The sequence below is a fragment of the Streptomyces sp. NPDC002754 genome (genome assembly GCF_053592315.1).
The window spans coordinates 219,472-332,903 of the sequence record NZ_JBSFVM010000001.1 but is presented as its reverse complement, the minus strand read 5'-3'; the positions used below and the strand labels follow the sequence as shown (position 1 = coordinate 332,903).

Below are 113,432 nucleotides of genomic sequence, written 5' to 3'. Positions count from 1 at the left end.
GAGGACTGTCGCCGCGATGACCAGTTGCTCGAAGAGGCGTTGGTTGATGCGGTTCGCGCAGGCCCTGCCGATCATCGCGCCCGGCACGACGAAGACCACGAGCGCCGCGTCCAGGAGCAGTGAGCGGCGGTCGATGAGGCCGAGGCCCACGCTGAACGGCACCTTCGCGGAGTTCACGATGAGGAAGAACCACGCGGAGGTGCCGAGGAAGCCGAGCTTCTTGAAACCCGCCGACAACAAGTACATGGACATCACGGGGCCGCCCGCGTTGGCGACCATGGTGGTGAAGCCGCCGAGCACCCCGTACGAGCCCGCCTTGACGCGGGCCGCGCGGGTCGGCGTCGGCTCGGCGGCGGCAGCGGCGGCTGCCTGTTTGCGGCGCCAGACGGTCACCCCCGCCATGACGAGCAGGATCACGCCGATCGACATCCGTACCGCCCCGTCCCCTGCGAAGCCGAGGAAGACAGTGCCGAGGACCACGCCCGCGCCGACGGCGGGGAACAGGCGCCACAGGGTGGGCCAGTGGGCGTGCCGCCGGTAGGTGAGCACGGCGAGGATGTCGCCGCAGATCAGGATGGGGAGCAGCACTCCGGTGGAGGCGCGTGCGGGCAGGATCGCGGCGAAGACCGCGAGGCTGACCGTGTTGGCGCCGCTGACAGCCGTCTTGGAGAACCCCACCACCATGGCCGCGGCGGCCAGGGCGGAGAACTCCCAGGGTGTGATCCCGAATATGTCGTGCATGGCGAGGACAGATGCTAGACGCAACTACCTGTCGGGCGTCAGGGGCGCCGCATGGTGATACGGGTTACGTTTCACCACGCCGGTGGGGCCCGGCGCACGGCGCCCCCAACTCCCGTACCTCTCAACCCGCGTACGTCTCCCGCAGTTCGCGCTTGAGGACCTTCATGCTCGGGCCGAGCGGCAGCCGGTCGGTGAACTCCACGCGGCGCGGGTACTTGTGCTTGCCCAGGTTCTCCTTGGACCACGTGGTGAGTTCGGCGGCGTCGAGCGTGGTGTCCGGCTTGAGCACGACGACCGCGCAGACCTCCTCGCCGTGCACCTCGTCGGGCAGGCCGATGACGGCGACGTGGTCGATGTCGGGGTGGCGCATCAGCACCTCCTCGACCTCGCGCGGGTAGACGTTGTAGCCGCCGCGGATGATGACGTCCTTCTTGCGGTCGACGATCCGCAGGTAGCCCTCCGCGTCCTTGGTGCCGAGGTCGCCGGTGCGGAACCAGCCGTCGACGAGGGCTTCCGCGGTCTGCTCGGGGCGGCCGAGGTAGCCGGAGAACACGCAGTGGCCGCGGACCACGATCTCGCCGAGTTCGCCGGTGGGAAGGAGTTCAATGCGGTCGTCGAGTTCGGCGCGGGCGACCTCGACGTCGACGCCCCAGATGGAGTGGCCGATGGTGCCCGCCTTCGCGCCGTACCAGGGCTGGTTGACGGCGGCGACGGGTGAGGTCTCGCTCAGTCCGTAGCCCTCGTGGACGGGGGCGCCGAAGAGCTCCTGGAAGCGTTCGAGGACCGCGACGGGCAGCGAGGCGCCGCCGGAGACGGCGACCCTCAACTTCGGCATCGTGTCCGCCTGTTCGGCCGCCGTGAGCAGGTGCACGTACATGGTGGGCACGCCCTGGAAGACCGTGATGTGCTCGCGGATCATCAGCTCGATGGCCTTGGCGGCGTCGAAGCGCGGCATGAGGACGAGCGTCTTGCCGGCCCGCCAGGTGGCGTGCATGGAGGCGGTCTGGCCGAAGGCGTGGAAGAGGGGCAGGGCGCCGAGGACGATGTCGTCGGGGCTGTGCTCGTTGCAGTCGAAGGCCTCGACGGTCGCGTTCATCACGAGGTTGAAGTGGCTGAGTACGGCGCCCTTGGGGACGCCTGTGGTGCCGCTCGTGTAGAAGACGACGGCCGGGTCGTCGGCGTCGCGGGTGGCGTACGTGGCGATGGGCTCGGCGTCGTGCGTGAGCTTCTCCAGCTCGCCTTCGGCGCCGAGGGCGACGGTGCGGATGCCGACGGCGTCGGCGGCCGCCTCGCCCGTCTTCGCCTGCGCCGGGTGGCACAGCAGGAGCGTCGCGCCGCTGTCCTTGAGGACGTGCTCGACCTCGGACGCCGACAGGAGCAGATGGACGGGGACGACGGCGGCGCCGGCCGCGATGGCCGCGTAGTAGGCGTGCGGGAACTCGGCGGTGTTGGGCGCCATGAGGGCGATCTTGTCGCCGGGGCGGACGCCGAGGTCGGCGAGGGCGGCGGCCTGCTTGCGGACCTGGAGCCACAACTCCGCGAAGGTGCTGCGCAGTTCGCCCGCGACGAGGGCCGTCTTGTCGGGGTACCGGCGGGCGTTGTCGGCGAGGATCGCGGCGAGCGAGAGAGTGGCCATCGGGTAGCGCTCCGTTCCGTACTACTGACTGCTGGTTCGGCGGTGGACCAGGTCGGGAGGGCGCCGAAGCGGTAAATTAGCGCCGCTAGTTTTGTCCTCCTGGGGGGACTCTACGCCCGGGACCCGACCGGACGGTATGTGCCCTGGGTCACTTCCGGATCTCAGGGCTGACCCTGATGTCCCCGCCGGTCGGTCCGCCTACTGTGGGGGTCCGGCACCGCTCCGCGGACGACGTACGGGGGAAGTACGGGGGCTACGGGGGTAGCGCGTCGTCCGACGGAGCGGGTAGCCGGAACCTCTTCCACCCGTGGGTGGCGGGCGCGGGGTCAGCCGCGCAGGAAGCGCAGCACTGCCATGACGCGGCGGTGCTCGGCCGGGTCCGACTCCAGGCTGAGCTTGGCGAAGACGTTGCGGACGTGGGTCTCGACCGTCTTGCCGCCGATGACCAGCTTGTTCGCGATGGCCTCGTTGGAGCGCCCCTCGGCCATCAGCGCGAGCACGTCGCGCTCGCGTCCCGTGAGTTCGTCGAGCGGCCCCCGCGGACGCGGCATGTCCATGAGGCGGGCCACCACCAGCGGATCGACGACGGTCTCCCCCGCCGCCACGCGCTTCAGCGCCCCGCTCAGCTCCTCGGCGTCGGCGACGCGCTCCTTGAGGAGGTAGCCGAACCCCTCGGGCCGCTGGGCGAGCGCGCGGACGCTCGCGGTCGTCTCCACGTACTGGGACAGCAGCAGCACGCCGGTGCCGGGGTGCGCCGCGCGCACGGCCGCCGCCGCGACCAGACCCTCGTCGGTATGGGTGGGCGGCATACGGATGTCGAGCAGCACGGCGTCCGGGGTGTGCTCGGCGACCAGGGCGAGCAGCGGCGCGGTGTCGCCGCACTCGGCGGCCACCTCGATGCCCTCGTCGGTCAGCAGTCGTACGATCCCCAGCCGAAGCAGTGCCGAGTCCTCGGCGACGATCACCCGCACGGAAGCTCCGCCCTGATTCTGGTTCCGCCCCCGGCGGGGCTGTGGATGTGCAGTACGCCGTCGACGGCGGCGAGCCGGTCGGCCAGGCCGCGCAGGCCGGTGCCGCGCGCGAGGTCGACGCCGCCGACGCCGTCGTCCACGGTCTCCACCACGAGGCGTCCTTCGTGGTGCCGGGCGGAGACGCTGACGGCGCGGGCCTCCGCGTGCTTGGCCGCGTTGGTGAGGGCCTCGCAGACGGTGAAGTACGCGGTGGACTCGACGAGCGGGTCGTAGCGGCGGGACTCGGCCGCGACGACGACCGGCACGGTGGCCTCCTCGGCCAGCTCGCTCAGCGCGGCGGCGAGGCCCTCGCGGGTGAGGACGGCGGGGTGGATGCCGTGGGCGATGCCGCGCAGTTCCTCGATGGCGTGCCGCACACCGGCCTCGGCCTCGTCGGCGGCCTCGCGCAGCGCAGCGTCCGGGTGGTCCGCGAGGCCCTTCTGCACGCGGCGCACGGACATCAGGGCGAAGACGAGGCGGGTCTGCGCGCCGTCGTGCAGATCGCGCTCCAGGCGGCCGCGCTCGGCGTCGGCTGCCGCCACGATGCGGGTGGCGACATCCTTCGCGCGCGTGCGCAGCCAGACGTTCTCCAGGGCGAGGCGCAGGGCGGCCGCCACGGACTGCAGGAGTTCGGGGTCCTCGTCGAGCGCGGGGTCATGGTGGAGCAGGGCGAGCGGGCGGCCGTCGGCTGCGGCGACCGGGGTGCGGCCCGGCCGCCCGTCCTCGCCGATCTCGCGCCCCGCCGCCTCGACGTACCCGCCGCGCCGCTCGTTCCACAGGCCGAGCCGCAGCGTCGGGTCGCCGAGGACGCGCACCAGCGCCTCGCGCAGCCGCGCCGGGTCGGAGTCGGTGCCGATGTCGATGACGAGCCCGCTGACCTCGGCGCGCTGAAGGCGCATGCGCAGCAGCCCCGCGAGGAAGGCGAAGGGGACGGCGACCTGGGCGAGGTCGGACAACAAGTAGACGGCCTGTTCGGCCACCGAGTCGACGCCGCCGAGCCACGGCACTACGTAGAAGAGCATGTCCCACATGAGGAACACCACGGCGACGCCGATGCCGATCCAGGCGGGCAGCAGGGCGCGCCTGCGGGCGGCGGACGCGTTGCGCCAGCGCAGCACGATCGCGACGGCGGCGACGACCGAGAGTCCCCAGCCCGCCGCGTGGTACGCGGCGTCGAACGGGCCGAAGAGACTGTCCCAGGCGGGCACGTGCAGCAGGTTCGGGCCGCACGCGCGGCAGTCCAGGTACGTCGCCCCGGCCTGGGTCGCCGGGTCGAACAGGAGCGTGCGCACGAATCCGCCGACGGCGACGAGCCCGTAGGCGAACTGGACCAGGCGCCGCGAGAGGACCGTGGTGAGGCGGCCCTCGGGGAACGACAGGACGAGGTGCAGGAGGATCGCCATGTTCAGCGCCTCCCACCAGGCACCGAAGGCGAAGAGCGCGGGCACGGCGGTGCCCTGGAGGTTGCCGAAGAACCAGGTGACGCCTTCGAGCACCATCAGGCGCCCCGTGTGGTTGGCGGGCCTGCGCCGCCAGGCGACGATGCCGGCGACCACGTACGCCCAGCCCACCGCGAGGTCCCGTACGAGATCGCCCGCGGACGCGCCGCTGCGCGCGTACGCCCACGCGCCTGCCACTCCCGATACTGCGGCGAGGGCCGCGGCCCCGGTCAGGCGCAGCCGAACCGCCCGCTCACCCTGACTGTCCACGGCCACACGTTAAGGCATTTGGGGGCCCGAGCGGGAAAGCGGACGAGGTACTTGCCGGTAACCCTCGGTTACCCGTAGGGCTTCGTGACCCGGTCCTGGGGCTCGGTGGCGCCCGCGCCCCCGCCCTCGCGGATCTGCTCGAGGACCCGGCTCCTGAGTGCCGTGAATCGCGGGTCGGCTCGGGTCGTCAACTGGTCGCGCTTCACCGGGAGTTCGACGGCCACGTCCTCCAGGACCACGGTCGGCGACGCGCTCAGGACCAGCACCCGCTCCCCCAGGTACACCGCCTCGTCGATGTCGTGCGTGATGAACAGGACCGTCATCCCGCGCTCCCGCCACAGTCTGCGCACCAGGTCCTCCAGGTCGGCGCGGGTCTGGGCGTCGACGGCGGCGAAGGGCTCGTCCATCAGGAGCACCTCCGGCTCGTACGCCAACGCGCGGGCGATGGCGACCCGTTGCTGCATGCCGCCGGAGAGTTCCCACGGGTAGGCGCGGTGGACGCCTGCGAGGCCGACCGCTTCGAGGGACTCGGCGACGCGTGCGCGGCGGACCGCCTTGGGGATCGATTTCCTTTGCCTGAGCGGGAGTTCGACGTTCTCGGCGACCCGCATCCACGGGAAGAGGCTGCGCCCGTACTCCTGGAAGACGACGGCGAGGCCGGGCCGCGGGCCCGTCACCGGCGCTCCGTCCAGGGCGACCGATCCAGCGGTCGGCCGCAGCAGCCCGGCGACACACTTCAGGAGCGTCGTCTTGCCGCAGCCGGAGGGGCCGACGACACACACCAGCTCGCCCGCGTCGAGGCGGAACGTCAGATCGCGCAGCGCCTCCACCTGCCGGCCCGAGCCCTCGTAGAGCTTGCGCAGTCCCGTGACCTCAAGCACCGCCGCCTCCCTCCTTTCGCCGCGCCCCGCGCGATCCGTGGTACCAGCCGAGCGCCCGCCGTTCGACGAGCCGGAACAGCAGCGCGAGCACCACACCGAGCAGGCCGAGGACGAGGATTCCGGTCCACATCTCCGGTACGGCGAAGGAGCGCTGGAACTCCACGACGGCGAAGCCGAGGCCGCTGCTGGAGGCGTACATCTCGCTGATGACCATGAGGATGACGCCGATGGACAGGGCCTGGCGCAGGCCCGCGAAGATCTGCGGGCTCGCGGCGGGGAGCACCAGGTGCCGCAGCCGGGCCGCTCCCCCGATGCCGTACGAGCGGGCCGTCTCGGCGGCGACCTGGTCCACGGCGCGTACGCCCGCGGCCGTGTTGAGCAGCACCGGCCAGACGCAGCCGGAGGCGATCACGGCGATCTTCATCGTGTCGCCGATGCCCGCGAACAGCATGATGACCGGGACCAGGACGGGCGGCGGCACCGCACGCAGGAACTCCAGGGCGGGCTCGCACACGGCGCGGGTGCGGCGCGAGGAGCCGATGACGACGCCGAGCGCCACGCCGACGACGCCCGCGGCCGCGTATCCGGCGAGCAGGCGCAGCACGCTGGGCAGGACGTCGTCCTGGAGCCGGTCCGGTGTCCAGGTGTCGTCGAAGCGGGACAGGATCGTGCGCAGGGGCGGCGCGTAGAAGCTGGTGCTTCCGTCGGAGGCGAACCACCAGATGGCGACCAGGACGCAGGGCAGGGCCACGGCCAGGGCGGTGGCGCGCAGGGCGCGGAGTGTGCGGCTCACGCCGGGGCCTCCGCCCGTACGGACTGGTGCCAGGACAGGGCGCGGCGCTCCACGAACCGCGCTCCAGTGTTGATCAATACGCCCAGGCAGCCGGCCACAAGGATCAACGCGTACATGTCCGGGACGGCCTGGGAACTCTGCGCGACATTGATCCGGTGCCCCAACCCCGGTGCCCCGATGACGAGTTCGACGGTGATGGCGAGAATCAACGCGACGGAGGCGGCGAGCCGCACCCCCGTCATCACATACGGAAGCGCCGTCGGCCACACGACGTGCCGCACGCGCGCCCACGTGCCGAGGCCGAAGGCGCGCGCCGTGTCGTCGGCGACCGGGTCCACGTCCTGCACCCCGTACAGCACCTGCACGAGAACCTGCCAGAACGCGGCGTAGACGACGAGCAGCAGGACCGAGCGCAGCTCCGTGCCGTAGAGCAGGATCGCGAGCGGGATGAGCGCCACGGACGGGATGGGGCGCAGGAACTCGATGGTGGACGCGGTGAGCGCGCGAAGGTACGGGACCGTGGCGATGGCCAGGCCTGCGAGGACGCCGCCCGCGGTGGCGAGGGCGAGGCCGAGGGCCCAGCCGGTGAGGGTGTCGCCGAGCGCGGCCCAGAAGGCGGCGTCGGCGAGCTCGCCGCGCAGGGCGTTGAGCGTGGTCGTGAAGGGCGGCAGGAAGTCGGGGTTGACCAGGCCGAGGCGCGGCACCACCTCCCACAGCGCCGCGCACACGAGAAGTCCCAGGAGGCCGGGCACCGCGGAGATCACGGCAGCAGCGTGTTGAGATCGGGGGTCTTCTCGAACAGGCCGTCCTGCTTGCCGAGCTTGGCGAGGGTGTCGAGCGACGGGCGGTTCCACTGCGCGGGCCAGGCCGGAAGTGTCACCTTGTCGAGCGTCGCCTGCGGGATCTTCGTGTAGGTGCGGACGATGTCCCGGACCTCATCGGGGTGCGCGTTGGCGTAGGTGAGGGACTTCTGGGTGGCGGCGTTGAACTTCTTGACGGTGTCCGGGTGTTGAGCCACGTACTGATTCGACGAGAAGTACATCGCGACGGTCAACTTGCGCGCCGTGTCCACGTAGTTGGAGGCGATCACGCGGCCGCCCTGCGCCTTGACGGTGGCGGTGGCCGGCTCGACGACCTGGGCCGCGTCGACCTGTCCCTTGTCGAGCGCGGCGGGCATCTGGTCGAAGGCGAGCTCGACGAACTTCACCTTGGAGGGGTCGCCGCCGCCCTTGCGGACCGACTCGCGGACCGTGGTGTCATTGATGTTCTTGAGCGTGTTGACGGCGACCTTCTTGCCCTCGAGATCCTTGGCGGACTTGATCGGGCTGTCCTTGTTCACGACGACCGCGCCGAAGTCCGCGCCTTGCTTGCCCGTCGAGCCGACACCGTTGACGACGACCTTGACGGGGACGCCCTTGGACTGGGCGACCATCAGCGACGTGGAGTTCGAGAAGCCGAACTGGAACTGGCCGCTGACCACGCCCGGCACGATCGCCGCGCCGCCCTGCGCCATGGTCATGGCCAGGCTGAGGCCCTGCTCCTTGTAGAAGCCCTTCTTCTGCCCGAGGTACAGGGGCGCGACGTCGACGATCGGGATGATGCCGACCTTGAGCTTCGTGGTGCCACCGGTTCCGGTGGATTCGGACTTCGGGCTGTCGGAGCCGGAGCCGCAGGCAGCGGTGGCGGCGAGCAGCAGCATGGCGGCGACAGCGGTGAGTGTGCGACGCGTGCAACGCATGGGTGTCCCCCTGGGAGCCCTGGTGCTCGGCGGCAACGTAGAGCCCGCACCCTATGGGGTCAACTCCCCTTTGAGGCAAGGATGTTGGCACGATTCACAGCGGATCCTTTGGATGCATGCAGCGACGCCTGCGGGGCCGGTTGGCGTCGGTCATCGTGTTGCGATGGTGACTGATGAGCCAGTCAGAGACTCAATGGCCAGTGTTTTCCATGGATTGATGGCATCAGTGTTGTGTTCTTCTCAACGCTTGGTTAGGGTCGTGCCTCGTGGAATCCAGCAACGAGGCAACCCCTGCCGACACCGCCGCCCGCGTCCGTGAGGTCATCACGGCGGCCGGTGTCAGCCAGCGCGAGTTCGCGCGCCGCATCGTCATGGATCCGTCGAAGCTCTCCCGCTCGCTGAGCGGCACCCGCCGGTTCACGGTGGCCGAGCTGGCGCGGATCGCCGACGAGGCGCGCGTCGATCCGGGCTGGCTGCTCGGCGCGCGGCCCCTGGCGGCCGAGGTCGGGGCGCCGGCGCCCGTGGAGGGCGGTCGGCCGCTGCAGATCGTCCAGGAGACGGTCCGACTGGTCGCCGAGTACGGGTTCCACGCGGTACGGGTCTCCGACATCGCCCGCGCCTGCGCCACCAGTACCGCCGCGATCCACTACCACTTCCCCGGCCGCGCGGACCTCCTGGAGGCCGCGGTGCGCTGGTGCATGGACGAGGACACCGCGCGCCGCGCCGCGCACCTCGCGGAGGCGGACGACGCGGCGGCGGAGCTGCGCCAGCTCATCGAGTTGCAGACGCCGCGCACCGAGCAGCAGCGGCGTCAGTGGAAGGTGTGGCTCGACCTGTGGGCCGAGGCGGCGCGTTCCACCACGGTGGGGCGGCTGCACACCGACTACTACCGGCAGTGGCGGGAGACCGTGGCGGATGTCCTCCGTCGGGGGGTCGAGCAGGGCGTGTTCCGGGCGTCGCTCGATTCCGGTGCGGCGGCGTATGCGCTGACCGCGCTCATTGATGGGTTGGCTACGCAGGTGCTTTCGGTCGACCGGGGGGTGGTTGGGGCGGCGGCGGATGCGATGCATGCCGCGCTGCTCAGTTACGTCGACGGAACCATCGCGGCCCCGTAGCCACACGTCACGGGGCTCCGCCCCGGACCCCGCTGCTCAATCGCCGCAGGGGCTTGATTGGCCCACCCGCTTGATTGGCCAAGCTGCTTGATTGGCCCGACCGCTTGAATTGCGCACCCGCTTGATTTGCACGTCCGCCGAAGGCGGAGACACACCTGGGAGGTTCCCCTATGCCCACCGAGAACGTCATCATCACTGCCGCGCTCACCGGTGCCGGTGACACTGTGCGGCGGAGTCCGCACGTGCCTGTTACGCCGGAGCAGATTGCCAAGAATGCCGTCGAGGCGGCCGACGCGGGTGCTGCCGTCGTGCACATCCACGTACGGGACCCCGAGACCGGTGACCCCTCGCGCGACACGAAGCTGTACCGCGAGGTCGTCGAGCGGATCAAGGAGACCGGCACCGACGTCGTCATCAACCTGACGGCCGGCATGGGCGGCGACCTGGTCATCGACCCGGACGAGCCGCTCAACCACCTGCCCGGGACCGACCTCGTCAGCGGCCTCGACCGGCTGCCGCACGTCGAGGAGCTGCTGCCCGACATCTGCACGCTCGACTGCGGTTCGCTGAACTTCGGCGACGGCTCGAACCTGTACGTGTCGACGCCCGACATGCTGCGCCAGGGCGCGAAGCGCATTCAAGAGCTGGGCGTGCGGCCCGAGTTGGAGATCTTCGACACCGGCCAGCTGTGGTTCGCCAAGCAGCTTCTCGCGGAGGGCCTGCTCGACGACCCGACCGTGTTCCAGCTGTGCATGGGCATCCCGTGGGGCGCCCCGGCCGACCCGGGCGTCCTGCAGTCGATGGTCAACATGCTGCCGGAGGGGGCCCAGTTCGCGAGCTTCGCGCTCGGCCGCATGCAGATGCCGTGGGTGGCGCAGTCGATCCTGCTCGGCGGGCACGCCCGCGTCGGCCTGGAGGACAACCTCTACCTCGGCAAGGGCAACAAGGCGACCAACGCCCAGCTCGTCGAGCGTGCCGTGACCATCACGGAGTCCCTCGGCTCGCGCGTCGCGACGCCGGACGAGGCCCGCGCGCTGCTCGGCCTCAAGCCGCGCGCCTGACGCCCACGCACGTAAGACCGGACACGTAAGCCCGCACCCGCACCACCGGAAGGCAACACCACCCTCATGACCTCCCCCCTCACCGCTCCCGAGGACGTCCGCCGGGTCGCCTGCGTCGGAGCCGGCGTCATCGGCGGCGGCTGGGTCGCCCACTTCCTCGCCCGCGGCTACGACGTGCAGGCCTGGGACCCGGCCCCCGACGCCGAGCAGAAGCTGCGCCGCCTGGTCGACGCCGCCTGGCCCGCCCTCACCGAGATGGGCCTCGCCGACGGCGCCTCGCGCGAGCGGCTCACGGTCGCCCCGACCCTCGAAGAGGCCGTCGCAGGCGCCGAGTTCGTGCAGGAGAGCGCCCCCGAGGACCTCGACCTCAAGCGCGATCTGCTGTCCCGGCTCGACGCGGCCGCCCCCGCCGGCGTCGTCATCGCCTCGTCGACCTCCGGCTACCCGATGACCGACATGCAGACCACGGCGGCGACCCCGGCGCGCCTGGTCGTCGGGCACCCGTTCAACCCGCCGTACCTGATCCCGCTCGTCGAGGTCGTCGGCGGCGAGCAGACCGACGCCGACGCCACGGCCTGGGCCTCCCGCTTCTACGAGGTCGCGGGCAAGTCGGTCATCACCATGGACCGCGAGGTGCCCGGCTTCATCGCCAACCGCCTCCAGGAGGCCCTGTGGCGCGAGGCGCTGCACATGGTCGCCAACGGCGAGGCGACGGTGAAGGAGATCGACGACTCGATCACCGAAGGCCCCGGCCTGCGCTGGGCGTTCATGGGCCCGATGCTGACGTTCGCGCTCGCGGGCGGCGAGGGCGGCATGGCGCACATGCTCGACCACTTCGGCCCGTCCCTGAAGTCGCCGTGGACGCGGCTCGAGGCCCCTGAGCTCGACAAGCAGCTGTACGACTCCGTGGTCGTGGGCTGCGACGTCGCCGCCGACGGCCGCTCCATCGCCGACCTCGTCGCCGAGCGCGACCAGGGCGTCATCGACGTGCTGCGCGCGACGGGCCGGCTCGGCCGGAAGGTAGGCTGACCTGCGATGACAAAGCTCCCCCTCCTGCACCGCACGGTCCGCCCCGAGTGGATCGACTACAACGGCCATATGAGCGAGGCGTTCTACGTGCTCGCCTTCGGTCACGCCACCGACGCCATGATGATCGAGACGGGCCTGGACTCCACGTACCGCGAGTCCACGCACTGCTCGCTCTACACGGTCGAGTCGCACATACGTTATTTGCGTGACGTCCCCGAGGGCGCCCATCTCGCCATCCGTACGCGGGTGTTGGGGGCGGCGTCGAAGAAGGCGCGCTTCACGCACGAGATGTTCGTGGTGGACGACGAGGCGGGCGAGCCCGCCCCGGACGCGGACCCGGTGGCGACCACCGAGCTGCTCGCGATCCACGTCGATCAGGAGGCGGGGAAGGCGGCCGAGTTCCCGGCCACCGTCCGCGACCGCTTCACCGAGCTGACGGAGCCCGCGCCCGAGTGGGCGGGCCGGTCGATCGCCGTCGTCTGACGGCGCGCACCACCGACTGACATGAGAGGGCCCCGGACAGTGCGTCCGGGGCCCTCGCGCGTACGCCCTCGCTACTGACGTGACGTCACCATCCGTCCCTTCGGGGCCTCTTTCTCCCGTACACCGAACCGCTCATGCACCCTGCGCAGCGCTCGCGGCGCCCACCACGCGCGCGTACCCATGAGCGCCATCGTCGCCGGTACGAGCAGCATCCGTACGATCGTCGCGTCGATCACGACCGCCAGGGTGAGGCCGAGGCCGATCTCCAGGATGGGGGCGAAGCCGCCCGTCATGAAGGCGCCGAAGACGACGGCGAGGAGCAGGGCGGCGCAGCTCACGACGCGGCCCGAGCGCCGCAGCCCGGTCACCACCGCTTCCTGCGCGTCCCCTGTCGCGCGCCACGACTCGCGCATCCGGGCGAGGATGAACAGTTCGTAGTCCATGGCGAGCCCGAAGGCGATGGCGACGATGAGTGGCGGCGCGGTCAGGCTCAGCGCGCCGAGTCCCTCCCCGCCGAGCCAGGACGCGGCGTGCCCGTCCTGGAAGACGAGGACCACCACACCGAGCGCGGCGCCCAGGCTGAGCAGCGTGGTGAGGACTGTGCGCAGTGGGATGAGGAGCGAACCGGTGAACGCGAAGAACAGGGCCAGGATGCCGGCGAGGACGGTGAGTGCGGTCCAGGGCGCGCGGTCGGCGAGCATCTGCCGGAAGTCGACGAGCCGGGCGGCCACGCCCGCCACGGTCACCGGATTGCCGCCGCGCAACTCCCGTACCTTCTCGACGAGTTGGGTCGCCGTGGCACCGTCGACCGAGCCGGACGGCGTGACGTGCAGGACGCGGGTTCCGTCGTCGAGGGTCTGTGTCTCGGACGACGCGACGCCGTCCAGGGCCTTCACCCGGGTCTCGAAGGCGGGGTCCGTGCCGGGGCGTGCCACGACGACGACCGGGTCCACACCGACGCCCGGCGGGTAGTGCGCGTGCACGGTGTCGTACAGCTGTCGCGCCGCGGTGGAGGCGGGGAGTTGGCGGGCGTCGCCGATGTCGATGCGCAGGTTCCCGACCGGCAGCGCGAGCGTGAGCAGGGCGAGCACGCTCACCGTCGTCACGGCTATCGGGCGGCGGCCCGCGAACCGGGCGAGGCGGGCGAAGGCGCGCCCCTCCACGCCGGGCGCACGCGGCTTGGACGGGGCGATGCGTGCGCCGAACCGGGCGAGCAGCGCGGGCAGCAGGGTCAGCGCGGCGAGCATGTCGACGACCACGACGGCTGCCACGGCCAGGCCCATGCTGCGCAGGAACGGGCTGGGGAAGACGAGCAGTCCGCTGAGGCTGACGGCGACGGTCAGGCCGGAGAACAGGATGGTGCGGCCCGCACGTTCGACGGTGCGGTGCACGGCCTCGGTGACATCCGCGCTCGTCCGGCGTTCCTCCCGGAAGCGCATCACCATCAGCAGCGCGTAGTCCACGGCCAGGCCGAGCCCGAGCATGGTCGTCACCTGGATCACGTAGACGGAGAGCTCGGTGACCTGACTGAAGCCGAACAGGGCGAGGAACGCGCCCGCCACGCCGCTGACCGCCACGAGCAGCGGCAGTCCGGCCGCGCGCAGCCCTCCGAAGATCAGAAGAAGCAGTGCGAGAACGATCGGCAGTGATATCAACTCGGCGCGCTGGACGTCCTCTTGGGCCCGCTCGCCGAGCTGGTCGCCGAGCAGCGGGCCGCCGCTGACATGGACGTCCGCGCCGTCGATCTCCTTGACCCGGTCGGCGACGGCGTCGACGGTCGTGTCCTCCGCGTCGTCGTCGAGGCCGCCCTTCAGGGTGACGGGCACGATGAGCGCCCGGCCGTCGCGGGAGGCCAGGTCCTCGGTGGCGTACGGGTTCGGGACGGCGGCGACGCCGGGGATGCCGCGCAGGTCCGTGACGGTCCGCTCGACGCGGGCGCGCAGCGCGGGGTCGGCGACGCGGGGTGCCTCGACGACGGCGCTGAGGGATTCGCCGCGCGGGTCGATGTCGTCGAGGAGTTCGGCGGTGCGGTCGGACTCGGTGTCCGGCACGTCGGGGACCGAGTCGGAGAGCCGGCCGAAGACGCCGGTGCCGAGCCCGAAACCGAGCACGATCAGGGCGAGCCAGGTGAGGATCACGGTACGGGGGCGGCGGGTCGCCGCCCGGGCGAGTGCGCTGAGCACGGCGCCTCCTCGGAGGGTTCCGATGGGACACCGTCAGCGTGCTCGCGCAGTGGTGTGTGGCGGATCGCCGGGGCGGGCGGTTCCTGACTCGCGCGCAAGAGGGAGGCGCGGCCGCACGGCATGGGTCGCGCGAGTGAGAGACGGGCGTCGGGCGCGCCGCGCATACTGGAGCGCATGCCTGTTTCGCTGCACCACATCGTCATCGACGCCCACGACCTTCCCGCCCTGGCCCGCTTCTGGGCCGGGGCGCTGCGCTGGCGGATCCTGTCGGAGCGGGAACGGGAGGTGGTGATCGGCCCGGACGAGAACGCTCCGGTCGGGATCTGCTTCATGCCGGTGACGGACGCCAAGGCGGCCAAGAACCGGCTGCACCTCGACCTGACCTGCACCGCGGAGGACCGGGACGCCGAGATCGAGCGGCTCGTCGCCCTCGGGGCGCACAGGGCGGACGTGGGGCAGACCGGCGACGAGTCATGGACGGTGCTGGCCGATCCGGAGGACGACGAGTTCTGCGTGGTGCGCCCGAAGCGGACCCTGATCGGCTAGCCGGGCGCCACAAGACCAGACTCGTACGCGCAGATGACCGCCTGCACCCGGTCCCGCAGGTGCAGTTTGCTCAGGACGTTGCTGACGTGTGTCTTGACCGTGTGTTCGCTGACGTGGAGGGTCGCGGCGATCTCCGCGTTGGTGAGGCCGCGGGCGAGGTGGCGCAGGGTCTCGGTCTCGCGGGCGGTGAGGGCCGAAAGGGCGGGCGGTTCGGGGGGCTTGGGCCTGCGGCGCGTGATGTCGGCGACGAGGCGGCGGGTCACGGACGGGGCGAGGAGGGAGTCCCCTGCCGCGACGACGCGGACGGCGTGCACGAGGTCGTCGCGGCGCACGTCCTTGAGCAGGAACCCGGACGCTCCCGCGTACAACGCCTCGTAGACGTACTCGTCGAGGTCGAACGTGGTCAGCATGACGACGCGGCAACTGGACTGCTCGCAGACGCGGCGCGCCGCCTCGATGCCGTCCATGTGCGGCATGCGGATGTCGAGGAGGAGGACGTCGGGCGCGTGACCGCGCACCGCCGTGACCGCCTCGTTCCCATCGGCCGCCTCGGCGACGACCTCGATGTCGGGCTGCGCGTCGAGGATCATGGTGAAACCGCTGCGCACCAGTTCCTGGTCGTCGGCGACGACGACGCGGATGCTCATGGCGCTCTTTCGACGGCCTGTCGGGTCGCCGCGGGCAGCCGGGCGGTGACCCGGAATCCGCCGTGCGGGCCGGGGCCGCTGTGTGCGCTGCCGCCGCAGGCCGCGGCGCGCTCCTCGATGCCGACGAGTCCGCGCCCGCCACCGGCTTCGGGTGGGCCGGAGCAGGTTCCGTCGTCTGTCACGGTGATCGCCAACTCCGTTTCTCCCCAGTCGAGTTGTACGTCCGCTCGGGCAGCGTACGCGTGCTTGACGGTGTTGGTCAGGGCTTCCTGGACGATGCGGTACGCGGCGGTCTCCGTTTCGGGGGCGACGGGGCGGGGGTGGCCTGCGACGTGCAGGGTGACGGCCACTCCGGCGGTCGTGGACACCTGGCGGATCAGGTCGGGGAGGCGGGCGAGGCCGGGCACGGGGGCTTCGAGTCCGCCCTTGCCGTTGCCCGTGTCGGTCAAGATGCCGAGGATCAGGCGGAGTTGCTGCATGGCCTCGCGTCCGGCGCCCGCGATCGCGTCGAACGCCGCTTCGGCGCGCGCGGGGTCGCTGCGCACCACGACGGGGCCCGCCTCGGCCTGGACGACCATCAGGCTGACGGCGTGGCCGACCACGTCGTGCATGTCCCGAGCGATGCGGGCGCGTTCGCTGGTGACCGTGCGGGCACGGTCGATCTCGCGCTCCCGCTCCAGGGCGCGGGCACGTTCCTCCAGGGCGGCGGTGTACGCGCGTTGGGTGCGGGCAAGCAGCCCGAACCCGTAGGCGCTCAGGAGGCTGAGCAGGTGGAAGGCGTACTCGAAGGGTTCGGCATGCTCCTTCATGGACATCGTCGCCGACGCGCCGATCACCCAGCCGACGAGCATGATCCGGCGCGGCGCCGACTCCGCGTACGCGGCGAGCGTGTAGAGCAGCACGAGTCCGCCGTACACGACGTCGGGTGGTGGCGCGTGGTACAGCGCCATGGCCGGGGCGGCGCAGGAGATCGCGACCGCGCACAGGATCGGTGCGCGGCGCCGCCAGATCAGCGGCACCGCCGTGCCCGCGCCCAGCAGGAAGCCCTGCCAGGACAGCGGGTCGCCGCCCTCGTCGGGGAACAGGAACTGCAGGGACACGGCGAACAGGACGAGGGCGGCCAGCGCCCCGTCGACGAGGTACGGGCTGGTGCGGCGCGGCAGACGCATGGTGCGGCTCCTCGTGACCCGACCCCTGCGGAGGGCCCCGCAGGTGCCTTTGGGGAGCCAGTATCGAGGGGCGGCCCGGTCAACACCTCGCCGGAGAGAGGGATTTCGGGCCGCCGACACCACCTTCCTAGAAGGATGCGCCGCCTTCCTAGAAGGGGCGGTCCCCCGCGATGGCGACGCGCTCGGCGACCCGGCGGGCGTCGCCGTAGTCGGCCACCGCGTAGTGCTGGGTGGCGCGGTTGTCCCAGAACGCGGTGTCGCCCGGCTGCCAGTGGAACCGCACCTGGAACTCCGGGACATGGGCCTGCTGGTACAGCAGACGCAGCAGCCGGTCGCTCTCGGCGCGCTCCATGCCGAGGATCCGGGTGGTGAAGGACGTGTTCACGAACAGCATGCGCCGCCCGGTCTCGGGGTGGCGGCGCACGACGGGGTGGGTGACCGGCGGGAACAACTCCTGCCACTGGGCGAGCCGTTCGGGGCCGTAGAAGCGCCGGAAGCCGGGCAGGAAGTCGTGCTCGGCCTCGGCGCCCTCGATGCGCGCCTTCACCTCGTCGGAGAGGTTGTCGTACGCGGCCGCCATGTCGGCCCACATGGTGTCGCCGCCGAACGGCGGGACCTCACGCAGCTGCAACACCGCACCCAGGGCGGGGCGTTCACGGAAGGTGACGTCGGTGTGCCAGACGTTCTCGTAGCTGGGGACGCCGCCCGCACCCTTGTCGAAGCGGACGACGTCCTCGCTGTCGCCGCGCTCCAGGAGCGGGTTGGTCTCCAACTCGCCCCAGTTGCGGGCGAATTCGCGCTGGTCCTCGCTGCTGAGGTTCTGGCCGCGGAAGAAGAGGACCTTCCATTCGAGCAGCGCCCGGTTCAGCTCCTCGCGCAGCTCCGGGGAGAGCGGCCGGCTCAGGTCGAGGCCGCTGATCTCGGCGCCGATGGTGGCGCCCTGCGGGACGAGCTCGAACAGCTCGTAGGGGCGGTCCTGCCAGCCGTCGGGGGTGCGGTGCAGAGTGCGGCGGCCCTCGTAGAGGCCGTCGGCGGGGATGTGGGCGGGGCGGAGCTCAAGAGCGGAGGAAGAAGGGGGCATTTCGGTCACGGACAAGGGGAGCCTCCACAGGCACGCGGTGACGGGTGACGAGAGAACGCGCTGAACGCGAGGGGGATCCGTACGTGCGCGGCCATCGCCCTGCGGGGCGGGGGCTCTTACGAAACGTACGGGAGGAAAAGACGACGAGGGGCTGAACGCCCACTACGAGCCGCCGTTAAAGGCCGCTGCGCGCGCAACCACATCGGTCCGGAACGGGGGCCGTTCCGAGAGCGAGGGTGCGATGCGTCAACATGCTCGTCATCCTGCCTGCCAGTTGATCACTCCGTCAAGTGCGGTCCACATGCCGGCCCAGGCGCCCGCTCAAGTGCCGCGAGGCCGGCCCCGCGGGAAGCGGGACCGACCTCGGGAGGTGCGTACCGGTGTCAGGCGGTGGGCGCCGGGAACGTCGGGTACTCGACGCCGGAGACGTGCTGGACGACGCGGATCACCTGGCACGAGTAGCCGAACTCGTTGTCGTACCAGAGGTAGAGGATCGCGTTGTCGCCGTCGACCTTGGTCGCGCCCGCGTCGACGATCGAGGCGTGCCGGGAGCCGAGGAAGTCGCTGGAGACCGCGTCGGGCGAGTCCGTGAAGTCGATCTGGCGGCGCAGCGGCGAGTTCAGCGAGACGTCGCGCAGGTGGTCGAGGACCTCGTCGCGGGTGGTCTCGCGGCCGAGGCGCAGGCTGAGGATCGCGATCGAGACGTCCGGGACGGGGACGCGGATCGAGGAGCCGGTGATCGGCGCCTTGAGGTCCGGCAGGGCCTTCGCGACGGCGGAGGCGGCGCCGGTCTCCGTGATGACCATGTTGAGCGGCGCGGAGCGGCCGCGACGGTCGGCCTTGTGGTAGTTGTCCAGCAGGTTCTGGTCGTTCGTGAACGAGTGGACGGTCTCCACGTGGCCGCGCGTCACGCCGTACTCGTCGGCCATCGCCTTGAGCGGCGGCACGATCGCGTTCGTGGTGCAGGAGGCGCAGGACAGGATCTGCTCGTCCGGCTTGATCGTGTCGTGGTTGACGCCGTGCACGATGTTCGGCACGTCACCCTTGCCGGGCGCGGTGAGGACGACCTTGTCGATGCCGGGACGCAGGTGCTCGGAGAGGCCCGCCCGGTCGCGCCACTTGCCGGTGTTGTCGATCAGGATGGCGTCCTTGATGCCGTACGCCGTGTAGTCGATCTCGGACGGGTCGTTGGCGTAGATCACCTTGATCGCGTTGCCGTTGGCGTTGATCGTGCTGTTCGCCTCGTCAACGGTGATCGTGCCCTGGAACTGGCCGTGGATCGAGTCGCGGCGCAGCAGCGAGGCCCGCTTCACGAGATCCTGCTCACCGCCACCGCGCACGACGATGGCACGCAGGCGAAGACCGTTCCCGGATCCCGCCTTCTCGATGAGCAGGCGGGCGACCAGGCGGCCGATGCGGCCGAAGCCGTAGAGGACGACGTCGCGGCCCTCACCGCGCTCCAGCTTCAGGGCGCCGGTGGCGCCGGCGACGGCCTCGGCCGTGAACTCCTCGACGCTCAAGCCCCGACCGTCGGTCTTGTACGTCATGGCGAGGATGCCGAGGTCGATCTGGGAGGGCCCGAGGTCGAGCTCGGCGAGAGCCTTCAGGAAGGGCATCGTCTCGGTGACCGAGAGCTCCTCGCCGGCGATCTGGCGGGCGAATCGGTGGGCCTTGAGCAGGCTGACCACCGACTTGTTCACCAGGGAGCGGCTGTGCAGCAGGACGTTCACGTCCCGCTCGCGGTGCAGCTTCCCGATGATCGGGATCATTGCCTCCGCGGTCTCCTCACGGTGCTTCCAGTTGGTGAACGAGTCGTCATTGACAGTCACGTGCGTCTCTTTCGAGCTAGGCGGCGCTCATATGCTAACCGGCCCGTTCGGCTGATCGATCAGGGGGCCGATCCCCAGGTCCGCGAAGCGCTCGCCGATGCGGCGGTGGGCGGTGGCGTCGGGGTGCAGTGCGTCCGGGAGCGGCAGTTCCTCGTGGTCCTTCTCGCCGTACAGTTCGCGGCCGTCGAGGTAGTGCAGGTGCGGGTCGTCGGCCGCGCGCTGGGCGACGATGCGGGCCAGCTCCTCGCGGATGGATTCCAGGGTGAGCTTGCCCTGCGCGCGCTCCGCCGGGTCGCCCATCGCCATGAAGCGCAGCTGTCCGCTCGCGAGCGTGCTGAAGTCGGGGGCGCCCGGCCCCGGCGTCTTCTCGTGGATGGGGCACAGGATCGGGGAGACGACGAGGAGCGGGGTGGTCGGGTGCCCCTCGCGGATGGTGTCGAGGAAGCCGTGCACGGCGGGGGTGAAGGCCCGCATGCGCATCAGGTCGGCATTGGCGAGGTTGATCCCCATCTTGACGCTGATCATGTCGGCCGGGGTGTCCCGCAAGGTGCGCGCGGTGAACGGGTCGAGCAGGGCGCCGCCTCCGAACCCCAGGTTGACCAGGTCCACGCCGCCGAGCGCCGCGGCGAGCGCGGGCCAGGTCGTGGTCGGGCTCGCGGCGTCGGAGCCGTGGCTGATGGAGCTGCCGTGGTGCAGCCACACCTTGCGGCCGGATGCGCCCACCGGCTCCACGGGGGCGTCCGTGCGCAGGGCCACGAGCTCGGTGGTCTCGTTGTGCGGCAGCCAGATCTCGACGGTCTTGGATGCCTCGGACAGGCCGTCGAACCGGAGCGTTCCCGGCTGCCCGGCCTCCTCGTGCTCGTACGTGCCCGCGCTCATGTCGATGGTGAGGATGTCGCCGCCGGCGACACTCCCCTGCCCGGCGGGCCGACCGTCGACGAGCAGGTCGTAGAGCCCGTCGGGGCGCGGGGGCACACCTACGTAGACGCGCTTGGTCGGCACCGTGTCGAGTTCGACGACGGTGGCGCGGGTGCGAAAGGCGAGGCGGACGCCGGAGGGCTGCGACTCGGCCATGGCCAGTTGGCCGTCCGTGTTCTGGGAGCGGGCCCAGGCGGGGAGCCGGTGCGGGAGGAGACCGCGGGCGGTGCGCTCGATGTCGATCGCACCGTGGACGAGGTCGTCCGTCAGCGGTGTGGCGGTCAACTCATGGACGGAGTCAGGGGTGTTGGTGCTGTTCATGGTGGCGTCAATCTGTTGATCAAGGGTGTGGGATGACTCGCGGGACTGGCGGGATTCGCGGGACTCGTCGGCTCACGCCTGCGCGGGCCAGTTGCGCAGCAGTGCGTCGAGCGCGTCCAGGCTCCGCGCCCAGCTCTCCGCCGAGTCGGGTGCGCTGTGGCTGAAGCCGCCGGCCAGTTCGAGGCTGACGTAGCCGTGGAAGACGCTGCCCAGGAGCCGGACGGCGTGGGTCTGGTCGGGTTCGGTGAGGTCGTAGCCGCGCAGCACGGCCCGCGTCATCTGCGCGTGCCGAACCCCTGCGCTCGCCGCCGCCGTCTCCGGGTCGAGCCGGTACTGGGCGGCGGCGTAGCGGCCCGGGTGTGCGCGGGCGTAGTCGCGGTAGACGTTGGCGAGGGCCACGAGCGCCTCCTTGCCGGACCGCCCGGCCAGGGCCTCGGCGGCCCGGTCGGCCAGCTCTTGCAGGGCGATCAGGGCGATCCGCGTCTTCAGGTCGTGCGAGTTCTTGACGTGCGAGTACAGGCTCGCGACCTTGACGTCGAAGCGCCGGGCGAGGGCCGAGACGGTCGCCTGCTCGAAGCCGACCTCGTCCGCGAGCTCGGCACCGGCCCGGGCCAGCCGCTCCGCGGTCAATCCGGCACGCACCATGGCCGTACGCCCTCTCCCTCGACCCCCGTCACTGTTACCGAAACCCATTCTGCACCTGCCTAATACTTATAGGCAAATGGGGGTCGAGTGTCGCTTACAGCGCGCCGGCCCTCAGCACCCGCAGCATCCGCAACGAGATCGAGTCGGCGATCGCCTGCTGCCCGGCGATGTTCGCGTGGACGCCGTCCCCGTTGTCGTACGAGGGCTCGATGCTGTTGGGGTGCAGGGGGTCCTTCAGGACCTCGTCGAAGTCCATGACGCCTTCGCAGGTTCCGTCACACGAACTCGCCTTATTCGTAAAGAGGTTGACCGTGTGACGGTCCAGGTTGTTCTTGTCGCTGTAGCCGGGGCGGGGTGTGATGGGCGTGACGTAGATCTTGATTCCGGCGTCGCGCAGTTCCTTGAACACCTTCTTGTAGCTGGCGAGGATCTGTTCGCCGTCGCAGCCGAAGGCGAGGTCGTTGGTGCCGTAGTAGTAGAGGACCGAGGTGACGCCGTGCAGGGCGAGGACGTCCCTCTTGAGGCGGGTGGCGGCGTCGAGGCCCTGAACGTTCGACGGGGTGCCGGGGCAGTCGGCCGCGCTCGTCGTGCCGCTGAGCCCCGCGTTGGCGATCGCGACCTGTTCGGTGGGCGGGAGTTCGGCGTGCACGCGGCGCGCCAGGTCGTCCGTCCAGCGGCGGTTGGTGCCGGTCTCGGTGCAGCCGGGGCCGCAGTTGGTGCTGCCGACGCCGTCGACGACCGAGCTGCCGTAGGCGACCGCCGTGCCGTTGAGGCGCGGATTGTGCACGTCGACGGCGCTGACCAGGTACGTGGCATCGACGGTCTTGGTGTAGGCGGCGCCGCTGGTGTCCGCGGTGTGGTCGCCGGTGCCCTGCGGCGTGAGGTAGTTGGTGCGCAGCGCGGTGCGGTGCTGACCGGGGGTGGCCGTCCCCTTGAGTGCGACGGAGACGGTGACGTCGTCCTGCGCCGCCGTGGCGAGGTCGGTGGGGTCACTCCACACCTCGCCGCCCGCGGGAACGGTGATGTGACTCTTCCCGTCGAAACGGACCGGGTGGGTGTCTCCCTTGATGGACGCTCCGTCGCCGCTCAGACCGACGGAGGCGCCGCCGATCTCCAGGGGCGCCTTGCCGAAGGTGTTCTGGATGCGGACGCGGACGCCGTCCCCGCCCTGGCTGAGGTGCGTGACCGTCCGTACGGACTGGTCGCTCAACGGGTCCGTCGCCGCGTCCTGTTGGGACTGTGCCCAGGAGGTGAACCAGGCGCTGCCGCCGCCCTGGCCGCCGTGCCCGGCTCTCGCCTCCGCCGGGTGCGGGGCTCCCGCGAGGCCGCCGCCCGCGAGAGCGAGGACGGCCGCCGCGGCGGTCGTGATCGTACGAAGTCGAGGCATGTGCACAACCTTTGCTTCCGGTGAACGGGAGTGGGGATGGTGCTGTGCTGGATTTCGTTCCGCCGACCTTGCGGTAGGCCCTTCGGGCCCCGGTCACCCTCCGACGAGCGCCCGCAGCGACACGTAGAACAGCGACGGGCCGAGCAGGCAGCCGACGCCCGTATAGAAGGTCGCGGTCATCGCCCCGTACGGGACGAGTCGCTTGTCGGTGGCCGCGAGGCCGCCTGCCACGCCGGACGTGGTGCCGAGCAGACCGCCGAAGGCCATCGCCGACTTGGCGTTGTTCAGGCCGATCAGGCGCGCCGCGAAGGGCGTACCCACCATCACCACCACGGACTTGACCAGGCCTGCGGCGACCGACAGCGCGATCACGTCCGAGCTCGCGCCCACCGCGGTGCCCGTGACGGGACCCACGATGTACGTGGCCGCGCCCGCCCCGATGGTCGCGAGCGAGGCGGCGTCCCGGTAGCCGAAGAGCGCGGCGATGAGCGCCCCCGCGACGAAGGAGACGACGACGCCCAGCAGGATCGACAGGGCGCCGGCGGGGCCCGCGCCCTTGATCTCCTTCAGGTCGACGCCGTACGCGGTGGAGACGATCGCGAAGTCGCGGAGCATCGCCCCGCCCATCAGGCTCATCCCGGAGAGCGTGGTGATGTCGGCGATCCCCGCCTCTCCCCCGGTCGCCGAGCCGCCCCAGTAGGCGAGCGCGAGGCCGAGCACGATGGCGATGGCGGAGCCCTGCAGCCGCCCTCGGGTCAGCTTCTTGGACAGCCATGCCGAGACGAGCATGAGCGTGCCGACGAGCGCGAAGGCGACTATGAGGCCGTTGTCCTTGCAAACGGAGACGAACGTATCCACGTCAGGCCCCCTGCTTCTCGGTGGCGGACTCGGTCTCGGTGTCGGTCTCGATGTCGGCCTCGGTCCCGGCCTCGGTCAGCGGCGGGAGCGGCTCGCCCCGCCCGCCGATCCGCGCGACCACCGGCACCAGGGCGACCCCCGCGACGAGCGCGAGCAGACCGGCCAGGAGGGCCATCGGGCCGCCGGTGACGGCCTTGTACACGTTCTGCGTGGACGCCATCGCGATGACGATGGGGATGTACATCGCGCTCCAGAAGAGCACGCCCTGTTCGCTGACCTCGGGGAACTTCCCCTTCTGGCGCAGCCAGTGGGTCGCGAACACGAGCATGATCATGGCGAAGCCGACGCCGCCGACATTGGCGTCGACGCCGAGCGCCTCGCCCAGGTATTCACCGGCGAGCGTGCCCGTGAGCATGCACACCGCCAGCGCTGCCACTCCATAGAGGACCATCGTCTTCTCCACACTGAGAGACCGGGATTGAGGAAAGCAGGGGATGAGGAAAGCGGGGAAAGGGAGGGCGGGGAGGGTCAGGGCGTCGTGAACAAGTCCCCGTAGGTCTTGCGCAGTTCGGCCTTCTGGACCTTGCCCATGACGTTGCGGGGCAGCGACTCCACGACGCGTACGGCGCGCGGGTGCTTGAAGCGGGCGAGGTCGGCGGAGATGGAGTCGATGAGGTCCCGCTCCCGCGGCTCCTGGCCCGGTGCGGCGACGACCACGGCGACAGCCGTCTCGCCGAAGTCCGGGTGCGGGACGCCGATCACGGCCGATTCGAGGACCGTGGGGTGGGCGTCGAGGAGCGACTCGATCTCCTTGGGGTAGACGTTGTAGCCGCCGGAGATGATCAGGTCCTTGCCGCGCCCGGAGATGCAGAGGTAGCCGTCCTCGTCGATGAGGCCGAGGTCGCCGGTGATGAAGAAGCCGTCCTCGCGGAACTCGGCGGCGGTCTTCTCGGGCATCTGCCAGTACCCGGCGAAGACGTTGGGGCCGCGCACTTCTACGCTGCCGACCTCGCCCTGTTCGAGGGGCTTTCCGGTCTCGGCGTCCACCACGCGGATCTCGACGCCGGGCAGCGCCTTGCCCACGGTGCCGGGCTTGCGGGGGCCGCCCTCGTACGGGTTGGTGGTGTTCATGCCCGTCTCGGTCATGCCGTAGCGCTCGAGGATGGCGTGACCCGTGCGGGCCTCGAACGCCTCGTGGTCGCTGGCGAGCAGCGGCGCGGAGCCGGAGACGAACAGGCGCATGGAGGCGCACGTCTGCGGGGTGACCTTCTCGTGCTTGAGCAGGCGCGTGTAGAAGGTGGGCACCCCCATGAGCACGGTCGCGCGCGGCAGCAGCTCCGCGATCGCGTCGGCGTCGAACTTCGGCAGGAAGAACATGGAGGCGCCCGAGGCGAGCACCATGTTGGCGGCGACGAAGAGGCCGTGGACGTGGAAGATCGGCAGGGCGTGGATGAGCCGGTCATCGGACGTGAACTGCCAAGAGGCCAGCAGTGCCTCGCAGTTGGAGGCGAGGTTCTCGTGCGTGAGAATCGCGCCCTTGGAGCGGCCCGTGGTACCGGAGGTGTAGAGAATGGCGGCCGGGTCGCTCGCAGCGGCCTCGTATACGTCGTCGTGGTGGGCATCGCCTTCGAGGAGGCTGCCGTCGCCCGCGGTGCCGAGGGTCTCGACGACGAGGTCCGGGCCTTCGCGGTGGGCGTGGTCGGCGCGGCGATGCGGCGGGCAGACGAGGACGCGCGGCTTGGCGTCGCCGATGAAGTAGTCGATCTCGGCGCCGGTGTAGGCGGTGTTGAGCGGCAGGAACACGCCGCCGATCCGCAGCGTCGCCAGGTAGAGGGCGATGGCGTCGACCGACTTGTCGACCTGCATGGCGACGCGGTCGCCGGGGGCGACGCCGTCGGCGACGAGGCGTGCGGCGATGCGCGACACGAGGTCCGCCGTCTCGCGGTAGGTCACCGACCGCCCGTCGGGCAGCTCGAAGAGCGCCTTGTCCGGGCGGAGTTCCGTCTGCTCGACGAAGGACCGGTGGATGGTGCGGAAGGGTTCCGTCGGGATGGTTCCCATGGCGGTGGTTCCTTTCTTGTTCTTGAGGGGCCCGCCGATCGCGACGGTCCTGCGGCGCACGAAGTCCTCGTGGCGGCGCTCCAACTGGTCCGGTTCGTAGCGGTAGTTGATCATCGCTCCGTAGGACTGCTCCCAGGCTTCGCGCGACTGATTGGCTGGCCAGTCGAGTTGCCATGCGGCGGCCCCGTTGCCCAGGTGGAAGCGGGCGACCGGGTCGAGGGGCCGGCCGTCGGGGCGCCGTTCGACGGTGATGTAGCGGGCGAGGGCGTCGAGGAGACGGGGGCGGATGCGCTCGACGTCCGCTGCCGCGGGGAGCGTGCCCTGCTCCAGAGACTCCAAATCCGCGACCAGCGCGCGCAGTTGGGGTTCGCTCGCGGCCCGGCCCTCCAGCCACGGCCGGAAGCCGGGGATCGGGGACAGTGTCGCGAACTGCGTCAGGTGCGGGAGCTGTTCGCCGACCTGCTCGATGACCTGCTTGATGAGGAAGCTGCCGAAGGAGACTCCGGCGAGGCCGTCGAGCGCGTTGTTGATGGAGTAGAGCGCCGCCGTGTCCGCGTGCGCGGCACTGAGCGAGGGGCCCGGTTCGAGCAGCGGGGCGATGCTGTCGGGCAGCCCGCGGACGAGGGCGACCTCTACGAAGATCAGGGGTACGTCGCCGGTGGCGGGGTGGAAGAAGGCGTGGACGCGGCGGTCCTCGGGCTCGATACGGCGCCGCAGTTCGGCCTCGTTCGCCATCGGGTGCACCCGCTCGCCGCGCAGCAGATGGCGGTGCAGCTCGGGCGGCGAGTCCACCGTGACCTCCTGCATGCGCAGGAAACCGCGGTTGAACCAGGACGTGAGCAGGTGGTGGAAGTCGTGGTCGAGGGGCCGCAGTTCGGGGCGGGCGGGCAGCAGGCGGCGCAGGTCGGCGCGCATGTGGACCAGGGCGAGGGTGGCGTCGGGCGCGTGGTTCATGCGGCGCAGCAGCTGCTGGCGGGCCGGCTCGACGACGTCGAAGAGGCGGACGAGTTCCGCTTCTCCCTGGGAGCCGGTGGCGCGTGCCTCCTCCCAGCGGCGGTAGGCGGCGCGGACCTGGTCGGCGTCGGCGTCGTAGGTCTGGGTGATGTGGGCGAAGAAGGTGAGCCGGCCGGTGTCGTCGAGCGCGCCGTAGGCGGCGAGGGCACGGGCCGCGACGGCGCGCATGGAGGCCTCGCCGACGTCGCTCATCAGGACTTCGCAGGCCGCGAGCAGCTGGTCGAGCGGGGCGTCGGTCGCCGGGCGGTCGGCGCCGTCCACTCCTTGCCCGCCGACCCTTCCGAGGGCCCGGTACAGGTCGGTCAGAAGCCAGCCGTCGCGGCCTTCGCCGTGACGTTCGTCGTGGCGTCCGCCGTGCCGCTCGTCACGCTGGCCCATCCGCGCCCCTCTCCACGTCTTGCCCCGACGCTTGATATGCATCGCAGGCCGTGATGTATATAACAAGCGCACCGTAGATCACAGGAGTGGCCGACGCCACCCCCTGAGCGGGCGGATAATCTGGGCAATCGGAGGTGGAGATGGCTCGAGTTCCCGAGGCCAGGCGCGTGCGCGACGCACTGGAGAACGCGGTGGTGGACGGCCGGTACCGGCCGGGCGAGCGCCTTGACCCGGCGGAGCTGGAGCGCGAGTTCGGCTGCTCGCGCACGCCGGTGCGCGAGGCGCTGCAGGCGCTCGAACGGTCGGGCCTCGTACAGATCCGCCCGAAGCAGGGCACGTACGTCACCGAGTTGAGCGTGTCCGAGCTGGCCGAGCGCTTCGAGGTCATGGCGGAGCTGGAGGGGATGGCGGCGCGGCTGTCGGCGCGACGCATCGAGGGCGAGGCGCTCGCCGAGTTGGAGGACGCGCTGCGGGAGTGCGAGCAGCATGCGCGCGCGGGGGACGCCGATCCCTACTACTACGCCAACGCCCGGTTCCACGCGGTCGTGTACGACTCGTGCGGGAACGAGTATCTGCGGCAGCAGGCTCATGCGCTGAAGCGGGCTCTTCAGCCGTATCGGCGGCTGCAGTTGCGGGTGCCGGATCGGATGCGGAGGTCGCTTGCGGAGCATCGGGAGATTGCCGACGCGATTGCCGCGGGGGCGGCGGGGCGGGCGGAGGATGCGGCGCGTGAGCATGTGCTGGTGCAGGTCAAGGAGTTCAGTCAGTTGGTGCGGACGTGGCGGCATGTGACGGAGTCGGCGGGGCAGGTGGCGGGCTGACCGTCGCCTACGTCACGGGGCTCTGCCCGGGCCCCCGCTGCTCAATCGCCGCAGGGGCTTGAAATGGCTCACCCGGTACAGGGGCTTGATTGGCCCACCCGCCGCAGGCGGTTAAAGGGACCCGAGCAGCGCCCGCGCCCGTTCCGCCAAGCCATCCGCTCCGCAGGTTTCCGCCAGGGTCAGGGCGCGGCGGGCCTGGGTGGGGTCGGTGGTGGATTCGGCCAGGTCGAGGCGGGCGGCGGCCTCTTCGTACGCAGCCGGGGAGTCGGCGAGGTTGCGGACCGCCTCTGTGAGCAGGGCGTGGGCCCGCTCCGGTGGTGCCGACGCGGCCGCGCGGCGCAGGGACTCTCCGACGGCGCTGCGGGTGCCTAGTACGCCGGCCCAGTGGCGGGCGTCGGCGAGGAGCGTGGCGGCACGCTGGGGGTTCTCCTCGGCGATCAGGTCCGCGAGATCGTAGGGCCAGGGCGCCCATTGCACGTTGTGGCGGCCGCGGGGCGTCGTCGAGGCGGCGGTGCCCTCGAGTTCGGCCCTGGCTTCCTTGGCGTGGCCGAGCGCGAGCAGCAGGCGGCCGCGTACCGAGCGGGCGTCGGGGAGGATCAGCGCGTCCGGGTAGGGCGCGCAGAACCCGTGGTCGTCGGCGAGTTGGAGCGCCTTGTCGACGTGGCCGCGGGCGAGCAGTGTGTCGATCAGCAGGCAGAGCGCGTCCCAGTGGACGGTGGCCCGGCCGCCGACGCGTTCGGCCAGCCGCAGCCCTTCGCGCAGGTACGCCTCGGCCTCCACGAGGCGGCCGCGCCTGCGCTCGACGGCTCCGCACAGGATGTGTGCGAAGGCCAGGTGGGCGCCGCTCCAGCCGCCGAGTTCGAAGGTGCGCAGCGCGTCGGTGAACAGGCCCTCCGCGTCGTGCAGCCGGTCGATGTAGGCGAGCGTGATGCCGAGCAGCGCGGGGATTTCGAAGCCCCATTCGGTGTCGGTCCAGCCGAGTCCGGGCGCGAGCCGGCCGTCGACGAGGACGCGGTCGCACAGGTCGGCCACGTGGTCGGCGCTCTCGCCGCGCAGCATCGCGTCGAAGGCGCGCAGGGTCAGCAGGGCGCGCTCGGCGTTGTCGGCACCGGGCAACGGGTCGGCCAGCGAGGCGAGTTGTTCGGACCGGCCGGGCCCGTCGTCCTCCTCGGCGAGGAACGACTCGTACATGAACCGGGCAGCCAGCAACCGTAGTTGCTGGGTGCCGGGCGGGGTGACGGCGGCACTGTCGGCGACGCAGCGCGCGGCGTCCCGCATCTGGTTGCCGTGGGCGAGTGCCTGGGCCAGGCGCAGGGTGGCGTCGATGCGCAACTGATCGGTGAGGCCCGGTAGTTGGAGAGCCGCGCGTAGGTGCTGGACGGTGGTGACGGGTGAGGAGAGCAGGCAGGCGCAGCCGAGTTCGTAGAGCACTTGGGCCCGGTGGACGACGGACGGCGGTTCGCGCAGGGCGCGCTCCAGGCAGCGGCGGGCCGCCTCGGGCGCGCCGACGGCGAGGTGTTCGGCGGCGGCGGCGCGCAGCTGGCGGACCGCCTCCTGGTCGTCGTCGGGGTGCACCTCGAGGAGGTGCCGGGAGATCGCGGCGGGCCCGTGGCCGCGCCGGGTGAGCGTCCAGGCGGCCTGGCCGTGCAGGGCGGTGCGGGTGGCGGGCGGGACGCTGCGGTAGACGGCGGTGCCGACGAGCGGGTGCTGGAAGTCGAGGGACTCGGAAGGGTCGAAGACCTCCCCGAAGGCGGCCGGGCGTGGGCCGTCCGGCCCCCCGACGGGCGCCAGGATGCGGGCGTCGCGCAGCAGTTGCACGCATCGGGTGGCCCGCTCCGGCGGCAGGCCCGCGAGCCCGGCCGCCGAGGCGAACGTGATGTCGGTGCCGAGGACGGCCGCGGCCCACGCCAACCGGTTGCAGTCCGGGTCGAGTTCGCCGAGCCGGGCCACGATGCCGCCGCCGCGCGCCGTGGCGCCGAAGGCGCGCAGCACCGGGGCGGAGTCCTGCGTCGGGGCGAGGCCGCGGGCGCTGCACTTGGCGAGCAACTCCACGGCCTCGTACGGGTTTCCGGTGGTCACCGCCCACACCTCGCGGCAGAAGACGTCGTCGGCCGTGTCGCCGAGCACGCCGCGCACCAGGTCGCCGGTGGCCTCCTGGGTGAGGGACTGGAGGGTGACGTGCAGGCGGGCGGCGCGGGCGAGTGCGGCGAGGTTGGCCGCGGTCTCGCGCGAGGTGTCCGCGAGTTCTTCCGGGCGGTGCGCGACGACGAGCAGGACCGGCAGCGCGGTGAGGCGCGGCGCCAGCGAGGCGAGCCAGGTGAGGCTCTCGCCGTCGGCCCAGTGGGCGTCGTCGGCGAGCAGGACGAGCGGCTCGGGGTCGCCCTGGGCGGTGCCGCGCCCGCGGGCCAGTTCGGCGAGGAGCGTGTCGAGCGCGTCGCGGACGCCCTGCGGGTCCGTGGGGACGGCGCCGGGCGCGCTGAGACCGAGGGCGGGTCCCGCGACGTCGAGGGCGGGACCGGACGCGGTCCGCGGGGAGGCCGAGCCGAGCGCGGGGCCTAGCAGGTGCCGCACCAGGTGGAACGGCTGATGCGTGGTGGACTCGCCGGACCGCGCCGCGTGCACGGTGCAGCGCGTGCGGGCGGCGTCCGCGATCCGGGTGAGCAGCGCGGTCTTCCCGACGCCCGCCTCACCCCGGTAGACGACCACGCCGCCGGTGCGCCGCGCACCGCACAGCGCGTCCAACGCCCTTGTCGCCGCGGCCATTTCGAGGTCACGCTCGAGGAGGCGGGGTCCTGGAGGTGTGGCGTCCATACGGGTCCCTGGGGGTCGCCTTGTGTGGGCCGCGGTACGTGCCCGTAGAAACGTCCCGCAGAATGTGCCCATGGCATGCGTGGGCGTTTTGAACGGACTTCGAGGCTAGTACCGGCGCGGTGCGGCACGGGAGCGGTTCGACCGAGTTTCCGGCTCGCCGTGATACTCGGTTGGGCTCCCGGCCCTTCCAGCAGAGGATTGAGCGCGTGACGGAGACGACGGACACGGCAGGCATGAGGGCGTTTCACGAGGCGGTCGCCGAGTGGGCGGCGGGCGGCCCCGGTGACCCGGCGCGCGCGTTGGCCGTGCGCCTGCGCGTGCACGGCGCCGTTCTCCTGGAAGGGCTGAGTGACGTCGCGGCGGTTGACGCGCTCGCCGAGCGGCGCGGGCGGGACCTCGCGGCCGAGGGCGTGTGTGTCGTGTCCATGGGCGGAGCGATGAATGTGGGGCGGTACGCACGGCTGCTCGGACCGGAAGGGCTCGGGCTGCGGCTGAGCGGGCTGTGCGACGAGCGCGAGCGGCGCTTCTACGACCGCGCGCTGGGGCGGGGTGAGGACACCGTCTTCGTGTGTGTCGCGGACCTGGAGGACGAGTTCATCCGCGCGCTCGGCGCGGCACGGGTCGAGGAGGTCGTCCGCGAGGCGGGCGAGTGGAGCCCCTGGCAGACCTTCGCGCGCCAGCCCGCTCAGCAGGACAGGTCCGCGCACCGCCGCCTGCGCCGCTTCCTCGGCACCAAGGCGGGCCGCAAGATCCGCTACGGGAGGCTGCTGACCGAGGCGGCCTGCGACGCCGGGTGCGTGCCCGCGCCGCTTGAGGCGCTGTTCGCGCAGTTGTAGGGGCGCACCGCGATGTTCCTGTCGGGCACGTTGAGCGATCTTCGCGCGGCGGCCGGAAGGTAACTTGGCCGCATGCAGTCCTACACAATCGGCCAGGCCGCACGGCTGCTCGGCGTCAGCCCCGACACCGCGCGGCGGTGGGCGGACGCCGGGCGGATCGTCACACACCGCGACGCGAGCGGGCACCGGGTCGTCCAGGGCAAGGATCTCGCCGCTTTCTCCGTGGAGTTGGCCGCGGGCGACGACGCCGACGATCACCCCTCGTACACCTCGGTGCGCAACGCCTTCCCCGGGATCGTCACCGCCGTGAAGCTCGGCGACGTCGCCGCCCAGGTGGAGATCCAGGCCGGTCCGCACCGGCTCGTCTCGCTGCTCACGCGGGAGGCGGTGGAGGAGCTGGGCCTGGAGGTCGGCATGGAGGCCACGGCCCGCGTGAAGTCGACGAATGTCCATATCGACCGCGTCTGAGCGGTCGGCAGCCGCACTCACGTAGGAACGCACATGCGGACCCACCCCGTCCATCCATCGGGATCATGCGAACCCACAGGCGACTTACACCTGGCAGATGCGGCAGTATGTTCGCCGTAAGCGTTCCAGGACACAGCAGGGGAGCTGAACCGTGACAACCCGTTCCGCACGCAGGACCACGACCCGCCGCATGCTGCAAGTGACCGGCATCGGGGCGGCGGCGGTGCTGACGCTGAGCGCCTGCGGATCGTCCGACACGGACTCCTCCGGCTCCTCGCCCAGCTCCTCGTCCAGCGGCAAGAAGCTGTCCGGGACGGTGAACGTGTTCGCCGCCGCCTCCCTCAAGGAGAGCTTCGAGAAGCTGGGCAAGCAGTTCGAGAAGGAGCACCCCGGCACCAAGGTCACCTTCAACTTCGGCGGCAGCGACAGCCTCGCCGCGGGCATCACCGGCGGCGCGCCCGCCGATGTGTTCGCGGCCGCGAGCCCCAAGACGATGAAGACGGTGACCGACGCGGGTGACGCCGACGGCGAGCCGAGCACCTTCGTCCGCAACCAGCTGGAGATCGCCACCCTCCCCGGCAACCCGCACAAGGTGTCGTCCCTGAAGGACCTCACGAAGCCCGGCCAGAAGGTCGTGCTGTGCGCAAAGGAGGTGCCGTGCGGCGCCGCCGCGCAGACGGCGCTGACCGCGAGCAAGCTGAAGCTCACCCCGGTCTCGTACGAGCAGGACGTCAAGAGCGCCCTGACGAAGGTGGAGCTGAAGGAGGCGGACGCGGCGGTCGTGTACAAGACCGATGTGCACGCGGCGGGTGACAAGGTGGAGGGCGTGGAGTTCCCGGAGTCCAAGGACGCCATCAACGCCTACCCGATCGCCCCGCTGAAGAAGGCGCCCAACGCCGCGGCGGCCAAGGCGTTCATCGAGCTGGTCAAGTCCGCCGACGGACAGAAGGCGCTGACCGATGCCGGGTTCCTGAAGCCGTGACCGCAGTGCACGACACTGTGGAGGGCGGGTCGCGGCGCCGCCGCGGCCGCGTCCCTCCGCTGCCGCTGCTCGTACCCGCGCTCGTGGGGCTCGCGTTCCTGGTGGTGCCGCTGATCGCACTGCTCGTACGGGCCCCGTGGGCGCAGCTGCCCGAGCAGCTGACCAGCCCCGAGGTGTGGCAGGCGCTCCAACTGTCGCTGGTGTGCGCCACGTCGGCGACGCTGGTGAGCCTGGTGCTCGGGGTGCCGCTGGCGTGGCTGCTCGCGCGCACGGAGTTCCCGGGGCGCGGTCTCGTACGGGCCCTGGTGACGCTGCCGCTGGTGCTGCCGCCCGTGGTGGGCGGTGTCGCGCTGCTCACGGCGCTCGGCAGGAACGGTGTCGTCGGGCAGTACCTGGACCAGTGGTTCGGGATCACGCTGCCGTTCACCACGACCGGCGTCGTGATCGCCGAGGCGTTCGTGGCGATGCCGTTCCTCGTGATCAGCGTTGAGGGCACCCTGCGAGCGGCCGACCCGCGCTACGAGGAGGCGGCCACGACGCTCGGCGCCTCCCGGTTCACCGCGTTCCGGCGGGTGACGCTGCCGCTGATCGCGCCCGGTATCGCGGCCGGAGCGGTGCTCGCGTGGGCGCGGGCGCTCGGCGAGTTCGGCGCGACGATCACCTTCGCCGGCAACTTTCCCGGCCGCACCCAGACCATGCCGCTCGCCGTGTACCTCGCCATGCAGAGCGACCCGGCCGCGGCGATCTCCCTCAGCCTGGTGCTGCTCGCCGTGTCCATCACGGTGCTCGCGGGCCTGCGTGACCGCTGGATGACCGCGTCATGACCGACCTTGAGAAGCCGGCACCGTACGAGGATGTGGCAGGGTCGGGCCTCGACGCGCGGCTCGTCGTGGACCGCGGCACCTTCCGGCTCGATGTCGCGCTGGCCGCGAAGCCCGGCGACGTCGTCGCGCTGCTCGGGCCGAACGGGGCCGGGAAGACGACCGCGCTGCGCGCGCTGGCCGGGCTGACGCCGCTGGACGCGGGGCACCTCGACCTCGACGGCACATCCCTCGACGGCACGCCGCCGGAGTCACGTCCCGTGGGCGTGGTGTTCCAGGACTACCTCCTCTTCCCGCACCTGACCGCCCTCGACAACGTGGCGTTCGGGCCGCGCTGCCAGGGCGCCACGAAGGCCGAGTCCCGTACGCAGGCGCAGGCCTGGCTCGACCGGATGGGGCTCGCGGAGCACGCCGGGGCGAAGCCGCGCCGGCTGTCCGGCGGCCAGGCCCAGCGCGTGGCGCTCGCCCGTGCGCTCGCCACGCGGCCGCGGCTCCTCCTCCTCGACGAGCCGCTCGCCGCGCTCGACGCCCGTACCCGCCTGGACGTACGGGCCCAACTCCGGCGCCACCTGGCCGAGTTCGAGGCGGTGGCGGTCCTGGTCACGCACGATCCGCTGGACGCGATGGTGCTGGCCGACCGGCTCGTCGTCATCGAGCACGGCCGCGTCGTCCAGGAGGGCGCCCCGTCGGATGTCGCGCGCCGCCCGCGTACGGACTACATCGCGCAGCTCGTCGGCCTGAACCTGTACCGGGGCAGCGCGGATGGACATACCGTCCACATCGCGGACGACGGTCCCGCGATCACGACCACGGAGGACCTCTCCGGTCCGGTCTTCGTGGCATTCCCGCCGAGCGCGGTCACGCTGCACCGGGAGCAGCCCACCGGTTCCAGTGCCCGCAACCTGTGGCGCTGCGAGGTGAGCGGCATGGAGGCCCACGGGGACCAGATCCGCGCGGCCCTCTCCGGTGAGCTTCCGCTGGCCGCGGATCTTACGACGGTGGCGGCGGCGGAGTTGGGGCTGCAGCCCGGAGCGGAGGTCTGGGCGACGGTGAAGGCGACGCAGACACACGCGTATCCGGCGTAGCCGGGGAGCGGGCTGGCCCCCCGGGGCTGAGCTCCCGGGGCTCCGCCCCGGACCCCGCTGCTCAATCGCCGCAGGGGCTTAAAAGATCGCCTCAATCGCCGGCGGGGCTTGATAGATCAAGCCCCGCCGGCGATTGGTATTTCCAGCCTCGCCGGCGTTTGAGGCGGTCCTTCAAGCCCCGCCGGCGTTTGAGGCGCGGGGTCCGGGGCGGAGCGCCGTGGCGTGGGGTGCGGACCACCGCACGAGACCGGGTGCCCGCGATGTGAGACGCCCCCCACCGATCCCCCGGCGGAGCCTAAAGTGGCGCACATGTTCGGACCCGCTCGGCACCTGGCTCTCGCGCTCTTCGCGGCCACGTCGTGGAGTGTCGACGACGCGCTCTGTCGTCGCTGACGTCCACCACTCCCCCGAACGACCCGAGAGCGTTCCCACTCCACCTGCCGGAGATCTGCCGTGACCACCGCTCCCCCCGCCGGGGCGCCGCCGCGCGCCACCCTGCTCACCCCGTCCCCCACCTCCTCGCCGACCCCGGTCGCCGAGACCGCGCCGCCCACCCGTTGGGGGCCGCTCGTCGGCGCCGGAGTCATCGGCGCGGCGCTCGCCGTCTACGTGTTCGTCCAGCACGGCGCCAAGCCGGGCGTCCTGTTGCTGCTCGGCCTCGGGCTCGGATTCGCCCTGTTCCACTCGCGGTTCGGGTTCACCTCCGCCTGGCGCCAGCTCGTGGCCGTCGGCAACGGCACCGGGCTGCGGGCGCACGCCCTGCTGCTCGGCACCACGGCGACGCTCTTCGCGCTGATCATCGGAACCGGCACCGGCCTCTTCGGTTCGGTGCCCGCGCCCAGCGCGGGGCCGCTCGGCATCGGCCTCATCGTGGGCTCCTTCATCTTCGCGGTCGGCATGCAGCTCGGTGGCGCCTGCGCGTCCGGAACGCTGTTCGCCGTCGGCTCGGGACAGAGCTCGATCGTGCTCACGCTCTTCGGGTTCATCGTCGGTTCCACCCTCGCCGCCTGGCAGTTCGGGCTCTGGGGCGATCTGCCCGCGCTCGACCCGTACCTGCTGTCGGACCATGTCGGCTGGCTCGGCTCCTGGGCGATCACCATCGTCGCGCTCGCCGCGATCTGGTTCATCGCGCGCACCGTCCAGGCCCGCCGCAATCCCCCGCCGGTCGGCACCCCGCCGTCGGCGAAGGGCGCGCTGCTCCGTACGGTCCGCGGCTCCTGGCCGCTGGCGGCGGGCGCCGTGGTGCTCGCGGTGCTCGGCGCGGGCGTGCTGCTGGTGTCCGGTGGCGCGTGGGGTGTGACGAGCGCGTTCTCGCTGTGGGGCTCGAAGGTGGTGGGCGCGCTCGGCGGCTCCCCCGAGACGTGGGCGTTCTGGCAGCAGCCCGGCAACTCCGCCCAGTTGGCGGGCCCGGTGCTCGCCGACAAGACAAGCCTCACCGACATCGGCATCATGGTCGGCGCGGCGGTCGCGGCCGCGGCGGGCGGCGTGTGGAAGCTGCACCGCGGCATCCCGGCCCGTACGGCCGTCGCCGCGGTCGTCGGCGGCATCCTGATGGGGATCGGCGCACGCCTCGCGGGCGGCTGCAACATCGGCGCGTACCTCGCGGGCATCGTCTCCGGCTCGCTGCACGGCTGGATCTGGGGCGCCGTCGCCATCCTCGGCACGTGGGCGGGCCTGCGCCTGCGCCCGCTGTTCGGCCTCGGCAACCCGAAGCCCTCGGACAGCGTCTGCTGACCCCGTACGCGTAGGAAGTGGCCCATGCCGGAGGTCCGGCATGGGCCACTTCCGTACCTACGCGCCCCCCGGCCGTTTGGTCGTGCACTCAGCCGAGCAGCCCCTCCAGCGCGGCCACCGCGTGCTCCCGGTGTCCGTCGAGCAGCACCACGGCGTCCTCCGTGCGGCCCTCGCGCAGCGCGTCGAGGACCGCGCGGTGTTCGGCGAGGACGTGCTCGCGGCTCATCGAGTCCGCGTAGTAGAGGGATCTGTAGGCGTCGGTGGCGTCCCACAGGGTCGCGATGAGGCGCACCAGGCGGTGCATGCCGGACGCCTCGAAGAGGACGAAGTGGAAGCGGCGGTTGGCGGCCGCCATCGCCGCCACGTCTGCCGCGGCGGCCTGCGCCTCCACCTCCTCCTGGGCCTCCTCCAGGGTGTCGAGGAGGGTGCCGCCGGCGCGCATCGCCTCGCGTACGGCCTCGGCCTCCAGGATCTCCCGGATGCGGTACACCTCGCGCAGCTCGGCCAGGGAGAGCTCGGCCACGAAGTAGCCGCGGTGCGCGTGGTGCACGACGAGGGACTGGCCCTCCAGCGTCTTGAGCGCCTCGCGCAGCGGCACCCGGCTCACGCCGAGCTGCTCGGCGAGGGCGTCCTGCCGGATCGGCATGCCCGGCTTGATCTCTCCGCTGGTGATGGCCCGGCGCAGCTCCTCCAGGACGAACTGCTGCGCCGTGGGGGGCCGCCGCCTCGGTACGGGCGTCGTCATGGCGGCTCCTCTTCCTCTCTGCCGGGCGTCGGCAGCACGTGGTGAATGGCGTCCATCCTACGGAGCCGCACTGACATCGCCGACCTCGTCGGCGGCGGAAAGCCCCAGCTCGGCGAGGATCTGCTCGGTGTGCTCACCGAGCCTGGGCGGAGCCGTGACGTACGCGGCCGGGGCGGCGCTCAGCCGGATGGGATGGGCGACCTGCGCGGCGGGTGCCTCGCGGTTCGGGTCGTCGATGTGTACGCGCGGGGCGAGGCCGAGCCGTTCCGCGAAGGCGAACGCCTCACCGAGGTCGTTGATCGGGCCGCAGGGCACTCCGACGGCGGTCAGTGTCTCGAACCACTCGTCGGCGCCGCGCTCGCGAAGCCGCTCGGAGAGCTCCGTCAGGAGTTCCTCCCGGTGGGCCACGCGCGCGGTGTTGCTCGCGAAGCGCGGGTCATCGGCGAGGGCGGGCACCCCCAACTCGGCGCACAGCGCGCCGAATTGCCGATCGTTGCCGACGGCGAGCGCCAGCGGCCGGTCCTTGGCGTCGAGGACCTCGTACGGGGCGATGCTCGGGTGCTTGTTGCCCATCGCGCGGGGCACCACTCCCCCGGCGACATGCGCGGAGGCCTGGTTGGTGAGCGCGGAGAGCAGCGAGGTGAGCAGGGAGACCTCGACCTTCTGCCCCTCGCCGGTGCGCTCGCGGTGGCGCAGCGCCGCCATCACGCCGAGCCCCGCGTGCATCCCCGTGATGACATCGACGAGCGCTACACCGGCCTTGGTGCCCTGGCCGCCCGGCTCCCCCGTGACGCTCATCAGGCCGCCCATGGCCTGCACCAGCAGGTCGTAGCCGGGCAGCGCGGCGCCCTCGGCGGTGCCGAACCCGGTCACCGAGCAGTACACGAGGCCGGGGTTGAGTGCGCTCAGCTCCTCGTAGCCGAGGCCGAGTCTGTCCATCGTGCCGGGCCGGAAGTTCTCCACGAGGACGTCGGCGCGCGCGGCGATGGCGCGGGCGGCCTCGCGGCCCGGCTCCCCGGTCAGGTCGAGGGCGACGGAGCGCTTGTTGCGGTTGACCCCGAGGAAGTAGGTGGCCTCGCCGTCGGCGAACGGCGGCCCCCAGGAGCGGGTCTCGTCGCCGACACCGGGGCGCTCGACCTTGATGACCTCGGCGCCGAGGTCGGCGAGGAGCATCGTGAGGTACGGGGCCGCGAGGACCCGGCCGAAGTCGGCGACGACGAGCCCTGAAAGGGCTCCCTGGGCGAGGGGCCTTGTGACCGGCATACGGCTCTCCTTGTGGAACCTTGGCAAGCGGTGGACGTGCGGCTACGATCCGAGACGTAAATCAAAGTTGGATCCAAAATCCGATATCCGCCACCCTAGCGCCGACCAGCCACGCAGCCAAGGAGTCCGCGATGTCCGCAGCCCCCCTCCACCCCTTCGAACTCGTCGACATCGACGGCATGTTGAGCGACGAGGAGCGCGCCATCCGCGACACCGTGCGCACCATGGGCGAGCGCGAGCTGCGCCCGAAGGTCGCCGAGTGGTTCGAGGCCGGCTCCATCCCGGCCCGCGAGCTCGCCCGCGAACTGGGCGGCCTCGGCGTCCTCGGCATGCACCTGGAGGGGTACGGCTGCGCGGGCACCAGCGCCGTCTCGTACGGCCTCGCGTGCATGGAGCTGGAGGCCGTCGACTCCGGCCTGCGCAGCCTCGTCTCCGTGCAGGGTTCGCTCGCGATGTACGCGATCTGGAAGTACGGCTCCGAGGAGCAGAAGCAGCAGTGGCTGCCCGGCATGGCGGCGGGCGAGAAGATCGGCTGCTTCGGCCTCACCGAGCCCGACGCGGGCTCCGACCCCGGATCGATGCGCACGAACGCCAAGCGCGACGGCAAGGACTGGGTCCTCAACGGCGCCAAGATGTGGATCACGAACGGTTCGGTGGCGGACATCGCCGTCGTCTGGGCCCGCACCGAGGAGGGCGTGCGCGGCTTCCTCGTCCCGGCGGGTACGCCGGGCTTCTCCGCGCCGGAGATCAAGCGCAAGCTGTCCCTGCGCGCCAGCGTCACCAGCGAGCTGGTCCTGGAGGACGTACGCCTGCCCGCCGACGCCATGCTGCCGAACGCGCGCGGCCTCTCCGGCCCGCTCGGCTGCCTCAACGAAGCCCGCTTCGGCATCGTGTTCGGCGCGCTCGGCGCCGCCCGCGACTGCCTGGAGGCGGCGATCTCCTACGCCGGTGACCGCACGGTCTTCGAGCGCCCCCTGGCCTCGTACCAGCTGACGCAGCAGAAGCTCGCCGACATGGCGCTCGAACTCGACAAGGGCATGCTTCTCGCGCTGCGGCTCGGCCGGCTCAAGGACGAGGGCCGAGGCACGCCGGAGCAGATCAGCGTCGGCAAGCTGAACAACGTGCGCGAGGCCATCCAGATCGCCCGCGAGTGCCGCACCATCCTCGGCGCGAACGGCATCACCCTCGAATACCCGGTGATGCGGCACGCCAACAACCTTGAGTCGGTGCTGACCTACGAGGGTACGAGCGAGGTCCACTCCCTGGTCATCGGCAAGACGCTGACGGGGCTTCCGGCCTTCCGCTGAGCACCACCGCCGGCGACTGAACACGATCAGCCGCTGAGCCGCCACGCCACTTCGCCGCCCTGCCACTCGTCCGTGGGCTTCAGCCCGCAGGCGGTGGCGACGGCGGCGGACGCGTGGTGCTCGGGGTGGATGTGGGCGACGAGCGCCCCGACACCCCGCTCCCCGAGCCACCCGACGAGCCCCCGCGCGGCCTCGGTGGCGATCCCGCGCCCCTGCCACGGGGCGCCCACGACCCACGCGATCTCCGCAGCCCCGCCGCCGACGGTCGCCTGCACCGTGCCCACCAGGCGCTCCTCGCCCCGGAGTTGGACCACCCAGTTGAGCCAGGTGACGGCCGGGTCGGGCGAGCCCGCGAGCATCCGCCAGTAGCGCGCCCGCAGTTCCTCGACCGTGTCCGGCACACCGCCGATGAAGGCATGCAGAGCCGGGTCGGAGAGCACCTCCGCCATCTCCTCGGCATGCTCGACGCGCAAGGGCAGCATGGTCAGCCGGTCAGTGGCGAAGCCGCTGGGGCTGGGGCTGGGCGATGAGGGCGTCGAGGTCACGCGCGAGACGGTAACCCACCCAGGGGAATGGCCCTGCGACTCACTCATGTTGTGCACTTTATTGACCGCAGCTACCTTCGCGCATACATTCGCGGGCACCCTTCCCCTGCCCAAGGGAGTCCGCGATGTCCCAACACACCAAACAACTACGGCGGGTTGCCCTGTCCGGTCTGCTCGGGACCGCCGTCGAGTTCTACGACTTCCTCGTCTACGGGACCGTCGCCGCGGTCGCCTTCGGTGAGCTGTTCTTCCCCGGCGCCGACCCGGCCGTCGGCACCATCGCCGCGTTCGGCACCTTCGCCGCCGGGTACGTGGCCCGCCCGCTCGGCGGGATCGTGTTCGGGCACTTCGGGGACCGTCTCGGCCGGAAGTCGATGCTGCTGCTCACGATGGGCCTGATGGGCGGCGCCAGTTTCGTCATCGGGCTGCTGCCCACGTACGACACCATCGGCGTGTGGGCGCCGCTGCTGCTGATCACGCTACGCGTGGTGCAGGGCATCGCCATCGGCGGCGAGTGGGGCGGCGCCACACTGATGGTGGTCGAGCACGCGGGGGCGCGGCGGCGCGGACTGTGGTCCAGTTTCACGCAACTGGGAGCGCCACTCGGGTCGTTGATCTCCGCGACCGTCGTCGGGCTCGTGGTGACGCTGCCCAAGGACGAGTTCCTGTCGTGGGGTTGGCGGGTGCCGTTCCTGTTGAGCGTGGTGCTGCTCGGCGTCGGCCTCTTCGTACGGCTGAAGGTCGTCGAGAGTCCGCTGTTTGCCGAGGTGAAGGAGGAACGCGCCACCGCGCGGCTGCCCATTGTCGATGTGCTGCGCCGCCCGCGCCCCGTCCTGCTCGCCTGCTGCGTCGGCATCGGCGCCTTCACCGCGCAGTCCCTGCTGACCAGTTACCTCATCTCGTACGCGACCGATATCGGCTACGCCCGGCCGCAGGCGCTGACCGCGCTCACGGTCTCCTCGTCGGTCGCGCTCGTCGTGCTGCCGTGCGCCTCGATCCTGTCCGACCGCGTCGGCCGCCGCCCGGTGGTCCTCGCCGGCGCCCTGCTCTCCGCGGCGCTCGCCTTCCCCGTACTGGCGCTGGTCGACTCCAAGTCGCCGGGTCTGCTGATCCTCGCCGTGGTGCTGGGCCACGGCCTCTCCCAGTCGATCATGTACGGCCCGCTGGGCGCCCTGTTCAGCGAGATGTTCGGCACGCGCGTGCGCTACACCGGTGCCTCGCTCGGATACCAGGGCGCCACTCTGATCGGCGCGGGCTTCTCCCCCGTGATCGCCGGGACCCTGGTCGCGGGGAGCGGCAACGGCACCCCCATCGCCCTGCTGGTCTGCGGCGGTTCCCTGATCACCGCGGTGACCGTCTGCTTCGTGCGCGAGACCGGCAAGGGCGCTCTCTCCCATGCCGTCCAACATCCTTCCGCCACCGTCACTGCCGCCGCGCTGCCCGCCGATGGCCGTTGAGCCGGTACGGCCGCCCGCCGCATTGTCGGTGGGCGGCCGTACGCTTTCCACCGTGGCGTACGACAATGACGACGTGACCAGCCTGATCAGTGACGCGGCGGACGGCCCGCAGCCGCGCCCGCAGTCGCTCCTGCTCGCCTTCTTCGGCAACCACGTGCTGGAGGAGGGGGACCTGTACGTGTACTCGGGCAGCATCATCGAGGTGCTCGGCCGCGTCGGCGTCGGCGAGCAGGCTGTGCGGTCCACGCTGACCCGGATGGTCAACCGGGGCCTGCTGCGCCGCAGACGCGAGGGCCGGCGCATGCACTTCGGCCTGACGGCGCAGGCCGAGCGCGTACTGGTGGACGGCGGCACGCGCATCTGGAAGCAGGGCGCCGTCAACGACGAGTGGGACGGCTCCTGGACCCTGCTCGCGTTCTCGCTGCCCGACTCCTGGAAGCGCCAGCGCCACGAGCTGCGCTCCCGCCTCGCCTGGTCCGGATTCGGCGCGCTCTACAGCGGGTTGTGGATCGCGCCCGGGAAGGTCGACGTGTCCACCGAGGTCACGGAGCTGGGGCTCGCCGAGCACGTGAAGATCTTCTACGGGGCCGCGGGGGTGACCACGGACATCGCGCAGATGGTCCGGGACACGTGGGACCTGGAGAGCATCGCGGCCCGCTACCGCGCCTTCGACAGCAGGTGGACCGCGGCAGACGCGGCCCCGGCCGACCCCCTCGGCACCCGGCTCAGACTGGTCAGCGAGTGGCTCGACACCATCCGCACCGATCCCCGGCTCCCCGCCGGGCACCTCCCGCCCGACTGGCCGGCCCACTCCGCCCAGGAGACGTTCCACCGCATCGCCGAGCAGACCCAGTTGCCCGCACAGGAGATGGCGCGCGAACTGTTGGAGACCACGGCCGTGCGGTAGTGGCAGGATCACCAACCCACGACAAAGAGGCGAGGAAGCGGGGGCGCGGGTGTCCGGACGGCGCAGGCGGTGGTGCGTGGTGGCCGTGGCGGCTGTCTGCGCGGTGCTCATCGGCCCGAGCGCGCCCAGCGGCGCGGTGGTCGCGAAGCCGATCCCGCTGCCGCCGGGCGCCGCGCAGAACATCGCGGCGGACCGGGTCATGACGTGGAACATCTGCAATCCCTGCGGCAGCGGCCAGAACCTCGGCAGAGCGGCTGACATCGCGACGTACGCGCCCCAGGTCGTCGGCCTGCAGGAGGCCTGCGTACGCGATGTGGAGGAGATTCGCGCGCATCTGAGGACCTTCTACGGGCTGACCTACCACGTCGAGTACGGCTCGGTGCTGCGCAATTGGGGCCGCTGCGGAGGGCCTCCGTGGCAACCGGGCGGCTACGGCCAGGCGATCCTGTCGGCGGCGCCGATGACCGACCCGGTCACCGTCGAGTATCCGGACGGCGGTTCCGAGGACCGCGGCTATCTGGCCGTCACCGCCACGGTGGCCGGCCGTCCCGTCCGCGTTTTCAACACCCATCTCGCGCAGCGGCAGCAGGAGTCGTTCCGCGAGAAGCAGGTCGCCTTCTTCGCCAAGGCGGTCGCCCGGCACGAACGCACCATCGTGCTGGGCGACTTCAACGCCGTACCGGACGCTCCCGAACTCGCTCCTATGTGGTCACTGGCCAAGGACGCGGACCCCCGGTGCCACCCCGCGGCCGACCCCAACTGTGCGACGACCACGGACTGGTACAGCAAGTTCGACTACATCTTCCTGCGCGGCCTCGACGCGCGAAGCCATGCGGTGCACGCCAGCGAGTACTCGGACCACCACTCGTTCCGCGCCGACCTGAAGCCATAGGGGCCGGGGGCCGTCACCCCTTCTTGCGCAGCACCTCCGTCACGCTCTCCTCCCGCCACCGCCGCAGCAGTTCGTGGAAGGCGACCGCGCCGTGCGGGTAGGAGTTCGGGCCGTTGGGGCGGCCCCGGCCCTCGCGGTTGTAGTAGCCGGGGGTGCACTCGGCGTGGAACCACTCGTGGTCCGGGGAGCCCTCGGCGCAGGTCGCGCGCCAGGCGTCGACGGCCTCGGGGGTCGGCTCCAGGACGGCGTCGGCCTTCTCGGCTGCCGCCACGAGGGCCGCGGCGTGAGCGGCCTGCTCGTCCAGGATGTGGCTGAAGTTGACGCTGGAGGCGTTCTGCATCGGGCCCAACTGAATCAGGTTGGGGAAGCCGGCGCTGGTGAATCCGTGCAGGGTGCGCGGCCCGAATTCGGCCAGCGCGTCGAGGAGTTGGACGCCGTCGCGGCCCGTCACCGGCAGCTTCCCCGACGTGACACCGGAGACGCCGATCGAGAACCCGGTGGCGAAGACCAGGCAGTCGATCTCGTACTCGACGCCGCCGACGACGACGCCGCGTTCCGTCATGCGCTCGATGCCATGGGTGTCCGCGGTGTCAACCAGCGTGACGTTGCGGCGGTTGAAGGCGGGCAGGTACAGGTCGGAGAACGTGGGCCGCTTGCAGGCGTAGCGGTACCAGGGCTTGAGGGCCTCGGCGGTCGCGGGGTCGGTGACCTCGGCGGCGACCCGGTCGCGGATCTGGTTCATCGTGGCGTCGTCGGCGGCCTCGTACGCGGCCTCGAAGTCCGGTTCGCCGTCCCGACGGAAGCTCGGCAGCAGCTTTTCGAGCAGGGCCGCCGACTCGGTCCAGCGGTCCGCGACCAGGTCCCGCTCCGCGTCCTCGCCGGACACGATCCGCAGGAAGTTCTCGCGGCGCTCGTCCGCCCAGCCGGGCCGGTCGGCCCCGACGTCCTGCGAGGTCATCCGGCGCTGCCCGCGCACGTCGACGGCGGAGGGCGTGCGCTGGAAGACGTACAGCTTGCGGGCATCCTCGGCCAGTTTCGGGATGGCCTGGACGCCGGTGGCTCCCGTGCCGACGACGCCGACCCGCTTGTCGGCGAGGCCCGTCATGCCGCCGTCGGGGCCGCCGCCCGTGTAGCCGTAGTCCCAGCGCGAGGTGTGGAAGGTGTGTCCCTTGAAGTCCTCGATGCCGGGGATGCCTGGCAGCTTGGGCTCCGAGAGGGTGCCGGTCGCGGTGACGACGTACGTGGCGCGGAACTCGTCGCCCCTGTCCGTCGTGACCACCCACTGGTGTGCGCCGCCGTCCCAGGCCAGGGCGGTGACGGAGGTGGAGAAGACGGCGTCGTCGTAGAGGGCGAAGCGTTCGGCAATGCGTACCGCGTGCCGCCGGATCTCATCGCCCGGCGCGTACTTCCACTCGGGTACGTAGCCGGTCTCGTCCAGCATCGGCAGGTAGACGTGCGACTCGATGTCGCAGTGGATGCCGGGGTAGCGGTTCCAGTACCAGGTGCCGCCGAAGTCGCCGCCCTGCTCGATCACCCGCACCTTCTCCAGGCCCTGTTGCCGCATCCGCGCGCCGGCCAGGATTCCGCCGAACCCGCCGCCGACGACCGCGACGTCCACGGTGTCGCGCAGCGGCTCGCGCTCGGGGACCTCGCCCGCGTACGGGTCGGCGGCGAAGTAGCCGAACTCGGCGGTGGTGGAGCGGTATTGGGCCGCGCCGTCGGGACGGACACGGCGCTCGCGTTCGACGCGGTAGAGCTCACGGAGCTCCGCCGTCTCCTGCGGGGTGGGGGGCGTGTCGCACTGCGGCAGGGTCATGCGGCGGCTTCCTCTCGTGGGGGGACATGCGGCGCAGGGGGTGCCCTCGCTGGGACTTCCGCACCGTCACGGGTACCGTAACCCAACAACCGGACAACACTGTCCGGTAGGGGTCCGGTGCGGACCGCCGCACGGCGAGCGGCCCCGCCCTGCCCCGGCACCACGATGCGAAAGGCCCGCGATGTCGAACCTCACCCCCGCCTCACCGCTGCGCGACTGGCTCGCCGACCCGGCCGCAGGACAGATCCTGCGCGGCATGCTGGCGTCCCAGGGGCAGAGCGAGGAGGCCCTGGCCCCCGCGCTCGCTCTGCCCCTGGAGCAGCTCGTGAAGATGTCCGGCGGCAAGTTCCCCGCGGAGCTGGTGGATGTGCTGGTCACCGCCGCCGAGACCGGTGAGATCCCCGAGGGCCTGCCCACCGCTCCCCCGGCCGCGCCCGCCACCACCGCCGAGCCGGGCATCGAGATCGGGACCCCCGAGCCGTGGACCGAGCAGATCACCTCCGGCCGCTTCGCCGGGCAGACCGTCGTCGTCACCGGCGCGGCCTCCGGTATCGGCAAGGCGGTCGCCTCGCGGGTCGTGCGTGAGGGCGGGCGAGTGGTCGCCGTCGACGTGTCCGGCGACAAACTGGCCGACCTGGCAAGCGAGTTGGGCGAGTCCGTCGTGCCCGTCACCGCGGACATCACCGAACCCGCGTCCGCCGAGGCAGTCCTGGCCGCGGCGGGCGGCCGGGTGGAGGCGCTCGCGAACGTCGCGGGCGTGATGGACAACGACGCCGCCGTGCACGAGGTCGACGACAAGATCTGGGAGCGGGTGATGCGCATCAACGTGGACGGCCCGATGCTCCTGATGCGTGCCGTCGTGCCGGGCATGCTCGCGGCGGGCCGCGGCCGGATCGTGAACATCGTGTCCGAGGCGGCGCTGCGCGGCTCGGCGGCCGGCGCCGCGTACACGACGTCGAAGCATGCGCTCGTGGGCCTGACGAAGTCCTCCGCGTACCAGTACTCGGGCACGGGTGTGCAGGTCAACGCGGTCGCGCCGGGCGCCGTCGCCACGGGCATCGAGGTCCCGGCGGGTGCGCCCTACGGTTCGGCGCGCGCCGCGAGGATGCGGGTGGCGATCCCCGGGCTCGCGATGGCGGAGGAGCTGGCCGCGTCCATCACGTTCCTGCTCAGCGCGGATGCGGTGAACCTCAACGGGGTGGTGCTGCCGTCGGACGGGGGGTGGTCCGTGGCCTGAGACACGCAGATCAAGCCCCGCCGGCGATTGAGGCGCGGGGTCCGGGGCAGGGCCCCGCGACCTCGACCACGGCGCGGCGCAACCCGGACGACGACAGAGAGGTGCACCCCCATGACCACCAGACTCCCCTTGGCAGCAGCAGCCGCCCTCGGCATCCTCGCCCTCACCGGCTGCGGCACCGAGAAGGCCGGTACCTCGGACGCACGGCCTGCCGCCGCCTCCGGCGCGGAACACACCATCCGTGCCACCCAGGTCTCCCACGCCACCAATCCGCACGAGGCCACCGGCATGACACTGCTGGAGGGCCCGGTGCTCACCAAGAGCGGCGATCTGTACGTCGTCGACGTCACCGCGCCGGCCGGTGAGCCCAAGGTGCTCTCCGTCGACGTGAAGACCGGTGACCACAAAGGCGTCTACACCGACAAGACGGGCGCCTACACCTCCGCGCAGATCAGCCCGCACGACGGCCGCGTGTACCTGACGGAGTACCAGACGGGTGACGTCATCAGCATCGCGCAGGACGGCTCGGACCGGCGGACGTTCTTCTCCGGCAAGGTGGACGGCTCCGCGATGAACCCCGACGACATCGCGTTCGACGACGACGGCAACCTCTACGTCAGCGATCTGCACGGCATGAAGACCGGCGAGGCCGAGGGCCGCATCGTGCGCATCGACCGCGACGGCAAGAAGACCACGGTCCTCGCGGACAAGCTCGCGCACCCCAACGGCGTGATGCTCGACCCCGAGCAGAAGGGCCTGTGGATCAGCGAGCTGGCCAAGGACACCATCTCGTATCTGCTGCTCGACGCCGACAGGACGGCGGTGACCACGCGGCACGAGGCCATCCACGTCGACGGCGGCCTCGCGCAGACCGACTCGATCGCCGTGGACGCCGAGGGCAACCTCTACCAGGCGCTGCACGGCCGCCCCGCCATGGCGGTCTTCAGCAAGTACGGCGAGCGCCTCGGCACGGTGGAGGTTCCCGCGAAGGAGGCCAAGGGCCTGCAGTCGGCGACGAACGTCGCGATCAAGCCGGGCGGCAAGGAGGCCTACATGACGGTCAGCGGCCCCAAGGGCGGCTACGTCTACAAGTTCGACGCGCTGGCCAAGGGAATCCGCCTCTCCAACGGCGGCTGACGCTTGGGTCCGTCGTCCGGCCTGACCCAAACGACAGACCCTAGCTCACCGCGAGTTCGACGGACCGCAGCGGCCCCACCTCGACGCCGAGCAGCCCCCAGGCCGCGAGCGCCAGGCGCTCGCGCTCGGCGAGGGTGGGGCCCGCGACCGCGCCCGAGACCATCGCGATGGCGAGCATCAACTCGTCGGCGGAAAGCCCGCGCCCGGCGGACGCCCACCCGCCGAGCACGCCGCGCACCCGCGCCGCCAGCTGCCGGCCCTGGTCGTCGCCACCGCGTAGGCGCAGCAGGTCGACGAAGGCGGTGGAGCGGGTGATGTGCCACGTGACGACGCCGAGCACGGACTCGAGGGTGGCGTCCGGCTCGGCGGCGGCCGTCTCGATCTGCCGCACGTTCTCGTCGAGCACCGCCGTGGCCAGGGCCACCCGGTCGGCGAAGTGCCGGTACAGACTCCCCTGCCCGACCCCGGCCCGGCGCGCGACGGTCGACAGCGGTGCGTTCAGTCCCTGCTCGGCGAAGACCTCACGGGCGGCGGTGATGAGGGCGGCGCGATTGCGGGCGGCGACCCGCCGGCCTTGGTTGGCCGGGCGGGCCCGGTCGGGCTCGGAGGGGTTCGTCACGTTGGCAGCGTAATGCAGTGCAATGCCCGATCAACGAGGAGGAAGTTCATGTCCAAACCTGTAGTGGTCGTCATCGGTGTCGGCGGCATGGGGAAGGAGATCGCCCGACGTCAGGGCTCCGGAGCGCGGCTCGTCGCGGCGGACTTCGACGGTGAGCTGCTGGCCGCGGCGGTCGACGAGCTGACGGCGGACGGCTACGAGGTCACCCCGGTGCGGGTCGATGTCTCGGACCGGGCGTCGGTCGCGGCGCTCGCCGGGCAGTGCGCGGCGCTCGGCCCCGTCACGCAGGTCGTGAACACCGCGGGCCTGTCCCCGGTGCAGGCGCCGACGGCGGCGGTGCTGGCCGTGGACCTGCTGGGCGTGGCCCTCGTCCTGGAGGAGTTCGGCAGGGTGGTCGCGGCGGGCGGCGCGGGCGTGGTGATCGCGTCCATGGCCGGGCACATGGCGCCGCTGCCGCCCGAGGTCGAGACCGCGCTGCGTTCCACTCCCACCGACGATCTCCTCGACCTGCCGTTCCTGCGGCCCGACGCCCTGTCGGACCCCGGCGCCGCCTACGCCCTTGCCAAGCGCGCCAACCACCTGCGCGTCCAGGCCGCTTCGCTCGCGTGGGGCGCGCGCGGGGCCCGCGTCAACTCCGTCAGCCCCGGGGTCGTCTCGACGCGGATGGGCCGCGCCGAGCTGGCCGGTGAGTCGGGCTCCCACATGCGCGCGATGATCGAGGGCTCGGGCACGGGCCGCGCAGGCACCCCGAACGACATCGCGGAGGCGACAGCGTTCCTCCTCTCCCCGGCCGCCTCCTTCATCACCGGCACCGACCTCCTGGTGGACGGCGGGGCAGTCGCGGCCCGCACCACACACCAAGCGCGGTAGCCGATCCCGCCTTCCCTCGGCGCGCCCCACCCGGCGTACGCCTTTTCACCCGATATGTATCGTGTATGACCGCACTGGTCCTCGCACACTTCGTCGTCGCGCTCTGCGCTGCCCCGCTGATCCGCCGGGTGGGATCCCGCGCGTTCGTGCTGCTCGCGCTGCCGCCCGCCGCCGCCCTCGGGTGGGCGCTGTCCCGCTGGGGCGAGGTGAGCGGTGGCAGGGCGAGCGATGAGGCCTGGTGGTGGATCAGGGACTACGACGTCGAGATCGCGTTCCGGCTCGACGCCCTGTCGCTCGTCATGGTGCTGCTCGCGGCCGGCATCGGGACGTTCGTGCTGCTGTACTGCGTGCGCTACTTCGAGGGCGGCGCCCGGCAGTTGGGCTCGTTCGGCGGCAGCCTCCTCGCGTTCGCCGGGGCGATGCTCGGGCTCGTCCTGGCCGACGACCTGATGACCCTCTATCTGTTCTGGGAACTCACCACCGTCCTGTCCTTCCTGCTCATCGGCTACGACAGCGAGAAGCGCGCCAGCCGCCGCTGCGCGCTGCAGGCGCTGACGGTGACCTCGGTCGGCGGGCTCGCGATGTTCGTCGGCTTCCTGATGCTGGGTCACCTGGCGGGTACGTACCGGATTTCGCACATCCTTCAGTCGTCGCCCGCCGCGAGCGGCACGCTGTCGACGGCGCTCGTCCTGATCCTTTGCGGTGCGCTCGCCAAGTCGGCGATCTGGCCGCTGAGCATGTGGCTGCCGAACGCGATGGCGGCGCCCACCCCGGTCAGCGCCTATCTGCACGCCGCCGCGATGGTGAAGGCGGGTGTCTATCTGGTGGCGCGGTTCGCCCCCGCCTTCGCGGATGTCGCGCCGTGGCGTGCCGTGGTCCTGATCCTGGGCGCGGTGACGATGCTGCTCGGCGGCTGGCGCGCGCTGCGGCTCAACGACCTGAAGCTGGTGCTCGCCTACGGAACCGTCAGCCAGCTGGGCTTTCTGGTGGTGCTCGCGGGTGACGGGACGTACAACGCCGCGCTCGCGGCCATCGCGATGCTTCTCGGGCACGCGCTGTTCAAGGCGCCGCTGTTCCTGCTGACGGGGATCGTCGACCACGCGAGCGGCACCCGCGATCTGCGGCACCTGTCGGGGGTGGGCAGACGACTGCCGTGGGTGGCCTGCGTCGCCGTCCTCGCGGGCGCGTCGATGGCCGCTCTGCCGCCGCTGCTCGGGTTCGCGGCGAAGGAGGCGGCGTTCGACGCGCTGCTGCACGGCACCGTGGCCGAGCGGTGGGTGCTCGCCTGCATCGTCGTCGGCTCCGCACTCACCACCGCGTACACCCTGCGTTTCCTGTGGGGTGCGTTCGCGCGCAAGCCCGGTGTCGCCGACACCCCCGTGCACCGGGTCGGTGTCACCTTCCTCGCGCCGCCCGCGATCCTTGCCCTCGCCGGTCTGCTGCTCGGTCCGGGGATCGACTGGCCGGCGCACCTCTTCGAGCAGTACGCGAAGCAGTACCCGGTCCCCGCGCACCCCTACCACCTGGCGCTGTGGCACGGATTCGGGTCGGCGCTCGCCCTGTCCGTGCTCGCGTGGGCGGGCGGCGCGGCGCTGTTCCTGGCGCGCGAGCCGGTGGTGCGGCTCGGGCGGCGGTTCGCCTGGCCGAAGGCGGACGAGGTGTTCGGCCGGACCGTGCTCGGCCTCGAACGGTCCGCGCTCCAGATCACGGGCGCGGTGCAGAAGGGCTCGCTGCCCTCGTACGTGGCGACGGTCCTGGGTGTCATGTTCGTCGGGCTGGTCGCGGTCCTCGCCACCGACCGGCCCTGGGGTGGCACACCCGCGCCGCGCCTGTGGGACCACCCGATGCAGGCGGGGGTCGGTGCGCTGACGTGTGCGTGCGCCCTGATGTGTCTGGTGGTGCAGCGGCGCATGAAAGCGGCGGTGCTCGCGGGCCTGACCGGGTACGGCACGGCGCTGCTGTACGTCGTTCAGGGCGCGCCCGATCTGGCGCTCACGCAGTTCGGCGTGGAGACGGTGTCGACCGTCGTGCTCGTCCTCGTCCTGCGGCGCCTCCCGGTGTTCTTCGGCGACACGCAGCGGACCTGGCGGTGGGGTGTGAGCATGCTGCTCGCGCTCGGCAGCAGCGTGGCGGTGGCGTGCGCGGTGTGGCTGGCGACGGGCGCGCGCACGGCCGAGCCCGCGGGCGCCGCGTTGATCGAGGAGACCGCGCACCACGGCCTCAAGGACGTCGTCGCGACGATCCTCGTGGACTTCCGGGCCTGGGACACCATGGGCGAGTCGGCCGTCCTCGCCGTCGCCGTCCTCGGTGTCACGAGCCTGCTGTACGTGCACCGCCGCCAGGGCCGGGCGACCGCGCCGCCGCCCCGGCTGCCTGGCGGGGTGACCGCATGGTCCCTTGCCACGTCGCGGCTGAAGGTGCCCGCCAAGTACCAGCAGGGCGCGCCCGAGCGCAGCTGGCTGGTGGCCGGTGACACCCTCGCGCCCGAACACCGCTCGGTCGTCTTCGAGGTCGTCGCCCGGCTCGTCTTCCACCCGATCCTGATGCTGTCGGTGTACCTGCTGCTGTGCGCGGAGAACCTGCCGGGCGGCGGCTTCGTCGCCGGTCTGGTCGCCGGGATCGCCCTGACGATCCGTTATCTGGCGGGCGGGCGGCACGAGTTGGCGGTGGCGGCGCCGGTGCACCCGGGCTTCTTCACCGGGCTCGGCCTGACCCTGTCGACGTCGGTCGCGCTCGGCGGGCTCGCCGACGGCACGGTACTGCACGGCTGGACCTGGCACGGGCACCTGCCGCTGATCGGCGACTGGCACGCGAGCACCGCCGTCCTCTTCGACCTCGGGGTGTATCTGCTGGTCCTCGGCGTGGTCCTGGACGTCGTACGGGCGCTCGGCTCGAAGATCGACCAGCAGACCGAGCACAAGGCGAGTCTCGCGCTCGCCGGGGAGGCGCAGAACTCGTGACCGTCAGTCTCACCCTGCTGGTCTGCGCGGTCGTGCTGACCAGCGCAGGCGGGATCCTCATCCACACCCGCAGCCTCACCCGGGTGCTCGTCGGCATCATCGTGTGCGGCAACGGCGTCAATCTCTTCGTCCTCGCCTCGACGGGGACGGCAGGATTTCCGCCGCTGCTGTACCCGGGCGTCGACGCGGCCGGGGTGACCGATCCGCTGCCGCAGGCCATCATCCTCACCGCCGTCGTCATCACCCTCGCCACCACGGCGTTCGTGCTCGCGATGGCGTACCGCAGCAGCCAGTTGACCGGTTCGGACTTCGTGCCGGACGACGTCGCGGACCGCCGGGTGGTGCTGCGCGCGGAGATCTCCGCCGAGCGGGCCGAGCTGCGCGAGATCCATCGCGAGGAGGGCCCGAGCGCCTGGCGCGAGGAGCGGCGGGAGCAGCGCCGCAGGCTGCGCGCGAACCGCGCCTACCAGGCCCGCGCCCGGGACGCGGGCGGCGACCTGTGGGACGACGTCCTCGGCGCGGACCCGCCCGAGGCGGCCGCCGCCGACCCGGCCGAGCCCACCGAGACCCGCCCGGAGGAGACCCGGTGAACTCCCTCGTCCCGCTGCCCGTCGTACTGCCCCTCGTGGTGTGCGGACTGACCCTGTTCATCGGACCGCGGCTGCGCTGGCTGCACCGGCTCATCACCGCCGGGGTGCTCGCGGCGGTCGTCGCCGTCGATGTCATCCTGCTCGTCGAGGCCGACCGCACGGGCCCGCTCGTGGTGCACCTCGGCGACTTCGGGCCGCCGCTGGGTGTCACCCTGGTCGCCGACCGGCTCGCCGCGCTGATGCTCCTGGTGTCAGGCGCCGTCACCTTCATCGTCCTGATCTACGCGATGAGCCAGGGCATGGCCGACCGCGAGGAGCGGGCGCCGATCGCCGTCTTCCACCCGGCGTATCTGGTGTTGGTCGCCGGTGTGTCCCTCACCTTCCTGGCGGGCGACCTCGTGAACCTCTACGTCGGCTTCGAGATCATGCTGATGGCGAGCTTCGTGCTGCTCACGGTGGGCGCCACGGAGCCACGGGTACGGGCCGGGTCGACGTACGTGGTCGTCTCCCTCGTCTCGTCCCTGGTGTTCCTGTGCGGGATCGCCGTGACCTACGCGGCGGTGGGCACCGTGAACTTCGCGCAACTCGCCCAGCGCATGCCAGAACTCCCTCAAGGAGTCAGCACGTTGGCGGAGGTGCTGCTGCTCACGGTGTTCGGCGTGAAGGCCGCGGCGTTCCCCGTCGCGGCCTGGCTGCCCGACTCGTACCCGACGGCCCCGGCGCCGGTGACGGCCGTGTTCGCCGGGCTGCTCACCAAGGTCGGCGTGTACTCGATGATCCGCGCGGACACACTGTTCTTCCCCGGCAACCGGCTCTCCGGCGTACTGATGGCGGTGGCCTTCGCCTCGATGATCATCGGCATCCTCGGCGCGGTCGCCCAGACCGACCTCAAGCGCCTGCTGTCCTTCACCCTCGTCAGCCACATCGGCTTCATGCTGTACGGGCTCGCGCTCGGCACCAAGGGAGGCATCGGCGGCGCCATCGTCTACACGGCGCACCACATCACCGTACAGACGACCCTGTTCCTGGCCGCGGGGCTGCTCGAAAAACGGTACGGGACAACGGAGTTGACGCGCCTGGGCGGCACGATGCGCTCCGCGCCGCTGCTCGCCGCGCTCTGGTTCGTGCCCGCCATGAACCTCGCCGGGATCCCGCCCCTGTCCGGGTTCCTCGGCAAGCTGGGCCTGATGCGGGCGGGCGCGGCGGCCGGCGGGGTCTGGTCGTACACCCTGCTCGCGGCGGCCGCCGTGACCAGTCTGCTGACGCTGTACGTGATGGCGAAGGTGTGGAACCTGGTGTTCTGGCGGGCGGCGCCCGAGCAGCCCCCCTCCGAGGACGACGTGTTGGAGGAGAGCGACGATTCGGACTCGGCTCCGGAGGAGAGCGGCGACGTCGGCGGCGACACCATGGTCGCGACCGCCGTGTGCGTGCGCACCACGATGCGCGTGCCCCGCACCATGACCGCGGCGACGGCGGCCGCGGTCGTCCTCGGCCTCTCCTACACACTCCTGGCCACCCCGCTGACCGGCCTCGCCGACCGCTCGGCCGCCGAACTCCTCTCCCGCACGCCCTACGTGGAGGCGGTGCTCAACCAGTGAACTCCTCGAGCCCCCGCGGCCGTTGGCGCCGCATCGACCTGCCGCTGATCGCCTGGCTCACGGTGATCTGGACGCTGCTGTGGACCGGCCTGAGCTGGGGCAACGTCATCAGCGGCGTGGTGGTCGCGGTCCTGCTGTGCCTGGTCTTCCCGCTGCCCGCCGTCGAACTCGATCTGCGCCTGCGGCCCGTCGGCATCGTCCGGCTCGCCGGCTACCTCCTGTACGACATGACCTCGTCCACCGTCACCGTGACCTGGGAGACGCTGCGCGGCAGGCCGGGTCCTGCCGCCGTGATCGCGGTGCCGCTGCGCTGCCGCACCGACCTGATGATCGCGGCGACCGCCGTCGCCGTGTCCAGCGTCCCGGGCGGCGCGCTCGTGGAGGTCAACGGGTCGACCGCCACGCTGTTCCTGCACGTCGTGCACGCCGACGACCCGCGGGCGGTGGACCGGGCCCGCGTGGACGTGCGGCGCCTGGAGAACCTCGTCGTACGGGCCTTCGGCACACGCGAGGAGATCGCCCGGCTCACCGCTCCCGAAGAAAGGGTGCCCGACGCATGAAAATGGCCAACGACATCCTGCTCAACGGCGCGCTGGTGCTGATCGTCCTGGCCGGCGCGCTGCTCCTGGTGCGGATCTGGCGCGGCCCCTCGATGCTGGACCGGGCCGTGTCCGTCGACATCGCGGCGGTGCTCATCATCGCCGGGATCGGCGTCAACGCCGCCATCACGCGCACCAGTTACTACCTCTCCATCATGCTGGTGATCGCCTTCCTCGGCTTCACGAGTTCGGTGGCCATCGCCCGCTTCATCGCGGCGCGCGACCGGCCGGGCGTCCGGCCGAGGTCCGGCATCATCTCCCTCAAGAAGGAGCGCCCGTGAACTGGCACGACGTCACCGATCTCGCCGGATCCATTCTTTTGTTCGTCGGGGCCGCGGTCTGCCTGACCGGTGTCATCGGCATGCTCCGACTGCCCGACGTACTGACCCGCAGCCACGCCGCGACCAATCCGCAGACCCTCGGCATGCTGATGCTCGTGGCGGGCGTCGCGCTGCGCCTGCGCTCGGGCGTCGACCTGGGCACGCTCGCCCTGGTCGCCTTCTTCCAGCTCGTGACCAGCGCGGTCGCGGCCCACCTGGTGGCGCGGGCCGCGTATCGCACAGGTCAGGTCGGCGAGGTGGCGCTGCTGCGGGACGAGCTGGCGTCGGCGCCACGCCAGTGACACCTCCGGCCCGTCAGCCCGTTCAGCCCGCGAGACGGACGCGGACGGGCAGCGACTCCCAGCCCCGCAGGGTGTTGTTGATGTGCCGCCGGGGCTCGCCCGTGAACGCGAACGAGTCGACCCTGCGGGCGAGCGCCGTGAGGAGCGCCTCCGCCTCCAGGCGGGCGACGTGCTGGCCGACGCACTGGTGCAGGCCCATTCCGAAGCCGACGTGCCCCGAGGGGTCGCGGGTGAGGTCGAAGCGTTCCGGGTCGGCCCAGCGGTCCGGATCGTGGTTCGCGGCGCCGAGGAACATCAGTATCTTCGTGCCCTCGGGGATCACGCTGTCCGCGATGGTGACATCGGTGGTGGCGGTACGGAAGAACGTCTGCACCGGCGACTGCCAGCGGATCGCCTCCTCGAAGGCGACACGCGCCGACTCCGGCCGCCTACGCAGTCGTTGCCACTCCTCGGGGTAGGTGGCGAAGGCGTAGAGGCAGGCGGCGAGGCCGTGCACGGTGGTGTCGACACCGGCGGTGAGCAGCGAGCGCACCACCATGGGCGCCTGCTCGCGCGTGAGGTCGCCGCGGTCGGCCGCCGCCCAGATGTCGGCGCCGAAACCGGTCTCCGTGAGGGCTTCGCGCGCACACTGGGCACCCACCCACGAGCCGAGTTCGGCGGCCCGGTGCGCGTCGGCGACGACGAGGTCGTTGCGCGGCCCGAACGCGTTGAAGGCCATGTTCCCGTACGGCAGCAGGTGCTCACGTCCGTCGGGGCCGATCCCCACGGCGTCGGGGAACACGCGCAGGGGGAAGGCCTCCGCCAGCGCCGTAAAGGCGTCGAACTCCGTTCCCTGCGCGAGGACTTGGTCGACCAGCTCCTCGGCCGCCGCGGACCACGTGTCCCGCAGTCGACGCAGGGCGGGCGGGGCCAGGATGTCGCGCAGGACCCGGCGGGGTGCGTCGTGCAGGGGCGGATCCGCTTCCAGGAGGACGCTGGGTTTGCGCCATGGTTCCTCGTGGCGGAAGTTGGCGTGCCCCACGCCGGAGCCCGACTCGAAGCGCTGCCAGTCGACGAGCGCGGCGTGCACCTGCTCGTAGCGGGCGAGGGCGTGCACGTCGTAGCGCGTCAGATGCACGACCGGTCCGGCCACGCGCAGCGACCGGTGCAGGGGTTCGGGGTTGAGCAGGTGTTCGTGGGCGAACGGGTCGACGTCGCTGGTGGGCGGCGTCGCGGTGCCGTGCGCGGGTGCCTCGGTCATGTCGCATGCTCCTTCGTGCGTCCTTGGACCCTCGGAGGTCTCAGAGATCGAGTACGAGGCGGTCCCCGCAGGACCGGGACACGCACACCAACATGCAGTCACCAGCGGCCCGTTGGTGGTCCGTGAGGACGGAGTCCATGTGGTCGGGCTCGCCTTCGAGGACCGGCGTCAGACACGTCCCGCACGTGCCCTGCTCGCAGGACGACACCACCTCGGCCCCGGCCCCGCGCACCGCCTGGAGCACGGACGCGTCGGGGGCCACGCGCACGGTCCGGGCGCTGCGCCGCAGCTCCACCTCGAAGGCCGTGTCCCGGACCGGCGCACCGCGCTCGGCGGCGGTGAACCGCTCGGTGCGCAACGCGTACGGTTCCCAGCCCGCACACGCCCCCTCCACCGCGGCGAGCAGCGGAGGCGGCCCGCAGCAGTAGACCTTGACACCGGCCCGCGGCGCGCCCAGCCACGCATCCAGGTCGAGCAGCCCCTCCTCGTCCTGCGGCACGACGTGCACGCGCCCGCCGTGGGCCGCGAGGAGTTCCTCGCGGAAGGCCATGGAGGGCCGGTTCCGCCCGCCGTACAGCAACTGCCACTCCAGGCGGAGGAGTTCGGCCTGGTGGATCATCGGGAGGAGCGGGGTGATGCCGATGCCTCCGGCGATGAAGAGGTACGCCCCCGAGTCCGCGAGCGGTGTGAGCGGTGCCAGCGGTGCGAGCGGGAAGTTGTTGCGCGGGCCCCCGATCCCGACCCGGTCCCCCATCTTCAGCCGGTCGTGCACGTACGCGGACCCGCCCCGCCCGTCCGGTTCCCGCAGGACGGCGACGCGGTAGGTGCGCGCGTCCCAGCGGTCGCCGCACAGGGAGTACTGGCGAACCGTGCCGTCCGGGAGGACCAGGTCGATGTGCGCGCCCGGCGTCCAGTCCGGGAGCCGGGCTCCGTCCGGGTGCGCGAGGGTCACGGACACGACGTCCTCGGCGATCGGTTCCATGCCTGTGACCACGCCAGTTCCGACCACGCTGTCGCCTCCCGTCGTTGGGTTGACAGGAAGGATGTGTGGCCGCGGGCGGCGGGCGCGAGGCCCTTCTCAATGAGTGAGAGACGAACGCGCGGCCAGCGCACGGGAGATGCCGCGCGCCGCGGTCCGCACCACCGGCACGATCGCCGCGGAACCCTCCCCGTTCGGCACGATGACGGACAAGGTGGCGCACACGTCGCCGTGGGCGTCGCGCACGGGCGCCGCGATGCCCAGCGCGTCGGGGTGGACGTAGCCGGGGCAGCAGGCGAAGCCCTGCCGGCGGATGTCGGCGAGCAAGGCCCGTAGCCCGGCGGCCGTGCACGGCGTGTTGGCGGTGTATCGGTGGAGGGGTTCGGCGCACACCCGCTCCCGCAGCTCGGCGGAGCCGTGGGCAAGGAGCACGAGGCCGCTGGAGGAGGCGTTCAGCTCCAGCCGGCCCGCGATCCGCGTGTAGTTGATGACACCACCGGGCGCGCTCAGCCGTTCCAGGAACAGCACCTCGTCGCCGTCGAGCACGCCCAACTGGACGTGGTGGCCCACCACATCGTGCACGCCCTCCATGAACGGCATCGCGGCGTCCCGCAGCGACAACGCGGGCGAGGCGCGGGTCACCAGCTCCCACATCCGAAGCCCGATCCGCACCCGGCGGTCGCCGTCGCGGGCGAGGACCCCGTGCGACACCAGCTCCGCGACCAGGCGCGACGCCGTGGCCACGTGCAGGCCGGTGCGCCGCGCGATCGCCGAGACGGTCAGGGCCGGTTCGTCGGGCGTGAACGCCTCGAAGATCCGGACGGCCCTGGACAGTACCGATTCGCCGCTCTGTGTCCTCACCCGGCCATCATCGGCGTACGTACGGACACGTCAAGAGGCGCGCGACCTCCGCCCTGGTCACTGGTGTGAACCCGGTGTGTGTCCGAACGCGCGGCGGAACACATCGATGAACGCACTCGTCGACGACCAGCCGCACAGATGCGCCACGGTCGTGACCGGTGTGCGGTCGGCGAGCAGGATCAGCGCGTGGTGCAGGCGCAGTTGGGTGCGCCACTGCGGGAACGTCATGCCGAGGTCGCCGCGGAAGAGCCGGGACAGCGTGCGGTCGCTCGCCCCGACCTCCCGGCCCAGTTCGGCCAGGGTGCGAGGGTCCGCCGGGTCGGCGTGCAGGAGGTCGCACACGGCGCGCAGCAGCGGCGTGGTCGGTGTCGGAAGGTGCAGCGGCTGCTGCGGTGTCAGCTTCAGCTGGTCGAGCAACACCCCACGCAGGCGCGCTCGTTCGGGGCTGCCGACGTCTGTGGTGTCCGGCGAACCGGTGCGCGCGTACTCGATGATCAGCTCGCGCAGCAGCGGGCCGACGGCGAGCACGGCCGGGGTGTCGAGGCCGAGCGGGTTCTCGGTCGCGGGCAGCCCCACGAAGTGCAGTTCGACGTCGCCGTGGGCCTGGTGGGCGTGCACGGTGTCGGCGGGTACCCACAGGGCGCGCGTTCCCGGCGCGACCCAGGACCCGGCGTCGGTGGTGACGGCGACGACGCCCCGGCCGGCGTAGGCGATCTGGTGGTCGTCGTGCCGGTGGGCGTCGATCTCGGCTCCGTGCGCGAGGTACCTGGTGTGAGTGGGGGCCACCGGGGTGTGCCGAACGGTGTGTCGGTCGGTGTGACCGTCAGCGTGTCGCGCGGCATGGCGGTTCTTCGACATTGTCTGGCAGGTTATCGGAAGCGGGACAGCGCGGCAGGTCGCGACGATGACCGGGTGCGAAAGAACACCTCCAACACCTCCGACATCCCCAACGCCTCCATCCCCCTTCTCTCCATCGGGCACGCGTGCGTGGACGTCTACCAGGGTGCCGTCGCCTCGCTCGTGCCGTACTTCGTCGCCGAACGCGCCTACAGCTACGCCGCCGTGTCCGGCATCGTGCTCGCGGCCTCGCTGCTCTCGTCGGTGGCGCAGCCGCTCTTCGGACTGCTCACCGACCGCAGGGCGATGCCGTGGCTGCTGCCGCTGAGCACGCTGCTCGCGGGCGTGGGCATCGCGCTGAGCGGGGTGAGCGATTCGTACGCGGTGACCCTCGCCGTGGTCGCCGTGTCCGGGATCGGTGTGGCCGCCTACCACCCGGAGTCGGCGCGGGTGGCCCGGCTCGCGAGCCGCGGCAGCCACAGCGCGATGGCCTGGTTCTCGCTCGGCGGCAACGTCGGTTTCGCGCTGGCGCCGCTCCTGGTCGCCGCCGCGGTCGCCACGGGCGGGCTGCGCTTCACTCCCCTGCTGGTGCTGCCCGCGGCGGCCGGCGCCGCGATCTGCCTGCCGGTGCTGCGGGCGCTGGGACGGCGCGGGAACACGTCGTCGGCCGCCACGTCGGCCCCCGCCAGGGACGATGTGCCGGCGTTCGTCCGCCTGTCGTTCGCGGTGGTGTGCCGCTCCATCGTGTTCACGGGCCTGAGCACCTTCGTCTCCCTGTACGCGACGCAGCGCATGGGCGGCAGCAAAGTGGCAGGCACCGTGGCCCTGTTCGTGCTCTACGTGGGTGGCGCGGTCGGCAGTGTCCTGGGCGGCGCGCTGGCGGGGCGCTGGGGCCGGGTCACCGTCTCGCGCTGGTCTTACCTGCTGACGGCCGCGGCGGCGGCGGGCGTGGTGTGGGTGCCGGGCCCGGCGCTCTACGTCTTCCTCGCGCTCACCTCGGCCGGCCTGTACGTCCCGTTCTCGCTCCAAGTCACGCTCGGGCAGGACTACTTGCCCTCGCGTGTCGGCACGGCGAGCGGCATCACCCTCGGCCTCACGGTGAGCATCGGCGGCCTGGCGAGCCCCCTCATCGGCACCGTCGCCGACCAGACATCACTGCGCACCGCCCTGACCCCGCTCATCCTCATGCCCCTGCTGAGCTGGCTGCTGTTCCGGACACTGCCGGAGCCGACGGGGGCGAGCGCGGCAGCCGGTGAGCAACCCGTGCTCAAACAGCGCGAGCCAGAGCCGAAGCCCTGACCCACCGGCTGCCGGGCGGCGCCGCTACCTGACCCCGCTGAGCCGGACCTCCGTGCCCTGGGCGCTGACCACCGCGTCGCGCCGCGGTTCCGAGGACGGGGTCACCTCGCGGACCGTCACGGCCAGGCTGTTGTTCGCGGTGAAGTAGGGACCGATCCGCACCTGCCGCTCCCCGGCCTCTTCGTGGAAGGCCGGGGGTACCGGGTCGGTGGCCTTGCGCCGGGCCACGTCTCCGCCGATCCGGCCGACGGGGATCCGGGCGCCGCGGTCGACCAGGTGCAGGTCCCAGAACTCGCGGTCCTCACCGGCGGCCCGGCACCGCTCGGCGAAGTCGGCGTGCGGCACGGAGAACCACACGTGGTCGCCGGAGACCACGACCTCCGCCGACTCGAAGGCGGTGTCCTCGCCGCGTCGCGACGCCACCGCCACGGTGTCGTCGCCCAGCGGCCGTCCGACGATCCGGCCCTCCACGATGAGGGCGCTCCCGCCCGTGTCCACGGTGCCGATCTCGAGGTGTGCGGCGCGGGCCCAGGTCCGTACGGCGAGATGTCCGGTGTCCGTGGTACGCGGAATCCGGGAGGTCACCTGGTCCCCGACCAGCTCCGGTGTGCGGCCGACCAGTGCCGCGGTCTCCACCGTCAGGGAGTCGGCCCGGCGGCGTACGCCGTCGTCGGCGCGCTCCACGGACACGGCCCACTCCCCCTCGCCCAGCGCATGGTCCCGTCCGATGCGGGCGCGCAGAAATCCGGACTCCGGGTGCAACGGGAGGCGCAGCTTGTCATCGCCTTGCTGCAGGAGCAGTGCGGCTCGTGGTGTGTGTACGCCGGTGATGTCGACGACGATGTCCCCCTCGGTCGTGGCCGTCGTGCGGGCCACGGGGTGGAAGCCGGGGACGCGGGTGAGGCGCTTGGCGCGCCGGGGCATCAGCGTGCGCAGGGCGGGGGCGAGGACGGGGCTGCGCAGGGACGCGCGCAGGACGGGGCGTGCGACGGTGCCGACGCGTTCGCGCATCACGCTGCGCACCGGTCGTCGTACGCGTCCCGGAGTCGCGGGCAGGTCGAGGGCGCCGGGGTCGCCCAGCTCGGACACCAGGGCGACGAACCGTTCGGCCGCCGTCCGCGGGGTGAAGGTCAGCGCCTTCTGCTGCGCCGCCTCCGCCATGGCGTGCCGCCGCTCGTCGTCCTCGATCAGGTCGAGCAGCGCGGCGGCGAACGCCTTCGGGTCGCCGGGCTGCACCAGGAATCCGTCGCGTCCGTCGTCGATGATCTCGCCGGGCCCGTACGGACAGTCCGTAGCGACGACCGGCAGGCCCGCGTGCATGGCCTCGACGAGGGTCATGCCGAAGGACTCGGCGTTCGAGGAGACCGCCGCGATGGACCCCTTCGCCCACTCCGGCTCGATGGGCGCGACGGCCCCCATGAGCCGTACGTGGTTGTTCAGACCCGCCGCCATGACCTGCTCACGCAGCCGCCCCGCGAGCCGGCCCCGGCCGTAGAGGCGCAGCGACCAGTCGGGGCGCTCGGCCACGACGTGCCCGAAGGCCTCGACGAGCAGGGAGTAGTTCTTCACGGGAATGAGACGACCCGCCGCCACGACCACCTTGTTCCGTCCGGTCGACTTGGCGACATCCGGCACAGGAACCCCATTCGGGATGCAGCGGATCTCGGTGTCGATGCCGGGCAGGGCCTCGCGATAGCACTCGGCGTCGGCGTAGGAAACGGTGGTGAAGGCGTCGAGGGCGGCGATCGCCTTGTCCTGGGCCGACTGGATGACCGGCTTGTGCATGCTGTGCGTCAGGTGTTCCTGCCCGATGCGCAGCGCGCCGCGGGGGCCGTACTCGGCGAGCAGCACATTGATGCCGGGGCGTGTCCCCACGATCACGTCGGCGTCGGTTCTGTTCAGCCACTCGACGATGCGTCTGTCGGTGAGGGTGCTGGAGTGCTCGTAGGGGCCGTCGGCGCGGAGATAGAGCCGCGAGGGGAAGGCCGCCGGATCGTGCTCCGGGTCGAAGGCCGCGGAGCCGCGCCGCGCCTCGACGAGCGGAAGAATTCTCACTCCGGGCGCCGGCTTCAATACGGGGTGTTCCCTGGATCGCACGACCGACGCGATCTCCACTTCGTGGCCCGCCTCGGCTAGCGCGCCCGCGAGGTTCATCGTGGAGCGGATGGTGCCGCCGATTCCGTAGGCATTGAAGAGCAGAAAGCCGATTTTCATCCGTGGAACGCCCGTTCTGTGGTGCCGAGACTGACGCGCGGGTTGACGTCTCCCGTCAAATTAAATGCCCAAATACGGGCATATGCGACACCGGGCGTCGTGTCGCACACCAAGTTTCGGCTGGTCACGGGCAGTTGGGTGTCCGCCATTTGGACACCTGGATCTGAGGGGGCGTCCGCTCACAGTCCGCCCACGAAGATCTCGCCGTTCTCCTCCCTGGCCGGGTAGATCTTGATCGGCTTCACCGCCGGGGGTGACAGCGGCTCCCCGGTGGAGAAGTCGAAGACGCTGCCGTGGCAGGAACAGAGCAGTCCGTCCTCGGTGACCTTGCCGGCGGACAGGTGGCAGGCGAGGTGGGTGCAGTAGTTGGCGCTCACGTAGACGTCCCCTTCGAAGCGGGACACCGCGAGTTCGAGGTCGCCGACGAAGAAGCGGCGTACGACGCCTTCGGGGACCTGACCCGAGCGGGCCACCTTCACGTATTCGAGTTCCGTCGCCACCGTCAGTTCCCCCCCTGTCCCGGCCGCGTCGGCGACCGGCTCCGCATCTGCCGTGACCTGCATGAGTTCCATCAGGTCTGTGTCCTCGTCGACGAGGAGGCCGGGGTCGGGGCGCGCGCCGCCGGCGATGAGCTCCTTCGCCGCGTACACGTCGCCGCCGCGCTCGGCGGCGAAGGCCGCCCGAAGGGCTCCGTCGACCAGGTAGAAGGCGATGAAATCGCGCTCGTCGAGCGAACCGCGGACCACCATGCGGTCCCAGCCGTGCGGATCCCCGCAGTGCTGGAGATTGAGGCCGAACTGGTCGGACCAGAACCAGTGCGGGTCGTCGTACACGACACTGCGACCGAGGATGTTCTTCGCGGCGACCATCGCCTGCTTGTTGGCGTTGTCGAAGTGTTCGACGCGTACCCACCGCCCGTACAGGGGGTGCTTGTGGTTGGCGACGTCCCCGGCCGCGTACACACCGGGCACGCTGGTGCGGCAGTGTTCGTCGACGAGGACACCGTTGGAGACGGAGAGGCCGGAGGCGCGGGCCACCTCGGTGTTGGGGACCGCGCCGACCGCGATGACCACGGCGTCGCCCGCCACCTCGAGACCGCTCGCCGTGGTGACCACGACCGCGTCCGGTGTCGTACGTACCGCGGCGACGGTCTCGCCGGTGTGCAGCTCGACGCCGCTCGTACGCTGCACATCCGCGCAGAATCCGCCGAGCCGGGGCCCCAGCACGCCCGCGAGCGGCACCTGTGCCTGTTCGAGGACGACCGGGGTGACTCCTCGGGCGAGCGCCGTGGAGGCGACCTCCGAGCCGACGAAGCCGGCCCCGACGATCACCACGCGCCCGCCGGGGCGCAGGAGTTCGCGCAGGCGCAGCGCGTCGGCCATGCCCCGCAGGTGCACGATCCGCTCGTCGTCCTCGGGGACACCCGGCAGCCGTCGGGCGCGGGCCCCGGTGGCGAGGAGCACGCGGTCGGCGGGGACGCGGGTGCCGTCGGCGAGTTCCACGGTGCGGGCCGCGGTGTCGATGCGGCGGGCCTCGGCGCCGAGGCGGAGCGCGATGTCGTTGTCACGGCACCAGTCGTCGGAGAGCAGCGCGGCGTCCCCGGGCTGCTGCGAGCCGTCGAGGAGTTCCTTGCTGAGCGGCGGGCGCTGGTACGGGGCGTACGGTTCGTCGCCGATCAGCGTGATGGTTCCGGTGAAACCGCGGCGGCGCAGGGTGCGGGCCGCGACCGCCGCGGTCTGGCCCGCGCCGACCACGGCGACGCTGCGGGGGTTCTCGGGCTGCTCGGGCATGGGCTCACTCCTGTACGGGCAGGGCCGCCGCGGCGGCGGTGAGGGATTCCACGTCGACCTGGACCCGGCCGGCCTCGACCCGCACCGGATACCCGGGCTGGCACTCGTCCCGGTCGTCCGCCCGTCCGGTGCGCAGGTCGAAGGCCCACTGGTGGCCGGGGCAGATGAGGCGGCCGCCGAGGACGGCGCCGCGGGACAGGGCTTTGCCCTTGTGTACGCAGGCGTCGGCGAAGGCGTACACCTCACCGGCGTCGTGGAAGAGGGCGATACGGGTGTCGCCGACGGTCACGAGCTTCTTTCGGCGCCTGCTGAGATCGGCGAGTTCGGCGACGTCCACCCAGTCGGACATGGGCTCCCTCCCTGTTCTTTCCCGTTCTTTCGGTGCAGGTCTGTGGGGTGTGAAACGGGGCGGCGCGGGCCGCCCCGTTTCGGTCTTCCGCTACGCGGCCGCGGTCCGCTCCAGATCCGGGCTGACATACGTGTCGTACAGCGCCTTCGTGTACGCGAAGCGCATCTCCGCGCCCCAGCGCACGAATTGGAGGCAGCGCTGCTGCAATTGCGGGGTGTCGGCGTGGTCGAGCACGATCTGGTACCCGCGTTCGCCGTGCACGACATCGGAAGTGATGTGGAGTTCGAAGAACTCGATCTCGTCCTCGGTGAATCCGTAGGAGCCGCGCAGCGGAGTGATCTGCTTCTTGTAGATGCTGGGGACCTGCGATTCGAGGCCGACGACGAGCGCGGCGGTGGCGACGACGAAGTGCTCGCGCATCGCCACGGCGTAGCACCAGGACTGGAGCCCGCGGGTGACCGCGTTCATGTTGGACGGGTCCTCGACGCGCTCCCGCGTGGTGCCGCACGCTTCGGCGAAGCGGATGAGGAGGTCGGTGTGGCGGATGTCCGCGATCTCCTCCTCGTACATGTTCTGGAGGGTGAAGTCCTTGGCGCCGGTGAATTCGTCCGGGGTGTTTCCGTAGATGTAGCCGAGGTAGTCGGCGAACGGGCCGACGTAGTGATAGTGGTTCTCGGCCCAGCGTGCGAAATGCTCCCGCTTGAGTTCGCCGTCCGCCCATGCCCTGCTGAAGGAGGCGTTCTTGGCCTCACGGCCCTTGATGGCGTCTTCGAGAGCGCTGCGGAATTCGTCCCTTGAGAGAAGCTCGGTCATGTTGCGGCGTCCTTTCCGCTTTCCGGGTGACTCCAAAGTAGGCGGGGCGAGTTGAGGGGTGGATGGTGTTTGTGCACAGGCCCCGCGGCGATGTCTGTGCACAGTGCCGGATGCCCGGCCGTGCGGTTCAGAAGAGCACCGTGGCGAGCGCCGTCGCCGCCGCGAGTCCCGAGACCACGGGCAGGAAGCAGTGGCGTACGAGCTCCTGCACGGGCACCCGTGCCACGCCGGCGACGGCGAGCAGCGAGGACCAGGCGATGAGGGTGCCGCCGCCGGTCCACACCGAGCCCATCTGGCCGACGGCGGCCAGGGTCGCCGGGTCGGTGTGCGCGGCCGGGCCGAGCGCCCCTGCGAGCGATCCGGTCAGCGGAAGGCCCGCGAAACCGGAGCCCTCCAGGCCCGTGATCATGCCGATGATCAGGATGGCGAAGGACAGCATGAAGCCGTTGTCGGGGATGTGCTGGTCGACGGAGGCCACCAGGTCGAAGAGGAGCGCCGGGGGCTTGGCGTCGTGCACGCCCGTGATCTGCGAGATGAACTCGGCGTTCCCGAGGAAGAAGAAGCCCGCGATGGGCACGACGACCCCCATCGCCTTGAAGGCGAACACCAGGCCGTCCACGACGTGGGAGGCGGCGGTGGTCAGTCCGTGGCTGCCGTCGATGCTGAAGACCGCCGCGAACAGCAGCAGCATCGCGACTCCGCCGACGAGCCCGGCCGCCTCGTCGCCCTGCACTTCGCCGACCACGTTCGTGAACTTGCCGAGGAGCATGTAGCCGACGATGGCGGCGAAGGTGACCGGGACGAGTACGGCGAACAGGCGGGAGCGGCGCACCGGTTCGGGCTTCGGCGGCGCCGCGGCCACCTCTGGCGATGGTTCGAGAACCTGCGTGGCGGTGTCCGAGTCGGTGGCGGCGCGGGTCGCGGCCGCGGCGGCCGCTCCCTTGCCGATGCCGCGTGCCCCGGGCGAGCCGCCGAGCTGCACCTCGGCCCCCTCGTCGAGCCCGTTCTTCTGGGCGAGCCAGCGCAGTTCGTGCTCGTCGCTGGCCACTCCGAAGGAGCGCCGTCCGCGCAGGTACAGGTAGGTCAGCGCCACCGCACCGGTGATCAGCGAGAGCACCATCGCCCGGTCCGCGACCGCGCCGGTGCCCACCCCCGCGGCCTTGGCGGAGAGCCCCGGCGCGACCTGGATGACGTAGTCGCTGGAGAGCGCCATGCCCTGCCCCGCGACGGCCATCACCGCGCCCGCGGTCATCGCGGGGAGCCCCGCCCGGATCGCGGCGGGCAGCAGGATCGCGCCGATGAGGGGCACGGCGGGCGTCGGCCAGAAGAAGAGACTGATGAAGTACGTGGCGGCGGCGATGGTCAGGAACGCCGCCCGGCCGCCCCGCATGAGCCCGCGGAACGGCCGCACCATGCGGTGCTCGGCGCCCATCGCGCGCAGGCCGCCGAGCAGCGCCGTGATGATGGCGATGATGAGGAAGATGGAGAAGAGCTGGCCGGCGGCCGTCAGGCTCGCGGTGAAGATCGACGCGAGGCCCTTGATGAGGTCGCCGCTGTAGGCCCAGGCCGTCAGGAAGGTGGCGAGGACGGCCGGCACCACGATGTTCCGGCGCGCGATCATCACGCCGATGATGACTACTACCCCCGCGAGATACGTCCAGTGCGCAGCAGTGAGTTCCACGTCCGCACTCCCTACCCGGCGCCCGGCGTTGCGGGGCCGAAGTCCGTTGGTTGTCGGGTGGTTGACGGGCATGCTGACGACCCCGGCCGCCAGGCCACAGAGGGACGATGCACATTGTGGGCGACATTATTTGTGCAGTGTGCGGGCCGGTGACACGTCCCGTTTCCCGCGGATTTCGCGGCGTGCACAGGGAGGTTGCGGGAGGCCACGCTTGTGCGAAGTGCCCTGCAGCGCACCGGTATCGAGGGCTCCTTGCACGTGGCTCGCGACGGGTGGCTCCGCGCATACTCCGGGCATGATCGCCACCCGCCTCGGTCTGCTTCCCCTGCTCACCGCGACGTTGACCACGACGATGGCGAACACCGTGGTCAATGTCCCCATGACGGCGATCCTGGCCGATCTGCACGCGCCGCTCGGCCGGGGTGTGCTCGTCGCGACCGCGTTCCCGGTGACCCTCGCGGCGCTGATGCCGCTGTCCGGGTGGCTCGGCGACCGGTTCGGGCACCGGCGGGTGCTGTGCGCGTCGATGGCGTCGATGATCCTCGGCGCGGCGGGCGCGGCACTCGCCCCGAACCTGCCGCTGCTCGTGGCCTTCCGCATGCTCCAGGGCCTGTCCGCGGCGCCCGTGCTGCCGGTGGTGATGGTCCTCGTCGTGCAGGTGCTCGGCGAGGAACGGCGCGGCAGGGCGCTGTCGTTGTGGGCAGCCGCGAACGGGGCGGGGCAGGCGCTCGGCCCGACGACCGGTGGCCTCCTCTCCGAACTCCTGGGCTGGCGTTCGGTGTTCTGGCAGATCGTGCCGCTGTCTGTACTCGTCGTGGCCGGCGGGTTGCTGCTGCTTCCCCGCGACGACCGCTCTCGGACACGGCCGCGCCTGGACGGGGCCGGTGCGCTGACGCTGACATGCGGGGCGGCGCTGCTGCTCGTCGCGGCCTCCGCGCTGCCCTCGCAGGGGGCCGGTGCGCCCGTGGTCTGGGGTGCGGCGGCTGCCGGAGTGCTCGCACTCACGGCCTTCCTGCTGGTCGAGCGCAGGCGGCCCGCACCCTTCCTGCGCCCTCACCAGCTGGCCGAACTGCGGTATGTGCGTTCGTCGTTCGCGGCGGCGGCGCAGATGTTCGTCCTCGGCGCGGTGCTCCTTGCCACTCCCGCGTACCTCGTCGGGACGCAGGGCATGTCGCAGTCCCGCACCGGCTTGGCCGTCCTGGCGCTCCCGTTGGCGATGGCGTCGCTGGCTCCGGTGGCCGGGCGGTGCACGGAGAGGTTCGGCGGCCGGGGTGTCATGCGGTGGGGTCTGGTGGCGCTGTTCACGGGGGCGGTGCTGCTCGCGGTCGGGACCGGGGCGGGCATGGGGGCCTGGCCCGTGGTGGCGGCGCTCGTACTGACCGGGGCGGGTATCGCGTTCGTGCAGACCCCGGCGGCCACGGGTGCCTCGCGTTCGGCGGCCGGGCGGACGGGGGCGGGGCTCGGCCTGTTCAGCCTGATCCGGTTCGGCGCGACGTCGCTGGGGGCTGCGTCCGTGGCGCTCCTCGGGACGCAACCGGCCGGACTGATCCGGGTGTTCGGGGTATGCGCGGGGTTCGCGGCGGTGGGGGTCCTGGTGGCTTCGGTCGGGCGGGACACGGGCAGGCGCGCGAAGGTGGCTACGCCGGCGGCGCCAGCTCCGCCTGCAGCACCCGCAGCGAGTCGTTCAACGTCTCGATCCGATGGGCGAGCCACACCGTGAACTGGGTCTCCGCCACCCGTACGTCCATGCCGAGGGCCCTCGATGCACGCTCAATCTTGTACAGCATGGTGTTGCGGTGCAGTTGGAGGCGGCGGGCCGCCGCGTTGAGGTTGCCGGACTCGGCGATGTAGGCGAGCACCACCTCTTCCAGGTTGCCGGTCTGTCCGTCCGCACGGCGCAGGGGTTCGAGCACCTCGTGGGCGAACTCCCTGCCCTGAGCGGAGTTCGCCGCCGCCTCGACCGCCGCGAACACCTGCAACTCGTCGTAGCCGCACACCTCCGCCACGCGCACCCGCCCCGACAGCTCAAGCGCGATCCGCGCCTCCCGGTAGCTCGCCGCGACGCCCGCCGCCCCGAGCGCGGCCCGCCCGTACGTCACCTGCACGCCGTTCGACATGCGCTCGGAGACGAGCCGCTGGAGCTGCCGCCCGAACCGCGCCTGCGCCCCCTTGCCCGCCTCAGTACCGAACTCCACTACCACGACGAGCAGTTGACCCATCAGCACGGCCATGGTGAAGCCGGGGCCGCCGCGCAGCGCACCCACCGAACGCGGCAGCGACTGCGCCCTGACCGGACCCGCGTACGGCACCGAGGCGACGAACACCGCGTGCTCCGCCTCCGTGTCGAAGCGGTAATGCCGTGACCTGGCCTCGAGTTCGTGCACGTCGGTGAAGCGGCCGTGCACGAGGGTGTCGAGGAAGTCGTCGCGCGAGCGTTCCTCCGCCTCCACGACCGACCGCTGCCGCAGGATCTCGGAGGCGACGAGGGGCGCGCTCTGCTCGACGATCACCCGGTGCTGGGCGAGATCGTGCGCGGCGGGCGCCGGACCGGGCTCGACGACGACCACCGTCCCGTACGGCTCGCCCGCCACCCGCACGGGGGCGGTCACGACGTGCACCTGCTCCTCGCCCCAGGGCATGTCGAGGTCGCAGGCGGTGGCATGACCGTGCCCCAGGGCCGATTCCGCGGGTGGCCCCTGCTTGGTGTGCGCGGTGTGCACGGCGTCCGCGAGCTCCTGCCACCGCGCGTCCGTGGCGGGCCGCGCCCGCTCGGCGCGGGCGAGGAGTTGGCCCACCTCGTCCATGATGAGCACCGAGGTGCCTGCGAGCGTGGCCATGGACCGGGCGAGCGCGGGAAGGCCCGAGCCGGACGCGAACACCTCGCCCAGTGTGCGGTGCACGCGCACGCCGTACTCCAGCACATGGGCGCTGGCCGCGATCGTCTTCGTCGCCACAAGGCGTCCGATGTGGTGGTACGTGGCCTCGGGCGCGAGCCGCACCATTGGCAGGTCCGTGGCGTCCGCGGCCCGCATCAGCGGCCCGAAGTCCGGTTCCGCGTGCGGCTGCGGGCGGACGAGCACGGCGGCGACGCCGCGTGCGGCGAGCCCGGCGAGCAGGCGTCGGCAGTCGGGCGCGCAGGTCAGCTCGGCCAGCGGCGCGAACACCACGATCCCGGCCAGGTCCGCGCCCGCCGCGGGACGCTCGGGGCCAGGCCCCGGCGGCAGCTCGGCCAGCGGAAGACACCAGGTCACCGCCTGCCGCAGACCGGCCTTGCCGCCGAGCAGGCGTCCTCCGACGGCGGGCTCGGCGAGGAGCCTTTCGACCGTCAACTCCCTTTTGTTCGCTGCTTCGTGTGCCATCTGCCTACATCCTCCTGCGGCGAAGGTGCGGAATGTACGAAGCCGCCCGGCACCTTCGCGACGAATGCTGGGGGCACGGGAAAACGCCGATGACGCGGTCGGGGCCGACGAGAACGTGGAGGTCATCTTGACTCAGAAGCTACTTGCGCACCAGACCACCCACCAGCGCCGCTCATCGGCGGTGGTGACATCCTTCGACCCGGCCGCACCGCACCGACAGGTCACCGGAGTGCCCGCTTCGAGCGCGGCCGATGCGGCCGAAGCGGTACGCACGGCCGGGCTCGCCTTCCCGGGCTGGGCCGCCGCGACGGCGGGCCGCCGTGCGGAGGCACTGCACGGCGCGGCGGCGGCGCTCGCCGAGGACGCCGCGGGCATCGCCGCGCTGATCTGCGCCGAAGAGGGCAAGACGCTCGGCGCCGCGCGCGGCGAAGTCGCCAAGACGGTCGAGCAGTTCAGGCTCGCGGCGCAGCTGGCGTTCATGGTCGAGGGCACCACGTACCCCGCCGAGTCCTCAGGCGTCTCGGCCTGGACACTGCGGGTTCCGCTCGGTGTCGTCGTGGCGATCACGCCGTGGAACTTCCCGCTGTCGCTCGCGGCCCGCAAGCTCGCCCCGGCGCTCGCGGCGGGCAACACGGTGGTCTTCAAGCCGTCGCCCGTGACACCCGGCGTCGGCGCCCGCCTCGCCGCGGCCTGCCATCGCGGCGGGGTGCCCGAGGAGGCGCTGCGGGTCGTGCAGGGCGATGATCCGGAGGCGATGGCTGCGCTGGCCGGCGCACCGGGGGTCCGCGCCGTCAGCTTCACCGGTTCGGACCGGACGGGCGCCCTGCTGCATCGCGCCGTGCACCCCGGTGTCCGTGCGCAGTTCGAACTGGGCGGCCACAACGCGGCGTTGGTCTGTGCCGACGCCGACCTGGCACATGCGGCGACCGAGGTGGCGGCCGGCGCCTACGGCCTCACGGGGCAGGTGTGCACGGCGACGGACCGCGTCCTGGTGGACCGTTCCGTGGCGGCCGAGTTCGCCGAACTCCTGGCGCAACGCACCGCCGAGCTCACCGTCGGCCCCGGCGACGACCCGGCCGCGGCGATGGGGCCCGCGGCCACGGCGGCCCAGCGGGAGCGGGTCGCCGGGCTCCTGGACTCGGCGCTCGCGGCGGGAGCACGGGCGCTCGCGCAGGGCGGCCTGATCCCCGGTGCGGACCCGGCCGGGCACTGGCTGCTGCCGACCCTCCTCGTCGACGTCCCTGCCGACCACCCCGTGAACACCGCGGAGGTCTTCGGCCCGTTGCTGTCCGTCGTCCCGGTGGACGGTCCTGACGAGGCCCTGGCCGCCCTCAACGGCGACGCCCACCGCCTCGTCACCGCTGTCCACACCCGCGACCTGGGCACGACGGGCCGCTTCGTACGCGCGGCGCGGCACGGCATCGTCAAGGTCAACCAGCGCACCACCGGCAACGGCGTCGCACCCCCCTTCGGCGGCTGGGGCGCCTCCAGCTCCGGCGCGTTCCCCGAGGGCGGCCGCGGAGCCCTCGACTTCGTGACGGACACCAAGACGGTCTACTGCGACGACCTCGCCCGCTGACACACCGCCACACGACACCGCAGGGAGAGCCCATGCACACCATCCACCGCCTCACCCTCGAAGACGCCTTGATCATGCTGGAGGCCGCAGAGGCCGAGGCGGCGCGGGTCGGCGTCAAGCAGACGATCTGCATCGCCGACGACGGCGCCCACCCCATCGCCCTGCACCGCATGACCGGCGCCCGCCTCACCGGCGTGGAGATCGCCATCGCGAAGGCGTTCACGGCGGCGGGCCACCAGCGGGCCACCCACCTCTTCAACGAGACGCCGAAGGGCCCCGCCCTCCCCGGCAACGAGGCCTTCGGCATCCAGCACATGCACCCCGGCCGCTTCGCCGCGTTCGTCGGCGGCTTCCCGATCGTGTACGAGGGTCAGGTCATCGGCGCCGTGGGCGTCAGCGGGGGCAACGGGGAGCAGGACAAGGCAGTCGGGGCGGCGGCACTCGCCGCTTTCGAGGAGAAGGTGGCGGTGCGCCGACAGTGAGCCGTCCGAACTCTTCCGGTTGATAGGCAAGCGAGCACTTGCCTATGCTGGCGTCGTGGCCGATGACCTGTTCAAAGCCCTGGCCGACCCCACCCGCCGCACGATCCTCGACGAGCTGACGCTGAAGTCGGGGCAGACCCTGTTCGAGATCTGCTCCCGGCTGACCATGAAGCATCGGCTGAACCTGTCCAGGCAGGCCATCTCCCAGCACCTCGCCGTGCTGGAGGCGGCCGGTCTCGTCGAGGCCAGGCGGGAGGGCCGTTACAAGTACCACGACCTCAACACCGCACCGCTGCGCCGGATATCGGAGCGGTGGCTCACGCCAGCAGCCCCTGCACAGGACCCGGAAGAGAGCACCCTATGAAGATCCACATGACCAGCGTCTTCGTCGACGACCAGGCCAAGGCGGCGCACTTCTACACCGAGATCCTCGGCTTCAAGACGAAACACGACGTGGATCTGGGCGAGGGCGTCCGCTGGCTGACCGTCGTGTCGTCCGAGGAGCCCGACGCCGCCGAGCTGCTGCTTGAGCCCTCGGGCCACCCGGCCGTCAAGCCCTACCGGGACGCGCTGATCGCGGACGGCATCCCGCTCGCCCAGTTCGCCGTCGACGATGTGCGGGCCGAGTACGAGCGGCTGACCGCGCTCGGCGTGCACTTCACGCAGGAGCCCCTCGAAATGGGCCCGGTCACGACCGCCGTACTCGACGACACCTGCGGCAACCTCATCCAGATCGCGACGGAACCCAAGTAGCCGGTGCGACTCGTACCGCGGGCATGGCCGGCGCCCTCACCGCGCCGGCTGTGCCCGCAGCCGCCGTCGGACGATCGCGATCACCGCGCCGACAGCCGTGATGAACAGCCCGATACCGCCGAAGATGAGCGGCAGCAGCCACAGCGACAGGAACCCGTTGATCTTCGCGTCCTGCGGGGAATCGGCCCGGTACAGCACCTCGACATGTTCCCCCTGCTCGTACGAGGGCGGGTTGGAGCCCGTCGAGCTGTGGAACGTCCGGCGGACGCCGTCCGACGTGGCGAACTCGACCACCGGGTACGCGGCGGGCTCGTCGCGGTGGCGGGATTTGCCGGACGTACGGATTTCACCGCCGCGCCACTCGATGCCCACCACGGTGCCCTCGGTGCGCCGCGCGTCCTGCAGCAGCGAGATCGACGACCACGCCAGGATCAGCCCGACGATCACGAACACCCCGCCGAACGCCATCACTCCCAGCGGGACCCACCTCGGAACGTTCCGCCCCTGCACCTGAACCCGCACCGTCCACTCTCCCTTGCCTGAAAGGGAGCGACGCTATCGCAACGCGTCGAACCTCAGTTGCTGCCCGTGAGCTCGCCGCTCAGCTTTCCGTGCAGGGCCGCGCTGTCCGGGTTGAAGCCGATGATCTCGACGCTCTTGCCGCGCTCCGCGTACTTGGTCTCGATCGCGTCGAGCGCGGCGACCGACGAGGCGTCCCAGACGTGCGTCGCGGAGAGGTCGATGACGATCTTGTCGGGGTCGCCGGCGTAGTCGAACTGGGTCACCAGGTCGTTTGAGGATGCGAAGAAGAGTTCGCCGGTGACCCAGTAGACGACCTGACCTCCGTCGGGGTCGGTGACCGACGTGACGTTCGCGACGTGTGCGACGCGCCGGGCGAAGATGACCATCGCGGTGATGGAACCGACGACGACGCCGATGGCGAGATTGCTGGTGGCCACCACGACCACGACGGTCAGCACCATCACGACGATCTCCCCGGCCGGCATCCGCTTCAGCGTCTTCGGCGCGATGGAGTGCCAGTCGAACGTCGCGAAGCACACCATCACCATGACGGCGACCAGGGCGCCCATCGGGATCTCGGAGACGACGGGCCCGAAGACCACGCACAGCACCATCAGGAACACGCCCGCGAGGAACGTGGAGAGGCGGGTCCTGGCCCCTGACACCTTTACGTTGATCATCGTCTGGCCGATCATGGCGCAGCCGCCCATGCCGCCGAAGAAGCCGGTGACGATGTTGGCGATGCCCTGCCCGATCGACTCGCGGGTCTTGGAGGAGCGGCTGTCGGTGATCTCGTCGACCAGCTTCGCCGTCATCAGGGACTCCATCAGCCCGACGAGCGCCATGGCGAGCGCGTACGGGGCGATGATCTTCAGGGTCTCGAACGTGAACGGTACGTCGGGCAGGCCCGGTACCGGCAGCGAGGACGGCAGTTCGCCCTTGTCCCCCACGGTCGGCACGGCGATTCCCGCGGCGACCGTGATGACGGTCAGGATGACGATGGAGACCAGCGGCGCCGGGACCACCTTGGTGACCTTCGGGAAGAACACCATCAGCGCGAGCCCGCCGATGATCAGCGGATAGACGGCCCACGGCACGTCCGTCATCTCGGGCACCTGCGCCATGAAGATCATGATGGCGAGGGCGTTGACGAAGCCGACCATCACGCTGCGCGGCACGAACCGCATCAGCTTCGCCACCCCGAGCGCGCCGAGGACGATCTGGAACACACCGGCCAGGATCACCGCGGCGATGAGATAACCGAACCCGTGCTCCCGGTTGAGCGGCGCGATCACCAGCGCGACGGCCCCGGTGGCCGCCGAGATCATGGCCCGCCGCCCACCGACGATGGAGATGGTCACCGCCATGGTGAACGCCGCGAACAGACCGATCTGCGGGTCGACCCCGGCGATGACCGAGAACGAGATCGCCTCGGGGATCAGCGCGAGCCCCACCACGAGCCCGGCCAGGATCTCGGTGCGCCACACCTTCGGGTCGGACCACCAGTCGGGGCGGCGCAGGCGCCGCAGCCGGGCGGCCGGGGACGGGACGGACGGGGCGGAGGAGGGGGCCAAGGGAAAGTAACCTGTCGTGGTCGGGCACACCGGCGTCGCGCGGCCTGTGCGTACGAAAAGGGCGGGTGGCGCACGGCCGACCCTGACGACCGGCAACTCTACCCTGACGTTAGGGTAGAGATCGACGTCACCGGGTGTGGCCTCGGTGACACCACCCACGTAGACACGTAGACACGGAGAAGGGCGCCGCGTGAGCAGCGAGCACATGCAGATCGGCGAGGTCGCCACGCGGACCGAGCTGTCGTTGCGCACCATCCGGCACTACGAGGAGACGGGCCTCGTCATCCCGTCCGCCCGCTCGCAGGGCGGCTTCCGCCTCTACACCGAGCACGACGTGGCCCGCCTGATGGTGATCCGCCGCATGAAGCCGCTCGGCTTCACCCTCGACCAGATGCGGGACCTGCTCGACGCCACGGACCGCCTCGACGCGACCCCGTCACCCGCGGGCGACGAGCGCGAGCAACTCCTCGACCGGGTACGCCACTTCGAGCAGGCGGCGGCCGACCGCGTCGCGGACCTGCGCAAACAGCTCGGTCGCGCGGAGGAGTTCGCGGGCACGCTGCGGGAGCGGCTCGGCGGGACCGGGACGGCGTAGCCGGGTCGCCGCGCGGCGGCGAAATCTACTGTCGAGGCCTGTCGCCCCGTGCCAGGATCACGCCATGACACGCACCGACATGCCGCCGTCGTGGGACGAGCGCACGATGCTCACGACCTTCCTCGACTACGCGCGCGCCACGGCCGTCGCCAAGTGCGCCGACCTCGCACCCGAGCACGGAGGCGCGGCACCTCTGCCCGGTTCCCCGCTCATGACACTGGGCGGCCTGATCAACCACCTCCGGTGGGTCGAGTACCACTGGATCCAGGTGATCTTCCTCGGCGAGGAGGACGCGGGCCCGTGGACGGACGAGGACCCGGACCGCGAGATGCGGCTCGGCGCGCAGACCCCTGTCCCCCAACTCGTCGCCGAGTACGAGGAGCAGAGCGCCCGATACCGTCAACTGGTCGCGGAAACGGACCTGTTGGCGACGGCGAAGCGACCGATCAGGGACGGCACACATGTCACCCTCGGCTGGATCCTGATGCACATGGTCGAGGAGACCTCACGCCACAACGGGCACATCGACATCCTGCGGGAGATGGCCGACGGCGCGACCGGCGACTAGGACCCTAGGGCCTGTGGCGGTCCCTGACCTCGGGGCGCGGTCGGAAGCCTGCCGCCTTGTAGGTGGCAACCGCCGCGGTGTTGGCGCTCGGTGTGCCCACGAGGGCGCTGGACGCGCCGAGTTCGCGGAGGGTGGCCGCCGCGGCGAGGCAGATAGCCGTCCCGTGGCCCCGGCCGCGGTGGTCCCGGTGGACGCCCATGGGTTCGAGCAGCCCCGGCCTGCCGGGGCCCGCGGACCATACCGTCACTTCCGCCACCGCCGCGCCCTCGTCGTCGTACGCGAGCAGACACCGCGCCTGCGCGTACGGCGCCCCGGCCGCCATCGCGTGCCACCGCGCCCCGGTGAACGTCGCCCCGTCGAATGCCGCCCGGTGCACGGCGGCGTACGCGTCCGCCCGGTCGGGCCCCGCCACCTCGATCCGTACGGCTGGGGGTCGGACCGGCTCGGTGAGATCGCGGCACAGCGGCGTCCATGCCTCGCCGGTGGGCCAGTCGGCATCGGCCAGCAGGTCGTGCAGCAGAACGCCACGGGGAGCCTCGATGCCGGCCGGCCCCTCGGGCAGGACCCCGCGCTTCGGGTCGCCCATATCGGTGACCAACTGCCGTGCCAGCTCTACGTCTTGGTGGGTGTCGGGCGCGAGGGTCAGCCGCAGCAGGGTGGGGCCGTCGAGCAGTCCGACGGCAACCACGCGGCCGCCGCGCCGCCAGGTCCGCACGCTCGCGGCGGTGCGCTCCGCGCCGTTCCTCCAGTACCAGCCAAGGTCGCCGGGGTGCAGCTGCATCGGCGCGGTGTCGTGCTGCCATCCCCGTAGAACGTCGACGACCTCGCCCAGCCCGCCGACGCCCGGTGTCCCCAACTCGATGTCCATGCGCCGATGACACACCACGCGCACGGGTGCCCGCACCTCATTTCGGCGGGGTCCCACTCACCCCCTGAACCGTTCGTCAGTCCTTGAACCGGTCGTCGTCCATCCCCGCCATGAGCGCCTGATGGCTGCGGCGCACGTGTTCGCGCATCACGCGCTCCGCGCCGTCGCCGTCCTTGGCGCGGATGAGGTCGAGTACGCGGTGGTGCTCGTGGTCGGACTCGGTGAGGCGGCCCGGCTGGGACAGGGAGGTGCGCACCAGGCGGGCGTAGGCGAGCTGGTTCATCAGGGTGCGGTAGTGGGCCTCAAGCTTGGAGTTGTCGGCCCCGACCATGATCAGCTCGTGGAAGTCGTGCACCAGCTTCTCGTACTGCTCCGGGTCGCCGGCGCGCACCGCGTCGTCGGCGGCGCTCATGTTGGCGGCGAGCCGTTCCACCTCGGGGACGTTGCCGCGGAAGGCGAGGAGGCGGGCCGCCGCGCCTTCGAGGAGTTCCTTCATCTGGAAGAGCTCGGTGATCTCGCGGCGCGAGGGGACGGCGACGAACGTGCCGACCCGCGGCCGCACCTCCACCAGCCCCTCGATCTGAAGCTGCTTGAGCGCCTCGCGGATCGGGGTGCGGCTGACGCCGAAGGTCTGCGACAGCGTCATCTCGGAGAGGCTGGAGCGTGGCGGCAGCTCTCCACTGATGATCATCCGGCGCAGCTCTTCGGCGACCTTCGCCTGCATGCTGGTCTGTTGCATGGCACGGGAACCTAGTCTGCTGGGTTGCGTAGCGTCAATTGACAGAGGTACGCGGAATTGCCATGCAAGCGTCCGGGCAATGCCGTGGTGGTGGCGCCTCCTACTCGAAGGCCGGCACGACCTCCTTGATGAACAGCTTCAGCGACTCGCGCTTCTCCTCGTGCGAGAGCGTGTTGTCGATCCAGAAGCTGTACTCGTCGACGCCCAGCTCCTCGTAGCCGCGCAGCCGCTCGATCACCTCGGCGGGCGTGCCGATCATCGCGGTCCTGCGCAGGGCCTCCGGCGCGAATTCGGGGCGTTCGGCGAACTTCTCCTCGGGGCTCGGCTCCAGGAAGCCGTTGACCGGGGCGTTCTTGTTGCCGAACCAGGCGTCGAAGGTCCGGTAGAACTTGTTGATGCCCTCGGCCGCCGGGCGCCAGCCCTCCGGGTCCTCGGGGGCGTGTACGTGGGTGTGTCGCAGCACCATGATGTCGGGGCGGCGCTCGACCTCGGGGTGGTTGGCCACGGCGGTGTCGAACTTCTCCTTGAGCGCGGCCACCTCCTCGTCGCCCTTCATCAGCGGGGTCACCATGACGTTGCAGCCCTGCGCCACGGCGAAGTCGTGCGAGGCGGGGTCGCGGGCGGCGATCCACATCGGCGGGGTGGGCTGCTGCACCGGCTTGGGCACGCTGGTCGCCGTCGGGAACTGCCAGATCTCACCGTCGTGCGCATAGTCACCCTGCCACAACGCCCGTACGGCGGGGACGAGTTCACGCAGGTGCTTGCCGCCGTCGGAGGCCTTGAGCCCGTCCGCGAGGCGGTCGAACTCGATCTGGTACGCGCCGCGGGCGAGACCGACCTCGGCCCGGCCGTTGCTGATCACGTCGAGCAGCGCGGTCTCCCCCGCGGCCCGGATCGGGTGCCAGAAAGGGGCGATGATGGTGCCCGCGCCGAGCCGGATGGTGTCGGTCTTCGCCGCGAGGTGCGCCAGGATCGGCATCGGGCTGGGCGAGATCGTGTACTCCATGGCGTGGTGCTCGCCGACCCACACCGTGCTGAACCCGCCGGCCTCGGCCATCTGCGTCAGCTCGGTGAGGTTCTCGAAGAGTTCGCGGTGGGTGGTGCTCTCGTCCCAGCGCTCCATGTGCACGAACAGCGAAAACCTCATGACAACTCCTCTTGAACGGTGGTGCGGGTGGCCTCACGCAGCTCGGCGATCGTGGTGTCTCCGGTGGCCCAGTGCGTGGCGGGGACCTCGTGGACGACGACCCGGATGTACTCGGGCCGTGTGTCGATCGAGCGCAGCACGGCCTCGTGGACCTCGCGCTGCAGGGTCCTGATCTGCTCGGGGGTGCGGCCCTCGGCGAGCGTGACGGTGATCTGTGGCATGGCGGCCTCAGCTCCGCATCGTGAACGGATCGGCCACGGGCTCCTCGCTCGTGTTGATCCATACGCTCTTGAGCCGCGTGTACTCCTTGATGGTCTCGGTGCCGTGCTCGACGCCGACGCCGCTGACCTTGAAGCCCTGGCGCGGGGACATCGGGGACATGGCCCGGTAGGTGTTGACCCAGACCGTGCCCGCGTCGAGGCGGCCCGCGACCCGGTGGGCGCGGGACAGGTTGGTGGTCCAGATCCCGGCCGCGAGGCCGTACTGGGTGTCATTGGCGAGGCCGACGACCTCGTCCTCGGTGTCGAACGGCATGATCGCCACGACCGGACCGAAGATCTCCTCGCGGACGACGCGCATGCCGTTGTCGACGTCGACCAGGACGGTCGGCTCGTAGAAACAGCCGCCCGTGCCGCCGTCGGTGGGTGCGCCGCCGGTCAGCACCCGGGCGCCCTCCTCGCGGCCGAGATCGACGTACGCGGCGACCTTGTCACGCTGCGCCTCGAAGGCGAGCGGGCCGAGTTCGGTGGCCTCGTCGAGGGGGTCCCCGATCCGGATGGACTTGGCGCGCTCGCAGACCCGTTCCAGCAGCTCCTCGTAGACGGAGCGGTGCGCGAAGACGCGGCTGCCGGCGATGCAGGTCTGGCCGGCCGCGGCGAAGACACCGGCGATGACACCCATCGCGGCGTTCGGCACATCGGCGTCCTCGAAGACGATCTGCGGGGACTTGCCGCCGAGTTCGAGGGTGGAGCCGATGAAGCGGCCCGCGGCCGACGCGGCGATCTTCGACCCGGTCGCCGTGGAGCCGGTGAAGGAGATCTTGGCGAGGTCCTGGTGGTCGACGAGGGGCCCGCCGGCCTCGGCGCCGTACCCGGTGACGACGTTGACGACGCCGGGCGGGAAGCCGGCCTCCAGGGCCAGCTCGGCGAGGCGCAGGCCACTGGCCGAGGTGTACTCGGAGGGCTTGACGACCACCGTGTTGCCCGCGCACAGGGCGGGTGCCAGCTTGCTGGTGGTCAGGGTCAGCGGCGAGTTCCACGGGGTGATCGCGCCGACGACGCCGAGGGGCTCGCGCGCCGTGTAGTTGAGGACGGCGCGGTCGGAGGTGGGGATGGTCTCGCCGTGGATCTTGTCGGCGAGACCCGCGTAGTAGTGGAAGTACTCGGGCAGCGAGGCGAGTTGGCCGCGCATCTCGCGCAGCAGCTTGCCGTTGTCCCGCGACTCCATGAGGGCGAGTTCCTCGGCGTTCTCGGCGATCAGCTCGCCGAGGCGGCGCAGCAGGTGCCCCCGCCTGGTCTGGTTGAGGTCGCGCCAGGCCGGTTCCTCGAAGGCGGCGCGCGCGGCGGCGACGGCCTTGTCGATGTCGGCGGCGGTGCCGCGGGCGGCGCGGTAGAGGGTGCGGCCGGTGGCCGGGTCGGTGCTGTCGAAGTACTCGCCGGCGGCGGGCTCGACCCACCTGCCGCCGATGAAGTGCTTCCAGGTCGTGAGCGTCGTTGGCTCAGACATGTGCGGTGTCTCCAGGTGCGCTCTCGTCGATGGGCTGTGCGCTCTGCGCGATGAATGTCGTGAGGGTCTCGGCGAACGCCTCCGGGCGCTCGACGGGCAGCATGTGCCGCGCCCCGGGCACGATCACGGCCCGGCACGAGGGCAGGGCCGCGGCGAGCCGGTGTGTCATCTCCGGGGTGGAGCCCGGATCGTTCTCGCCGGTCACGGCGAGCGCGGGGACGGTGATGTCACCGAGGCGCGGGCCGAGCTCGGCGTCGGCGTTCGCGAACACCCGGTAGCAGCCGAGGAAGGAGTCGACGTCGTTGGCGCGCAGCGTGGCCCGCGTCCGGTCGATGACCTCGTCCGGCACGGTGGTGCCCGCGTACCAGCGCTCGATGGACGCCGCGGCGCTCGCCTCGAAGTCCTTCTCGGCGGCCCGCAGCCGCGCCCGGACGGCCGCCCGCTCGTCGGGGGTGCGGCGGCAGACCGAGCTCACCGAGGTGAGCGTGCGCGTCAACTCCGGCCGGTGCAGCGCCAGTTGCTGGGCGACCAGGGCGCCGAGCGAGAACCCGACCAGGTGCGAGCCGGCCGGGACATGCTCGGCGACCCCGGCGGCGAGCTCGGCGAGGGTGACATCGCCACGCACGGGCGGCCGGGCGCCGTGCCCCGGCAGGTCGATCGCGACGACAGTGAAGCGGTCGGCCAGCAGGGCGGTGACGGGCTCCCACATGGTGCGGTCGAGGCCGACGCCGTGCAGGAGTACGAGGGGCTGTATCGGGTTCTGATCTGGATCAGGGAGCGGGGGCTGGTGCCTTCGGATCCAAGGCGGAGGAGGGAGGCGACGCGGAGCGTCGTCGACCGACGACAACGCCGGAGACGGAGGCACCAGCCCCCGCGAGCCCAGAGCAGAACCCGATACAGCCCCTTGGGACGGCTTGTCCATGGCGGTGCCTACTGCTCGGTGGCGAGCGGGGCGAGGCGGGCCTGCGGGCGGCCCTGGGCCGCGGCGGCGAGGCCGATGACGATCTCGTCGGCGCGCGGGCCGTCCGGGACCCGTACCTCGATGCTCTGGTGGTGCGAGCGGATGGTGGCGTCGGTGATGTGCTTCAGCGGGATGTCGAAGACACCTCCGGCGACCGCGCGCTTCTCCACGGCCGGGAGCAGCGTGGTGGCGTTCGCCGCCTTGCGGAAGTGGTCGCCGAACTTCAGCGTGTGGATGAGCGCGCTGCCGTGCTCGACCTCGCCGTCGAGGCCGACGATGGCGGCCTTCCCGTACGCCTCGACGGGCGCGCCGAGCGCCTCGACGACGCGCGGTGCGAGCAGCTCGCCGAGCTGGGGTGCCACCTCGTCGATGCCGGGCATCAGGTCCGTGACGAAGCCCTGGCCCGCCCACGGGTTCTCGATCACGGCGAGCACCACGGCGGTGCGGGCCACCGAGTCGACGGGGCGGCCTCCCTCGGCGTGGATGTCTTCGACGTAGGTCAGGATCTTGCGGAGGTTCATCGGGCGGTCTCCAAGTCGGCGAGGCGGACCACGGGGTCCTGGCGGCGGTCTCCGATACGGGCGTTGGGGCGCGGCCCCGAAGCGGCGGCGGCCACGACGACGATCTCGTCGGGGCGCGGTGCGTCCGGCACCCGGATCTGGACGGTCTGGTAGTGGGAGCGGGTGGCGGCGGCGGTCTTGTGCCACACCGGTACGGCCAGCGGTTCGCCCGCCGCAAGCCGGTCGTCGCTGAACACGATGATCGAGGTGCCCTCGGTCAGCTCCCTCAGCACATTGCCGAAGTACGGGGTGTGGATCAATGCCCCGCCGTGCTCGATCTCCCCGTCGAGCCCGACGACGGCCGCTTTGCCGAACGCCTCGATGTGCTCGACACCGCCCAGCGTCCCGATCAGCCGGTCGGTGAGGAGGCGGCCGATGCCGGGCGCGATGTCCTCCACCTCGGGCTGCAGGTCGGCGACGAATCCGCGCCCGGCCCAGGGGTTCTCGATCACGGCGGCCGCGGCGACGCGGCGTACGGGGGTCGCGACCGGCCGCCCGACTTCCAGGAGGACCTCGTCCACCACGGTGACGACCTTGCGCAGTCTGCCTCGAGTGGGCGTGGCCCACAGGTGTTGGCCTGCTGATTGTTGCTGTGCCATGGCAGTGAGGCTAAGAGTGCCCCGGGGAGCCGTCAAGGGGTGTCAGTAAACAGGCATCCCTGACCTAGCGTTTTCCAATAATTCGGCCTGAGGGGTGGCGAATTTCGCCCTAACCATTGACACGGCGGACGCCCGATTCCTACGGTCCACTGCCATACAACAGATCTGCCATGCAACAGCTGGCCGATCCGATCGATGGAGCCGTCATGTCACTCACCCTGGAACACACCACCGACCGCCCCGCCCGCCTCCGCGCCGCCTGGGACGCGGCCTGGAACCGGGGTGAAGTCGACGCCCTGGACGCCGTGTTGAGCCCCGGCTACGTGCGCCGCCGCGGGCCGGCCGGTACCGCTCAGGACCGTGCCGGGTTCAAGGAGAGCATCAGCGCGGTGCGGGCGGCGTTCCCCGATCTGCGGACGGAGATCGAGGACCTGGTCGTGGACGGGGACCGGCTGGCGGTGCGCTGGCGCAGCTCGGGCCGGCACACCGACACGTTCATGGGTGTGCCGCCCACCGGCAGGCCCGTCGAGGTGTCGGGCGCCACGTTCGCCCGCTTCGACGGTGACACCGTCACCGAGGAGTCCGTGACCTTCGACTCACGGCAGCTCCTCGAGGCGCTCGGCATCATCACGACGGCGCACGAGGCCGCCGTCGAGGCCGACCTGGTCAAGGGGGTGCACCGCAAGTTCATCACCGGTGTCACCGTCGTGACCACCGACGACGACGGGACGCCCAAGGGGCTCGCGGTGAACGCGTTCTCCAGCATCTCGCTGGACCCGCCGATGGTCCTGGTGTGTGTCCAGCGCAGCTCCTCGACACACCCCGCGCTGCACCGTGCCACCCACATCGGCATCAACATCCTCGCGGCAGGCCAGCTCGACGTGGCGAAGGTGTTCGCGAGCAAGGGCACCGACAAGTTCGCCACCCTCGACTGGGCGCCCGGCGAGCACGGCGCCCCGCTGCTCGACGGCTCCGCCGCCCAGCTGGAGGTCGAGATCGGCGAGCGCCTGGAGGCCGGAAGTCACACCGTCTTCACCGGACGTGTAGTGTCGGCGACCCATTCTGACCTCGCCCCGCTCGTCTACAGCGGTGGCGGCTTCTTCGACATCTCGCAGACGGCGCCTCTTCCGTGGTGACTCGCGTCCGCCCCCGCATCCCCGTCCCCCGGAGCACGCCATGACCCATGATTCCCAGGGCCCGCCCGTCTACGGCAGCGCCGTCACCAAGGTCGAGCCGTTCGGCGTCGACCACATCCCCGACAGCGAACGACACGGTAAACCGAGTTCACAGTTCTTCGTGTGGTTCGCCGCGGGGCTGAACTTCCCGGTCATCCTGCTCGGCTTCAGCGCCGCGTACTTCGGGCTCAGCTTCGCCACCGCCGCCGGTTCGATCGTCGTCGGCGCCGGTGTCGGCGCCGTCCTGATGGCCGTCATGTCACGCATGGGCGTCCGCCTCGGCGTGCCGCAGCAGATCCAGGCGCGCGGCCCGCTCGGCTTCTTCGGCAACTTCGTGCCCGTCGCCTATATCAACGTGTTCTCCGGTGTGGGCTGGGCGGCCGTGACGGTCATCCTCGGCGGCAAGGCCTTCGCCGAGCTGAGCCACCTGCCGTACTGGCTGTGCGCCCTCCTGCTCACCGCGGTCGAGCTCGTCGTGGCCATCTTCGGCTACAACATGATCAACTTCCTGCAGCGGGCGCTGACGTACGTCCTCACCCCGCTGTTCGTGCTGATCACGGTCGTGGCGGTGGTCCGCGGCGGCAGCCTCTTCGAGGCCAACCCGCACGCGGACGGCTACGTCGGCGCGGCCGGCGGCTCGATCACCCTCGGCGGCTGGTTCCTGGCGTTCCTCGTGGCGTGGATGCCCTTCGCCTCCGACTACTCGCGCTACCTGCCCGACACCGCGAAGGTCGTCCGGCAGACCACCTGGTACACCGCCCTCGGCAACTTCCTCACCATCGCCTGGCTCGGCATCCTGGGCGTCGTGGTCGGCGCCTCCGCCTCCAGCTCGGACACCATCACCGCCCTGCACGAGCTGATGGGCCCGTTCGCCGTCCCCGCGCTCGTCGCCGTGGGCCTGTCCGCGCTGGCCCAGAACTTCCTCAACGTCTACGGCGGCGCGATCTCCGTCCAGACCCTCAAGGTCCCCGTGACCCGCACCCAGGCGGTGGCCGGGATCTGCGTCCTCGCCTACGGGATCAGCCTGTGGGGTGCTTCCGGCACGGAGGACAAGTTCAAGGTCTTCCTCAACCTGACCGCGTACTTCATCGCGCCGTTCGCCGCGGTGCTCCTGATCGACTTCTACCTGGGCGGGCGCGGCGACCCCCGCAGGATCGCCGAGCTCTACGACCGCTCCAGGGTCGTCGACTGGGGCCTGGTGGCCTGGGCGGCCGGCGTGCTGGCCTCCGTGCCCTTCTGGGTGTCCAACATCTACACCGGCGCCTTCGCCTCGGCCCACCCGGGAGCCGGCGACCTCAGCATGCTCGTCGCCGCGGGTGTCGCGGTGATCGTGTACCTGTTCACGTACCGGCTGAAGCCGCTGTGGCGACGGACGGGCGGCGAAAACCCCGACACGGCCACGGCTACGACCACCGGGCCCGGCACGGACGCCGATGCCGCAGGCGAGCAACTGGCGGAGCCGGCACCGGACTTGATCGGTCGCGGCTGACGGCATGCCACCGCGGCGGGCATGTCCGCCGCGGTGGCGGGTACGACACTTCGCGTGCAGGATGTCGCAGAAGCGGCGGATGAGCGAGGAGTGCCCGAAGTGATTCGAAAACTGCAGGCTGTCGCACTGGACTGTGCCGACCCCGTACAGCTCGCCGAGTTCTACGCGGAGCTGCTCGGCGGCCGGGTGGTCGTGGACCCCGACGACCCCGACTGGGTCGACGTCGTCGGGTTCGAGGGGACGCCCCTGGCCTGCCAGCGGGTGGACGGGTACAAGGCGCCGCAGTGGCCGGGCCAGGAGCGACCGCAACAGGTCCACCTGGACTTCGACGTGGACGACCTCGAAGCGGACGAGAAGCGGGTGCTCTCCCTCGGCGCGACGCTCCTGGAGCGGACGGACCAGATCCGCCCGGACACCAACTGGCGGGTCTACGCGGACCCGGCGGGACACCCCTTCTGCCTCTGCCTGCACTGACCGACGCGGGCCGCGCCGCCCCGGTTCACCCGGTCGGCGCGGCCCGCTCCAGTTCGCCGACGCTCCCCGACATGATGTCCCGCACGTGTGCGGTGATGTGCTCCAACGGCCAGTCCCACCAAGCCACTTGGAGCAGCCGCTCGATGTCGGCGTCGCTGTACCGGCGGCGGATGACGCGGGCCGGGTTGCCGCCGACGATGCCATAGTCGGGTACGTCGTCGACGACCACGGCCCCCGAGGCGATCACCGCCCCGTGCCCGATACGGACGCCGGGCATCACCATCGCGCCGTAGCCGAACCACACATCGTTGCCGACCACGGTGTCGCCCCGCCCCGGTAGCCCGGTGATGAGGTCGAAGTGCTCGGCCCAGGACCCGCCCATGATCGGGAACGGGAACGTGGAGGGGCCGTCCATACGGTGGTTGGCCCCGTTCATGACGAACCGCACGCCCTCCCCCAGCGCGCAGAACTTCCCGATGACCAGCTTCTCCGGCCCGTAGTGGTACAGCACGTTGCGGGTCTCGAAGGCGGTCGGGTCGTCCGGGTCGTCGTAGTACGAGAACTCGCCGACCTCGATGAGCGGCGACGTGACCAGGGGCTTGAGGAGGACGACCCGCGGCTGCTCGGGCATCGGGTGCAGCGCGGTCGGGTCGGCGGGAACGCTCGGTGTCACCGGTCGGCCTTTCTCGGGTTCCTGGGCCCGCCGCGAGCGGCCGACCACCCATTGACAGGACATTTGAACGACGCCGATCGTACTCGGGCCGGAAGCAGATCATGGCCGGCCGGGAGGAGTCCCACCGTTTACACCGCGTAAAGCGGGGCAGGCGCCACGGCCGACGGACGTTGCTTGATCCTGCAATATTTCGCAGGTCGAACAGAACGAGGTTGATGTGTCAGTCAGGCTGGAGGCCGAGCACCTGTACAAGGTGTTCGGCAGTCGACAGGAAGAGGCGGTCGAGCGGCTCCGCGCCGGGGCCGACCGCGAGGAGCTGCGGTCCGAAGGGACCACCGCCGGCGTGATCGACGCCTCTTTCTCGGTGGAGACCGGCAAGATCTTCGTCGTCATGGGTCTGTCCGGTTCCGGGAAGTCGACGCTGCTGCGCATGCTCAACGGCCTGTCGGAGCCGACCTCGGGACATGTGAAGTTCGACGGCGACGACCTGACCGCCCTGCCCGCCAAGGAGCTGCGGTCGGTCCGCTCCCACAAGATCAGCATGGTCTTCCAGCACTTCGCGCTGTTCCCGCACCGCAGTGTGCTCGAGAACGCGGGCTACGGCCTCGCGGTGCAGGGCGTGCCGCGCGCGGAGCGCGAGCAGCGCGCCGCGGAGGCCCTCGAACTGACCGGCCTCAAGGGCTGGGAGCAGTCCTTCCCCGACGAGCTCTCCGGCGGGATGCAGCAGCGCGTGGGGCTGGCCCGCGCGCTGGCCACCGACGCCGAACTGCTGCTGATGGACGAGTCGTTCAGCGCCCTTGACCCGCTGATCCGGCGGGACATGCAGGACCAGCTGCTCGTGCTGCAGAAGAAGCTCAAGAAGACCATCGTCTTCATCACGCACGACCTCAACGAGGCGATGCGCCTTGGCGATCGAATAGCCGTCATGCGCGACGGCCGCATCGTGCAGAACGGCACGCCCGAGGACATCCTGGTCCGCCCGGCGGACGACTACGTCGCCAACTTCATCCAGGACGTGGACCGTTCGCGCGTGCTGACCGCCGGCGCCGTCATGGAGTCCCCCGACGCACTGCGCGCGAGCTCGGGCCGCGCGGACCTCACCGACGCCGCACTGCTCGCGAAGGCATCCGCCCGCGTCGGCCCCGAAACACCACTCGCCGACCTGTTCACTCCGATCGCGCAACGGGCCGCGGAGCCCGTCGCAGTCGTCGAGGACGAGGTACTGACCGGCGTGGTGAGCCAACAGCGGCTACTGGCCGTGCTCGGCGAGGGCGCGACCGGTGAACAGGACGACGCCCAAGACGGGGCGGCCAAGAACAAGGTGACCACGCGTGACTAGAATTCCCTTCGGCGACTGGGTCAACACCGCGGTCAACTGGCTCCTGAACAACGCCGCCTGGCTGTTCGACTTCTTCAAGTCCATCTTCGACGGCTGCTACGACGGCATCCTCGCCGTGCTCGACGCCCCGCAACCGCTGCTCCTCGCAGGCATCTTCGCCGTCTGCGCCTGGTGGCTGCGCGGACTGCTCGCCGGTGCCCTCTCCTTCGTCGGCTTCGCCTTCATCGACTCCCTCGGACTGTGGCAACACGCGATGATGACACTGTCACTCGTGCTCGTCGCCACGATCCTGGCGCTCGTGATCGCGGTGCCGGTCGGTGTCTGGGCCGCGCACTCCGAGCGGGTCAGCGCGACGGTGCGGCCGGTCCTCGACCTCATGCAGACGATGCCGGCGATGATCTACCTGATCCCGGCGATCCTGTTCTTCGGCAGTGGCGCGCCCGCCGGCATCGTCGCCACCCTGGTCTTCGCCCTTGCACCCGGCGTCCGGCTGACCGAGCTGGGCATCCGGCAGGTCGACCGCGAACTGGTCGAGGCCGCCGAGGCGTTCGGCACGACGCCCCGCAAGACGCTGCTGCGTGTGCAGTTCCCGCTGGCGCTGCCCACCGTCATGACCGGCGTCAACCAGGTCATCATGCTGTCGCTCTCCATGGCCGCGATCGCCGGCATGGTCGGCGCGGAAGGTCTCGGCGCGGACGTCAACGAGGCCATCGGCCAGCTCAACGTGGGGCTCGGCGCGGAGGCCGGCATCGCGATCGTGCTGCTCGCCGTCTACCTCGACCGGATGACCGGCGCGCTCGGCACCCAGGTCTCGCCGCTGGGCCGGCGCCTCGCCGAGCGGCGGCAAGCCACCGGCTTCGGTCGGCAGCTCTGGAACCACCGTCCCCGTCCCGCCTTCGCCGGGGTCGGCGTCGTCGTCCTCGCGCTCGTCGCCGGTGGCCTGGGCGCCTTCGGCGGCACGGAGAAGTCCACGGTGTCCGGCGTCGGCAGCGGCGAGAAGGTCACCATCGGCTACATCCCCTGGGACGAGGCGACCGCCACCACGTACCTGTGGAAGGAGGCCCTGGAGCGGCGCGGCTACGAGGTGCAGGTCAAGCAGTTCGAGCTCGGCCCGCTGTGGACGGCGCTGTCCCGCGGCGACGTGGACTTCCAGACGGACGCCTCGCTTCCGATCACGCACGCGCCGTACTGGAAGAAGTACGGCAAGGACGTCGAGTCCCTGGGCACCTGGTACACGGGCAAGATGGAGAACAAGCTGGCCGTGCCCGCGTACATGAAGGACGTCGACTCCCTCGCCGATCTGAACGGCCACGCGAGCGAGTTCGGCGGAAAGATCACGGGCATCGAGGCGAGCGCGGGCCTGACGGCCCTCCTGAAGAAGCAGGTCATGCCCGCCTACGACCTCCGCTCCAAGTTCAAGGTCGTCGACAGCTCCACGCCCGCGATGCTCGCCGAACTCAAGCGCGCGTACGCGGCGAAGAAGCCGATCGTCGTCAGCCTCTGGACCCCGCACTGGGCCTACGCCGACTTCGACATGAAGAACCTCAAGGACCCCAAGCACGCCTGGGGCAAGGGCGACGACCTGCGCGGCGTCGGCCGCAAGGGCTTCTCCGAGGACCACCCGCGCGTGGCCGGCTGGATGAAGAACTTCAAGATGAGCGAGAAGCAGCTCATGGACCTGGAGTCCATGATCAACAAGGTCGACAAGGGCCAGCAACAGGTCGCGGTCCGCTCCTGGCTGAAGAAGCACCCGGGCTTCGCAGAGAAGATGACACCACTGAAGAAGTAACACACCGGGCCCCCGCCGCCCGGACCCCGCTGCTCAAGCCCCTGGGAGCTGGTGAGCACACCACGCCCTTGCGGGCGGGTGAGCAACATCAAGCCCCTGGGGGGGGGCGGGAGCGCACGTCAAGTCCCTGGGGCGGGAGCGCAGGTCAAGTCCCCGCGGGCGGAAGCTCACGTCAAGCCCCTGCGGGCGGAAGCCCACATCAAGTCCCCGCGACGGAAACTCACGTCAAGCCCCCAAGAGGGGAACTCACGTCAAGTCCCTGGGGGCGGGCGCTCATATCAAGCACCTATGGGTGGAAGCCCACATCAAGCCCTCGCTGCGGAAGCTCACATCGAGCCCACGCGGACGGGAGCCCACATCAACCACCCGCGGCGGAAGCTCACATCGAGCCCACGCGGACGGGAGCCCACATCAACCACCCGCGGCGGAAGCTCACATCGAGCCCACGCGGGCGGGAGCGCACATCAAGCACCCGTTGCGGAAGCTCGCATCGGGCCTCCGCAGCGGGTGGGCAGATCAAGCCCCGCCGTTCGAACGAGAGCCAGCGGGGTCCGGGGCGGAGCCCCGTGGCGTAGGACGGGCTGGGCGTGTCGGGCTCACGGGTAGAAGTGCGTGAGCGACTCCGCCACGCACGCCGGCTTCTCGGAGCCCTCCAGTTCGAACGTGAACGCCCGCGTCATCTGCACTCCGCCCCGCGCGACCTCCGTCACCGAGGTCACGGCGGCATGCAGCCGTACGCGGCTGCCGACGGGCACGGGCGCCGGGTAACGGACCCGGTTGACCCCGTAGTTGAGCGCCCGGCCCACGCCCTTGACCTGGAGCAGCTCGCCGAACATCGGGATGCCCCAGCTGAGCACCATGTAGCCGTGCGCGATGGTCCGCCCGTACGGCCCGGCCGCCGCGCGCTCCACGTCGGTGTGGATCCACTGGTGGTCCCCGGAGACGTACGCGTACGCGTCGATGAGCTCCTGGGTGATCTCCTTCCAGTCGGAGTGCCCGAGGTCGCGCCCGGCGAGGCCGAGGATCTCCGGGATGCCGTGCACCGTCAGAGGCATGGTCAGGCTCCGTTCGTGGTTGCGGTCGCAGGGCTCCGCCGGCTCTCGTCCTCAAGCGGAGCTTCAAGAGCCAGTTCGTCATGGTTGGGACGCTTGAGCAGGAGCAGCATGCAGCCCAGCGTCAACGCGACCTGGAACAGGGCGTAGGCGATGACCGCGGTGATCGACCCCGTCCGGTTGAGCAGGAACTGGCCGACGATCGGGGTCGTGCCACCGAGGATCGTTCCGCACAGCTGGTAGCACAGGGAGATGCCGGTGTAGCGCAGGTGGGCGGGGAAACGGCTGGCGAGCATGCCGGCGAGGGCCGCGTAGTACAGGCAGTGCGGGATGGTGGCGACGGCGACGCCGAGCATCGCGAGGCCGTAGTTGTTGGTGCTGATGAGCAGGAACATCACCGGCAGCAGCACCAGTTCGGGCACCAGCATGACGGTGACGGCGCGGGACCAGCTCTTCATCTTGGTGGCGAGCACGGCGCCGAAGGGCTGGACGATGACCTGCGTGATGTTGGCGACGAGGATGATCGTCAGGAACGTACTGCGGTCGAAGTCGAGCTCCGTGGTGGCCCACGACAGGGCGAACGTCGACTTGAAGTACGTCGCGGACAGGCCGATGGTGCAGGCGCCGATACCGAGGGCGATCAGGCCGGGGTGGCTGCGCAGCACCTCGGTGAGCGGAAGCTTGACGACTTCCTTCTTCTCGATGAGCTTGGCCATGGCCGGGGACTCGGCGACCTTGAGTCGGACCAGCAGGCCCACCAGGACGAGGACCGCGGAGGCGAGGAACGGCACGCGCCACCCCCAGGACATGAAGGACTCGTCGGGCAGCTGGCTGATGGCGAGGAAGCTCAGCGTGGCCAGGGTGTTGCCGACGGGCGAGCCCTGCTGGGCGAACGCCCCGTACAGCACCGACTTGCCCTTGGGCGCGCTCTCGGAGGCGATGAGGACGGAGCCGCCCCATTCGCCGCCGAGGCCGATGCCCTGGATCATGCGGATGCAGACCAGCAGGATCGGCGCGGCGACGCCGATGGAGGCGTAGCTCGGCAGCAGGCCGATCGCGGTGGTGGAGATCCCCATCATCAGCAGCGTGATGACGAGCGTCTTCTTGCGGCCCAGGCGGTCGCCGAAGTGACCGAAGACGATGCCGCCGATCGGGCGGGCGAGGAAGCCGACCCAGAAGGTGGCGAAGGCGACCAACGTGCCGATGGCGCCGTCCAGTTCGGGGAAGAACACCTTGTCGAAGGCGAGCGCCGCCGCGGTGCCGTAGATATAGAAGTCGAACCACTCGATGGTGGAGCCGACGAAGGCACCGAATCCCGCTCTGTTGGCGGTTCTGGTCTCCGCACGCGAGGTGGCGGTGGACGCACTCATGGGTCGCTCCGTGAACGTCGTTGATCAAGCGGATGGGGACGGGTGGGGACTGCTCTGGGGAGTGGGGAGTGGGGAGTGGGCGTACTCAGGTGTGTCAGGCGGGGACGCGCTCGAAGACCGCGGCGAGCCCCTGGCCCCCGCCGATGCACATGGTCTCCAGCCCGTACCGCGCCTCGCCGCGCTGCATCTCGCGGGCGAGCGTGGCAAGGATGCGGACACCGGTCGCGCCGACGGGGTGCCCGAGGGAGACCCCGGAGCCGTTGACGTTGATGCGCTGCTCGTGGTCCTTTTCGCCGAGGCCCAACTCGCGGGTGCAGGCGAGGACTTGGGCGGCGAACGCCTCGTTGACCTCGATCAGGTCGAGGTCGGCGAGGGTGAGTCCGGCGCGCTCCAGGGCGGCGCGGGTGGCCGGGACGGGGCCGATGCCCATGGTCGCGGCAGGGACACCGGCGCGGGCGAAGGAGACGAGGCGGACCAGCGGGGTGAGGCCGAGGCGTTCGGCGGTGGCGGCGCTGGTGACGAGGCAGGCGGCCGCCGCGTCGTTCTGACCACTGGCGTTGCCCGCGGTGACGGTGGCCTCCACGTCGGCCTTGCCCATGATGGGCCGCAGCGCGGCGAGTTGCTCGGCGGTGGTGTCCGGGCGCGGGTGTTCGTCGGCGCTGACGATGGTGTCGCCCTTGCGGCCCCGTACGGTGACGGGCACGGTCTCCGCGTCGAAGCGGCCCTCCTCGACGGCACGCGCGGCACGCTGCTGCGAGCGCAGGGCGAGGGCGTCCTGGTCCGCGCGGCTGATGGCGTACTCGCGGCGCAGGTTCTCGGCGGTCTCGATCATGCCGCCGGGCACGGGGTGGTGGATGCCGCCCGCGGTGACCCGGCCGCGCGCCAGCGAGTCGTGGAGCTGAAGCCCAGGACCCTTGATGCCCCAGCGGCCCTCGTGCGTGTAGTACGGGGCGGCGCTCATCACGTCGACGCCACCCGCGATCACGACCTCGCTGAACCCGGCCCTGATCTGCATGGCGGCGTCGAGGACGGCCTGAAGTCCGGAGCCGCAGCGCCGGTCGATCTGGACGCCGGTGACGGAGTCGGGAAGGCCGGCGTCCAGGGCGGCGACGCGGCCGATGGCCGGGGCGTCGGAGGAGGGGTAGGCCTGCCCGAGGATCACCTCGTCGACCCGGTCCGGGTCGATTCCGGTGCGGGCGACGAGCTCGGCGATGACGCGGGCCGCGAGGGCCGCGGGCGTCTGCTGGGCGAAGGCCCCGCCGAAACGCCCGATGGGGGTGCGCAGCGGTTCGCAGATGACGACATCGGCCTGGTCGTGCGTGGCTTCAGGCACAGCGGAACACCTTTCGGGCGGCTCAGGGAGGTGAGCCGACCATCGCACCCGACCGCTGAGTCGGTCCAATACCAAGTTTTCGATCCATCAAGACGGATGGCGTCTCAATCTCTCCTACGCTCGATCCCCGTCAGCACTCCCGGGAGTCGGCAGCGCCTCCTCGCACACCGCGAGCACCGCACGCAGCGCGGCGGAGGGGTTGTCGGCCCGCCAGGCAAGGGCCGCCTGGCGCCGGATGGGCGGTCCCGCGAGGGACCGGTAGACGAGCCCGGTCTGCTGGATGTGCCGGACCGATGACACCGTGAGCGTGACACCGACGCCCGCCGCGACGAGCGCCAGGATCGTGTACGAGTCCGGGGCCTCCTGCACCACACGCGGATTGAACCCGGCGGCCTCGCAGGTCTCGACCATCGCGTCGCGCACCGTGGAGCCGGCGTTCGCGGGGAAGGAGACGAAGGGCTCGTCGGCGAGGATGCCGATGGGGATCTCGTCGAGCGCGGCGAGGTGGTGGTCGGAGGGCAGCGCGCACAGCAGCTCCTCCTCGTCGATGACCCGGTGGGCCACGCCCGGCTGTGTCACCGGGAGCCGCACGAAGCCGAGGTCGAGCGAGCCGTCCGCGACCCGGTCGAGCGCGACGTTGGCGTACGTCTGGCCCTTCATGACCAGTTCGAGGGCCGGGTGCGCGGCCCGCACAGCGCGGGTGAGCCGCGGCAGTGTCTCGTGGCTGGAGGCGCCCGCGAACCCGATCGTGACCCGGCCGAACTCCCCGCGCCCGGCCGCCTTCGCGGCCCGCACGGCGGTGTCGAGGTCGTCGAGCACGGTCCGTACGGGTTCAAGGAAGGACTCCCCCGCACTCGTGAGGCGCACGGAGCGGGTATTGCGCTCGAAGAGCTGGACGCCGAGCTCCTTCTCCAGCTGCCGGATCTGCTGACTCAGCGGCGGCTGCGCCATCTGAAGCCGCTTGGCGGCCCGGCCGAAGTGCAGTTCCTCGGCGACGGCCGTGAACGCGGTGAGATGACGCAGCTCCACGAGCCCGCCCCCATTCATTAATCTGCGGTCTTGGTGAGACCTTAATTTGGTATTGGACGGCAATCAATAGGCGCTGAGACGGTAGGTCGACCACCAGGCACTCACCGAGGAGCACCGTGTCACCAAAGGTCATGTCGATGAAGGAGGCCATCGCCACCTTCGTGCACGACGGCGCCACCGTCGGCATCGAGGGCTTCACCCACCTCGTCCCCACCGCCGCCGGACACGAGATCATCCGGCAGGGCCGCAGGGACCTCACGGTGGTCCGAATGACGGCGGACATCGTCGTGGACCAGATGCTCGCCGCGGGCTGCGTCTCGCGCCTCGTGTCCTCCTTCGTCGGCAACTCCTCCGCGGGTTCGCTCGGTGAGCTGCGCCGCAGGGTCGAGCGGGCGGACCCGGCGCCGCTCGCCTTCGAGGAGTACAGCCACTACGGGATGATCTGCCGCTACCTGGCCGGCTCCCAGCGGCTCCCGTTCTACCCCCTGCGCTCGTACGGCGGCAGCGACCTGCCGGGCATCAACGACGCGCTGCGCAAGGTGACTTCGCCGTATCCGGGCCCTGACGGCGAGGAGGAGCAGATCTACGTCGTCCCGCCCGTGAACCCGGACGTCACGATCATCCACGCGCAGCGCGCCGACCGCCGGGGCAACACCCAGATGTGGGGTCTCACCGGCGTCCAGGCCGAGGCCGTGTACGCGGCCGACAAGGCGATCGTCGTCGTCGAGGAGCTGGTCGAGGACGACGTGGTCCGCTCGGACCCCAACCGCACGCTCGTCCCCGCGCACGCCGTGGACGCCGTCGTGGTGTGCCCGCGCGGCGCGCACCCGTCGTTCGCCCAAGGCTATTACGACCGCGACAACGCCTTCTACCGCGCGTGGTCACACATCAGCAAGGACCCGCAACGCCTCCAGGAGTGGCTGGCGGAGTGGGTGTACGGGACGGCCGACCACGCCGAGTACGTCGCCAAGCAGGGCGAGGAGTTCTGGGCGGGCCTCGCGGTCGGCGAGGCCCTCAGCGAACCGGTGAACTACGGACAGCGACTGTGAGCGCGACACACGAGAAGGATCTGACCACCATGACTGCCGCCACGCCCGAGACCGCAGAATCGGTCACGTCCTCGGAGCTGCTCTCCGTCGTCGCCTCACGTGAACTGGCCGCCCGCCGCACGGTGTTCGCCGGCATCGGCCTCCCCACCCTCGCCACCGAGCTGGCCCATCTGACGGTCGCCCCGCAGATCGAGGTCGTGTACGAGTCCGGGGTGTGCGGCGCGCACCCCTCGCACCTCCCGGAGACCATCGCGGACGCCGTGCTCATCTCGGGCGCGGAGGCGGTGCTGTCGATGCCGGCCCTGTTCGGCTGCGTGCTCCAGGGCGGACACATCGACGTCGGCTTCCTCGGCGCCGCGCAGATCGACCGCTGGGGCAACCTCAACACCTCGGTCATCGGCGACTGGGAGCGCCCCTCGGTACGGCTGCCGGGCTCCGGCGGCGGCGTCGAGGTGATGGCCAACTCCCGTGAGGTCTTCGTCGTGATGCGCCGGCACAACCCACGCTCCTTCACCGAGACCCTCGACTTCTGCACCACACCCGGCCCCGACCGGGCACTCGCGGAGGGCATCCGGCCGCTGGGTGTCGGTGTCACGCGTGTCATCACCGAGCTGGGCATCCTGTCCCGCGAGGGCATCGGCGAGGAGCTGCGGCTCACCGCCGTCCACCCCGGTGTCACGGTCGAGCAGGTCAAGGAGGCGACCGGCTGGGACCTCCAAGTGGCCGACCGTGTCGGTACGGTGGAGCCGCCGGGCGCGGCGGAGCTGCGGCTCCTGCGCGAGGATGTCGACCCTGGCCGGGTCTATCTCCGCTGACACACACTTCCCGTCGGCGCGTCTTCCGTACCTACGAAAGGTCTACAACTGCCATGCGTATCAGGATCGTCGGCGCCGGAGCCATGGGCCGCGGCATCGCCCAGTGGGCGGCGAGCGGCGGACACACCGTCGAGCTGGGAGACGTCCGGGCGGAGGCGGTGCGGGAGGCCGTCGACTTCGTGCGGTCCATGCTGGAGCGTGCGGTCGCCAAGGGCCGGATGTCCGCCGAGGACAGCGCGGCTGCGGTGGCACGGCTGATCCCGCTGGACGACCCGTGGGCGCCGGGTCCCGACGTGGAGTTGGTGGTCGAGGCGGTACGGGAGGACCTGGACACGAAGGCCGAGGTCTTCGGAAGGCTGGAGCAGGCGCTCCCGGCCACCACCGTCTTCGCGACCAACACGTCCTCCCTGTCGGTGACACGGATCGCGGCGGCGCTCGACGACCCGACGCGCCTCGCGGGCCTGCACTTCTTCAACCCCGTGCCGCTGATGCGCATCGTGGAGGTGGTGCCGGGCGCCGCGACGCGCCCCGAGATCGCGCCCGCCCTCACTGCGCTGGTGGAGAGCTGCGGCCATCGCGCGGTGACGGTGTCCGACACTCCCGGATTCCTGGTCAACCACGCCGGTCGCGGCCTGGTGACCGAGGCGCTCGCACTCCTTGAGGAGTCGGTGGCGACACCGGCGGACATCGACCGGGTCGCCCGCGATGTACTGGGCCTGCGGATGGGCCCGTTCGAGCTGATGGACCTCACCGGGCTCGACGTCACGGCGGCGGTCATCGACTCGATCTGGCAGGGCTTCCGCCACGAGCCCCGGCTCCGCCCGTCCTACCTCACTCCAAACCGGGTGACGGCGGGCCTGCTCGGCCGCAAGACCGGACAGGGCTGGTACGCGTACGGGCCCGATGCCCCGGCCCCGTCCTCGGTCGCGGAGGCGCCGGTGACGGGGAACGCGGACCGGCCCGTGTTCGTGGCGGGCGACGACACGGCGCTGCGGGACGCCCTGACCGTCACTGGGGCCACCGTCGAGACAAGTGAACGGCCGTCGGCCGACGCTCTCGTCCTGGTCCCGGTCTGGGGCACCACCGTGGCCGACGCGGTCGCCGCCCACGGACTCCCCGCCGAGCGCACGTTCGGCGTGGACCCGCTGTCCGTGGCGAGTGGCCGCCGGGTGCTGTCGGTGACTCCGGCGGCAGACCCGGCCGCCGCACGCGACGCGCGTGCGGTGCTGGCGCGCGGCGAACACCACGTGACGCTCGTCCGTGACACCGCCGGTTCGGTGGCGCAGCGCCTTCTCGCCTCCGTGGTGTCGGTCGCCGCCTCGATCGCCGAGCGTTCGCTCGCCGCCCCCGCGGACATCGACCTCGCCGTGACGCTCGGCCTCGGCTACCCCACGGGACCGCTGGCCCGGGGCGATCAGGTCGGCGCCGCCCGCATGCTGGACCTGCAACGCGCCCTGCACACCACCACGGGCGATCCCCGCCACCGCCCCACCCGCTGGGTCACTGAACGCGCCCAGCTGGGCCTGCCGTTGACGGCGGCGGGGACCGCGCCGCAGGACTGCCTCGACTGACTCACCAGTCGTGCACGCCGCCGTCCTTCAGCCGGTTCACCGGCAGGTATTTGCGCTCGTACGGGAACCTCGCGGCGGCCTTCTCGTCGAACTCGACGCCGATGCCGGGGCGGTCGCCGGGGTGCATCAGGCCGTCCTCGAAGGTCCAGGACGTGTGGAACACCTCCTCGTAGCCGGGGAGGTGGGCCATGTACTCCTGCATGCCGAAGTTCGGCACCGACAGGTCGAGGTGGAGCGCGGCGGCGAACGAGGCCGGGGAGAGGTCACCCGCGCCGTGCGAACCGGAGCGCACCCCGTACAGCTCCGCGAGCGAGAAGATCCGGCGCAGGTGTGTGATGCCGCCCGCGTGGGAGACGGAGGCGCGGATGTAGTCGATCAGCCGGTTGCTGATGAGGTGCTGGCAGTCCCAGATCGAGTTGAAGATCTCGCCGACCGCGAGCGGCGTCGTGGTGTGCTGCCGGATGAGGCGGAAGGCCTCCTGGTCCTCGGCGGGTGTCGGGTCCTCGATCCAGAACATGCGGTACGGCTCAAGGGACTTGCCGAGCCGGCCCGCCTCGATCGGGGAGAGCCGGTGGTGCACGTCGTGCAGCAAGTGGAACCCGTAGCCGAACTCCTCGCGGACGGCGGCCATGTACTCGGGAACGAAGTCCAGGTAGGCGCCGGTGTCCCAGACCTCCTCGGTCGGCAGGTTGCCGTCGGCGGGCTCGTAGGTGTCGCCATCACCCCTGCGCATGCCGTAGACGCGCTCCAGGCCGGGCACCGCTGCCTGGGCGCGGACCGCGCGGAAGCCCTTGTCCCTGAACCGGCGTACGTCGTCGAGGAGTTCGGGGATGGTGTTGCCGCTGGCGTGGCCGTAGACGGTGACACCGTCGCGGGCCGCGCCGCCGAGCAGCTGGTAGACGGGCAGGTTCGCGACCTTGCCCTTGATGTCCCACAGGGCGACGTCGACGGCGGCGATGGCGGTCATGGTGACCGGCCCGCGCCGCCAGTAGGCGCCCTTGTACATGTACTGCCACAGGTGCTCGATGCGGGCCGGGTCCTGGCCGATGAGCGTCGGGCAGACGTGGTCGCGCAGGTAGGAGGCGACGGACAGCTCGCGGCCGTTGAGGGTGGCGTCGCCGATGCCGGTGACACCGTCGGAGGTGGTGATCTTCAGGGTCACGTAGTTGCGGCCGGGACAGGTGACGAAGACCTCGGCGGACGTGATGGTGGAGGACATGCGGGTGCCGTTCTCTCGGGCGTCGTGGGATGGTGTGTCAGTCGCGGGTGGCGGCCGCCCGCAGCGCGGCTTCGGCTCCGTGGGCGTCCAGGATCCGGGCGAACTCGGCGACGGTATCGGCGAAATCGCCGTGCCCTGCCGCCTCTTGAGGCAACAGACCGCCTTCGGCGAGCAGCAGGCGGGCCTTTCCGTCGGGGCCGCTCGCGCGGGATGCCAGTTCGGTGAGGCGGGCGCGGGCGCCGTCGTGGACGGTGCCGAGGCTCCGCTCGTCGTACGCGTCGTCGGCCGTGATGACCCGTACGTACGCGGCGAAGCCGAGCGCGAGGACGCGCGGCACGCGTCCGGCGGCCAGTGCCTCGGTGAGGGTTCCGGCCCAGCGCACGGGGATCTTCAGGGAGCCGTCGGAGCCGACCTGGGCGGTGCGGTGGCCGAGCGCCGGGTTGGCGAAGCGGTCGAGGAGTTCGCCGATGTAGTCCGCACCGGACATGCCGACGGGTTCGGGGACGGTCGGCATGATCTCCTCACGCATCGCGAACTCGACGACTTGGCTGAGGAGTTCATCGTCCACGGCCCGGTCGATGGAACGGTGGCCGCGCAGCAGTCCGAGGTAGGCGAGCAGGGAGTGCGCGCCATTGAGGAGGCGCAGCTTCATCAGCTCGTACGGCGCCACGTCCTCGGTGAACACCGCGCCCGCCTGCTCCCACGCGGGCCGTCCCGCGCGGAAGTCGTCCTGCATGACCCACAGTTTGTACGGTTCCGCGGGCACCGGCACGGTGTCGCGGACGCCGAACGCGCGGGCGGCCAGGGCGCGGTGCTCGTCGGTGGTGGCGGGCGCGATCCGGTCGACCATGCCGTTCGGCGTCGACACGCGGCCGTCGGCGTACGCCTGAAGGTCCTCGCGTTCGGCGGCGGGCAGCGCGGCGATGAACTCGTCGAGCAGCGACCGGAGTCGGTGCCCGTTGCCCATGAGGTTGTCGCAGCTGAGGAGCGTCACGGGCGGGGAGCCGGCGCGCTGGCGCTGTTGCAGTCCGCGCGCGATGAGGCCGATGGCGGTACGCGGGGTGGCTCCGCCCACCAGGTCGGCGCGGACGAGCGGGTCGTCGAGGTCCAGGCGGCCGTCGGCGCCGAACGTGTAGCCCTTCTCCGTGACCGTGAGGGAGACGATGCGGGTGGTGGCGGCGCCGATGGCGGCGACCACGTCCGCGCCCTGCCCGTCGGCGACCAGCCCCTGGTGGTGCACACCGGGCACACTCGCGGCGACGGCACCGCCGCGGTGCAGGGTGAGCACGGTGTAGAGCCCGTCCTGTTCGGCCATGCCCTCGATCACCGGCCGGGGCCGGGTGCCGGGTGTGGTGGCCACACCGGTGATCCCCCACGGCCCGTCGGTGTGCCGCAACGCGTCGGCGGTGTACACGGCCTGATGGGCGCGGTGGAAGTTCCCGAGGCCGAGGTGGACGATGCCGGGGGCCAGATCAAGCCCTGCCTGCGATTGAGGCGCGGGGTATGGGGCAGAGCCCCAATCCTTTCTGGCCCCCGCGGCGGTTGAGCGGGCCAGGGACGCCCGGCTCAGCCTCGGAAGCACACTCCGGTCGACCCCGCTCACACGCCCACCCCGCCGACCGTGACGAGCACCTTCATCTGCGTCCGGTCGACCAGCGCGGAGCGCAACGCCTCACCGGCCCGCTCCAACGGAAACTCCGCAGTGACCAGCTCCCCGAGCCGCACAGGCCCGCCCCCGGCCAACCGCACCGCCGCCCCGAAGTCTCCGGCTGCGTACCGGAAGGAGGTGACCAGGGACATCTCCTGCCGCTGCATCCAGGCCAACGGCAGCGCGGTCTCGGGGCGGTTCGGGTTGCCGACGACGACGGCGGTGCCGCCGGGCCGCAGCGCGCGGATCCCGGACACCAGGGCGGGGCCGACGCCCGAGCAGTCCAGGACGGTGCCGTAGCCGTCCGGGTCGGCGAGCGCGTGTGCCCGGTCGGGGTCGGGGGTGAGTTCGGCCGCGTCGACGGTCCGGGCGCCGAGCCGGGCCGCGAACTCGCGCCGGGCCGGGGCCACGTCGGACACCGTCACCAGCGCTCCACTGGCGGCGGCGACCTGAGCGACGAGCACACCGATCGGCCCGGCACCGGTGACCAGAACCCGCTCACCCGGAGCGATACCGGCTCGGCGCACCGCGTGCACGGCGACCGCGAGCGGTTCGACGAGCGCGCCCAGCTTCACGTCCATGCCCTCGGGCAGCGGATGCACGAAGTCTCTTGGTACGGCGACGAGTTCGGTCAGCGCACCGTTGGTGGGCGGCGAGCCGAAGCAGGTGCCCTTCGGGCACAGGTTGTAGCGCCCGGCCCGGCACAGGGCGCAGCGCCCGCAGGGGTGTGCCGGCTCGATCGCGACAGGTGTGCCGTGGGGCAGGTCCTCCGTGCCCGCGCCGTGGCCGACGACGAACCCGGCCGGTTCGTGGCCGAGGACGGTCGGCTGCCGCAGCACGTTGGGCCCGTTCTCGCCGTGCTCGTAGTAGTGCAGATCGGAACCGCACAGGCCGACGGCGCGGACGGCGACGAGCACCTCGCCGTCACCCGGCTCGGGCACCGGACGGTCCTCTACGCGCAGGTCCTTGGGCCCGTGCAGCACGGCGGCGCGGTGCGTGGTGGTGGCCACGGGGCGCTCCTTTCGTAGGGGTCTCTCTGGCTAGCGGACCGGCAGCGGTTCGACGCGCTTGATGACGAAGGCATACGTGAGGGCGCCGACGATCGACAAGGCGCCGGAGACGAGCAGCGGCACCAGGTACGAGCCGCCGGACGCCGCCAGGAGGAAGCCGGTGACGATCGGGCCGAGGGCGCCGGCGACGTTCGAGGCGAAGTTCTGGATGCCCGCGAGGGAGGCGACATGGCCGGCGGTGGGCGCGACGTCGGCGGGCAGCGAGGCGACGGACGCGGTGGCGAAGGTCAGCGAGGCGTAGCTCAGGGAGAGCAACGCGAGCGCGCCGGACGCGGTGGGCACGACGACGGCGAGCGCGATGACGGAAGAGCACAACGTGCCGGAGATCAGGCAGGTCTTGCGGACCTTGGTGGTGGACCAACCCTTGCGAAGGAGCCGGTCGGCCGTGTACCCGCCGAGCAGTGAGCCCATGATGGCGACGAGGCCGGGGACGGTGCCGAAGAAGCCGAGCGAGAGGAGGTCGAACCCGCGCTCGTCGACGAGGTAGCTGGGGAACCACGTGATGAAGAAGTAGATGACGTAGTTGAGGCAGAAGAAGCCCAGCATCATGCCCCAGACCGTCCGGTACCGGAACAGGTCGCGCCAGCGCACCTTGGGCGCGCCGTCCTTCTCGGCGGGTGTCTCCTCGATGCGGGCGCCACCGGCCTCGATGTACTCGCGCTCTTCGCTCGTGAGCCGCGGGTGGTCGGCGGGCTCGTGGTAGAGGCGCCACCAGCCGACGATCCACAGGAAGCCGAGCAGTCCGCAGACGACGAAGGCGGCCCGCCAGTGGAAGACCGAGACCAGCATCGTGACGAGCGGCAGGGCGATGGCGGTGCCGACGCGGGCGCCGTTGTCCCACACGCTGTTGGCGAGGGTGCGCTCGTGCCGTGGGAACCAGCGCGAGACGGCCTTCGCGGGCGCCGGATAGCCGGCGGCCTCGCCCGCGCCGAGCAGCATCCGCGCCCCGATGAGCGAGCCGACGCCGCGCACCAGGCCCATGCCGATGGTGGCCACCGACCACCAGATCGCACCGAGCGCGAAGACCCGCTTCACGCCGTACTTGTCGAGCAGCGCGCCCGCGGGCAGCTGGCAGATCGCGTACGTCACGAAGAACGCGCTGAGGACGAAGCCCTGGGTCTCGGGGCCGATGTGCAGGTCCTTGGACATGGTGGGCAGCGCGACGCTGAGCGTGGAGCGGTCGAGGTAGTTGACCGCGAGGCCGCCGAAACAGAGCACGGCGATGCCCCAGCGGACGTTCTTGCCTCGGCCGCGGGGACGGGGTGGCGGGGTCGTGCCGGACGGCGTCGTCACCTCGGTGTCGGTGACGGGGTGGCTGGTCATCGTTGACCTCCGGTCGGAAGCGGACCTGTCACTTTGTACCCGTGCAGCTGCTTACATACAAGCCTTGTATGTAAGAATTTCCGCAGCTGAGGTGAGAGGGTGACGACATGCGGGACGAGCAGCGACGAAGCAGGAATACGGCCCGGCGGACGCCGGAGGAGGCGACACAGGCCACACCCAGGGAGTCCAACCGGGCACGGGTGCACGCGCTGCTGCGCTCGCGCATCACGTCCCTCGAACTGCTGCCGGGCGCCCCGCTGTCGGAGAACGAACTCGCCGCGGAGCTCGACGTCAGCCGCACCCCGGTGCGCGAGGCGCTGATCCTGCTCGGCGAGGAGTCGCTGGTCGACATCTTCCCGAAGCTCGGTACGTTCGTCTCACGGATCAGCGTCGACGCCGTACTGGAGGCCCAGTTCATGCGCGAGGCGCTCGAACTGGCCGCGCTGCGCGAGGCGGTGAAGCGGGCCGACGACCAGGACATCGCGGCGCTGCGCGCGATCCTCGACGCGCAGCGCGCCGCGTTCGATGCGGCGGACGACGACCTGTTCTTCGAGCAGGACGAGGCCTTCCACCGCCGTCTGATGGAGGCCAGCGGCCACCGCACACTGTGGCGCACGGTCACCACGGCCAAGGCACACCTCGACCGCGCCCGCCGCCTGAGCCTGCCGCTGCCACGCCGCATCGAGCACCTCATCGACGAGCACCGGGCGGTGGTCGACGCCCTGGAACTGCGCGACGCGGCGCGGGCCGAGCAGGCGCTGCGAAGCCACCTTCAGGGCGTGTTCGACGACATCGGCACGATCCAGGCCGAACGTCCCGAACTCTTCGTGGAATCCGGGGAGTTGCCCGCGCCCAGCAGACCCCGCGCCCACCCCGGACTGCGCGCCTAAGCGGCCTTAGTCGCCTGAGCCGCCGTAATCGCCTTATTCGCCTGAACGCTCAGGCCGTGCGCCTCAGTCCGTCCAGGGTGAGGTCGAGGAGCCGCTCGGCCTGGGCGCGTTGTCCGGGCCCGGCGGAGGTGAGGGCGATGCCGGCGAGCGCGGCGAAGATGTCGCTCGTGGGGATGTCGTCGCGGATCGCCCCGGCGCACGTACAGGCGTCCATCAGCTCGGCGATGGACGCCTCGATCATGTCCCGGCTGTGCCCGTACGGGTTGCCGCCATCGGCGGCCATGGCGCGCAGTGCGTCGGCCATGCCGTACTTGGCGCTCGCGTAGTCCATGAAGCGGCGGGTCCACGCGCGCAGCGCCTCGTACGGCGGGTGCGCCGCGAGCAGCTCGGTGGCGGCCTCGCAGAGCCGGGCCACCTCATTGCGGTAGGCCGCTTCGATCAGGTCCTCGCGGGTCGGGAAGTTCCGATACAGAGTCGCGCTGCCGACGCCCGCGGCCTTGGCGATGCGTTCGAGACCCACGTCGAGGCCGTCCTCGGTGAATGCCCGCACCGCGGCGGCCAGGATCTTCTCCCTGTTGCGTCGCGCGTCCGCTCTCAGCGGCCGCTCGGTACCTCGGCCCATCGCCGGCCCCTTTCGTGCCCACTTGCTAAGTGGAGGCTACCCCACTTATGGTCACACCGTCAGCCTAAGTGGGGACTCCCCCACTTTCACCCTGGGGCACGGCTCTGGCCTACCCACACCTACTCCCACTCCCCGGAAAGGGCCACCCATGTCAGGAATCGAAGGCAAAGTCGTGGCGATCACCGGCGCCAGCAGTGGCATCGGTGAAGCCACTGCGCTGCTGCTCGCCGAGCGCGGCGCGAAGGTCGTGCTCGGCGCCCGCCGCCCCGAACGCCTGGAGGACCTGGCGAACCGCATCGAGAAGTCCGGCGGCCAAGTCACCTGGATCCGCACGGATGTGACGGTGCGTGAGGATGTGTCCGGGCTGGTCGAGTTGGCGCGCAGCCGCTTCGGCCGCATCGACGCTCTCGTCAGCAACGCCGGGATCGGACCGATCTCCCCGCTCGACGACCTGCGGGTCGAGGACTGGGAGAACATGATCGACGTCAACTTCAAGGGCGTCCTGTACGGGATCGCGGCCGCGCTGCCGGTCTTCCGGGAGCAGGGCACGGGCCACTTCGTCAACGTCGTCTCCACCGCGGGACTCCGCATCGTCCCGACGCAGGCGGTGTACGCCGCCACCAAGAACGCGGTCCGCACCCTCTCCGAGGGCCTGCGCCAGGAGGCCGGGGCCGGTCTGCGCGTGACGGTGGTCTCGCCGGGCATGACCCGCACGGAGTTCACCGACCACATCGCACCCGAGGTACGGGACCAACTCACCTCGTCCATGGGCGACATCGGCATCCCACCGGAGGCCATCGCACGCGCCATCGCCTTCGCCGTCGAGCAACCGGACAACGTCGACGTCGGCGACATCGTGGTCCGCCCCACGGCCCAGGGGTAGTCCCTCCCGACCTCCTGTTGGCGTGCGCCGATGGACGAACTGAGGCTCGCCGCCTGGCCGCCGGAGCCGATCAGGACCGAGCGGCTCGTGCTCCGTGGGTCCGAGACCCGGGACCGCGCCGCGTTCATCGACTTGCTCGCCTCGCCGGAGGTGCACACCTACCTCGGCGGCCCCCGGTCGCGCGTCGCACTCGAACGCGAATTGCCCGCGGTGCCCGAACGGTGGCCGGGAAGCTTCGTCGTCGAACTCGACGAGACGATGATCGGCCAGATCCTGCTCCGCAGGACGCCGGGACACCAACGCCCGGCCGCCGCCGGCAAGGCCGATCTCCGCTATCTGTTCCTGCCGCGGGCCTGGGGGCTCGGGTACGCGTCCGAAGCGTGCACGGCGGCACTGGACTGGCTCGCCGCCACCCTTCCCGGCGAACCGGTGGTGCTCACCACCCAGTCCGCCAACACCGCCTCGATGCGACTCGCGGCAAAGCTGGGCTTCACCGAGGTCGAGCGATTCGAGGCCTGGAACGCCGAGCAATGGCTCGGCATTCGAGCCTCCCGCTGAGCCCCACCCCGTAACACCCCAACCGCTCCAAGGGGTTGACCCCCCTCCGCTTCCTGCATACGGTGCTCGCACCCCAAAGGTATATCGATATACCAACGCGACAGGAGGCCTCCCGCCTTGCGCTCACCGATGAATCGACGCGGCTTCATGGCTCTGGGTGCGGGTCTCGCGGCGGTGCCTGCGCTCAGTGCGTGCGGTGCGCTCGACGCCTACGGCTCGGACCCCGACACCCTGGTGATCCACAGCCAGATGGGCGGGAACGCCCCCGGCTCCCCCACGTTCCGCGCGGTCGTGAACCAGTTCCGCAAGGAAAACCCGGACATCACCGTGAAGAACCTGATCAACGGCGACGACCTCGGACAGGTCTACGAGACCTCGCGCCTCGCACGCGCCGAGGCCGACGTCGTGATGGTCAACCTCTACGACAAGACGCTGTCGTGGACCGAGGTCGGCGCCACCGTTCCGGTCGGCGGGTACCTCGACGACTGGGGGCTGCGCGAGCGGATCATCCCGAAGGCCGTCACCGAGTGGACCGACACCGAGGGCCGGCTACGCGCCTTCCCCTACATTGGGACGAACTGGCCGATCGCCTTCAACCACGCACTCCTTGAGCGCGCCGGGGTCGACGCCCCGCCGACCACCTCCGACGAACTCTTCGCCGCCGCAAAGAAGTTGCGCGGCAAGGGCATCACCCCGTTCACGGTGGGCGGCAACGACTGGACGGGCCAGAAGCTGCTCGCCCAGATCATCCAGACGTTCCTCACCCCCGCCGAGGCCCGGCACCTGTACCGCACCGGTGACTTCAGCGGCTCGCGCGGCGCACAGGAGGGCATCGGCTACTTCGTGGATCTGCGCGACGCCGGGGTGTTCGCCGACAAAGCGCAGGGCCTCACGTCGGACGCGATGACGACGCAGTTCAACACCGGCCACGCGGCCATGCAGTCGGCGATGTCCTCCGCCCTCGCCAGCGTCCCCGACAACGTTGTCAAGACCACCTCGGTCGGTGGCTTCCCCCTCACCGACGGGGCCGCGCAGAAGAAGCCGACCATCCTGCGCACGTACACCGTCTCCGGTTTCTGGATCAGCCCGAACGGCGTGAAGAAGATCAAGGCGGTGGAACGGTTCATCCGCTTCATGTACCGGCCCGAGGTCGTCGACCGGTTCGTCACCGAGGGCGGCCGTGACATGTCGGTCGTCACCGAAGCGCTCAGCACGAACTTCCCGCTGGTGGCGAAGGCTCAGCAACTCGGCGACTCCGTCGGCCAGGTGGTGCTGCCGGACCAGTACATCCCGTCCGTCGCCGCGCAGCCGCTGATCCAGGCGACCTCGACCGCTTTCACCCCCGGCACCTCCGCGCGCGCCATCCGCACGGCGCTGGAATCCGCGTACCGCTCCACCTGAGCCCGCCCGTGGAGAACACCGAGAGCGCCCAGCACACCGATGGCGCCGGATACGTCGAGAACGTCCAGAACGGAAGTCGACCCCGATGACGATCACAACGCCTCGGCCCAGCGTCCCCGCGGGCCGGACCCCCACCCCCGAAAAGCCCGGCAGCAGCCGCAAGCGAGGCGGCCGGGGCAGCACGATCCTCGCGCTGCCCGCGCTCGTCTGGTACCTGCTGTTCATGGTCGGCCCGATGGTCGCGATCTTCGTGATCGCGGCCCTGCACTGGCCGGGCATGCTCCAGCCGGTGTCCTTCGCGGGCCTCGACAACTTCCGTACGGTCTTCGCCGATCCGGCCTTCTGGGCGGCCGTGCGCAACACGGCGGTCCAGCTGGTGATCGCGCTGCCGGTGATGATCGTGTGCGCGTACATGGTCGGCTACTACGTGGCGCAGAAGCCGCCGGGCCATCGCGTCATCCGGTATCTGCTGTTCGTGCCCGGCCTGATCTCGACGCCGGCCAAGGCGATGGTCTTCTACGCCGCCCTCTCCCCCGACGGCCTGCTCAACGGCGCCCTGTCGGGTCTGGGCCTCGGCTCCCTCACCGATGCCTGGCTGGCCAGTTCGTCGACGGCTCTGTACTGCCTGATCGCCCTGGACGTCTGGGCGGGCATCGGTTTCACCGCCGTGCTGTTCGCGGCGCGCCTGTCCAGCGTTCCCGAAGACCTGGGCGAGGCCGCGCAGTTGGACGGGGCGGGGCACTGGCGGACGATGTGGCGCATCCACTTCCCGGTCGTGCGGGACTACGTGGGTGTGGTGACGATGCTTCAGCTGCTGTGGACGCTGTTCGGCTCCGCGCAGAACGTCCTGCTGCTCACCCAGGGCGGCCCCGGCACCTCGTCGACGACGCTGTCCTTCCTCGTCTACCAGAAGGCGTTCATCGAGGCGGACCTCGGATACAGCCAGGCCGTGGGCGTGATCCTGTTCCTGGCCGGGCTCGTGGGCCTGCTGTCCGTCCGCCGTGTCTTCCGCGCCAGCCACTGAGCCTTGAGCCGATCGGAGCTGTATCCCATGAGCAAGAGTCATGCGAAGTTCGGCCGGTCGTGGTGGCCCGCGCACATCCTGGTGTGGGGGTACGCGGTGCTGCTCGCGGTGCCGCTGTACTACTTCGTCGCCTCCGCGTTCAAGTCCAATGACGCGATCTTCGCCAACCCCCTCGCACCTCCGACCTCGTTCGGACTCGACAACTTCACGACGGCGTTCCGGACCGCGGGCCTGGGCACCGCGGTGGTGAACTCGGCGCTCGTGACCGTGCTGGCCCTGGTGTTGACGCTCGGGCTCGCGGTTCCGGCGGCGTTCGCGCTCGCCCGTTCCGAGGGCCGGGCGGCGTCGGTGATCGAGAAGGTGTTCTCGCTCGGCTTCCTGATCCCGACGTTCGCCGCCCTGTTCCCCACGTTCCTGCTCGCGGCCGCCACCGGCCTCTTCCACACCCGTACGTTCATGGTGCTGCTGCTCCCGGCGACCGCGCTGCCGCTGTCGGTGGTGATCCTGGTGCAGTTCATGCGGACCATCCCGAAGGAGATGGAGGAGGCGGCACGCATGGACGGTGCCTCGACCTTCGCGGTGCTGCGGCACATCTATACGCCGATGTGCATGCCCGGCATCGCCACGGTGCTCCTCCTCAACTTCCTGAGCTTCTGGAACGAGTACCTGTACTCCCTCGTCCTCATCGGCCCCGACCCCGACCTGCGAACGATCCAAGTCGCCCTGCCCACACTGAAGTCGGTGACCGGCACGGACTACGGTGTACTGACGGCGGGCACCGTGCTCACCCTCGTCCCGGTGTGGATCGTGTACACGGTGCTTCAGAAGAGGATGCAGACGGCTCTGGTCAGTGGCGCGGTGAAGATGTGAGTGCGCTGGGAAAGCGGACGCCGGGCAGGCGCCCCACCATCAAGGACGTGGCGGCCGCGGCCGGGGTGTCACCGGCCGCGGTGTCGAAGGTGTTCAACGGCACGGGCCGCATCTCCGAGCAGACCCGCCGCCGCATCCAGGACGCGGCCACGAACCTCGGCTGGTCGCCGAACGCGGCGGCGAGCGCCCTGCGCCGCTCCCGCAGCCACACCATCGCCCTCGTGGTGCGCCGCCCCAGCGACGTCCTGGGCACGGACCCGCACTTCAGCGAGCTGATCAACGGTCTGGAGAGCGAACTCGCGCCGCGCGGCTACGGTCTGCTGCTCCACCTCGTCGCGGACGTCGACGAGGAGGGCCGGCTGTACGAGCGGCTGGCCGCCGAGGGGCGGGTGGACGGTGCGGTGCTCACGGAGAGCCGTATCGACGACCCGCGCCCGGCCCAACTGCGGCGCCTGGGGCTGCCGTTCGTGCTGCTCGGCGGCCCTGACGGGGTGATGCTCAGCCACCAGGAGACCGGTGTCACTGAGGCCGTCGAGCATCTGCTCGACCTCGGTCACCGGCGGATCGGCTACGTGTCCGGGCCGCCGGAACTGGTCCACTCCGGGTTCCGGCAGGGTGTGCTCACCGATGTGCTCGCCAGGGCCGGGCTCGCCCCGGCCGCCGTGATCCCCACGGACTTCGGCGCCGAGGCCGCGATCGCCGCGACGGAGCGGCTGCTGGCCCTCTCCCCCCGGCCCACCGCGATCGTGTACGCCAACGACTCGATGGCCATGTGTGGCATCGGCGCCGTCCAGCGCGCGGGCCTGTCGGTTCCGGGCGACCTGTCCGTCATCGGCTACGACGACCTGCCGCTCGGTCGCTGGCTGCATCCACGGCTGACCACCGTCGACCAGCGGGTGACCGTGGTGGGTGCGGCGGCTGCGCGGGTGCTGCTCGCGGAGGTGGGCGAGGAGGGTGTGCCCGCGCCCGACCTTGCGGACAGCCCCCGGCTCGTCGTACGCGAGTCGACCGGGCCTGCCGCCTCGTAGGTCATGCCGCAGCGACTGGATTTCCGCACCGGCGTTGCGGACTCGGGGCTCCGCCCCGGACCCCGCTGGCTCTCGTCCAAGAGCGGGGCTTGATAGATCATTCTCGGCACCACTGTTTGGAGCACCATGCGTCGCCACAGCGCCCAGCTGTCCCACCACCCCGCCGTCCTGCCCTGGCTCGGTGCCAACTACTGGTCCCGTACCGGCGGTCCGCTCATGTGGCGGAACTACGACCCCGCCGTCGTGCGCGAGGAGCTCCGGGCCCTCCGCGGCCACGGCCTGAACATGACGCGCTCCTTCTTCTACTGGCCCGACTTCCACCCTGAGCCGCACCGCATCGACGAGGAACTCTGCGACCGTTTCCGGGACTTCCTCGACGCACACACCGAGTTGGGCATGGGCAGCGTCCCCACCTTCATCGTCGGCCACATGTCCGGCGAGAACTGGGACCCGGCCTGGCGCGGCAACCGCGATCTGTACGAGGATGTGTGGATGGTCGGCCGGCAGGCGTGGTTCGCGAGTGAGATGACACGCCGGTTCAAGGACCACCCGGCGGTGACCGGCTGGCTGATCACCAACGAGATGCCGGGGTACGGCCGGATCTACCAGGTCGACCCGCCGGCCTCGGACGTGGTGACGGCGTGGGCGCAGTTCATGTGTCAGGCCGTGGTGGCGGCCGGGGCCACGCAGCCGGTGTCGCTCGGCGACGGCGCGTGGGGCATCGAGGTCACCGGCAAGGACAATGGCTTCTCGCTGCGTGACACCGACCAGTACGTCGATTTCGTCGGCCCGCACGTGTACCGCTCGGACACGGACCGGCCGCGCCAGCACTACCGGGCCGCGTTCGAGTGCGAGCTGGCGGCGGTCACGGGGAAGCCGGTGATTCTGGAGGAGTTCGGCGTGTCCACGGACACCGTCTCCGCGCGCAACGCGGGGGTCTACTACCGGCAGACCCTGCACAACTCGCTGCTCGGCGGCGCGACCGGCTGGATGGCGTGGAACAACACGGACTACGACGACCTGTGGGAGCAGTCGCCGTACGACCACCACCCGTTCGAGATGCACTTCGGGATCACGGACAGCGCGGGCCGCCCGAAGGAGCCGCTGCGTGAACTCGCCGCGTTCGCCGACGTGTTGAAGACCGTGGACTTCCCGCGATGCCGCCGCACGGACGCCGGTGCGGCGCTCGTGGTTCCGGCGTTCCTGGAGAAGGGCTACCCGTACAGCCGTCCCGCCGACCGGCCGCTGATCTTCGGCTCGCTGCACCAGGGGTACGTCGCCGCGCGCGGCGCCGACCTCCCCGTGGGCTTCGTCCGCGAGGTCGACGGGCTACCGGAGGACGGTGACGTACAGCTGTATCTGCTGCCGTCCACGCGGCAGTTGACGACGCGTACGCGGCGCGGTCTGGAGGAGCGGGCGCGCGCGGGGGCGACGGTGTACCTGTCGTTCTGCTCGGGCGAGTACCCGGGAACGCGCGGGCCGTGGTTCCACGACCTGGACGGCCTGTTCGGGGTCGAGATGCAGCTGTCGTACGGGGTGGCTGAGCCGATCGAGGACGACGAGCTGGCCATGACGTTCACCGAGGACTTCGGTGATGTGCGCGCCGGTGAGACGTTGCGCTTCGCCGTCGCGGGGAACGAGGACAGCCGTGCGTGGCTGCCGGTCGTCCCGGACGGTGCGCGGGTCGTC

At 71.1% G+C, this 113,432-nt stretch carries 104 protein-coding genes (2 of these 104 only partly in view); 49 read left to right on the top strand and 55 right to left on the bottom strand.

All coding sequences use genetic code 11. The features are described from left to right. The 8 genes from ACWD2L_RS01690 to ACWD2L_RS01655 all read right to left on the bottom strand — a co-directional run. A protein-coding gene (locus ACWD2L_RS01690) for a sulfite exporter TauE/SafE family protein (RefSeq protein WP_351337604.1) crosses the window boundary here: on the bottom strand, nt 1–741 show its 5' portion. 27 nt of this gene lie to the left of the window's left edge; the window shows 741 of its 768 coding nt (coding positions 1–741); it begins with the start codon at nt 739–741; the stop codon falls past the left edge of the window. 121 nt (nt 742–862) lie between these two features. Continuing rightward, nucleotides 863–2,377, bottom strand: coding sequence for a long-chain-fatty-acid--CoA ligase (locus ACWD2L_RS01685; protein WP_351337606.1), 1,515 nt, complete (start codon nt 2,375–2,377; stop codon nt 863–865). Nucleotides 2,378–2,703: 326 nt separating this feature from the next. Further along, nucleotides 2,704–3,342 (bottom strand): LuxR C-terminal-related transcriptional regulator, encoded by a 639-nt coding sequence (locus ACWD2L_RS01680; RefSeq protein WP_451187710.1) that lies wholly within the window; start codon nt 3,340–3,342, stop codon nt 2,704–2,706. Then, on the bottom strand, nt 3,339–5,096 hold the full coding sequence (locus ACWD2L_RS01675) for a sensor histidine kinase (protein ID WP_351337608.1): 1,758 nt from the start codon (nt 5,094–5,096) through the stop codon (nt 3,339–3,341). The genes ACWD2L_RS01680 and ACWD2L_RS01675 overlap by 4 nt, the downstream gene beginning before the upstream one ends. 68 nt (nt 5,097–5,164) lie before the next feature. Beyond that, nucleotides 5,165–5,977, bottom strand: a complete 813-nt coding sequence (locus ACWD2L_RS01670; RefSeq protein ID WP_351337610.1) for an ABC transporter ATP-binding protein — start codon at nt 5,975–5,977, stop codon at nt 5,165–5,167. Further along, the gene (locus ACWD2L_RS01665; RefSeq protein WP_351337612.1) at nt 5,970–6,770 is read right to left on the bottom strand and encodes an ABC transporter permease; all 801 of its coding nucleotides are present in this window, start codon (nt 6,768–6,770) and stop codon (nt 5,970–5,972) included. The genes ACWD2L_RS01670 and ACWD2L_RS01665 overlap by 8 nt, the downstream gene beginning before the upstream one ends. Beyond that, nucleotides 6,767–7,534: an ABC transporter permease gene (locus ACWD2L_RS01660; protein ID WP_351337615.1), complete on the bottom strand. Its 768-nt coding sequence runs from the start codon at nt 7,532–7,534 to the stop codon at nt 6,767–6,769. Before ACWD2L_RS01660 ends, ACWD2L_RS01665 begins: the two co-directional genes overlap by 4 nt. Beyond that, nucleotides 7,531–8,508, bottom strand: a complete 978-nt coding sequence (locus tag ACWD2L_RS01655) for an ABC transporter substrate-binding protein (RefSeq protein ID WP_351337617.1) — start codon at nt 8,506–8,508, stop codon at nt 7,531–7,533. The genes ACWD2L_RS01660 and ACWD2L_RS01655 overlap by 4 nt, the downstream gene beginning before the upstream one ends. Nucleotides 8,509–8,774: 266 nt before the next feature. Between ACWD2L_RS01655 and ACWD2L_RS01650 the strand changes: the two genes are divergently transcribed. From ACWD2L_RS01650 to ACWD2L_RS01635, 4 genes are all read left to right on the top strand, one after another. After that, nucleotides 8,775–9,623, top strand: coding sequence for a TetR/AcrR family transcriptional regulator (locus ACWD2L_RS01650; RefSeq protein WP_351337620.1), 849 nt, complete (start codon nt 8,775–8,777; stop codon nt 9,621–9,623). Between the two features lie 170 nt (nt 9,624–9,793). Further along, a complete protein-coding gene (locus tag ACWD2L_RS01645) occupies nt 9,794–10,684 on the top strand; it encodes a BKACE family enzyme (protein ID WP_351337623.1) in 891 nt (296 codons plus the stop codon). A 66-nt stretch (nt 10,685–10,750) separates the two neighbouring features. Then, nucleotides 10,751–11,713, top strand: a complete 963-nt coding sequence (locus tag ACWD2L_RS01640) for a 3-hydroxyacyl-CoA dehydrogenase NAD-binding domain-containing protein (protein ID WP_351337626.1) — start codon at nt 10,751–10,753, stop codon at nt 11,711–11,713. Between the two features lie 6 nt (nt 11,714–11,719). Further along, a complete protein-coding gene (locus ACWD2L_RS01635; RefSeq protein ID WP_351337629.1) occupies nt 11,720–12,196 on the top strand; it encodes a thioesterase family protein in 477 nt (158 codons plus the stop codon). A 71-nt stretch (nt 12,197–12,267) separates the two neighbouring features. Here ACWD2L_RS01635 and ACWD2L_RS01630 read toward each other — a convergent pair whose 3' ends face one another. Continuing rightward, nucleotides 12,268–14,379 carry an MMPL family transporter gene (locus ACWD2L_RS01630; RefSeq protein ID WP_351337632.1) on the bottom strand — a complete coding sequence of 704 codons (2,112 nt, stop codon included), beginning with the start codon at nt 14,377–14,379 and terminating at the stop codon, nt 12,268–12,270. Nucleotides 14,380–14,553: 174 nt separating this feature from the next. Between ACWD2L_RS01630 and ACWD2L_RS01625 the strand changes: the two genes are divergently transcribed. After that, on the top strand, nt 14,554–14,925 hold the full coding sequence (locus tag ACWD2L_RS01625) for a VOC family protein (RefSeq protein WP_351337634.1): 372 nt from the start codon (nt 14,554–14,556) through the stop codon (nt 14,923–14,925). On the opposite strand, the gene ACWD2L_RS01620 is transcribed toward ACWD2L_RS01625, so the two are convergent. The 10 genes from ACWD2L_RS01620 to ACWD2L_RS01575 form a co-directional block, all read right to left on the bottom strand. After that, complete coding sequence (locus ACWD2L_RS01620) at nt 14,922–15,572, bottom strand: response regulator transcription factor (RefSeq protein WP_351337636.1); 651 nt, start codon at nt 15,570–15,572, stop codon at nt 14,922–14,924. The genes ACWD2L_RS01625 and ACWD2L_RS01620 overlap by 4 nt on opposite strands. Then, nucleotides 15,569–16,741: a sensor histidine kinase gene (locus tag ACWD2L_RS01615; RefSeq protein WP_351337639.1), complete on the bottom strand. Its 1,173-nt coding sequence runs from the start codon at nt 16,739–16,741 to the stop codon at nt 15,569–15,571. Before ACWD2L_RS01615 ends, ACWD2L_RS01620 begins: the two co-directional genes overlap by 4 nt. A 148-nt stretch (nt 16,742–16,889) precedes the next feature. Continuing rightward, complete coding sequence (locus tag ACWD2L_RS01610) at nt 16,890–17,822, bottom strand: TauD/TfdA dioxygenase family protein (protein WP_351337677.1); 933 nt, start codon at nt 17,820–17,822, stop codon at nt 16,890–16,892. A gap of 383 nt (nt 17,823–18,205) precedes the next feature. Beyond that, nucleotides 18,206–19,651, bottom strand: coding sequence for a glyceraldehyde-3-phosphate dehydrogenase (locus ACWD2L_RS01605; protein ID WP_451187062.1), 1,446 nt, complete (start codon nt 19,649–19,651; stop codon nt 18,206–18,208). Nucleotides 19,652–19,678: 27 nt separating this feature from the next. Next, complete coding sequence (locus tag ACWD2L_RS01600) at nt 19,679–20,890, bottom strand: GDSL-type esterase/lipase family protein (RefSeq protein WP_351337642.1); 1,212 nt, start codon at nt 20,888–20,890, stop codon at nt 19,679–19,681. A gap of 72 nt (nt 20,891–20,962) precedes the next feature. Then, nucleotides 20,963–21,535, bottom strand: a complete 573-nt coding sequence (locus tag ACWD2L_RS01595; protein WP_351337644.1) for a TetR/AcrR family transcriptional regulator — start codon at nt 21,533–21,535, stop codon at nt 20,963–20,965. 94 nt (nt 21,536–21,629) lie between these two features. Then, the gene (locus ACWD2L_RS01590; protein ID WP_351337646.1) at nt 21,630–22,922 is read right to left on the bottom strand and encodes an SGNH/GDSL hydrolase family protein; all 1,293 of its coding nucleotides are present in this window, start codon (nt 22,920–22,922) and stop codon (nt 21,630–21,632) included. 93 nt (nt 22,923–23,015) lie between these two features. After that, entirely contained in the window at nt 23,016–23,780 is a 765-nt protein-coding gene (gene madM, locus ACWD2L_RS01585) for a malonate transporter subunit MadM (protein WP_351337648.1), read from the bottom strand. A 1-nt stretch (nt 23,781) separates the two neighbouring features. Continuing rightward, entirely contained in the window at nt 23,782–24,231 is a 450-nt protein-coding gene (gene madL / locus ACWD2L_RS01580; protein WP_351337650.1) for a malonate transporter subunit MadL, read from the bottom strand. Between the two features lie 77 nt (nt 24,232–24,308). Next, nucleotides 24,309–27,233, bottom strand: coding sequence for an AMP-binding protein (locus tag ACWD2L_RS01575; RefSeq protein WP_351337651.1), 2,925 nt, complete (start codon nt 27,231–27,233; stop codon nt 24,309–24,311). Nucleotides 27,234–27,373: 140 nt separating this feature from the next. Between ACWD2L_RS01575 and ACWD2L_RS01570 the strand changes: the two genes are divergently transcribed. After that, entirely contained in the window at nt 27,374–28,054 is a 681-nt protein-coding gene (locus ACWD2L_RS01570; protein ID WP_351337654.1) for a GntR family transcriptional regulator, read from the top strand. Nucleotides 28,055–28,165: 111 nt separating this feature from the next. Here the strand turns inward: ACWD2L_RS01570 and ACWD2L_RS01565 are convergent, their stop codons facing one another. Then, entirely contained in the window at nt 28,166–30,865 is a 2,700-nt protein-coding gene (locus ACWD2L_RS01565) for an ATP-binding protein (RefSeq protein WP_351337657.1), read from the bottom strand. Between the two features lie 233 nt (nt 30,866–31,098). Between ACWD2L_RS01565 and ACWD2L_RS01560 the strand changes: the two genes are divergently transcribed. The 6 genes from ACWD2L_RS01560 (at nt 31,099) to ACWD2L_RS01535 (ending at nt 36,791) form a co-directional block, all read left to right on the top strand. Further along, nucleotides 31,099–31,701, top strand: a complete 603-nt coding sequence (locus tag ACWD2L_RS01560; RefSeq protein WP_351337680.1) for a TOPRIM nucleotidyl transferase/hydrolase domain-containing protein — start codon at nt 31,099–31,101, stop codon at nt 31,699–31,701. 72 nt (nt 31,702–31,773) lie between these two features. After that, entirely contained in the window at nt 31,774–32,169 is a 396-nt protein-coding gene (locus ACWD2L_RS01555) for a TOBE domain-containing protein (protein WP_351337660.1), read from the top strand. Nucleotides 32,170–32,359: 190 nt separating this feature from the next. Beyond that, nucleotides 32,360–33,151 carry a molybdate ABC transporter substrate-binding protein gene (modA, locus tag ACWD2L_RS01550; RefSeq protein ID WP_351337682.1) on the top strand — a complete coding sequence of 264 codons (792 nt, stop codon included), beginning with the start codon at nt 32,360–32,362 and terminating at the stop codon, nt 33,149–33,151. Beyond that, complete coding sequence (gene modB, locus ACWD2L_RS01545; RefSeq protein WP_351337662.1) at nt 33,148–33,975, top strand: molybdate ABC transporter permease subunit; 828 nt, start codon at nt 33,148–33,150, stop codon at nt 33,973–33,975. Before modA ends, modB begins: the two co-directional genes overlap by 4 nt. Beyond that, nucleotides 33,972–35,057, top strand: a complete 1,086-nt coding sequence (locus ACWD2L_RS01540) for an ABC transporter ATP-binding protein (protein WP_351337665.1) — start codon at nt 33,972–33,974, stop codon at nt 35,055–35,057. Before modB ends, ACWD2L_RS01540 begins: the two co-directional genes overlap by 4 nt. Nucleotides 35,058–35,510: 453 nt before the next feature. After that, nucleotides 35,511–36,791 carry a YeeE/YedE family protein gene (locus ACWD2L_RS01535; protein WP_351346115.1) on the top strand — a complete coding sequence of 427 codons (1,281 nt, stop codon included), beginning with the start codon at nt 35,511–35,513 and terminating at the stop codon, nt 36,789–36,791. A gap of 88 nt (nt 36,792–36,879) precedes the next feature. On the opposite strand, the gene ACWD2L_RS01530 is transcribed toward ACWD2L_RS01535, so the two are convergent. Both ACWD2L_RS01530 and ACWD2L_RS01525 read right to left on the bottom strand, forming a co-directional pair. Then, nucleotides 36,880–37,536, bottom strand: a complete 657-nt coding sequence (locus ACWD2L_RS01530; RefSeq protein WP_351330188.1) for a GntR family transcriptional regulator — start codon at nt 37,534–37,536, stop codon at nt 36,880–36,882. A gap of 57 nt (nt 37,537–37,593) precedes the next feature. Further along, the gene (locus ACWD2L_RS01525) at nt 37,594–38,799 is read right to left on the bottom strand and encodes a CaiB/BaiF CoA transferase family protein (protein WP_351330190.1); all 1,206 of its coding nucleotides are present in this window, start codon (nt 38,797–38,799) and stop codon (nt 37,594–37,596) included. A gap of 131 nt (nt 38,800–38,930) precedes the next feature. Between ACWD2L_RS01525 and ACWD2L_RS01520 the strand changes: the two genes are divergently transcribed. After that, nucleotides 38,931–40,106: an acyl-CoA dehydrogenase family protein gene (locus tag ACWD2L_RS01520; protein WP_351330192.1), complete on the top strand. Its 1,176-nt coding sequence runs from the start codon at nt 38,931–38,933 to the stop codon at nt 40,104–40,106. 26 nt (nt 40,107–40,132) lie between these two features. On the opposite strand, the gene ACWD2L_RS01515 is transcribed toward ACWD2L_RS01520, so the two are convergent. After that, nucleotides 40,133–40,588: a GNAT family N-acetyltransferase gene (locus ACWD2L_RS01515; RefSeq protein WP_351330633.1), complete on the bottom strand. Its 456-nt coding sequence runs from the start codon at nt 40,586–40,588 to the stop codon at nt 40,133–40,135. A gap of 188 nt (nt 40,589–40,776) precedes the next feature. Here ACWD2L_RS01515 and ACWD2L_RS01510 point away from each other — a divergent pair, with 188 nt between their 5' ends. The 3 genes from ACWD2L_RS01510 to ACWD2L_RS01500 all read left to right on the top strand — a co-directional run bounded on the left by ACWD2L_RS01510 (nt 40,777) and on the right by ACWD2L_RS01500 (nt 43,907). Then, complete coding sequence (locus ACWD2L_RS01510) at nt 40,777–42,108, top strand: MFS transporter (RefSeq protein ID WP_351330193.1); 1,332 nt, start codon at nt 40,777–40,779, stop codon at nt 42,106–42,108. 52 nt (nt 42,109–42,160) lie between these two features. Next, nucleotides 42,161–43,015: a PaaX family transcriptional regulator gene (locus ACWD2L_RS01505; protein ID WP_351330195.1), complete on the top strand. Its 855-nt coding sequence runs from the start codon at nt 42,161–42,163 to the stop codon at nt 43,013–43,015. 85 nt (nt 43,016–43,100) lie between these two features. Beyond that, complete coding sequence (locus ACWD2L_RS01500) at nt 43,101–43,907, top strand: endonuclease/exonuclease/phosphatase family protein (RefSeq protein WP_451187060.1); 807 nt, start codon at nt 43,101–43,103, stop codon at nt 43,905–43,907. A 13-nt stretch (nt 43,908–43,920) separates the two neighbouring features. Here the strand turns inward: ACWD2L_RS01500 and ACWD2L_RS01495 are convergent, their stop codons facing one another. Then, nucleotides 43,921–45,723: a flavin-containing monooxygenase gene (locus ACWD2L_RS01495; protein WP_351330199.1), complete on the bottom strand. Its 1,803-nt coding sequence runs from the start codon at nt 45,721–45,723 to the stop codon at nt 43,921–43,923. A gap of 181 nt (nt 45,724–45,904) precedes the next feature. Here ACWD2L_RS01495 and ACWD2L_RS01490 point away from each other — a divergent pair, with 181 nt between their 5' ends. After that, nucleotides 45,905–46,960, top strand: coding sequence for an SDR family NAD(P)-dependent oxidoreductase (locus ACWD2L_RS01490; RefSeq protein WP_351330201.1), 1,056 nt, complete (start codon nt 45,905–45,907; stop codon nt 46,958–46,960). 111 nt (nt 46,961–47,071) lie between these two features. Then, nucleotides 47,072–48,097, top strand: a complete 1,026-nt coding sequence (locus ACWD2L_RS01485; RefSeq protein ID WP_351330203.1) for an SMP-30/gluconolactonase/LRE family protein — start codon at nt 47,072–47,074, stop codon at nt 48,095–48,097. A gap of 40 nt (nt 48,098–48,137) precedes the next feature. Here ACWD2L_RS01485 and ACWD2L_RS01480 read toward each other — a convergent pair whose 3' ends face one another. Next, complete coding sequence (locus ACWD2L_RS01480; protein WP_351330205.1) at nt 48,138–48,716, bottom strand: helix-turn-helix domain-containing protein; 579 nt, start codon at nt 48,714–48,716, stop codon at nt 48,138–48,140. A gap of 48 nt (nt 48,717–48,764) precedes the next feature. On the opposite strand from ACWD2L_RS01480, the gene ACWD2L_RS01475 reads away from it, so the two are divergent. From ACWD2L_RS01475 to mnhG, 7 genes are all read left to right on the top strand, one after another. Continuing rightward, nucleotides 48,765–49,586, top strand: a complete 822-nt coding sequence (locus ACWD2L_RS01475) for an SDR family oxidoreductase (protein ID WP_351330207.1) — start codon at nt 48,765–48,767, stop codon at nt 49,584–49,586. 65 nt (nt 49,587–49,651) lie between these two features. Next, on the top strand, nt 49,652–52,546 hold the full coding sequence (locus tag ACWD2L_RS01470; RefSeq protein WP_351330209.1) for a Na+/H+ antiporter subunit A: 2,895 nt from the start codon (nt 49,652–49,654) through the stop codon (nt 52,544–52,546). Beyond that, nucleotides 52,543–53,136, top strand: a complete 594-nt coding sequence (locus ACWD2L_RS01465; RefSeq protein WP_351330211.1) for a Na(+)/H(+) antiporter subunit C — start codon at nt 52,543–52,545, stop codon at nt 53,134–53,136. Before ACWD2L_RS01470 ends, ACWD2L_RS01465 begins: the two co-directional genes overlap by 4 nt. Next, a complete protein-coding gene (locus ACWD2L_RS01460) occupies nt 53,133–54,734 on the top strand; it encodes a Na+/H+ antiporter subunit D (protein WP_351330213.1) in 1,602 nt (533 codons plus the stop codon). Before ACWD2L_RS01465 ends, ACWD2L_RS01460 begins: the two co-directional genes overlap by 4 nt. Then, a complete protein-coding gene (locus ACWD2L_RS01455) occupies nt 54,731–55,294 on the top strand; it encodes a Na+/H+ antiporter subunit E (protein ID WP_351330215.1) in 564 nt (187 codons plus the stop codon). The genes ACWD2L_RS01460 and ACWD2L_RS01455 overlap by 4 nt, the downstream gene beginning before the upstream one ends. Then, on the top strand, nt 55,291–55,614 hold the full coding sequence (locus ACWD2L_RS01450) for a monovalent cation/H+ antiporter complex subunit F (protein WP_351330217.1): 324 nt from the start codon (nt 55,291–55,293) through the stop codon (nt 55,612–55,614). Before ACWD2L_RS01455 ends, ACWD2L_RS01450 begins: the two co-directional genes overlap by 4 nt. Then, complete coding sequence (gene mnhG, locus ACWD2L_RS01445) at nt 55,611–55,955, top strand: monovalent cation/H(+) antiporter subunit G (protein ID WP_351330219.1); 345 nt, start codon at nt 55,611–55,613, stop codon at nt 55,953–55,955. The genes ACWD2L_RS01450 and mnhG overlap by 4 nt, the downstream gene beginning before the upstream one ends. Nucleotides 55,956–55,977: 22 nt before the next feature. On the opposite strand, the gene ACWD2L_RS01440 is transcribed toward mnhG, so the two are convergent. From ACWD2L_RS01440 to ACWD2L_RS01425, 4 genes are all read right to left on the bottom strand, one after another. After that, nucleotides 55,978–57,195 carry a cytochrome P450 gene (locus ACWD2L_RS01440; RefSeq protein ID WP_351330221.1) on the bottom strand — a complete coding sequence of 406 codons (1,218 nt, stop codon included), beginning with the start codon at nt 57,193–57,195 and terminating at the stop codon, nt 55,978–55,980. Between the two features lie 40 nt (nt 57,196–57,235). Continuing rightward, entirely contained in the window at nt 57,236–58,177 is a 942-nt protein-coding gene (locus ACWD2L_RS01435) for a PDR/VanB family oxidoreductase (protein WP_351330223.1), read from the bottom strand. A gap of 96 nt (nt 58,178–58,273) precedes the next feature. Further along, a complete protein-coding gene (locus tag ACWD2L_RS01430; protein ID WP_351330225.1) occupies nt 58,274–59,035 on the bottom strand; it encodes an IclR family transcriptional regulator in 762 nt (253 codons plus the stop codon). 57 nt (nt 59,036–59,092) lie between these two features. Beyond that, on the bottom strand, nt 59,093–59,893 hold the full coding sequence (locus tag ACWD2L_RS01425) for an AraC family transcriptional regulator (protein ID WP_351330226.1): 801 nt from the start codon (nt 59,891–59,893) through the stop codon (nt 59,093–59,095). Nucleotides 59,894–59,947: 54 nt separating this feature from the next. On the opposite strand from ACWD2L_RS01425, the gene ACWD2L_RS01420 reads away from it, so the two are divergent. Beyond that, nucleotides 59,948–61,171 (top strand): MFS transporter, encoded by a 1,224-nt coding sequence (locus ACWD2L_RS01420; protein ID WP_351330228.1) that lies wholly within the window; start codon nt 59,948–59,950, stop codon nt 61,169–61,171. Between the two features lie 24 nt (nt 61,172–61,195). Here ACWD2L_RS01420 and ACWD2L_RS01415 read toward each other — a convergent pair whose 3' ends face one another. The 5 genes from ACWD2L_RS01415 to ACWD2L_RS01395 all read right to left on the bottom strand — a co-directional run bounded on the left by ACWD2L_RS01415 (nt 61,196) and on the right by ACWD2L_RS01395 (nt 68,018). After that, nucleotides 61,196–63,385, bottom strand: a complete 2,190-nt coding sequence (locus tag ACWD2L_RS01415; RefSeq protein ID WP_351330229.1) for a glycosyltransferase — start codon at nt 63,383–63,385, stop codon at nt 61,196–61,198. 179 nt (nt 63,386–63,564) lie between these two features. After that, on the bottom strand, nt 63,565–65,175 hold the full coding sequence (locus ACWD2L_RS01410; RefSeq protein ID WP_351330231.1) for an FAD-dependent oxidoreductase: 1,611 nt from the start codon (nt 65,173–65,175) through the stop codon (nt 63,565–63,567). A 4-nt stretch (nt 65,176–65,179) separates the two neighbouring features. Continuing rightward, nucleotides 65,180–65,524, bottom strand: coding sequence for a Rieske (2Fe-2S) protein (locus tag ACWD2L_RS01405; RefSeq protein WP_351330233.1), 345 nt, complete (start codon nt 65,522–65,524; stop codon nt 65,180–65,182). A gap of 90 nt (nt 65,525–65,614) precedes the next feature. Further along, complete coding sequence (locus ACWD2L_RS01400) at nt 65,615–66,337, bottom strand: TenA family transcriptional regulator (protein ID WP_351330234.1); 723 nt, start codon at nt 66,335–66,337, stop codon at nt 65,615–65,617. Between the two features lie 127 nt (nt 66,338–66,464). Continuing rightward, nucleotides 66,465–68,018: a hypothetical protein gene (locus tag ACWD2L_RS01395; protein ID WP_451187057.1), complete on the bottom strand. Its 1,554-nt coding sequence runs from the start codon at nt 68,016–68,018 to the stop codon at nt 66,465–66,467. Between the two features lie 295 nt (nt 68,019–68,313). Here ACWD2L_RS01395 and ACWD2L_RS01390 point away from each other — a divergent pair, with 295 nt between their 5' ends. After that, entirely contained in the window at nt 68,314–69,738 is a 1,425-nt protein-coding gene (locus ACWD2L_RS01390; protein ID WP_351330236.1) for an MFS transporter, read from the top strand. On the opposite strand, the gene ACWD2L_RS01385 is transcribed toward ACWD2L_RS01390, so the two are convergent. Next, nucleotides 69,656–71,377: a PucR family transcriptional regulator gene (locus ACWD2L_RS01385; protein WP_351330237.1), complete on the bottom strand. Its 1,722-nt coding sequence runs from the start codon at nt 71,375–71,377 to the stop codon at nt 69,656–69,658. The genes ACWD2L_RS01390 and ACWD2L_RS01385 overlap by 83 nt on opposite strands. Nucleotides 71,378–71,504: 127 nt before the next feature. Between ACWD2L_RS01385 and ACWD2L_RS01380 the strand changes: the two genes are divergently transcribed. From ACWD2L_RS01380 to ACWD2L_RS01365, 4 genes are read left to right on the top strand one after another with little or no spacing between them, the layout of a single operon-like run. Then, on the top strand, nt 71,505–72,956 hold the full coding sequence (locus tag ACWD2L_RS01380; RefSeq protein ID WP_451187056.1) for an aldehyde dehydrogenase family protein: 1,452 nt from the start codon (nt 71,505–71,507) through the stop codon (nt 72,954–72,956). A gap of 32 nt (nt 72,957–72,988) precedes the next feature. After that, nucleotides 72,989–73,438, top strand: coding sequence for a GlcG/HbpS family heme-binding protein (locus ACWD2L_RS01375; RefSeq protein ID WP_351330241.1), 450 nt, complete (start codon nt 72,989–72,991; stop codon nt 73,436–73,438). Nucleotides 73,439–73,493: 55 nt separating this feature from the next. Further along, entirely contained in the window at nt 73,494–73,802 is a 309-nt protein-coding gene (locus ACWD2L_RS01370) for an ArsR/SmtB family transcription factor (protein WP_351330243.1), read from the top strand. Then, a complete protein-coding gene (locus ACWD2L_RS01365; RefSeq protein WP_351330245.1) occupies nt 73,799–74,191 on the top strand; it encodes a VOC family protein in 393 nt (130 codons plus the stop codon). The genes ACWD2L_RS01370 and ACWD2L_RS01365 overlap by 4 nt, the downstream gene beginning before the upstream one ends. Before the next feature lie 36 nt (nt 74,192–74,227). Here ACWD2L_RS01365 and ACWD2L_RS01360 read toward each other — a convergent pair whose 3' ends face one another. Together ACWD2L_RS01360 and ACWD2L_RS01355 are read right to left on the bottom strand one after the other, a co-directional pair. Further along, nucleotides 74,228–74,713, bottom strand: coding sequence for a DUF3592 domain-containing protein (locus ACWD2L_RS01360; RefSeq protein ID WP_451187053.1), 486 nt, complete (start codon nt 74,711–74,713; stop codon nt 74,228–74,230). A 53-nt stretch (nt 74,714–74,766) separates the two neighbouring features. Next, nucleotides 74,767–76,287, bottom strand: a complete 1,521-nt coding sequence (locus tag ACWD2L_RS01355; RefSeq protein WP_351330248.1) for a SulP family inorganic anion transporter — start codon at nt 76,285–76,287, stop codon at nt 74,767–74,769. Between the two features lie 190 nt (nt 76,288–76,477). On the opposite strand from ACWD2L_RS01355, the gene ACWD2L_RS01350 reads away from it, so the two are divergent. Both ACWD2L_RS01350 and ACWD2L_RS01345 read left to right on the top strand, forming a co-directional pair. Continuing rightward, nucleotides 76,478–76,882 carry a MerR family transcriptional regulator gene (locus tag ACWD2L_RS01350; RefSeq protein ID WP_351330249.1) on the top strand — a complete coding sequence of 135 codons (405 nt, stop codon included), beginning with the start codon at nt 76,478–76,480 and terminating at the stop codon, nt 76,880–76,882. Between the two features lie 64 nt (nt 76,883–76,946). Continuing rightward, nucleotides 76,947–77,450: a DinB family protein gene (locus ACWD2L_RS01345; RefSeq protein WP_351330251.1), complete on the top strand. Its 504-nt coding sequence runs from the start codon at nt 76,947–76,949 to the stop codon at nt 77,448–77,450. A 4-nt stretch (nt 77,451–77,454) separates the two neighbouring features. Here ACWD2L_RS01345 and ACWD2L_RS01340 read toward each other — a convergent pair whose 3' ends face one another. From ACWD2L_RS01340 to ACWD2L_RS01305, 8 genes are all read right to left on the bottom strand, one after another. Further along, nucleotides 77,455–78,318, bottom strand: a complete 864-nt coding sequence (locus tag ACWD2L_RS01340) for a GNAT family N-acetyltransferase (protein ID WP_351330253.1) — start codon at nt 78,316–78,318, stop codon at nt 77,455–77,457. Nucleotides 78,319–78,394: 76 nt separating this feature from the next. Continuing rightward, nucleotides 78,395–79,057: a GntR family transcriptional regulator gene (locus tag ACWD2L_RS01335; protein ID WP_351330255.1), complete on the bottom strand. Its 663-nt coding sequence runs from the start codon at nt 79,055–79,057 to the stop codon at nt 78,395–78,397. A 100-nt stretch (nt 79,058–79,157) separates the two neighbouring features. Then, entirely contained in the window at nt 79,158–80,204 is a 1,047-nt protein-coding gene (locus tag ACWD2L_RS01330) for an LLM class flavin-dependent oxidoreductase (protein ID WP_351330256.1), read from the bottom strand. After that, nucleotides 80,201–80,425 (bottom strand): tautomerase family protein, encoded by a 225-nt coding sequence (locus tag ACWD2L_RS01325; RefSeq protein WP_351330258.1) that lies wholly within the window; start codon nt 80,423–80,425, stop codon nt 80,201–80,203. Before ACWD2L_RS01325 ends, ACWD2L_RS01330 begins: the two co-directional genes overlap by 4 nt. Nucleotides 80,426–80,432: 7 nt before the next feature. Further along, the gene (locus ACWD2L_RS01320) at nt 80,433–81,929 is read right to left on the bottom strand and encodes an aldehyde dehydrogenase (protein WP_351330259.1); all 1,497 of its coding nucleotides are present in this window, start codon (nt 81,927–81,929) and stop codon (nt 80,433–80,435) included. Further along, on the bottom strand, nt 81,922–82,683 hold the full coding sequence (locus tag ACWD2L_RS01315) for an alpha/beta fold hydrolase (RefSeq protein ID WP_451187705.1): 762 nt from the start codon (nt 82,681–82,683) through the stop codon (nt 81,922–81,924). Before ACWD2L_RS01315 ends, ACWD2L_RS01320 begins: the two co-directional genes overlap by 8 nt. 176 nt (nt 82,684–82,859) lie before the next feature. Beyond that, nucleotides 82,860–83,411, bottom strand: coding sequence for an amino acid synthesis family protein (locus ACWD2L_RS01310; RefSeq protein WP_351330261.1), 552 nt, complete (start codon nt 83,409–83,411; stop codon nt 82,860–82,862). Next, nucleotides 83,408–84,049: an amino acid synthesis family protein gene (locus tag ACWD2L_RS01305; RefSeq protein WP_351330263.1), complete on the bottom strand. Its 642-nt coding sequence runs from the start codon at nt 84,047–84,049 to the stop codon at nt 83,408–83,410. Before ACWD2L_RS01305 ends, ACWD2L_RS01310 begins: the two co-directional genes overlap by 4 nt. Nucleotides 84,050–84,255: 206 nt before the next feature. Between ACWD2L_RS01305 and ACWD2L_RS01300 the strand changes: the two genes are divergently transcribed. The 3 genes from ACWD2L_RS01300 to ACWD2L_RS01290 all read left to right on the top strand — a co-directional run bounded on the left by ACWD2L_RS01300 (nt 84,256) and on the right by ACWD2L_RS01290 (nt 87,187). Next, a complete protein-coding gene (locus ACWD2L_RS01300; RefSeq protein WP_351330264.1) occupies nt 84,256–85,185 on the top strand; it encodes a flavin reductase in 930 nt (309 codons plus the stop codon). 40 nt (nt 85,186–85,225) lie between these two features. Then, nucleotides 85,226–86,713, top strand: coding sequence for a purine-cytosine permease family protein (locus ACWD2L_RS01295; protein WP_351330266.1), 1,488 nt, complete (start codon nt 85,226–85,228; stop codon nt 86,711–86,713). 99 nt (nt 86,714–86,812) lie between these two features. Then, nucleotides 86,813–87,187 carry a VOC family protein gene (locus ACWD2L_RS01290; RefSeq protein ID WP_351330268.1) on the top strand — a complete coding sequence of 125 codons (375 nt, stop codon included), beginning with the start codon at nt 86,813–86,815 and terminating at the stop codon, nt 87,185–87,187. A gap of 25 nt (nt 87,188–87,212) precedes the next feature. Here ACWD2L_RS01290 and ACWD2L_RS01285 read toward each other — a convergent pair whose 3' ends face one another. Beyond that, on the bottom strand, nt 87,213–87,818 hold the full coding sequence (locus ACWD2L_RS01285; RefSeq protein ID WP_351330637.1) for a CatB-related O-acetyltransferase: 606 nt from the start codon (nt 87,816–87,818) through the stop codon (nt 87,213–87,215). 259 nt (nt 87,819–88,077) lie between these two features. On the opposite strand from ACWD2L_RS01285, the gene ACWD2L_RS01280 reads away from it, so the two are divergent. Together ACWD2L_RS01280 and ACWD2L_RS01275 are read left to right on the top strand one after the other, a co-directional pair. Beyond that, a complete protein-coding gene (locus ACWD2L_RS01280) occupies nt 88,078–89,199 on the top strand; it encodes a quaternary amine ABC transporter ATP-binding protein (protein ID WP_351330270.1) in 1,122 nt (373 codons plus the stop codon). After that, nucleotides 89,192–90,988, top strand: a complete 1,797-nt coding sequence (locus ACWD2L_RS01275) for an ABC transporter permease/substrate binding protein (RefSeq protein ID WP_351330271.1) — start codon at nt 89,192–89,194, stop codon at nt 90,986–90,988. The genes ACWD2L_RS01280 and ACWD2L_RS01275 overlap by 8 nt, the downstream gene beginning before the upstream one ends. A 596-nt stretch (nt 90,989–91,584) precedes the next feature. Here the strand turns inward: ACWD2L_RS01275 and ACWD2L_RS01270 are convergent. The 4 genes from ACWD2L_RS01270 to ACWD2L_RS01255 form a co-directional block, all read right to left on the bottom strand. Continuing rightward, nucleotides 91,585–92,043, bottom strand: coding sequence for a MaoC family dehydratase (locus tag ACWD2L_RS01270; protein ID WP_351330272.1), 459 nt, complete (start codon nt 92,041–92,043; stop codon nt 91,585–91,587). 2 nt (nt 92,044–92,045) lie between these two features. Continuing rightward, nucleotides 92,046–93,410, bottom strand: coding sequence for an MFS transporter (locus ACWD2L_RS01265; RefSeq protein ID WP_351330274.1), 1,365 nt, complete (start codon nt 93,408–93,410; stop codon nt 92,046–92,048). A gap of 94 nt (nt 93,411–93,504) precedes the next feature. Beyond that, nucleotides 93,505–94,743, bottom strand: coding sequence for an acetyl-CoA C-acetyltransferase (locus ACWD2L_RS01260; protein ID WP_351330275.1), 1,239 nt, complete (start codon nt 94,741–94,743; stop codon nt 93,505–93,507). 114 nt (nt 94,744–94,857) lie between these two features. Further along, complete coding sequence (locus tag ACWD2L_RS01255; protein ID WP_351330277.1) at nt 94,858–95,772, bottom strand: LysR family transcriptional regulator; 915 nt, start codon at nt 95,770–95,772, stop codon at nt 94,858–94,860. Between the two features lie 131 nt (nt 95,773–95,903). Here ACWD2L_RS01255 and ACWD2L_RS01250 point away from each other — a divergent pair, with 131 nt between their 5' ends. Genes ACWD2L_RS01250 through ACWD2L_RS01240 form a run of 3 tightly spaced genes read left to right on the top strand, consistent with a single transcriptional unit; the run spans nt 95,904 to nt 99,207 of the window. Beyond that, on the top strand, nt 95,904–96,821 hold the full coding sequence (locus ACWD2L_RS01250; protein WP_351330638.1) for a CoA transferase subunit A: 918 nt from the start codon (nt 95,904–95,906) through the stop codon (nt 96,819–96,821). 29 nt (nt 96,822–96,850) lie between these two features. Continuing rightward, the gene (locus ACWD2L_RS01245) at nt 96,851–97,636 is read left to right on the top strand and encodes a CoA-transferase subunit beta (RefSeq protein ID WP_351330279.1); all 786 of its coding nucleotides are present in this window, start codon (nt 96,851–96,853) and stop codon (nt 97,634–97,636) included. A 53-nt stretch (nt 97,637–97,689) separates the two neighbouring features. After that, nucleotides 97,690–99,207: a 3-hydroxyacyl-CoA dehydrogenase gene (locus ACWD2L_RS01240; RefSeq protein WP_351330281.1), complete on the top strand. Its 1,518-nt coding sequence runs from the start codon at nt 97,690–97,692 to the stop codon at nt 99,205–99,207. Between the two features lies 1 nt (nt 99,208). Here the strand turns inward: ACWD2L_RS01240 and manD are convergent, their stop codons facing one another. The 4 genes from manD to ACWD2L_RS01220 are packed head-to-tail and all read right to left on the bottom strand — an operon-like array spanning nt 99,209 to nt 104,467. Next, on the bottom strand, nt 99,209–100,426 hold the full coding sequence (manD, locus tag ACWD2L_RS01235) for a D-mannonate dehydratase ManD (RefSeq protein ID WP_351330283.1): 1,218 nt from the start codon (nt 100,424–100,426) through the stop codon (nt 99,209–99,211). Between the two features lie 37 nt (nt 100,427–100,463). Next, a complete protein-coding gene (locus ACWD2L_RS01230; protein WP_451187701.1) occupies nt 100,464–102,008 on the bottom strand; it encodes a mannitol dehydrogenase family protein in 1,545 nt (514 codons plus the stop codon). Nucleotides 102,009–102,025: 17 nt separating this feature from the next. Continuing rightward, nucleotides 102,026–103,084 carry an NAD(P)-dependent alcohol dehydrogenase gene (locus ACWD2L_RS01225; RefSeq protein ID WP_351330287.1) on the bottom strand — a complete coding sequence of 353 codons (1,059 nt, stop codon included), beginning with the start codon at nt 103,082–103,084 and terminating at the stop codon, nt 102,026–102,028. Nucleotides 103,085–103,114: 30 nt separating this feature from the next. Continuing rightward, nucleotides 103,115–104,467 carry an MFS transporter gene (locus ACWD2L_RS01220; RefSeq protein WP_351330288.1) on the bottom strand — a complete coding sequence of 451 codons (1,353 nt, stop codon included), beginning with the start codon at nt 104,465–104,467 and terminating at the stop codon, nt 103,115–103,117. 107 nt (nt 104,468–104,574) lie between these two features. Here ACWD2L_RS01220 and ACWD2L_RS01215 point away from each other — a divergent pair, with 107 nt between their 5' ends. Beyond that, a complete protein-coding gene (locus ACWD2L_RS01215) occupies nt 104,575–105,357 on the top strand; it encodes a GntR family transcriptional regulator (RefSeq protein WP_451187049.1) in 783 nt (260 codons plus the stop codon). A gap of 49 nt (nt 105,358–105,406) precedes the next feature. On the opposite strand, the gene ACWD2L_RS01210 is transcribed toward ACWD2L_RS01215, so the two are convergent. Then, a complete protein-coding gene (locus ACWD2L_RS01210; RefSeq protein ID WP_351330292.1) occupies nt 105,407–105,979 on the bottom strand; it encodes a TetR/AcrR family transcriptional regulator in 573 nt (190 codons plus the stop codon). A 148-nt stretch (nt 105,980–106,127) separates the two neighbouring features. Here ACWD2L_RS01210 and ACWD2L_RS01205 point away from each other — a divergent pair, with 148 nt between their 5' ends. The 7 genes from ACWD2L_RS01205 to ACWD2L_RS01175 form a co-directional block, all read left to right on the top strand. Then, nucleotides 106,128–106,862 carry an SDR family oxidoreductase gene (locus ACWD2L_RS01205; RefSeq protein ID WP_351330294.1) on the top strand — a complete coding sequence of 245 codons (735 nt, stop codon included), beginning with the start codon at nt 106,128–106,130 and terminating at the stop codon, nt 106,860–106,862. A gap of 30 nt (nt 106,863–106,892) precedes the next feature. Continuing rightward, entirely contained in the window at nt 106,893–107,420 is a 528-nt protein-coding gene (locus tag ACWD2L_RS01200; protein WP_351330296.1) for a GNAT family N-acetyltransferase, read from the top strand. A 117-nt stretch (nt 107,421–107,537) separates the two neighbouring features. Continuing rightward, nucleotides 107,538–108,821, top strand: a complete 1,284-nt coding sequence (locus ACWD2L_RS01195) for an ABC transporter substrate-binding protein (RefSeq protein ID WP_351330298.1) — start codon at nt 107,538–107,540, stop codon at nt 108,819–108,821. 85 nt (nt 108,822–108,906) lie between these two features. Next, on the top strand, nt 108,907–109,845 hold the full coding sequence (locus ACWD2L_RS01190) for a carbohydrate ABC transporter permease (protein WP_351330300.1): 939 nt from the start codon (nt 108,907–108,909) through the stop codon (nt 109,843–109,845). A gap of 27 nt (nt 109,846–109,872) precedes the next feature. Continuing rightward, nucleotides 109,873–110,715, top strand: coding sequence for a carbohydrate ABC transporter permease (locus tag ACWD2L_RS01185; protein ID WP_351330302.1), 843 nt, complete (start codon nt 109,873–109,875; stop codon nt 110,713–110,715). 5 nt (nt 110,716–110,720) lie between these two features. Further along, nucleotides 110,721–111,743: a LacI family DNA-binding transcriptional regulator gene (locus tag ACWD2L_RS01180; RefSeq protein WP_451187698.1), complete on the top strand. Its 1,023-nt coding sequence runs from the start codon at nt 110,721–110,723 to the stop codon at nt 111,741–111,743. A 126-nt stretch (nt 111,744–111,869) separates the two neighbouring features. Beyond that, a protein-coding gene (locus tag ACWD2L_RS01175; RefSeq protein WP_351330306.1) for a cellulase family glycosylhydrolase crosses the window boundary here: on the top strand, nt 111,870–113,432 show its 5' portion. The gene runs 366 nt beyond the window's last position; the window shows 1,563 of its 1,929 coding nt (coding positions 1–1,563); its start codon is at nt 111,870–111,872; the stop codon falls past the right edge of the window.

What these genes read in the sequence shown, in the direction of transcription:
- ACWD2L_RS01685 (WP_351337606.1), bottom strand. Translation starts at nt 2,377, where the DNA reads ATGGCCACTCTCTCGCTCGCCGCGATCCTCGCCGACAACGCCCGCCGG.
- ACWD2L_RS01655 (WP_351337617.1), bottom strand. Translation starts at nt 8,508, where the DNA reads ATGCGTTGCACGCGTCGCACACTCACCGCTGTCGCCGCCATGCTGCTG.
- ACWD2L_RS01645 (WP_351337623.1), top strand. Translation starts at nt 9,794, where the DNA reads ATGCCCACCGAGAACGTCATCATCACTGCCGCGCTCACCGGTGCCGGT.
- ACWD2L_RS01640 (WP_351337626.1), top strand. Translation starts at nt 10,751, where the DNA reads ATGACCTCCCCCCTCACCGCTCCCGAGGACGTCCGCCGGGTCGCCTGC.
- ACWD2L_RS01635 (WP_351337629.1), top strand. Translation starts at nt 11,720, where the DNA reads ATGACAAAGCTCCCCCTCCTGCACCGCACGGTCCGCCCCGAGTGGATC.
- ACWD2L_RS01625 (WP_351337634.1), top strand. Translation starts at nt 14,554, where the DNA reads ATGCCTGTTTCGCTGCACCACATCGTCATCGACGCCCACGACCTTCCC.
- ACWD2L_RS01620 (WP_351337636.1), bottom strand. Translation starts at nt 15,572, where the DNA reads ATGAGCATCCGCGTCGTCGTCGCCGACGACCAGGAACTGGTGCGCAGC.
- ACWD2L_RS01615 (WP_351337639.1), bottom strand. Translation starts at nt 16,741, where the DNA reads ATGCGTCTGCCGCGCCGCACCAGCCCGTACCTCGTCGACGGGGCGCTG.
- ACWD2L_RS01610 (WP_351337677.1), bottom strand. Translation starts at nt 17,822, where the DNA reads ATGCCCCCTTCTTCCTCCGCTCTTGAGCTCCGCCCCGCCCACATCCCC.
- ACWD2L_RS01600 (WP_351337642.1), bottom strand. Translation starts at nt 20,890, where the DNA reads ATGAACAGCACCAACACCCCTGACTCCGTCCATGAGTTGACCGCCACA.
- ACWD2L_RS01595 (WP_351337644.1), bottom strand. Translation starts at nt 21,535, where the DNA reads ATGGTGCGTGCCGGATTGACCGCGGAGCGGCTGGCCCGGGCCGGTGCC.
- ACWD2L_RS01590 (WP_351337646.1), bottom strand. Translation starts at nt 22,922, where the DNA reads ATGCCTCGACTTCGTACGATCACGACCGCCGCGGCGGCCGTCCTCGCT.
- madL (WP_351337650.1), bottom strand. Translation starts at nt 24,231, where the DNA reads ATGGTCCTCTATGGAGTGGCAGCGCTGGCGGTGTGCATGCTCACGGGC.
- ACWD2L_RS01575 (WP_351337651.1), bottom strand. Translation starts at nt 27,233, where the DNA reads ATGGGCCAGCGTGACGAGCGGCACGGCGGACGCCACGACGAACGTCAC.
- ACWD2L_RS01570 (WP_351337654.1), top strand. Translation starts at nt 27,374, where the DNA reads ATGGCTCGAGTTCCCGAGGCCAGGCGCGTGCGCGACGCACTGGAGAAC.
- ACWD2L_RS01565 (WP_351337657.1), bottom strand. Translation starts at nt 30,865, where the DNA reads ATGGACGCCACACCTCCAGGACCCCGCCTCCTCGAGCGTGACCTCGAA.
- ACWD2L_RS01560 (WP_351337680.1), top strand. Translation starts at nt 31,099, where the DNA reads ATGAGGGCGTTTCACGAGGCGGTCGCCGAGTGGGCGGCGGGCGGCCCC.
- ACWD2L_RS01555 (WP_351337660.1), top strand. Translation starts at nt 31,774, where the DNA reads ATGCAGTCCTACACAATCGGCCAGGCCGCACGGCTGCTCGGCGTCAGC.
- modA (WP_351337682.1), top strand. Translation starts at nt 32,360, where the DNA reads ATGCTGCAAGTGACCGGCATCGGGGCGGCGGCGGTGCTGACGCTGAGC.
- ACWD2L_RS01540 (WP_351337665.1), top strand. Translation starts at nt 33,972, where the DNA reads ATGACCGACCTTGAGAAGCCGGCACCGTACGAGGATGTGGCAGGGTCG.
- ACWD2L_RS01530 (WP_351330188.1), bottom strand. Translation starts at nt 37,536, where the DNA reads ATGACGACGCCCGTACCGAGGCGGCGGCCCCCCACGGCGCAGCAGTTC.
- ACWD2L_RS01525 (WP_351330190.1), bottom strand. Translation starts at nt 38,799, where the DNA reads ATGCCGGTCACAAGGCCCCTCGCCCAGGGAGCCCTTTCAGGGCTCGTC.
- ACWD2L_RS01520 (WP_351330192.1), top strand. Translation starts at nt 38,931, where the DNA reads ATGTCCGCAGCCCCCCTCCACCCCTTCGAACTCGTCGACATCGACGGC.
- ACWD2L_RS01515 (WP_351330633.1), bottom strand. Translation starts at nt 40,588, where the DNA reads ATGCTGCCCTTGCGCGTCGAGCATGCCGAGGAGATGGCGGAGGTGCTC.
- ACWD2L_RS01510 (WP_351330193.1), top strand. Translation starts at nt 40,777, where the DNA reads ATGTCCCAACACACCAAACAACTACGGCGGGTTGCCCTGTCCGGTCTG.
- ACWD2L_RS01495 (WP_351330199.1), bottom strand. Translation starts at nt 45,723, where the DNA reads ATGACCCTGCCGCAGTGCGACACGCCCCCCACCCCGCAGGAGACGGCG.
- ACWD2L_RS01490 (WP_351330201.1), top strand. Translation starts at nt 45,905, where the DNA reads ATGTCGAACCTCACCCCCGCCTCACCGCTGCGCGACTGGCTCGCCGAC.
- ACWD2L_RS01485 (WP_351330203.1), top strand. Translation starts at nt 47,072, where the DNA reads ATGACCACCAGACTCCCCTTGGCAGCAGCAGCCGCCCTCGGCATCCTC.
- ACWD2L_RS01475 (WP_351330207.1), top strand. Translation starts at nt 48,765, where the DNA reads ATGTCCAAACCTGTAGTGGTCGTCATCGGTGTCGGCGGCATGGGGAAG.
- ACWD2L_RS01470 (WP_351330209.1), top strand. Translation starts at nt 49,652, where the DNA reads ATGACCGCACTGGTCCTCGCACACTTCGTCGTCGCGCTCTGCGCTGCC.
- ACWD2L_RS01450 (WP_351330217.1), top strand. Translation starts at nt 55,291, where the DNA reads ATGAAAATGGCCAACGACATCCTGCTCAACGGCGCGCTGGTGCTGATC.
- ACWD2L_RS01440 (WP_351330221.1), bottom strand. Translation starts at nt 57,195, where the DNA reads ATGACCGAGGCACCCGCGCACGGCACCGCGACGCCGCCCACCAGCGAC.
- ACWD2L_RS01435 (WP_351330223.1), bottom strand. Translation starts at nt 58,177, where the DNA reads ATGGAACCGATCGCCGAGGACGTCGTGTCCGTGACCCTCGCGCACCCG.
- ACWD2L_RS01425 (WP_351330226.1), bottom strand. Translation starts at nt 59,893, where the DNA reads ATGTCGAAGAACCGCCATGCCGCGCGACACGCTGACGGTCACACCGAC.
- ACWD2L_RS01415 (WP_351330229.1), bottom strand. Translation starts at nt 63,385, where the DNA reads ATGAAAATCGGCTTTCTGCTCTTCAATGCCTACGGAATCGGCGGCACC.
- ACWD2L_RS01410 (WP_351330231.1), bottom strand. Translation starts at nt 65,175, where the DNA reads ATGCCCGAGCAGCCCGAGAACCCCCGCAGCGTCGCCGTGGTCGGCGCG.
- ACWD2L_RS01405 (WP_351330233.1), bottom strand. Translation starts at nt 65,524, where the DNA reads ATGTCCGACTGGGTGGACGTCGCCGAACTCGCCGATCTCAGCAGGCGC.
- ACWD2L_RS01400 (WP_351330234.1), bottom strand. Translation starts at nt 66,337, where the DNA reads ATGACCGAGCTTCTCTCAAGGGACGAATTCCGCAGCGCTCTCGAAGAC.
- ACWD2L_RS01390 (WP_351330236.1), top strand. Translation starts at nt 68,314, where the DNA reads ATGATCGCCACCCGCCTCGGTCTGCTTCCCCTGCTCACCGCGACGTTG.
- ACWD2L_RS01385 (WP_351330237.1), bottom strand. Translation starts at nt 71,377, where the DNA reads ATGGCACACGAAGCAGCGAACAAAAGGGAGTTGACGGTCGAAAGGCTC.
- ACWD2L_RS01375 (WP_351330241.1), top strand. Translation starts at nt 72,989, where the DNA reads ATGCACACCATCCACCGCCTCACCCTCGAAGACGCCTTGATCATGCTG.
- ACWD2L_RS01365 (WP_351330245.1), top strand. Translation starts at nt 73,799, where the DNA reads ATGAAGATCCACATGACCAGCGTCTTCGTCGACGACCAGGCCAAGGCG.
- ACWD2L_RS01345 (WP_351330251.1), top strand. Translation starts at nt 76,947, where the DNA reads ATGACACGCACCGACATGCCGCCGTCGTGGGACGAGCGCACGATGCTC.
- ACWD2L_RS01340 (WP_351330253.1), bottom strand. Translation starts at nt 78,318, where the DNA reads ATGGACATCGAGTTGGGGACACCGGGCGTCGGCGGGCTGGGCGAGGTC.
- ACWD2L_RS01335 (WP_351330255.1), bottom strand. Translation starts at nt 79,057, where the DNA reads ATGCAACAGACCAGCATGCAGGCGAAGGTCGCCGAAGAGCTGCGCCGG.
- ACWD2L_RS01330 (WP_351330256.1), bottom strand. Translation starts at nt 80,204, where the DNA reads ATGAGGTTTTCGCTGTTCGTGCACATGGAGCGCTGGGACGAGAGCACC.
- ACWD2L_RS01325 (WP_351330258.1), bottom strand. Translation starts at nt 80,425, where the DNA reads ATGCCACAGATCACCGTCACGCTCGCCGAGGGCCGCACCCCCGAGCAG.
- ACWD2L_RS01320 (WP_351330259.1), bottom strand. Translation starts at nt 81,929, where the DNA reads ATGTCTGAGCCAACGACGCTCACGACCTGGAAGCACTTCATCGGCGGC.
- ACWD2L_RS01310 (WP_351330261.1), bottom strand. Translation starts at nt 83,411, where the DNA reads ATGAACCTCCGCAAGATCCTGACCTACGTCGAAGACATCCACGCCGAG.
- ACWD2L_RS01305 (WP_351330263.1), bottom strand. Translation starts at nt 84,049, where the DNA reads ATGGCACAGCAACAATCAGCAGGCCAACACCTGTGGGCCACGCCCACT.
- ACWD2L_RS01300 (WP_351330264.1), top strand. Translation starts at nt 84,256, where the DNA reads ATGTCACTCACCCTGGAACACACCACCGACCGCCCCGCCCGCCTCCGC.
- ACWD2L_RS01295 (WP_351330266.1), top strand. Translation starts at nt 85,226, where the DNA reads ATGACCCATGATTCCCAGGGCCCGCCCGTCTACGGCAGCGCCGTCACC.
- ACWD2L_RS01285 (WP_351330637.1), bottom strand. Translation starts at nt 87,818, where the DNA reads ATGCCCGAGCAGCCGCGGGTCGTCCTCCTCAAGCCCCTGGTCACGTCG.
- ACWD2L_RS01270 (WP_351330272.1), bottom strand. Translation starts at nt 92,043, where the DNA reads ATGCCTCTGACGGTGCACGGCATCCCGGAGATCCTCGGCCTCGCCGGG.
- ACWD2L_RS01265 (WP_351330274.1), bottom strand. Translation starts at nt 93,410, where the DNA reads ATGAGTGCGTCCACCGCCACCTCGCGTGCGGAGACCAGAACCGCCAAC.
- ACWD2L_RS01250 (WP_351330638.1), top strand. Translation starts at nt 95,904, where the DNA reads ATGTCGATGAAGGAGGCCATCGCCACCTTCGTGCACGACGGCGCCACC.
- ACWD2L_RS01245 (WP_351330279.1), top strand. Translation starts at nt 96,851, where the DNA reads ATGACTGCCGCCACGCCCGAGACCGCAGAATCGGTCACGTCCTCGGAG.
- ACWD2L_RS01240 (WP_351330281.1), top strand. Translation starts at nt 97,690, where the DNA reads ATGCGTATCAGGATCGTCGGCGCCGGAGCCATGGGCCGCGGCATCGCC.
- manD (WP_351330283.1), bottom strand. Translation starts at nt 100,426, where the DNA reads ATGTCCTCCACCATCACGTCCGCCGAGGTCTTCGTCACCTGTCCCGGC.
- ACWD2L_RS01220 (WP_351330288.1), bottom strand. Translation starts at nt 104,467, where the DNA reads ATGACCAGCCACCCCGTCACCGACACCGAGGTGACGACGCCGTCCGGC.
- ACWD2L_RS01215 (WP_451187049.1), top strand. Translation starts at nt 104,575, where the DNA reads ATGCGGGACGAGCAGCGACGAAGCAGGAATACGGCCCGGCGGACGCCG.
- ACWD2L_RS01210 (WP_351330292.1), bottom strand. Translation starts at nt 105,979, where the DNA reads ATGGGCCGAGGTACCGAGCGGCCGCTGAGAGCGGACGCGCGACGCAAC.
- ACWD2L_RS01205 (WP_351330294.1), top strand. Translation starts at nt 106,128, where the DNA reads ATGTCAGGAATCGAAGGCAAAGTCGTGGCGATCACCGGCGCCAGCAGT.
- ACWD2L_RS01200 (WP_351330296.1), top strand. Translation starts at nt 106,893, where the DNA reads ATGGACGAACTGAGGCTCGCCGCCTGGCCGCCGGAGCCGATCAGGACC.
- ACWD2L_RS01190 (WP_351330300.1), top strand. Translation starts at nt 108,907, where the DNA reads ATGACGATCACAACGCCTCGGCCCAGCGTCCCCGCGGGCCGGACCCCC.
- ACWD2L_RS01185 (WP_351330302.1), top strand. Translation starts at nt 109,873, where the DNA reads ATGAGCAAGAGTCATGCGAAGTTCGGCCGGTCGTGGTGGCCCGCGCAC.